Source organism: Streptomyces sp. CB02959, from assembly GCF_002803155.1.
Taxonomy (GTDB): Bacteria; Actinomycetota; Actinomycetes; order Streptomycetales; family Streptomycetaceae; genus Streptomyces.
This window is the reverse complement of record NZ_NNBP01000023.1, coordinates 57,501-168,631: the sequence shown is the minus strand read 5'-3', so window position 1 is coordinate 168,631 and position 111,131 is coordinate 57,501. Positions and strand designations below refer to the sequence as shown.

110 protein-coding genes and 4 pseudogenes (1 of these 114 only partly in view) are annotated in these 111,131 nt (G+C 71.6%); 41 read left to right on the top strand and 73 right to left on the bottom strand.

The genetic code is table 11. From position 1 onward, the window contains the following. Positions 1–355: 355 nt before the first annotated feature. The 8 genes from CG747_RS32295 to CG747_RS32260 form a co-directional block, all read right to left on the bottom strand. Complete coding sequence (locus tag CG747_RS32295) at positions 356–1,657, bottom strand: magnesium transporter MgtE N-terminal domain-containing protein (protein ID WP_100605402.1); 1,302 nt, start codon at positions 1,655–1,657, stop codon at positions 356–358. Positions 1,658–1,789: 132 nt separating this feature from the next. Continuing rightward, positions 1,790–2,257, bottom strand: coding sequence for an AAA-associated domain-containing protein (locus CG747_RS32290; protein ID WP_257980887.1), 468 nt, complete (start codon positions 2,255–2,257; stop codon positions 1,790–1,792). A 53-nt stretch (positions 2,258–2,310) separates the two neighbouring features. Continuing rightward, positions 2,311–2,550 carry an integrase core domain-containing protein gene (locus CG747_RS32285; protein ID WP_146022175.1) on the bottom strand — a complete coding sequence of 80 codons (240 nt, stop codon included), beginning with the start codon at positions 2,548–2,550 and terminating at the stop codon, positions 2,311–2,313. 188 nt (positions 2,551–2,738) lie between these two features. Continuing rightward, a complete protein-coding gene (locus CG747_RS32280; RefSeq protein WP_257980886.1) occupies positions 2,739–4,574 on the bottom strand; it encodes an HAD-IA family hydrolase in 1,836 nt (611 codons plus the stop codon). Positions 4,575–4,673: 99 nt separating this feature from the next. Continuing rightward, a complete protein-coding gene (locus CG747_RS32275; RefSeq protein WP_100605400.1) occupies positions 4,674–5,786 on the bottom strand; it encodes an ABC transporter ATP-binding protein in 1,113 nt (370 codons plus the stop codon). Positions 5,787–5,792: 6 nt separating this feature from the next. Continuing rightward, positions 5,793–6,653: an ABC transporter permease gene (locus CG747_RS32270; RefSeq protein WP_100605399.1), complete on the bottom strand. Its 861-nt coding sequence runs from the start codon at positions 6,651–6,653 to the stop codon at positions 5,793–5,795. Then, positions 6,641–7,534 (bottom strand): ABC transporter permease subunit, encoded by an 894-nt coding sequence (locus CG747_RS32265; protein ID WP_100605398.1) that lies wholly within the window; start codon positions 7,532–7,534, stop codon positions 6,641–6,643. The genes CG747_RS32270 and CG747_RS32265 overlap by 13 nt, the downstream gene beginning before the upstream one ends. 8 nt (positions 7,535–7,542) lie before the next feature. After that, a complete protein-coding gene (locus CG747_RS32260) occupies positions 7,543–8,694 on the bottom strand; it encodes an ABC transporter substrate-binding protein (RefSeq protein WP_100605397.1) in 1,152 nt (383 codons plus the stop codon). A 256-nt stretch (positions 8,695–8,950) separates the two neighbouring features. On the opposite strand from CG747_RS32260, the gene CG747_RS32255 reads away from it, so the two are divergent. Beyond that, positions 8,951–9,712 (top strand): GntR family transcriptional regulator, encoded by a 762-nt coding sequence (locus CG747_RS32255; protein ID WP_100605396.1) that lies wholly within the window; start codon positions 8,951–8,953, stop codon positions 9,710–9,712. A 6-nt stretch (positions 9,713–9,718) separates the two neighbouring features. On the opposite strand, the gene CG747_RS46945 is transcribed toward CG747_RS32255, so the two are convergent. Beyond that, positions 9,719–10,069 (bottom strand): ATP-binding protein, encoded by a 351-nt coding sequence (locus tag CG747_RS46945; RefSeq protein WP_180985786.1) that lies wholly within the window; start codon positions 10,067–10,069, stop codon positions 9,719–9,721. Here CG747_RS46945 and CG747_RS32245 point away from each other — a divergent pair. After that, the gene (locus tag CG747_RS32245) at positions 10,044–10,622 is read left to right on the top strand and encodes a response regulator transcription factor (RefSeq protein WP_308303817.1); all 579 of its coding nucleotides are present in this window, start codon (positions 10,044–10,046) and stop codon (positions 10,620–10,622) included. The two genes, CG747_RS46945 and CG747_RS32245, sit on opposite strands and share 26 nt — an antisense overlap. Before the next feature lie 345 nt (positions 10,623–10,967). Here the strand turns inward: CG747_RS32245 and CG747_RS32235 are convergent, their stop codons facing one another. After that, on the bottom strand, positions 10,968–11,846 hold the full coding sequence (locus CG747_RS32235) for a hypothetical protein (protein ID WP_219621548.1): 879 nt from the start codon (positions 11,844–11,846) through the stop codon (positions 10,968–10,970). Positions 11,847–12,653: 807 nt separating this feature from the next. Between CG747_RS32235 and CG747_RS48285 the strand changes: the two genes are divergently transcribed. Further along, positions 12,654–12,887 carry a phosphopantetheine-binding protein gene (locus CG747_RS48285; RefSeq protein WP_180985784.1) on the top strand — a complete coding sequence of 78 codons (234 nt, stop codon included), beginning with the start codon at positions 12,654–12,656 and terminating at the stop codon, positions 12,885–12,887. Positions 12,888–12,936: 49 nt separating this feature from the next. Here the strand turns inward: CG747_RS48285 and CG747_RS32225 are convergent. The 5 genes and pseudogenes from CG747_RS32225 to CG747_RS32205 all read right to left on the bottom strand — a co-directional run. Further along, positions 12,937–13,128, bottom strand: a pseudogene (locus tag CG747_RS32225) (ISAzo13 family transposase); the annotation flags it as partial. A 47-nt stretch (positions 13,129–13,175) separates the two neighbouring features. Next, complete coding sequence (locus tag CG747_RS32220) at positions 13,176–14,681, bottom strand: ABC transporter ATP-binding protein (RefSeq protein ID WP_100605392.1); 1,506 nt, start codon at positions 14,679–14,681, stop codon at positions 13,176–13,178. Then, positions 14,678–15,523 (bottom strand): ABC transporter permease, encoded by an 846-nt coding sequence (locus CG747_RS32215; RefSeq protein ID WP_100605391.1) that lies wholly within the window; start codon positions 15,521–15,523, stop codon positions 14,678–14,680. The genes CG747_RS32220 and CG747_RS32215 overlap by 4 nt, the downstream gene beginning before the upstream one ends. Further along, positions 15,520–16,503: an ABC transporter permease gene (locus CG747_RS32210; RefSeq protein ID WP_374701849.1), complete on the bottom strand. Its 984-nt coding sequence runs from the start codon at positions 16,501–16,503 to the stop codon at positions 15,520–15,522. The genes CG747_RS32215 and CG747_RS32210 overlap by 4 nt, the downstream gene beginning before the upstream one ends. Continuing rightward, positions 16,500–18,044, bottom strand: a complete 1,545-nt coding sequence (locus tag CG747_RS32205; RefSeq protein ID WP_100605390.1) for an ABC transporter substrate-binding protein — start codon at positions 18,042–18,044, stop codon at positions 16,500–16,502. The genes CG747_RS32210 and CG747_RS32205 overlap by 4 nt, the downstream gene beginning before the upstream one ends. Before the next feature lie 334 nt (positions 18,045–18,378). Between CG747_RS32205 and CG747_RS32200 the strand changes: the two genes are divergently transcribed. From CG747_RS32200 to CG747_RS32180, 5 genes are read left to right on the top strand one after another with little or no spacing between them, the layout of a single operon-like run. Continuing rightward, positions 18,379–19,374 carry a TauD/TfdA family dioxygenase gene (locus CG747_RS32200; protein WP_100605389.1) on the top strand — a complete coding sequence of 332 codons (996 nt, stop codon included), beginning with the start codon at positions 18,379–18,381 and terminating at the stop codon, positions 19,372–19,374. 19 nt (positions 19,375–19,393) lie between these two features. Beyond that, on the top strand, positions 19,394–20,419 hold the full coding sequence (locus CG747_RS32195; protein WP_100605388.1) for an ornithine cyclodeaminase family protein: 1,026 nt from the start codon (positions 19,394–19,396) through the stop codon (positions 20,417–20,419). Then, the gene (locus tag CG747_RS32190; RefSeq protein WP_100605387.1) at positions 20,410–21,792 is read left to right on the top strand and encodes a Y4yA family PLP-dependent enzyme; all 1,383 of its coding nucleotides are present in this window, start codon (positions 20,410–20,412) and stop codon (positions 21,790–21,792) included. Before CG747_RS32195 ends, CG747_RS32190 begins: the two co-directional genes overlap by 10 nt. Positions 21,793–21,821: 29 nt before the next feature. After that, positions 21,822–22,847: a cysteine synthase family protein gene (locus CG747_RS32185; RefSeq protein ID WP_100605386.1), complete on the top strand. Its 1,026-nt coding sequence runs from the start codon at positions 21,822–21,824 to the stop codon at positions 22,845–22,847. 8 nt (positions 22,848–22,855) lie between these two features. Beyond that, entirely contained in the window at positions 22,856–24,277 is a 1,422-nt protein-coding gene (locus tag CG747_RS32180) for an MATE family efflux transporter (protein ID WP_100605385.1), read from the top strand. A 55-nt stretch (positions 24,278–24,332) separates the two neighbouring features. Here the strand turns inward: CG747_RS32180 and CG747_RS49940 are convergent. From CG747_RS49940 to CG747_RS49930, 4 genes and pseudogenes are all read right to left on the bottom strand, one after another. Then, positions 24,333–24,555: pseudogene (locus tag CG747_RS49940) on the bottom strand (transposase); the annotation flags it as partial. 154 nt (positions 24,556–24,709) lie between these two features. Continuing rightward, a complete protein-coding gene (locus CG747_RS32175) occupies positions 24,710–25,189 on the bottom strand; it encodes a transposase (protein WP_257980885.1) in 480 nt (159 codons plus the stop codon). A gap of 77 nt (positions 25,190–25,266) precedes the next feature. After that, a pseudogene (locus CG747_RS49935) lies at positions 25,267–25,482 on the bottom strand (helix-turn-helix domain-containing protein); the annotation flags it as partial. A gap of 7 nt (positions 25,483–25,489) precedes the next feature. Continuing rightward, positions 25,490–25,654 (bottom strand): hypothetical protein, encoded by a 165-nt coding sequence (locus tag CG747_RS49930; RefSeq protein WP_257980884.1) that lies wholly within the window; start codon positions 25,652–25,654, stop codon positions 25,490–25,492. Positions 25,655–25,782: 128 nt separating this feature from the next. On the opposite strand from CG747_RS49930, the gene CG747_RS32165 reads away from it, so the two are divergent. Both CG747_RS32165 and CG747_RS32160 read left to right on the top strand, forming a co-directional pair. Further along, positions 25,783–26,298, top strand: a complete 516-nt coding sequence (locus tag CG747_RS32165) for a winged helix-turn-helix domain-containing protein (RefSeq protein WP_100605384.1) — start codon at positions 25,783–25,785, stop codon at positions 26,296–26,298. Continuing rightward, a complete protein-coding gene (locus CG747_RS32160; protein ID WP_257980883.1) occupies positions 26,295–26,555 on the top strand; it encodes a transposase in 261 nt (86 codons plus the stop codon). The genes CG747_RS32165 and CG747_RS32160 overlap by 4 nt, the downstream gene beginning before the upstream one ends. A 51-nt stretch (positions 26,556–26,606) precedes the next feature. Here CG747_RS32160 and CG747_RS32155 read toward each other — a convergent pair whose 3' ends face one another. Both CG747_RS32155 and CG747_RS32150 read right to left on the bottom strand, forming a co-directional pair. Continuing rightward, the gene (locus CG747_RS32155) at positions 26,607–27,962 is read right to left on the bottom strand and encodes a serine hydrolase (protein WP_100605383.1); all 1,356 of its coding nucleotides are present in this window, start codon (positions 27,960–27,962) and stop codon (positions 26,607–26,609) included. Beyond that, complete coding sequence (locus tag CG747_RS32150; RefSeq protein ID WP_100605382.1) at positions 27,955–28,641, bottom strand: TetR/AcrR family transcriptional regulator; 687 nt, start codon at positions 28,639–28,641, stop codon at positions 27,955–27,957. Before CG747_RS32150 ends, CG747_RS32155 begins: the two co-directional genes overlap by 8 nt. A gap of 190 nt (positions 28,642–28,831) precedes the next feature. Here CG747_RS32150 and CG747_RS32145 point away from each other — a divergent pair, with 190 nt between their 5' ends. Beyond that, positions 28,832–29,674: an IS5 family transposase gene (locus CG747_RS32145; protein ID WP_100605381.1), complete on the top strand. Its 843-nt coding sequence runs from the start codon at positions 28,832–28,834 to the stop codon at positions 29,672–29,674. 40 nt (positions 29,675–29,714) lie between these two features. Beyond that, on the top strand, positions 29,715–30,032 hold the full coding sequence (locus CG747_RS32140; protein WP_257980882.1) for a transposase: 318 nt from the start codon (positions 29,715–29,717) through the stop codon (positions 30,030–30,032). Here the strand turns inward: CG747_RS32140 and CG747_RS32135 are convergent. From CG747_RS32135 to CG747_RS32120, 4 genes are all read right to left on the bottom strand, one after another. Beyond that, complete coding sequence (locus CG747_RS32135; protein ID WP_100605380.1) at positions 30,026–30,250, bottom strand: hypothetical protein; 225 nt, start codon at positions 30,248–30,250, stop codon at positions 30,026–30,028. The two genes, CG747_RS32140 and CG747_RS32135, sit on opposite strands and share 7 nt — an antisense overlap. A 56-nt stretch (positions 30,251–30,306) precedes the next feature. Beyond that, the gene (locus CG747_RS32130; RefSeq protein ID WP_100605379.1) at positions 30,307–30,510 is read right to left on the bottom strand and encodes a hypothetical protein; all 204 of its coding nucleotides are present in this window, start codon (positions 30,508–30,510) and stop codon (positions 30,307–30,309) included. 190 nt (positions 30,511–30,700) lie between these two features. Then, positions 30,701–31,012, bottom strand: a complete 312-nt coding sequence (locus CG747_RS32125) for a hypothetical protein (RefSeq protein WP_100605378.1) — start codon at positions 31,010–31,012, stop codon at positions 30,701–30,703. Positions 31,013–32,664: 1,652 nt separating this feature from the next. Next, positions 32,665–33,117 (bottom strand): hypothetical protein, encoded by a 453-nt coding sequence (locus CG747_RS32120; protein ID WP_100605377.1) that lies wholly within the window; start codon positions 33,115–33,117, stop codon positions 32,665–32,667. Positions 33,118–33,415: 298 nt separating this feature from the next. On the opposite strand from CG747_RS32120, the gene CG747_RS32115 reads away from it, so the two are divergent. Beyond that, positions 33,416–33,763 carry a hypothetical protein gene (locus tag CG747_RS32115; protein ID WP_100605376.1) on the top strand — a complete coding sequence of 116 codons (348 nt, stop codon included), beginning with the start codon at positions 33,416–33,418 and terminating at the stop codon, positions 33,761–33,763. A gap of 104 nt (positions 33,764–33,867) precedes the next feature. Here the strand turns inward: CG747_RS32115 and CG747_RS32110 are convergent, their stop codons facing one another. From CG747_RS32110 to CG747_RS32100, 3 genes are all read right to left on the bottom strand, one after another. Next, positions 33,868–34,746, bottom strand: coding sequence for an MOSC domain-containing protein (locus CG747_RS32110; protein WP_100605375.1), 879 nt, complete (start codon positions 34,744–34,746; stop codon positions 33,868–33,870). 270 nt (positions 34,747–35,016) lie between these two features. After that, positions 35,017–35,658 (bottom strand): DJ-1/PfpI family protein, encoded by a 642-nt coding sequence (locus CG747_RS32105; protein ID WP_100605374.1) that lies wholly within the window; start codon positions 35,656–35,658, stop codon positions 35,017–35,019. Beyond that, positions 35,655–36,626: a GlxA family transcriptional regulator gene (locus CG747_RS32100; RefSeq protein WP_100605373.1), complete on the bottom strand. Its 972-nt coding sequence runs from the start codon at positions 36,624–36,626 to the stop codon at positions 35,655–35,657. Before CG747_RS32100 ends, CG747_RS32105 begins: the two co-directional genes overlap by 4 nt. 185 nt (positions 36,627–36,811) lie before the next feature. On the opposite strand from CG747_RS32100, the gene CG747_RS32095 reads away from it, so the two are divergent. Continuing rightward, positions 36,812–37,471: an MSMEG_1061 family FMN-dependent PPOX-type flavoprotein gene (locus CG747_RS32095; RefSeq protein ID WP_100605372.1), complete on the top strand. Its 660-nt coding sequence runs from the start codon at positions 36,812–36,814 to the stop codon at positions 37,469–37,471. A 183-nt stretch (positions 37,472–37,654) separates the two neighbouring features. On the opposite strand, the pseudogene CG747_RS32090 reads toward CG747_RS32095, so the two are convergent. Beyond that, positions 37,655–37,882, bottom strand: a pseudogene (locus CG747_RS32090) (hypothetical protein); the annotation flags it as partial. Here CG747_RS32090 and CG747_RS32085 point away from each other — a divergent pair. From CG747_RS32085 to CG747_RS50775, 4 genes are all read left to right on the top strand, one after another. Then, entirely contained in the window at positions 37,833–38,159 is a 327-nt protein-coding gene (locus CG747_RS32085; protein ID WP_257980891.1) for an alpha/beta fold hydrolase, read from the top strand. The pseudogene CG747_RS32090 and the gene CG747_RS32085 overlap by 50 nt on opposite strands. Before the next feature lie 144 nt (positions 38,160–38,303). Then, entirely contained in the window at positions 38,304–38,873 is a 570-nt protein-coding gene (locus CG747_RS32080) for a dihydrofolate reductase family protein (RefSeq protein WP_100605371.1), read from the top strand. A gap of 8 nt (positions 38,874–38,881) precedes the next feature. Beyond that, positions 38,882–39,835, top strand: coding sequence for a GNAT family N-acetyltransferase (locus tag CG747_RS32075; RefSeq protein WP_100605370.1), 954 nt, complete (start codon positions 38,882–38,884; stop codon positions 39,833–39,835). A 121-nt stretch (positions 39,836–39,956) separates the two neighbouring features. After that, complete coding sequence (locus CG747_RS50775; protein WP_100605369.1) at positions 39,957–42,782, top strand: LuxR family transcriptional regulator; 2,826 nt, start codon at positions 39,957–39,959, stop codon at positions 42,780–42,782. Between the two features lie 105 nt (positions 42,783–42,887). Here the strand turns inward: CG747_RS50775 and CG747_RS32065 are convergent, their stop codons facing one another. The 12 genes from CG747_RS32065 to CG747_RS32010 all read right to left on the bottom strand — a co-directional run bounded on the left by CG747_RS32065 (position 42,888) and on the right by CG747_RS32010 (position 57,405). After that, positions 42,888–43,670 carry a LuxR family transcriptional regulator gene (locus CG747_RS32065; RefSeq protein ID WP_100605368.1) on the bottom strand — a complete coding sequence of 261 codons (783 nt, stop codon included), beginning with the start codon at positions 43,668–43,670 and terminating at the stop codon, positions 42,888–42,890. A gap of 50 nt (positions 43,671–43,720) precedes the next feature. Then, positions 43,721–45,433, bottom strand: coding sequence for an amidohydrolase (locus CG747_RS32060; RefSeq protein WP_100605367.1), 1,713 nt, complete (start codon positions 45,431–45,433; stop codon positions 43,721–43,723). Positions 45,434–45,619: 186 nt separating this feature from the next. Then, entirely contained in the window at positions 45,620–47,146 is a 1,527-nt protein-coding gene (locus CG747_RS32055; RefSeq protein ID WP_180985782.1) for a protein kinase, read from the bottom strand. A gap of 169 nt (positions 47,147–47,315) precedes the next feature. Further along, positions 47,316–48,581 carry an alpha/beta fold hydrolase gene (locus CG747_RS32050; RefSeq protein WP_100605365.1) on the bottom strand — a complete coding sequence of 422 codons (1,266 nt, stop codon included), beginning with the start codon at positions 48,579–48,581 and terminating at the stop codon, positions 47,316–47,318. A 120-nt stretch (positions 48,582–48,701) separates the two neighbouring features. After that, entirely contained in the window at positions 48,702–49,415 is a 714-nt protein-coding gene (locus CG747_RS32045) for a GntR family transcriptional regulator (RefSeq protein WP_100605364.1), read from the bottom strand. 80 nt (positions 49,416–49,495) lie between these two features. Continuing rightward, the gene (locus tag CG747_RS32040) at positions 49,496–50,878 is read right to left on the bottom strand and encodes an aldehyde dehydrogenase family protein (protein ID WP_100605363.1); all 1,383 of its coding nucleotides are present in this window, start codon (positions 50,876–50,878) and stop codon (positions 49,496–49,498) included. Next, positions 50,875–51,879: a proline racemase family protein gene (locus CG747_RS32035; RefSeq protein WP_100605362.1), complete on the bottom strand. Its 1,005-nt coding sequence runs from the start codon at positions 51,877–51,879 to the stop codon at positions 50,875–50,877. The genes CG747_RS32040 and CG747_RS32035 overlap by 4 nt, the downstream gene beginning before the upstream one ends. A 12-nt stretch (positions 51,880–51,891) precedes the next feature. Continuing rightward, on the bottom strand, positions 51,892–52,809 hold the full coding sequence (locus CG747_RS32030; RefSeq protein ID WP_100605361.1) for a dihydrodipicolinate synthase family protein: 918 nt from the start codon (positions 52,807–52,809) through the stop codon (positions 51,892–51,894). A gap of 112 nt (positions 52,810–52,921) precedes the next feature. Then, positions 52,922–54,409: an NAD(P)/FAD-dependent oxidoreductase gene (locus CG747_RS32025; protein WP_100605360.1), complete on the bottom strand. Its 1,488-nt coding sequence runs from the start codon at positions 54,407–54,409 to the stop codon at positions 52,922–52,924. Beyond that, positions 54,390–54,710: a (2Fe-2S)-binding protein gene (locus CG747_RS32020; protein ID WP_100605359.1), complete on the bottom strand. Its 321-nt coding sequence runs from the start codon at positions 54,708–54,710 to the stop codon at positions 54,390–54,392. Before CG747_RS32020 ends, CG747_RS32025 begins: the two co-directional genes overlap by 20 nt. 57 nt (positions 54,711–54,767) lie before the next feature. After that, a complete protein-coding gene (locus CG747_RS32015) occupies positions 54,768–55,931 on the bottom strand; it encodes an FAD-binding oxidoreductase (RefSeq protein ID WP_100605358.1) in 1,164 nt (387 codons plus the stop codon). A 103-nt stretch (positions 55,932–56,034) separates the two neighbouring features. Next, positions 56,035–57,405, bottom strand: a complete 1,371-nt coding sequence (locus tag CG747_RS32010; RefSeq protein WP_100605357.1) for an aminopeptidase P family protein — start codon at positions 57,403–57,405, stop codon at positions 56,035–56,037. 432 nt (positions 57,406–57,837) lie between these two features. Between CG747_RS32010 and CG747_RS32005 the strand changes: the two genes are divergently transcribed. The 3 genes from CG747_RS32005 to CG747_RS31995 all read left to right on the top strand — a co-directional run bounded on the left by CG747_RS32005 (position 57,838) and on the right by CG747_RS31995 (position 60,625). Further along, positions 57,838–58,707 carry a universal stress protein gene (locus CG747_RS32005; RefSeq protein WP_100605356.1) on the top strand — a complete coding sequence of 290 codons (870 nt, stop codon included), beginning with the start codon at positions 57,838–57,840 and terminating at the stop codon, positions 58,705–58,707. Between the two features lie 184 nt (positions 58,708–58,891). Then, positions 58,892–59,191 (top strand): DUF1876 domain-containing protein, encoded by a 300-nt coding sequence (locus CG747_RS32000; RefSeq protein WP_100605355.1) that lies wholly within the window; start codon positions 58,892–58,894, stop codon positions 59,189–59,191. 72 nt (positions 59,192–59,263) lie between these two features. Then, a complete protein-coding gene (locus CG747_RS31995) occupies positions 59,264–60,625 on the top strand; it encodes a nicotinate phosphoribosyltransferase (protein WP_100605354.1) in 1,362 nt (453 codons plus the stop codon). A gap of 26 nt (positions 60,626–60,651) precedes the next feature. On the opposite strand, the gene CG747_RS31990 is transcribed toward CG747_RS31995, so the two are convergent. Then, positions 60,652–61,518 carry a universal stress protein gene (locus CG747_RS31990; protein ID WP_100605353.1) on the bottom strand — a complete coding sequence of 289 codons (867 nt, stop codon included), beginning with the start codon at positions 61,516–61,518 and terminating at the stop codon, positions 60,652–60,654. Between the two features lie 335 nt (positions 61,519–61,853). Here CG747_RS31990 and CG747_RS31985 point away from each other — a divergent pair, with 335 nt between their 5' ends. Continuing rightward, positions 61,854–62,618, top strand: coding sequence for an HAD family phosphatase (locus tag CG747_RS31985; RefSeq protein ID WP_100605352.1), 765 nt, complete (start codon positions 61,854–61,856; stop codon positions 62,616–62,618). After that, positions 62,615–65,020 carry a glycoside hydrolase family 65 protein gene (locus CG747_RS31980; protein WP_100605351.1) on the top strand — a complete coding sequence of 802 codons (2,406 nt, stop codon included), beginning with the start codon at positions 62,615–62,617 and terminating at the stop codon, positions 65,018–65,020. Before CG747_RS31985 ends, CG747_RS31980 begins: the two co-directional genes overlap by 4 nt. Positions 65,021–65,053: 33 nt before the next feature. Here the strand turns inward: CG747_RS31980 and CG747_RS31975 are convergent, their stop codons facing one another. Beyond that, the gene (locus tag CG747_RS31975) at positions 65,054–66,529 is read right to left on the bottom strand and encodes an APC family permease (RefSeq protein ID WP_100605350.1); all 1,476 of its coding nucleotides are present in this window, start codon (positions 66,527–66,529) and stop codon (positions 65,054–65,056) included. 150 nt (positions 66,530–66,679) lie between these two features. Then, positions 66,680–67,306, bottom strand: coding sequence for a YigZ family protein (locus CG747_RS31970; protein WP_100605349.1), 627 nt, complete (start codon positions 67,304–67,306; stop codon positions 66,680–66,682). Positions 67,307–67,547: 241 nt separating this feature from the next. On the opposite strand from CG747_RS31970, the gene CG747_RS31965 reads away from it, so the two are divergent. The 4 genes from CG747_RS31965 to CG747_RS31950 all read left to right on the top strand — a co-directional run bounded on the left by CG747_RS31965 (position 67,548) and on the right by CG747_RS31950 (position 70,895). After that, a complete protein-coding gene (locus CG747_RS31965) occupies positions 67,548–68,324 on the top strand; it encodes a type VII secretion system-associated protein (protein ID WP_100605417.1) in 777 nt (258 codons plus the stop codon). A gap of 214 nt (positions 68,325–68,538) precedes the next feature. Beyond that, positions 68,539–69,717 (top strand): acyltransferase, encoded by a 1,179-nt coding sequence (locus tag CG747_RS31960; RefSeq protein WP_100605348.1) that lies wholly within the window; start codon positions 68,539–68,541, stop codon positions 69,715–69,717. Between the two features lie 185 nt (positions 69,718–69,902). After that, a complete protein-coding gene (locus tag CG747_RS31955) occupies positions 69,903–70,310 on the top strand; it encodes a CoA-binding protein (RefSeq protein WP_100605347.1) in 408 nt (135 codons plus the stop codon). Between the two features lie 81 nt (positions 70,311–70,391). Then, positions 70,392–70,895 carry a GNAT family N-acetyltransferase gene (locus CG747_RS31950; RefSeq protein WP_100605346.1) on the top strand — a complete coding sequence of 168 codons (504 nt, stop codon included), beginning with the start codon at positions 70,392–70,394 and terminating at the stop codon, positions 70,893–70,895. Between the two features lie 43 nt (positions 70,896–70,938). Here CG747_RS31950 and CG747_RS31945 read toward each other — a convergent pair whose 3' ends face one another. The 3 genes from CG747_RS31945 to CG747_RS31935 form a co-directional block, all read right to left on the bottom strand. Beyond that, positions 70,939–71,496 carry a YbaK/EbsC family protein gene (locus CG747_RS31945; RefSeq protein WP_100605345.1) on the bottom strand — a complete coding sequence of 186 codons (558 nt, stop codon included), beginning with the start codon at positions 71,494–71,496 and terminating at the stop codon, positions 70,939–70,941. 72 nt (positions 71,497–71,568) lie between these two features. Beyond that, positions 71,569–71,919 carry a hypothetical protein gene (locus CG747_RS31940; RefSeq protein WP_100605344.1) on the bottom strand — a complete coding sequence of 117 codons (351 nt, stop codon included), beginning with the start codon at positions 71,917–71,919 and terminating at the stop codon, positions 71,569–71,571. Between the two features lie 48 nt (positions 71,920–71,967). Beyond that, positions 71,968–72,453: a DapH/DapD/GlmU-related protein gene (locus CG747_RS31935; RefSeq protein ID WP_374701850.1), complete on the bottom strand. Its 486-nt coding sequence runs from the start codon at positions 72,451–72,453 to the stop codon at positions 71,968–71,970. A 401-nt stretch (positions 72,454–72,854) separates the two neighbouring features. On the opposite strand from CG747_RS31935, the gene CG747_RS31930 reads away from it, so the two are divergent. Beyond that, entirely contained in the window at positions 72,855–73,421 is a 567-nt protein-coding gene (locus CG747_RS31930) for a gamma carbonic anhydrase family protein (protein WP_100605343.1), read from the top strand. Positions 73,422–73,496: 75 nt separating this feature from the next. Here CG747_RS31930 and CG747_RS31925 read toward each other — a convergent pair whose 3' ends face one another. From CG747_RS31925 to CG747_RS31890, 8 genes are all read right to left on the bottom strand, one after another. Then, positions 73,497–74,261 carry an enoyl-CoA hydratase/isomerase family protein gene (locus CG747_RS31925; protein WP_100605342.1) on the bottom strand — a complete coding sequence of 255 codons (765 nt, stop codon included), beginning with the start codon at positions 74,259–74,261 and terminating at the stop codon, positions 73,497–73,499. A 46-nt stretch (positions 74,262–74,307) separates the two neighbouring features. Beyond that, positions 74,308–75,567, bottom strand: coding sequence for a cytochrome P450 (locus CG747_RS31920; RefSeq protein ID WP_100605341.1), 1,260 nt, complete (start codon positions 75,565–75,567; stop codon positions 74,308–74,310). A 102-nt stretch (positions 75,568–75,669) separates the two neighbouring features. Then, the gene (locus CG747_RS31915; protein WP_257980880.1) at positions 75,670–76,974 is read right to left on the bottom strand and encodes a cytochrome P450; all 1,305 of its coding nucleotides are present in this window, start codon (positions 76,972–76,974) and stop codon (positions 75,670–75,672) included. Between the two features lie 70 nt (positions 76,975–77,044). Further along, positions 77,045–77,635, bottom strand: a complete 591-nt coding sequence (locus tag CG747_RS31910) for an ATP/GTP-binding protein (protein ID WP_100605339.1) — start codon at positions 77,633–77,635, stop codon at positions 77,045–77,047. Continuing rightward, entirely contained in the window at positions 77,610–77,990 is a 381-nt protein-coding gene (locus CG747_RS31905; protein WP_100605338.1) for a DUF742 domain-containing protein, read from the bottom strand. The genes CG747_RS31910 and CG747_RS31905 overlap by 26 nt, the downstream gene beginning before the upstream one ends. Next, positions 77,987–78,400 (bottom strand): roadblock/LC7 domain-containing protein, encoded by a 414-nt coding sequence (locus CG747_RS31900; RefSeq protein ID WP_100605337.1) that lies wholly within the window; start codon positions 78,398–78,400, stop codon positions 77,987–77,989. Before CG747_RS31900 ends, CG747_RS31905 begins: the two co-directional genes overlap by 4 nt. Next, the gene (locus tag CG747_RS31895) at positions 78,397–79,605 is read right to left on the bottom strand and encodes an ATP-binding protein (RefSeq protein WP_100605336.1); all 1,209 of its coding nucleotides are present in this window, start codon (positions 79,603–79,605) and stop codon (positions 78,397–78,399) included. Before CG747_RS31895 ends, CG747_RS31900 begins: the two co-directional genes overlap by 4 nt. A gap of 652 nt (positions 79,606–80,257) precedes the next feature. Next, positions 80,258–81,271 (bottom strand): esterase family protein, encoded by a 1,014-nt coding sequence (locus CG747_RS31890; protein ID WP_100605335.1) that lies wholly within the window; start codon positions 81,269–81,271, stop codon positions 80,258–80,260. A 296-nt stretch (positions 81,272–81,567) separates the two neighbouring features. Here CG747_RS31890 and CG747_RS31885 point away from each other — a divergent pair, with 296 nt between their 5' ends. Together CG747_RS31885 and CG747_RS31880 are read left to right on the top strand one after the other, a co-directional pair. Beyond that, positions 81,568–83,502, top strand: a complete 1,935-nt coding sequence (locus CG747_RS31885; protein WP_100605334.1) for an AAA family ATPase — start codon at positions 81,568–81,570, stop codon at positions 83,500–83,502. A 137-nt stretch (positions 83,503–83,639) separates the two neighbouring features. Next, entirely contained in the window at positions 83,640–83,849 is a 210-nt protein-coding gene (locus tag CG747_RS31880) for a hypothetical protein (RefSeq protein ID WP_100605333.1), read from the top strand. A 115-nt stretch (positions 83,850–83,964) separates the two neighbouring features. Here the strand turns inward: CG747_RS31880 and CG747_RS31875 are convergent, their stop codons facing one another. After that, positions 83,965–84,627 (bottom strand): DedA family protein, encoded by a 663-nt coding sequence (locus tag CG747_RS31875; protein WP_100605332.1) that lies wholly within the window; start codon positions 84,625–84,627, stop codon positions 83,965–83,967. A gap of 241 nt (positions 84,628–84,868) precedes the next feature. Then, positions 84,869–85,327 (bottom strand): DUF4442 domain-containing protein, encoded by a 459-nt coding sequence (locus tag CG747_RS31870; protein WP_100605331.1) that lies wholly within the window; start codon positions 85,325–85,327, stop codon positions 84,869–84,871. A 552-nt stretch (positions 85,328–85,879) separates the two neighbouring features. Here CG747_RS31870 and CG747_RS31865 point away from each other — a divergent pair. Beyond that, positions 85,880–87,169 (top strand): MFS transporter, encoded by a 1,290-nt coding sequence (locus CG747_RS31865; RefSeq protein ID WP_257980879.1) that lies wholly within the window; start codon positions 85,880–85,882, stop codon positions 87,167–87,169. Positions 87,170–87,548: 379 nt separating this feature from the next. Here CG747_RS31865 and CG747_RS31860 read toward each other — a convergent pair whose 3' ends face one another. The 3 genes from CG747_RS31860 to CG747_RS31850 all read right to left on the bottom strand — a co-directional run bounded on the left by CG747_RS31860 (position 87,549) and on the right by CG747_RS31850 (position 90,941). After that, positions 87,549–88,502, bottom strand: coding sequence for a spermidine synthase (locus tag CG747_RS31860; protein WP_100605329.1), 954 nt, complete (start codon positions 88,500–88,502; stop codon positions 87,549–87,551). Positions 88,503–88,620: 118 nt separating this feature from the next. Beyond that, entirely contained in the window at positions 88,621–89,469 is an 849-nt protein-coding gene (locus tag CG747_RS31855; protein WP_100605328.1) for a patatin-like phospholipase family protein, read from the bottom strand. Positions 89,470–89,768: 299 nt separating this feature from the next. After that, the gene (locus tag CG747_RS31850; protein ID WP_100605327.1) at positions 89,769–90,941 is read right to left on the bottom strand and encodes an epoxide hydrolase family protein; all 1,173 of its coding nucleotides are present in this window, start codon (positions 90,939–90,941) and stop codon (positions 89,769–89,771) included. Between the two features lie 82 nt (positions 90,942–91,023). On the opposite strand from CG747_RS31850, the gene CG747_RS31845 reads away from it, so the two are divergent. Continuing rightward, entirely contained in the window at positions 91,024–91,599 is a 576-nt protein-coding gene (locus CG747_RS31845) for an ABATE domain-containing protein (protein WP_100605326.1), read from the top strand. A 219-nt stretch (positions 91,600–91,818) separates the two neighbouring features. Here CG747_RS31845 and tuf read toward each other — a convergent pair whose 3' ends face one another. Beyond that, positions 91,819–92,994 (bottom strand): elongation factor Tu, encoded by a 1,176-nt coding sequence (gene tuf / locus CG747_RS31840; RefSeq protein ID WP_100605325.1) that lies wholly within the window; start codon positions 92,992–92,994, stop codon positions 91,819–91,821. Between the two features lie 109 nt (positions 92,995–93,103). Further along, on the bottom strand, positions 93,104–93,298 hold the full coding sequence (locus CG747_RS31835) for a hypothetical protein (RefSeq protein WP_100605324.1): 195 nt from the start codon (positions 93,296–93,298) through the stop codon (positions 93,104–93,106). A 203-nt stretch (positions 93,299–93,501) separates the two neighbouring features. Between CG747_RS31835 and CG747_RS31830 the strand changes: the two genes are divergently transcribed. Then, entirely contained in the window at positions 93,502–94,200 is a 699-nt protein-coding gene (locus CG747_RS31830) for a TVP38/TMEM64 family protein (RefSeq protein WP_100605323.1), read from the top strand. Positions 94,201–94,324: 124 nt separating this feature from the next. On the opposite strand, the gene CG747_RS31825 is transcribed toward CG747_RS31830, so the two are convergent. The 7 genes from CG747_RS31825 to CG747_RS31795 all read right to left on the bottom strand — a co-directional run bounded on the left by CG747_RS31825 (position 94,325) and on the right by CG747_RS31795 (position 100,140). Further along, the gene (locus tag CG747_RS31825; RefSeq protein ID WP_100605322.1) at positions 94,325–95,011 is read right to left on the bottom strand and encodes a pyridoxamine 5'-phosphate oxidase family protein; all 687 of its coding nucleotides are present in this window, start codon (positions 95,009–95,011) and stop codon (positions 94,325–94,327) included. Positions 95,012–95,239: 228 nt separating this feature from the next. After that, the gene (locus tag CG747_RS31820; protein ID WP_257980878.1) at positions 95,240–96,097 is read right to left on the bottom strand and encodes a hypothetical protein; all 858 of its coding nucleotides are present in this window, start codon (positions 96,095–96,097) and stop codon (positions 95,240–95,242) included. 292 nt (positions 96,098–96,389) lie between these two features. Then, positions 96,390–97,259, bottom strand: a complete 870-nt coding sequence (locus CG747_RS31815; RefSeq protein WP_100605320.1) for a hypothetical protein — start codon at positions 97,257–97,259, stop codon at positions 96,390–96,392. Between the two features lie 297 nt (positions 97,260–97,556). Then, positions 97,557–97,781 carry a hypothetical protein gene (locus CG747_RS31810; RefSeq protein ID WP_100605319.1) on the bottom strand — a complete coding sequence of 75 codons (225 nt, stop codon included), beginning with the start codon at positions 97,779–97,781 and terminating at the stop codon, positions 97,557–97,559. 2 nt (positions 97,782–97,783) lie between these two features. Further along, positions 97,784–98,062 carry a DUF6400 family protein gene (locus tag CG747_RS31805; protein WP_219621546.1) on the bottom strand — a complete coding sequence of 93 codons (279 nt, stop codon included), beginning with the start codon at positions 98,060–98,062 and terminating at the stop codon, positions 97,784–97,786. Between the two features lie 284 nt (positions 98,063–98,346). Next, on the bottom strand, positions 98,347–99,588 hold the full coding sequence (locus tag CG747_RS31800; protein ID WP_257980877.1) for a PP2C family protein-serine/threonine phosphatase: 1,242 nt from the start codon (positions 99,586–99,588) through the stop codon (positions 98,347–98,349). A 141-nt stretch (positions 99,589–99,729) separates the two neighbouring features. Then, the gene (locus tag CG747_RS31795) at positions 99,730–100,140 is read right to left on the bottom strand and encodes an organic hydroperoxide resistance protein (RefSeq protein ID WP_100605318.1); all 411 of its coding nucleotides are present in this window, start codon (positions 100,138–100,140) and stop codon (positions 99,730–99,732) included. Between the two features lie 164 nt (positions 100,141–100,304). Here CG747_RS31795 and CG747_RS31790 point away from each other — a divergent pair, with 164 nt between their 5' ends. From CG747_RS31790 to CG747_RS31770, 5 genes are all read left to right on the top strand, one after another. Continuing rightward, positions 100,305–100,757 (top strand): MarR family winged helix-turn-helix transcriptional regulator, encoded by a 453-nt coding sequence (locus CG747_RS31790; RefSeq protein ID WP_100605317.1) that lies wholly within the window; start codon positions 100,305–100,307, stop codon positions 100,755–100,757. A 298-nt stretch (positions 100,758–101,055) separates the two neighbouring features. Further along, on the top strand, positions 101,056–101,289 hold the full coding sequence (locus CG747_RS31785; protein ID WP_180985781.1) for an acyl carrier protein: 234 nt from the start codon (positions 101,056–101,058) through the stop codon (positions 101,287–101,289). Next, positions 101,286–102,527, top strand: a complete 1,242-nt coding sequence (locus CG747_RS31780) for a beta-ketoacyl synthase (protein WP_100605315.1) — start codon at positions 101,286–101,288, stop codon at positions 102,525–102,527. The genes CG747_RS31785 and CG747_RS31780 overlap by 4 nt, the downstream gene beginning before the upstream one ends. A gap of 77 nt (positions 102,528–102,604) precedes the next feature. After that, positions 102,605–103,498, top strand: a complete 894-nt coding sequence (locus CG747_RS31775; protein ID WP_100605314.1) for an alpha/beta fold hydrolase — start codon at positions 102,605–102,607, stop codon at positions 103,496–103,498. 447 nt (positions 103,499–103,945) lie between these two features. Then, positions 103,946–104,644 (top strand): transglycosylase SLT domain-containing protein, encoded by a 699-nt coding sequence (locus tag CG747_RS31770; protein ID WP_180985785.1) that lies wholly within the window; start codon positions 103,946–103,948, stop codon positions 104,642–104,644. A 131-nt stretch (positions 104,645–104,775) separates the two neighbouring features. On the opposite strand, the gene CG747_RS31765 is transcribed toward CG747_RS31770, so the two are convergent. Then, the gene (locus tag CG747_RS31765; protein ID WP_100605312.1) at positions 104,776–104,994 is read right to left on the bottom strand and encodes a hypothetical protein; all 219 of its coding nucleotides are present in this window, start codon (positions 104,992–104,994) and stop codon (positions 104,776–104,778) included. A 553-nt stretch (positions 104,995–105,547) separates the two neighbouring features. Here CG747_RS31765 and CG747_RS31760 point away from each other — a divergent pair. The 3 genes from CG747_RS31760 (at position 105,548) to CG747_RS31750 (ending at position 108,001) form a co-directional block, all read left to right on the top strand. Further along, positions 105,548–106,207, top strand: a complete 660-nt coding sequence (locus tag CG747_RS31760) for a transglycosylase SLT domain-containing protein (protein WP_100605311.1) — start codon at positions 105,548–105,550, stop codon at positions 106,205–106,207. A gap of 316 nt (positions 106,208–106,523) precedes the next feature. Continuing rightward, complete coding sequence (locus CG747_RS31755) at positions 106,524–107,402, top strand: lysozyme (RefSeq protein WP_100605310.1); 879 nt, start codon at positions 106,524–106,526, stop codon at positions 107,400–107,402. A gap of 146 nt (positions 107,403–107,548) precedes the next feature. Beyond that, positions 107,549–108,001 carry a spore-associated protein A gene (locus CG747_RS31750; protein ID WP_100605309.1) on the top strand — a complete coding sequence of 151 codons (453 nt, stop codon included), beginning with the start codon at positions 107,549–107,551 and terminating at the stop codon, positions 107,999–108,001. A gap of 36 nt (positions 108,002–108,037) precedes the next feature. On the opposite strand, the gene CG747_RS31745 is transcribed toward CG747_RS31750, so the two are convergent. The 3 genes in view from CG747_RS31745 to CG747_RS31735 are tightly spaced (at most 25 nt apart) and all read right to left on the bottom strand, a layout consistent with a single transcriptional unit that may run on beyond the window. Then, positions 108,038–108,721 carry a response regulator transcription factor gene (locus tag CG747_RS31745; protein ID WP_100605308.1) on the bottom strand — a complete coding sequence of 228 codons (684 nt, stop codon included), beginning with the start codon at positions 108,719–108,721 and terminating at the stop codon, positions 108,038–108,040. Continuing rightward, positions 108,718–110,025 (bottom strand): sensor histidine kinase, encoded by a 1,308-nt coding sequence (locus CG747_RS31740; RefSeq protein WP_100605413.1) that lies wholly within the window; start codon positions 110,023–110,025, stop codon positions 108,718–108,720. The genes CG747_RS31745 and CG747_RS31740 overlap by 4 nt, the downstream gene beginning before the upstream one ends. Before the next feature lie 25 nt (positions 110,026–110,050). Further along, positions 110,051–111,131 carry the 3' portion of an acyltransferase gene (locus CG747_RS31735; protein ID WP_100605307.1) on the bottom strand. Its footprint extends 137 nt past the window's final position, so the window shows 1,081 of its 1,218 coding nt (coding positions 138–1,218); its start codon lies beyond the right edge, outside the window — the gene reads right to left on this strand; it ends in the stop codon at positions 110,051–110,053.

The following is a 111,131-nucleotide window of genomic DNA, read 5'->3' as shown; positions in this document are numbered from 1 at the left end:
CGGCCGAAGGCGCCTTGGATGTCGCCGAGATGAGCCTCGTCGAGTACGGCACTGCTCCTCGGCGGGCGGACCGGGGCCGCCGGACGGGCGACGGCCTTCTTCGCCGGGGGCTCGGTGCGGCGCTCCGGCGGTGGCTTTGGTGGCGGGGGCTTCGGCTCCGCTGGGCGTGGCTTCTCCGGTACGCCGGGGTGGTGGGGCCCGCCGCGAGGAGTGGGCTGCTGTGGCCTTGGGCTGGCCGACGGTTCCGGGCGGTGGGGCTCTTCCGGCCGACCCGGCGGCTCTGGATGGGGTGGAGGCTTCGTGCGGTCGGGCCGTTCCGGGTGTTCCGGGGCACCATGGGGCCGGTCGTGGTCACTCATGAGTGGGGCGGTGTGTCGTACGGCGGTGGGCCGGGGGCTGGCGCGTCCGCGTGGTGGGGCGGGCGCGAGGCGGGCTCGCGCCGACGCCAGTCCTCGGGGATGACGGCGTCGAGTACGTCATCGACGGTGATGACGCCGAGGATGCGGTCTTCGTCATCGACGACCGGCACCGTGAGCAGGTTGTAGTCGGTCATGAGCAGGGCGACGTCTTCGACGTCGGTGTCGGGGCCGGCCCGTACCGGATCGCGGTCCACGACATCTTCCAGCGGGGCTTTCGGATCGGCCTGGAGCAGTTCCACAAGGGTGCCGACGCCGAGCAGCTGCTTCTCTTCCCCGATGAGATAGATACTGGTCAGGGCCTCGGGTTGCAGGGTCCGAGCCTCACCCGCTGCCCGCAGCGCCTCGACGACCGTGGTACTGCCTGTCGCGGTGAGGACATCGAGCGCCATCAGCCCGCCCGCGCTGGAAGGGTTGAAGCCCATCAGGGTCAGCACCTTGGTGCGCTGCCCTGCCGGGAGCGCGTCGAGGACCGGCTGCCTGCGGCTCTGCGGCAGGTCGTTGATCGCATCCGCGGCGTCGTCGGCGCGCATCCGGGCGATGACCTGGGCGATCTCGGCATCGGTGCGCTCGCGCAGCAGCCGGATCTGCGAGTCCGGTTCCAGTTCCTCGAACACGTCGGCTTCCAACTCGGGGTCGGCGTGCACGGTCTGCAGGATTTCGTGCGACTCGGGGCGGTTGGCCTCCTCCAGCAGATCGGCGAGGTCCGCGGGCTTGAGCCGCCCCAGGCGCGCGAGCGGCCCTCGCACCCGGGCGGACCGTGCATGCCCGATCAGCGGTTCGAAGGACTTCCAGTCCCGCCAGTCCGGCTGCCCGCCCCGGCCGCCCATCACGCCCCGCAAACGCGGCGGTCGGTGCGTGTCGAGGCAGGTGAGCACCCACCCTTCAGGTCGCTGCTTCAGCTCGATGTCGTACGCCCGGACCAGCTCGACGTTGGCCACGTCGATCACCCGGTGACCGAGCACGTCGGCGCGCAGCAGCACCTCCCCCTCGCGTCGTTCGAAGTGCCGCAGGTCGACCCGCGGGCTGGCCAAGGTGATCCGCTGCCCTTCCAGGTCAGCGACCTGCTCGGCGGGCAGGAAGACCTCACGCCCGCCCACACGCGCCACCACCCCGGTGACCTGCGGATAGTCCCGGCCGCGCAGCCGGACGATGACGTCGGAGAGACGGCCGACCACTTCGCCGTTGCCGCCTACCAGCGGACGGCGAAGAAGACCGGCCAGATGCACGACACGCTCCACACCACCCAACCTAGGCACAGCGTGCACGATCGGAACGACAGGCACTGCGGCGCGCCATACCAAGCCCTCCAGCGGCCCAGCACCGCACCATCCCGCACGGAAGCCGCCGGCTCCAGCCCGAAGCCGCTGGAGCTACGGCTTCGCGGGCTCACCTGACTCGCGTACGAATTGGCGGTCGTCCGCGGCGTAGTCGAACAGCTCGCCGTAACGGCCCCAATCGATGGCGATGTCCAGTTGGCGGCGGGCCTCCTCGGCGGAGAAGCCGCGTTGCAGCAGGTCGAGGAAGAAGCCCTCGCGCAGGGCGCCGTCGTCGGTGGCGGCCAGTGCCTGGGTAACGGCGCGTACCAGTGGGGCGCGGGCGGCGGCCAGGCGGGCGAAGCGCTGTTTGCTGGTGAGGATGTCGGCGGCGGTGAAGTCGCGGCCTTCGTCGGTGAGGGCGAGGCGAGCGTCGGCGACGGTGGCCAGGCCCAGCAGCACGGCGGCGTCCACGAGCGGCAGGAGGTCGTCGATCTCGAAGTTGAGTTCGTCGGCGATCTCGGCCAGGCCGTCCTCGCCGCCCCGGGCGAGCAAGATCTCCAGGAGACCGGCCAGTCCGCCCACCGATGCCTGGGGAAGCGGGACCGTGTCAATCCCATCGAATCGTGGAGACCTTCCTATGCAGCCAGCTCCTTGCCGAAGCTGGCCCGGTGGTCGTGTTCGTAGTTGATCGGGCTCTTCCAGCCGCACACACTGTGTAGCCGTCGCGTGTTGGAGAAGTCGGTGATCCAGGTCACGACCCGGATCCGGGCCTCCGTACGGGTGGCGAAGCTGCGCCGGTGGACGTATCCGACCTTCGGCACGCTGTTGAACGCCTGGCTCACGGCGTTGTCGAAGCATGATCCGACGCGGCCCACGGACTGGAAGATCCCCAGCTTGCGGCAGGCACTGCGGAACTTCCGCGAGGCGTACTCCTGCAATGCTCAGCAAGAACGGGAAGAAAGGACCGCACTTCAGAACGTCGCCGATATCGCCAAGGCCCGCGGCTCGAAGAGGTGAGCTTGTTCCGCTTTGACGGACACGCGGGTGGAGCAGCCGGGTCACCTCATGAGCGGAGGGAGAACGTCGTGAGCACCGCGGCGTGGTCCGAGGGCCAGTCGTTCCCGGCCACGTCGGGGAAGAGTGCGTTGGTTCCGCTGACGTAGGCCGTCGCGTCGTGCACTTCGAGGCGGGCGCCGGCGTAGAGCACGTAGTCGATGCGGTCCTGCGGCTCGGCGCGGCCGCTGCCGTCCTCGTGCGTGTCGTGGACCGGGGACCAGGTGGCACCGGGATCGCGCAGCGGGTCGGGGTGTGCCACTCGGTAGGAGTCCCGCAAGCCCGTGTCCTCGGCGGCCTTGGTGACGGGCCAGCCGACGGGTCCGTAGCCGCACTGCAGCGGTGCGGTGGCCTGGGTCCAGTCCAGGTGGGAAGGGGCGTTGAAGTCGCCGACGAGCAGTACGGGCGTGGTGTCGCGGTCGGCGAGCTGACCAGCAATGGCCGCGAGGATCTCCCGCATCTGGCCGAGCCGCCCGGAGCTCGCTTCGTCCTCGACGAGATCGGCGACCGGGAGTCTGTCGAGGCAGGCGCTGTACGGGCCGTACGGCGTGTAGTTGAGGTGCGCGCTCCACAACACCACCTCCTGCGGTGCGTTCGCGCGGGAGTCGAGCCGGACCGTGACGCCGGTACCGCCGTAGAAGCCGGGGTCCGGGCTGCCGTGCCGGGCGACGATCGGATAGCGGCTGAGGACGCCGAGGTTCTCGCCGGCCTGGTGGTGATCCCAGCCGAGGGCCTCGGCCAGCTCCCTGGTGGCGGTGGAGTGCGTTTCCTGGAGGCCGACGATGTCCACGTCGGCCTCCAGCAGCACCCGTAGCTGCTTGTCGCGGTGGTCGCGCACCTTGGTGCCGCCGAACCACAGGTTCCAGCTCATCACCTTCAGCTCGCGTACCAAAGGCTCGTTGGCGCCGACCACCGGGATATGGACGGTCAGCCGCGCCCGGCCGCCCGCGCCGTCCGTGGCCGTGACGGTGACGTCCGTGTTCCCGGCGGCACCGGGCGTACCGCGGAGGGTGCCGTCAGCGGACACCTCGACCCAGTGCGCGCCGTGGTCCGCGGCGAAGGTCACCGGGGCGGATGCGGCGGCGCCCCTGAGCAGCCCGGCGACGCTCGCCCGGAAAGGCTCGCCGACGCGGGCATTGCGGGTGGTGAGGGAGGCGGTGAGGAAGTACGGGCCCGCGTCCGTGACCAGGGACCGCAGCAGCGGCAGGTCCGCCCTCTTGAGACTGTCCAGTACGGTCCGTCCGTAGGCGGGCGATATCGGGGCCAGGGACGGCACGGCCAGCACCCGGCAGCCTGCGGCCTCGGCCGAGGCGACGCCGATGGGGGTGTCCTCGACCGCGACGCATGCGGAGGGGCGTACGCCGAGCGCGTGGGCGGCGGCGAGATACGGGTCGGGGGCCGGCTTGCTGTGTTCGGTGTCGTCGGCGGTGACGGTGACGGTGAAGTGCCCGATGCCCAGGGTGCGCAGCACGATGTCCGCCACGGAGCGGGGTGAGGCGGTGACCAGGGCCGTCGGGACGCCGGCGCGGCTGAGCTCGTCGAGGAGTTGCACGGCGCCGGGTCGCGGCTCGACGCCGCGCGCCACCCGGGTGGCGAACTCCCGCTGCAGGGCGTCCGCGAGCTTCTCCTCGCAGGCTTCGGTGCCGAGGATGTGTCGCAAATGGGCCGCCGTGTGCTGCACCGGGCGGCCGAGTACCTCGGGCAGGTCCGCGTCGGTGAGTTCGTGGCCCAGCTCCCGGGCCACATGGGCGACGGACAGCCACCACACCTCCTCGGTGTCGACGAGGGTGCCGTCCATATCGAAGAGGACGGCCTGCAGCGGATGGTTGGTGGTGCCGAGGGACACGGGTTCTCTTTCGTTCTCTGCCGGCAGTGGCGCGGTGCCGGCGGTGGCGTGACGCGCCGGTGTGCGGGGCGGCGGATCGGTCGGTGTGGGGTCCGGTGCTCAGGCCGCACGGGCGGCCACGAGCACCGCCCGGTCGGGCAGGGACACGGTCAGCCGCGCGCCCGGGGCGAGCGCGGCGGCGTCATGGCCGGGCAGATCGGCCTTGATGTCGGTGCCGTCGGGCAGTTGGACGGTGAGCCGGGTGACGGCGCCGAGGAAGGCGGCGGCGGTGACACGCGCCGTGCCCTCGGGGTCCGCGGCCAGCCGGACCGCTTCGGGCCGGATCAGAACATCGACCTCGGGCCCCTCGGGCGCCTCACCGTCCACCGGCAGCCGCCTGCCCAGCGCCTCGACCGCCGTACGGCCGTCCACGAGACGGCCGGCGAGACGGTTCATGGTGCCGACGAACTCGGCGACGAAGGCGGTGGCCGGGCGGCCGTACAGCTCGGCGGGTGCGGCGCACTGTTCCAGCCGGCCCGCGCGCATCACCGCGACGCGGTCCGCCATGGACAGCGCCTCCTCCTGGTCGTGGGTCACGAAGAGGGTGGTGATACCGAGCTCCTGCTGCAGCCGCCGGATCTCCTCGCGGAGGGTGAGTCGTACCTTGGCGTCCAGCGCGGACAACGGTTCGTCCAGCAGCAGCACCCGGGGACGCAGCGCCAGGGCGCGGGCGAGGGCGATGCGTTGCTGCTGGCCGCCGGAGAGCTGGTGCGGGTAGCGGTCGCCCTTGTCCGGCAGTCCCACCAGCTCCAGCAGCTCGGCGGCGCGGGCGCGCCGCTGCTCCGGGCGGACCTTCCGCATGCGCAGTCCGAAGGCCACGTTGTCCAGGGCGTTCAGATGCGGGAAGAGGCTGTACGACTGGAAGACCATCCCGGCGTCCCGGCGGTGCGCGGGGACGCCGGTGACGTCCTCGCCGTCCACCAGGATCTGGCCGGCGTCGGGGTGCTCGAACCCGGCGAGCATCCGCAGGGCGGTGGTCTTGCCGCAGCCCGACGGGCCGAGCAGGGCGAGCAGTTCACCGGGGCGTACGGACAGGTCGAGTCCGTCGAGTGCGACGGTGGTGCCGAAGGTGCGGCGCAGGTCGCGGAGTTCGACGGTTGCGGCGCTCCCCGATGCGCTGGGGACGCCGTGCGGCACGGCGGTCGGTGCGGTTGTGGTGGCGGCGTCGGTCATGCCGGGTCACTCCTGGGTGGTCGTACGGGAGGGGGTGCGCCGTCCGCCGAGGGCCGCCAGGGCCACCAGGAGTGCCCAGGTGACGAGCAGGCTGAGGACGGAGACGGCGACGGACAGTTGGGCCTGGGAGCCGCTGACGTTCACGATCCACACGGCGAACGGCTGGAAGCCGAGCAGCCGGGCGACGGTGAACTCGCCCAGGACCAGCGCGAGGGTGAGGAACGCCGCGTTCAGCAGCGCCCGGCGCAGATTGGGCAGCACCGCGCGGACCAGTGCCTGGGGCCAGCCCGCACCGCAGCTGCGGGCGGCTTCCACGAGGGTGCGTACATCGACTGCGCGCAGCCCGGCGTCCAGCGCCCGGTACACGAACGGCAGCGCCATCACCGTGTAGGCGAGGACGAGCACGAGGGGGAACGACGGATTCTGCAGCACCACGAACGTCTGGTAGAGCGGCGTGGCCGCAAGGTGCTCCGGGCCCCAGCGCAGCACGGTGACCAACCCCGCCACGAAGGCGATCGGCGGTACCACCAGCGGCAGCGAGCAGACCATCTCCACCACCGGGCGCAGTCGGGGCGCGCCCAGCCGCAGCGCGACCATGGCGGGCACCATCAGCAGCAGCACGACCGCGATGGTGACGGCGGCCAGTTCCAGGGAGAGCAGCAGGCTGGAGGCGAATCCCTGGGCGCCGACGATCTGCCGGTACGCGTCCAGGGTCACGCCCTTGCCCGGCACGTCGACGGTGAAGATCACCGAGGCGGCCAGCGGCACGAGGAAGTAGACCGCGGCGAGGGCGAACACCGCGCCGCGCCACAGACGCGGGCGGGACCTGGTCCGGGCGGTGGCCGGGGCGGGGATCAGGCGAGCCATCGCGTGCTCCGTCGTTGCAGGGGCAGGTATACGGCCATCACCAGCCCGGCGATCACGACCATGTCGAGACTGAGCGCCAGGGCCACGTTCTCCTGGCCGACCAGGACGTTGCCGGAGATGGCGTCGGCGATCTGCAGGGTGACCAGCGGCACCGAACTGCCGACCATGGCAGCGGCGGTGGCGTAGGCGGCGAAGGAGCTGCCGAAGAGCAGCACCAGCCCGCCGAGGAGCGACGGAGTGAGCACCGGCAGGGCCACGTACCGCCAGAACTGCACGATGGTGGCGCCGTTGTTCTGCGCGGCCTCACGCCACTGGGTGCGCAGCCCGTCGAGGGCGGGGGTGATGGTGAGCACCATCATCGGGACGAGGAAGTACAGGTAGGTGAGGACGAGTCCCCAGAAGCTGTAGAGGTTCCAGCCCGCTCCGGACAGGCCCAAGTGCCGGGTGAGGACACCGGAGTTGCCGACGGTGGCGACGAAGGCGAAGGCGAGCGGGATGCCGCCGAAGTTGGCGAGCACTCCGGAGGCGGTGAGGACGGCTTCGCGCAGCGCGGTGAAGCGGGATGTCACCACGGCCTGGGCGAGCGGCAGTCCGAGCACCGCGGCGAGTACCGCGGAGACGGCGGACAGCTTGACGCTGCCGAGCAGGGACGTCAGATAGGCGCCGTGCAGGGAGGCGGTGAGGTTGGCGGTGGTGTACGAGGAGGCCCCGGTGGCCGGGTCCTTGGCGGTGAAGGCACCGGAGAGCATGGCGAGGGCGGGAACCCCGAAGCTGAGCGCGGCGAACGCCAGCAGTGGGACCACCGCGAGCCAGCCCATCGAGCGGCGCCGCCCCGGGACGGTGACCGTCCCGGGGACGGAGGTACGGGCAGTGGCGGTCATGGACGGCGTCACCCGGAGACGGCCTTGCCCCAGCCCTGGCCCAGCAGCTGCTTGGCCTTGGACTGCTGGGCCTCGGACGGGAAGGTGGGAGTGCCGGAGACCTTGGGCAGCTTGGCCGCGGCTGCCTTGTCGAGGCTGCCGTCCTTCTCCATCGCGGCCATCAGCGCGGGGCGGGCGTGCCCCTTGAGCCAGAGGTTCTGGCCCTCGCCGCTGTAGAGGTACTCCTGCCACAGCCGGGCCGCGGCCGGGTGCGGGGCGTCCTTGTTGACGGCCTGCGAGTAGTACTGGGAGAACTTGCCATCCTTGGGAATGGCGACCTTCCAGTCCACGCCCTTGCCCTTGAACTCGTCGGCGTAGCCCGCGTTGAGGTAGTCCCAGTCGATGCTGATGGGCGTTTCGCCCTTCTCGATCGTGGCCGGGGTGGCCTCGACGGGGGTGTAGTTGCCGTTTTTCTTGAGCTTGGCGAAGAAGTCCAGGCCGGGCTGGATGTCGTCGAAGGAGCCACCGTTGGCCAGGGATGCCGCGAACACGCCGCCGAAGGCCGAGCCGGACTTGGTGGGGTTTCCGTTCAGTGCGACCTGCCCCCTGTACTGGGGGTCGAGCAGATCGGCGAAGGTCTCGGGGCACTTCGTGACGCGCTTGGCGTCGCAGCCGATGGAGGTGTAGCCGCCGTAGTCGTTGTACCAGCGGGCCTGTGCGTCCTTCTGCCCCGTGGGGATGGCGTCGTACGAGGCGACCTTGTACGGCGCGAGCAGGCCCTGCTGGGCGGCGCTGACCGCGAAGGAGCTGCCGAGGTCGAGCACGTCGGGGGCGCGGTCCTGGCCCTTGCGGGAGGTGACGGCGTTGATCTCGTCCTGGCTGGCGCCGCCCGGGTTCTCGACCTTGACCTTGATCCCGTACTTCTTGGTGAACCCGTCGATCAGGGCACCGTAGTTGGCCCAGTCGCGCGGTATGGCTATCGCGTTGAGCGTGCCCTCCTTCTTGGCCGCGTTGACCAGGGCGTCCATACCGCCGAAATCCTTCGCCGAGGTGGCGGAGGCGGCCTTCGCGCCACCGGCCCCGGACTGGGCGGTGGGGGCAGCGCCGCAGGCGCTGAGAGTGAGTACGGCAGCCGCCAGGCTGCCCGCGAGGACAGTCGTCCTCGGAAGGGACACGTTCACGATCTCTCCGTCGACTTGTTTGGACAAGCTGGCCCCAGTTAGCACGCCACTCCTGTCGCGGAGATGAACACGGAGGGAATTCGCCACTGGCCGCAGGCGACACCCTTGACCAGTGTGATCCGTATCTCGCGGGACCGAAGGAGCTGGGGCGGAAGGCGGACCACACCTAGGCCAGGGCTCGTCTACGCTGACGGCGACCAAAGAGATCTGTGCACAAGCACTGCGCACAACTCGTCCATCCGACCAAGGGGGGCCGTTGACAGCGCGGCACGAGCAGATAGCCGAGGAGCTGCGTCAGGCGATCGACAGCGAGGAGTATCCGGTCGGCGCGCCGTTCCCCTCCGAGAGCGAACTCTCCGCACGCTTTGGCGTCTCACGCGGCACAGTGCGGCAGGCCGTCGCAGCGCTGACCACGGAGGGGCTGATCGGCTCCCGGCAGGGTGCCCTGCGGGTGGTGCTGGCCAGCAGACGCAGCCAGAGCTTCGCCGAGCTGCGTAGCTTCGCGCAGTGGGCGCGCGCCATGGGCCGTACCGCAACAGGCACGGTGGTGCTGACCGAACGCAGGCCCGCAACCGCGGAGGACGCGTCGCGGCTCCGTCTGCGCACCGGCACCGAGGTGCTGTCCGTACTGCGCGTCCGCGGACTGGATGGAGACCCTGTACTCGTGGAGCGCACCGTCTACGCGGACTGGATCGCACCGGGGGTCGAACGCATCGAGCCGGACTGCCCGTCGGTGACCCAGCGACTTTACGAGGAGACCGGCCTGGTCTTCGCGTACGGCGAGCATGTCATCGACGCGGTGGCCGCCAGCGCCCGCGATGCCGAACTGCTCGGCATCCGTCGTACCAGCCCGCTCCTGCGCGTACGCCGGGTCACCACCACCCACGCCGGCCGGCCCGTCGAGTGGTCCGACGACCGCTACCGCTCCGACGCCGTGAGCTTCAGCGTCCACAACTCGATCGGCACCAACCCGCTCGCCCGCCGAACCGGCCCCCGCCTCGACCCGGCTACCCGCTGAGCGCCGCTAGCTCTCGCGCGGCAGGAGCAGGGTGGATCTGGTCGGTTCGGCCTGGGCGAGGCTGAGCCGGCCTCCGGCGGCTTCGGCCAGGCCCGCTGCCAGGGGCAGCCCGATCCCCTGGCCCGGCCCCGTGGTGGTGCCGCGGTCGAAGAGAGTTCTCGCAGAAGGCAGCACGGCCCCCTCGTCGGTGGCGTCGAGGGCGAGGGCAGCTTCGACGTCACGCAAGGTGACCTCGACCGTTCCGCGGCCGTGCCGGCGGGCGTTGTCGAGGAGGATGTCGAGGATCTGATCGGTGGTGCGGCCGGGGACGGCCAGGCTCCTCGATCTCGGCTTGCCCGACACCGACGGCATCGACATCGCCCGCACGCTGCGCGCCGAATTCCCCGAGCTGCTCATCATCATCCTCACCGCCCGCAGCGACGAGATCGACGTCATCGCCGGCCTGGACGCCGGAGCCGACGACTACCTCGTCAAACCCTTCACCCTGGCCGTCTTGTCGGCCCGGGTCCGCGCGCACCTGCGCCGCCGCCCGACCGGCTCACCTGAGCGGGAAGGGCCGATTCATCTGGGCGACCTGACCGTGGACATCACCGCACGGCGCCGTCTGCTCCACGCTCGTGAGGTCACGCTGCGCCCCAAGGATTTCGAACTGCTCCTCGTCTTGGCCCAGCACGCCGGAGCCGCCGTTTCCCGCGAAACGCTGATGGCCCAGGTCTGGGACGAGAACTGGTTCGGCTCCACCAAAACGCTGGACGTCACCATGGCCTCCCTGCGCCGCCGCCCCCACCAAGCCGCCACCGCCGCACCGGTTGCCGTGCGCCTGCCCGAGATCACCACCCTGCGCGGCCACGGCTACCGGCTGGAGCCCCCCGGGTCAGGTCCGGCCCGCGAGGCCGCATCAGACCGATAGTGCGCCAGGGCCGGCGGACGCCCCGAGGTTCGCCGTGTGCAACCGACAGGGCGGCAGAACTTGCAGCACGTCGACAAGCCGACCGCGTTGATCGTCGATGACACGGGCTTTCTCGAGGACGGCACCGTCATCGCCGACGGGGGCTACCGGGGCACCGCTCTGATCATCCCCACCGCCGCGAGCACGGCCAGGCCGAGCTGCCGGCCTGGAAGGAAGAACACAACCGCTCTGTGCACCCGATCCGGTGCCCGTGCCGTGGTGGGCCTCGGCCTGCCCCGAGCACGACCGGTTGAGCGCCGGGCGGGGCAGCGTTGGGCGCCGACCGTTGATCGCTGGACCTGGCAGTTACGACAGCGGGGTGAGTTGCTCATCGCGGGCGGCGGCATCCCTGCGCTCTTGCAGGTGGGCGTAAGCCATGAGGCCGAAGAGAACGGCCAGGAGTACCGCCGAGGAGCCTGCGGTGCCGAGATCGAGCCCGCCCTTGGCGACAGGCTTGGTGAGGAAGTCGCCTGCCGTGGCTCCGAGGGGGCGGGTCAGGACGAAGGCGATCCAGAACAGCGCGACATTGGGGACGGCAGGCACCCGCATGAGAGCGACGAGTACGGCCAGGAGCCCAGTTACCAGCAGGGCGCCGCCCGCATAGCCGAGGCCGGAGCTGTCGGAGAGGAAGTCCCCCATGGACGTACCGAGCGTGTTCGACACCAGGATCGCGGACCAGAAGAGCGCCTCGCCGCGAAACGTGACGATGTCACGGATGACGAAGGACTGCCCGGTGAACTTCCAGGCGAGGAAGATGACGATCAGCAGGGAGATCAGGATCGCGGCGCCTGCGGGGTATCCCAGACCCAGGCCCTGCGGGCCCCAGCCGAGAGAGGTCGCGCCCCCCGTGAGGTACTTCTCGCTGGCGTCACGGTTCATGAAGTCCGACACGGTGGTGCCGGCCATGCTGGTGGACAGGATGACCGTCCAGTAGAAGAACGGGTTGTAGCGCTTGGACCGCAGTTGCACCACCAGCGTCACCACGAACACCAGGAACAGCGCGATCGTGGTGAGAAAGTAACCCAGTTTCAGCGTCTGGGAGAACAGATCTCCGGCCGTCTCACCCAAGGTGGTAGCCGCGATCTTCATGATCCAGAAGGCCAGAGTCACCTCCGGAAGCTTCTTCATCACGGACCGGCCCGCACTGGCGACATCCACCTCTGCGAGGATCTCCGACTGGCCCAAAGCACACTCCCTGGTTGATGATCGGCGCTCCACTGCGCGGGCAGCGCGCGCCCCGCTGCTGTGTGACGGCGCTGAGCGGCGTCGGACGCCCAGCTCGCGCTCCGACCGCGCCCGCGCTCCGCCCCTCTCCCCGCATCCGTACGTCGGTGCACCGTAGGCGGTCTACGTGAATGTAGACAAAACCTTGGTGTGTCTGCCATCGCAGCGTGAGCCGATAGAGCGCCTTGCCGTGCGGCGTAGCGATGACACTCGTGAGGAGGGTCAGCCGTCCGTAGCCGATCACCCCCGAGCAGGCCACGGACCCCGCGTACTGGGGCGGCCACGCCCGCTGGCCGGTGCGCTTCGCGGATGCGGTCCGTACCGCGGCTTCCAAGGGCCGTACCGTGCTGGTCGAGGTCGGGCCCGGCACCACGTTGTCCACCCTGGCCAGGGTGACCCTGGCCGAACGGCGGGGGATCTCCACCGTCCGGACGATGCGCCGCCCTGGCGAGGCGGGCGACGACATGGAGACGCTGCTGCTCGGGATCGGGGACCTGTGGCTGGCAGGCGGCGAGGGGCGGTGGCGCGCGCTGCACGACGGGCCGCGGCGCAGGGCCGCGCTGCCCGGCTACCCGTTCCAGCGGGAGCGCCACTGGAACGGGCCGAGCGGGGAGCAGGGCGCCGGGGCGCCGGCATGCCCGCGCAGGCCGCCGAAGTACGGCCCGTGCCCGCGGAACCGAAGGAGGCTCCGCCGGGGACCGCCCGACGCGGCCCGCTGGACTGAGGTCCGGCTACACGGCTCCGCGCGGCGAGACCGAGAAGCGGATCGTGGCGCTGCGGGAAGAGTTCCTCGGGTTTGCGGGCATCGGGGTCAACGACGACTTCTCCGAGCTGGGCGATCACTCCCTGCTCGGCACCCAGATGGTGAACCGCATGCGGGACGGACTGAGCGTGACGGTGTCCCTGCGGGAGCTACTGTCCCACCCGACACCGGCAAAGCTCGCCGCGGTTGTCACGGCCGCCCTGGCGGTCCCGGCGGCCGGAGCGGACGAGTCGCCGTAGATGCCACTGCGATGACCCATGAGGCCGGCGGTCCCCGTTATGTTCTGTGGAGTTCCCGCATTCCGGCAGACACAGTGGCCTCACGGACACCGGCGGCACAGGCAACCGCTCCGATCCCGCCGTGGCCGAGGGACTGGGCTTCTGCCCCTATCAACCGACGACGCTGCCGCTCGTCGAGGTGCGGCAGAATCGCCTCGAACTTGGCTGCCAGCACGCCGCGTTGCCCTTCCAACCGGCTCATGCCAGACCAGCGAACCACCGAGCGGAAGGCCAGGCGGGGGACCGGCGCTACGCGGGGACGCCGATGCTGAGGCCGGCGCTGGGCACTGCGGCGTGCACGTGCCCGCCGTCGATGTGGTGGGCGGTGTCGGAGTGGGCCGCGATGACGTCGAGTTCGTGGCTGACGAGGACGAGGGTGAGGCCGTTCTCGGTGCGCAGCCGGGTGAGCAGCGCCATCACGCTCTCCGTGGTCGCGGGGTCGAGTGCGGAGGTGACCTCGTCGCAGAGCAGCAGTTCGGGTTCGGTGGCCAAGGCGCGGGCGATGGAGGCGCGTTGGCGCTGTCCGCCGGACAGTTCGTGCGGATAGCGCCGGGCGAATTCTTCGGGGAGGCCGACGTCGTCGAGGAGGGTGCGCACCCGGTCCGGAACATGGGCCTTCGCGACGACGCGATGCAGTTGCAGCGGCCGGGCGATCGAAGCGCCTACCGTACGTGCGGGGTTGAGGGCGCCGAGGGGATTTTGCGGGATGAGTTGGATGCGGCGCTGATGGTCTCGGGTGCGTCTGCGTGCTGCGGGGGGCAGCATCTGGCCATTGAAGGTGAGAGTTCCGGCGCCAGGGGTCTGCAGTCCGGCGAGGACGCGCAGGAGGGTGGTCTTGCCGGACCCTGAGGGGCCGATGATGCCGGTCGAGGTGCCTGGGGGGGCGTGGAAGTCCGCGTCCTTGAGTGCTTCGTGGGTGTGGCCTTTGTGGGTGAAGGCCACCTGTAGTCCATGGGCGCGCAGGCCGTCGGCGGGTGCAGCATGTGGTGCGGGGAGGCGACGACGGGCCGTCGACCGGTCAGGCCGGCTGGCCGGGGCGGGGCCGCTGAGGGCGATGACGGTGTCGGCGCAGGTTTCGACGACGTGCAAGTCGTGGCAGGCGAAGGCGATCGTCATGCCTCGGTCGCCTGCGAGGTGCTGGAGCAGGTCGGTGATCTCATCGCGCAGGGCGGTGTCGAGGCCGGCGGTGGGCTCGTCGAGCAGGAGAACGTCGGGCTTCCGGGCCAGCGCGCGGGCCAGGGCGAGGCGGCGCTGCTGGCCCCCGGACAGTGCGCCGGGACGGTGGTGCGCGAGAGTTTCGTCGAGGTGGCACTGGGCCATCAGTGCCGCGACAGCCTTGGGGGTCGGGTCGGTGGCGACCTCTGCGATCAGGCGTGCTGCGGTCATACGGGGGTTGAGGGCGGAGCCGGGGTCTTGCCCGACATAGGCGATGCGGTTGCGGCGAAGCGCCCGCAGTGCGTCCGGGGCGAGTGCGAAGACATCCTGTTCAAATATCTCGACGCGGCCGGAGGCGAGTTCGCCGCCTTGTGGAAGGTCTCCGATGAGGGCGCGCAGCAAGGTTGTCTTGCCTGAGCCCGAGGGGCCGGTGAGTGCCGCGATCCTGCCCGCTTCCAGGCTGAGGTTGGTGGTGCTGAGCAGGGTCGGGCCGTTGGAGAGGCTGATTTCGAGGTTGGTGACCGTGACGGGTAGTGGGGCGTGGGTCGTGGCCATGGCGGCGTCCTGGGGTGTGGGTGCGGGGTGGCCGGTGGTGGTCATCGCAGGGCTGCCTTGCGGGCCGCGGCCGGTGCCAGGGCATTGGCGGCGAGGTTGACGCTGATGGCGAGAAGTCCGATGGCCAGGCCGGGCGTGACGACGGCCCAGGGGTTGAGGAGGATGCCGGGTCCGTTCTCGCGGATCATCAGTGCCCAGTCGGCTTCGGGTGGTTGGGGGCCGAGCTGGAGGAAGCCGGCCATGGAGATGACGTATACGGCTTCGACGAAGCGCAGGCCGAACAGAGCGAGGATGGTGGCGCGGAGGTTGGGGAGGATCTCGCGCAGTGCCAGGTATCCGATGCGTTCGCCGCTCGCGGTGGCGGCTTCGACGAACCCAGCGGTGGCGAGTGGTGCGGCCGCGCTGGCCACGATGCGCACCGCATAGGGGGTGCCCAGGACCATGGCGGCCAGGGTGACGGCGAGCCGTCCGCCACCAGGCCAGGCAAGCGCGAGGAGCATGATGCCCAGGACCGGCGGCAGGAGCATGGCGGTGTCCGCGATGCGCTCGACGAGGCGCCCGAGCCGGGGACTGAGCACGGCGAAGCAACCGAGCAGGGTGGCCAGGAACGTGACGACGAGCGCCACGATCAGGGCGTTGCCGATCAGGGCGTTGCCGCCGTGCAGCAGTCGGCTGAGGACGTCGCGGCCGAGTTGGTCGCCCCCCAACGGAGATCCGTCGGCTGCTGTGGCGTAGGGCGCGGTGACCGGCTTGTCGACGGGGTGCGCGGCCAGTAGCGGCCCCAGGACGGCCACGAGGGCGAGCAGGACGGCGGGTGCGACGGGTAGGAGGATCCGTAGCCAGGGGCGGCGAGCGGTCCCCTGGTTGAGAACCGCGGCGGCGGTCATGGTCGGGCTCCCAGGGTGCGGGCGCGGACGAGGTCGGCCAGGAGAAGGATGACGGTGATGAGGGCAGCCGCGCAGGTGACGACGGCAGCGATGACGGGGGTGTCGCGGTCGGCGACCGCACCGGCCAGCACCGTGCCGATGCCGGGGTAGTTGAACAAGGTCTCCACGACCACGGTTCCCCCGAGCAGCATGCCCGTGGAGGTGGCGATGCCGGTGGCGATGGCCGGCCAGGCGCCCGGCAGGGCGTGGCGCAGCAGCACACGGTGGTTGGGCAGACCGTCGAGGCGGGCGGCTTCCACGTGGGGGGTGGCGGCCTGGTCGGCGAGGGCGGCGCGGACGATGCGGGTGTTCCATCCGGTCTGCGGGATGGTCAGGGCCAGTACCGGCATGATCAGCATGGTCCAGGTTGCGGGGGAGCCGTCGCCGCCGGTGACGGTGGCGGCGGGCAGCCAGCCGGTCCACAGGGACAGCACCAGCAACAGCCCGATGGAGACGACGAATTCGGGCAGTGCGAAGGCTGCGGTGGAGGTGAGATCCACTACCCGGTCGAGAACACCGCGGGGGCGGGCGGCGGCCCAGATGCCGAGCGCCAGTGCCGCAACGACCGTGAGGACGAAGGCGGTGGTGGCCAGCACGATGGTGTTGGGCAGCGGGTCGGCGAGCAGGTCGGTGACGCGCTGGCCCCGGGCGGAGGTGCCGAAGTCCCCGGTGGGCAGAGCGGTGATCCAGTCCCAGAATCGTTCCCAGACCGGCCGGTCGAGGCCGAGCAGATGCCGGCGGGCGGCGATGCCCGATGCGCCTTCGCCACGTTCGGAGGTGGCTGAGGCGGCGTCGCCGGGCAGCAGCTCGATCGCGGCGAACACCACGGCGAGCAACACCACCAGCATCACGAGACGTTTGCCCACTACGGCGACGGCACGCAGGGCTGCCTGAACGATGCGGCGCGCGGCCTCGGCCTGGCGGGTGGTCGTGTCGGTCACGGGGCGAGCCAGACGTTTTCGAGCTGGACGCGGCCATAGCCGGGGAGCTTGGGCAGGCCGTGGACCTTGGGCGCGGCAAGATCGATGCCGTCGGCCATGCCCCACAGCAGATAGCCGGACTTGTCGTACTCGACCTGCTGGAGGTCATGCAGCGCGGCGGCGCGGGCCTTGGGGTCGGCGGTGGCGAGGACCTTATGGTAGGCGGCGTCGAAGTCCTTGTCGGACCAGTCGGCTTCATTCTGGCCCGCTCCGGTGGTCATGGTCTTGGAAGCGAAGAAGACCACGGAGTCGTTGGTGCCCCAGTAGTTGGTGTAGAGGTCACCCTTGAGCCAGGTCTTCTGGTAGAAGGTGCCGGACTCCTGCTTGACGACATCGATCTTGATCCCGGCCTCTCGGGCCTGGGAGGCGAAGAGCGTCGCGGACTCGGCCAGTCCGGAGATGTCCTCGGTGGTGACCAGCTCGTAGGTCTTGGAGAAGTCGAACTGGGCTTCCTTCAGCAGCTGCTTGGCCTTGGCCAGGTCGTGGTGGCGCTGCGGGATGCCCTTGGCGTAGTCGGGGTCGGCGGTGCCCAGGATGTCGTTGGCGACGGTGCCGTACCCGGAGAGCACCTGCTTGACCATCGCGTCGCGGTCCACGACGAGCTTCATCGCCTCGCGGACCTTGGGGTCGGCGAACGGGCCGCTGGAGGTGCGCATCACGATCGGCATGGCCATGTCGTTGGGACGTCGGATGACCTTGATGTCCTTACGGGCATCGGCGGTGCGGGCCGCGACGGCACCGGCGTTGGAGGCCAGGTCGATCTGACCGGACATCATGGCGTTCGCCATCGCCTGGGGGCTTTCGAACATGGTCACCTCGATGGCGTCGAGGTAGACCTGGCCGCCGTGCCAGTGCTCGTTGCGCAGCAGACGGGCGTTGCCGCCCCGGTACCAGTCGAGCTTGAAGGGGCCGGTGCCCGGCGCCTTGGCGATGTCCTTCTCAGGGGTGTTCTTCTTCATGATGAACGTCGACAGGCGCGTGAGCATGGGCAGCTCGGCGTTGGCGAAGTCGGAGACCAGGACGACGGTGTCCTTGCCCTCGGCGGTGATGTTGTCCGCCTTGATGCCAGGTAGACGCGCTGCACCGGCGGGTGTGTTGCGCAGGCGGCGCAGGGACCAGACCACGTCGTCGGCGGTGACCGGGGTCCCGTCGTGGAAGGTCGCGCCCTTGGCGACGGTGAAGCGCCAGGTCTTGAGGTCCTTCGAGGGCTTGAAAGAGGTGGCCAGGCGGCCAACGGTGTTGTCCTTGAGGCCCGGCGCCGTGAGGGTGTCGTAGACGAGCGCGATGACGAGGTAGTCGCTCTCGTTGCCCTGGTTGCCATGCGGGTCGCGGGTGATGGCCGAGGAGCGGCCCAGTGCACCGATGCGGAGCGTGCCGCCCCTTCTCGGCTTGGCGCCCGAGTCGGAAGAGGCCGCGCCATTCCCGCCCCCGCAGGCGGCAAGCAGCACGGCCGCGCCTATGCCGCCACCGGCCCACAGGACCTGTCGCCTCTTGAAGTCCACGTTGCCTCGCTCCACTCAGTTCCAGTTACTTAGGTTTGCCTACCCTAATGGCAACCGTTTCCGCAAGGGCGCGCGACGTCCAATGCCTTGATTGGTCGACGTCAACCGGCCCTTTGTGGGTGAGAGTTGCGCGAAACCGGACACTCGGTCGGATATTGAAGTTAGGTTTGCCTTACCTAAGAGTCGTCGGTACCTTCGTCACTGTCCGCCGGACACCAGCGCTAGGCAAAACCCCCATAACGCCTCTTGTCGGTTCGTCGAGCGAGCTGCGCCATCGCTGCGCAGCGTCGCACCGGACCTCCCCCCGCCTTCAACGGAAACGGATTACCTCGACATGACCACGGGAGCCGCCCCCGTCCGTCAGCTCGACGCCACCAGCGTCGGGGAACTGCGCCAGGCCGCCCAGAAGATCCTCGCCGAATTCGGCACCTCGGCCACGTCCCCCGAACTCCTCGCCCGCGTCGGTGAAGTCGCCGGCGACCTGAGCGAGCCGATCCGCCACGAGCTGCGCCCCGTGGACACCGACGCCGGCCTGTTCGTTCTGCGCGGTCTGGATGTCGACGACGCCGAGATAGGCCCCACGCCCTCCAGTTGGGCAACTGCCGGCGACAGCGCAGCCGTCTACGACATCGTTCTGCTCCTGCTCGCCACCGTCATGGGCAACCCCATCGCGTGGGAAGGACAGCAGGACGGCCGCTTTGTGCACAACATCGTCCCCGCCCCCGGCCACGAGACCGAGCAGACCGGCGCCAGTAGCACCGTGCTGCTCAGCCCGCACACCGAGGACGCCTTCCACCCCGGGCGTGCCCACCTGCTGATGCTCGGCTGCATGCGCAACCACGACAACATCGCCACCACCGCGGCGAGCATCCGCAACGTCCGGCTCTCCGAGGCCGACATCGCGCTGCTGACCCGGCCGCGGTTGCCGATCCTCCCCGACGACGCCTACACCGAGGCGCAGGGCTACGACGGCGGGAAGCCGACCGGCGTGCCCACGCTCTTCCACGCCAAGGACGGCCTCACCCTCCGCTTCGACCCTGCCTACACCCCCCTCGATGACGCCTCCCCCGCCCACCGGGCCGCCTACGAGCGTCTGTCGGCCGAACTCGCCCGCGTCTCGGGCGCCGTGAGCCTGAGCCCCGGCGAAGTCCTGATCGTCGACAACGACCTCGTCGTCCACGGCCGCGTGCCCTTCCAGGCCCGCTACGACGGCACCGACCGGTGGCTCAAGCGCGCCTCCGTCCGTGTCCCGGCGCGCCGCACGCGGCCCCTGGCCGAAGAGGACGAGCACGGCTACGGCCAGGCCGCCATCGAAGCCCACGCCGCCTGAAGCCCCCACGAGGACAGAGATGACCGAGATCACCGTGGCCGACGAAGCCCACTCCATACCCACCGACGACAAGACCCTGCGCATCCTGTCCACCAGCGACCTCGCCGGGATCGACATATCCCTTGCCGATGTCGTCGCCACCGTGGAGGGCGCCTACCGCACCCTGCACGCCGGAAAGTCGGACAACCCCCGCAAGCTGACCGTCAAGCCCGAGGACGGGCACTCGGTCTCCTACGCGATGCTCGGCCGGGACGGCTCCCGCAACGTCGTCGCCATCAAGACCTCGTACAAACACGGACTCGACAAAGGCCGCGACGAGCAGCACTACTACACCGCGCTCACCCTCTACGACGACGTCACCGGCCTGCCCGTCGCGATGATGGACTGCGGCCGCATCGGCTCGCTGCGCACCCCGGCCGTCTCCGCCCTGCTGGCACGTGAATGCGCCCGGCCCGGCGCCCGCAGCGCCCTGGTCATCGGCACCGGCACCCAAGGACGGCTCGCCCTGCCCTTCCTGCTGACGACGCTGCCGGACCTCGACCGGTTGATGCTGTTCGGCACCCACTCCGAGGGCATCGCCGCGGTACGCGAGGAACTGCGCACGCGCTTCCCCGACCGGGACGTGGAGATCGTCACCGATCCGCGGGCAGCAGCGTCGGATGCCGACATCATCGTTGCCACCGCCGGCAGCCACACCCCGGCAGCTGTAGAGGCAGGCTGGCTCAAGTCCGGTGCGCTCTCGATCCTCGTCGGCCACGGGCTGGCACCCTCCACGCTCCACCGCGCCGACCGGGTCGTGGCCACCAGCGAGGCACAGATGAAGGTGACGGGCACCGACATGGCCGACGAGAACGGCAACTTCCCCGCCGTCGACACCGAGTTCCCGCCCGTCATAGCAGGCATCACCGCCGGCCGCCGGTCCGCGAAGGAACGCATCTTCGCCTACAACAGCGGACTCGTCGTCACCGACATCGCCCTGGGCCACCGCTTCGCCCAACTCGCCCTCGACCAGGGCCTGGGAATGCAGGTGCCGCTGTGGCAGTGACCCACCTGCACACCGCAAACATCCCGACGCTGCCCGCCCACACGGACCCGGATACCGACCGGGTACTGGACAGCGGCCTGCTGCACGAACTGTCCTACGCCTTCGGCGGGCCCTTCCACTTCCTGCTGCCGCACCGCTTCGACGCCAACCTCGCCGCCTTCCGCACCGCCCTGAGCGACGCGGGTGTGCAGGGGCGGGTGTACTACGCGAAGAAGGCCAACAAGGCAGCAGTATGGATGGAACGCTGCGCCGCCCACCAAGCAGGCGTCGACGTCGCGAGCACCGGGGAAATGAGCGAAGCTCTCGGGCACGGGGTGCGCGGCGAGAACATCGTCGTCACCGGCCCGGCCAAGAGCGACGAACTACTGCGCCTCGCACTCCTCCAGGGCTCTTTGATCGCCGTGGACGCGCTGGACGAACTCGACCTGCTCATCACGCTCGCGCTGACCGGCACGATCCGCCCTGCCCGGGTGCTGCTGCGCCGACTGCCGCCCGCCCAAGCACACAGCCGCTTCGGCATGAACGAAGCCGAGATCGAGATCGCGCTGGACCGGTGTGTGCGTGCTGGCGACGCCGTGCGGATGGAGGGCTTCAGCTTCCATCTGTCCGGCTATGCCACCCAGCCGCGCGCCGACCTCGCCGGAGAGCTCGTCGACCTGTGCCTGAAGGCCCGGGTGCTGGGGCTGCAGGCCGACCGGATCAGCATCGGCGGCGGCTTCGCGGTCGACTACAGCTCGGCCGTCCACTGGCACACCTTCCTCGCCGACCAGCGACCCGAGCACTACCACGCACGCAAGTCGTTCCAGAGCGGCGACTTCTACCCGTACCACTCACCCGTGGCCGGGGCCGACGCCCTGCGCACCATCCTGGACAGCGTCCCCGAGGGCGGACAGGAAACCCTCGCGGCACGGCTGAAGGACACCGGCACGCTGCTGATGATGGAGCCCGGCCGCGCCCTGCTGGACGGCGCCGGAGCCTCCGTCTTCCGCGTCCAGGGCGTCAAGGACCGCGAGGACTACCAGATCGTCACCGTCGACGGCACCAGCCTGAGCCTGTCCGAGCAGTGGTTCAACAGCGAATATCTGCCCGACCCGCAGCTGGTGCCCCCCACCGGCCGGCCCTCCGGCGGCGGCATCCACCCCACATGCGTGGGAGGAGCTTCGTGCCTGGAGTCGGACATGCTCACCTGGCGCAAGATCCCCCTCCCCGCGCGACCCAGGGTCGGGGACCTGCTCGTCTACCCGAACACGGCCGGCTACCAGATGGACTCCAACGAATCCCCCTTCCACGACCTGCCGCTGCCCACCAAGGTCGTAGTGGACCGCCCGGGCGACCGCCCGCGCTGGCGCCTGGACCGCCGCCCCGCATGCTGACTTCCTTCGACCCGCCCAGGAGTCTTCCCATGAACGAGGCCCTCGCGCGCCCCGCCGTGGTCTCCCGCATATCCGACCTCATCGGATACACCCCGCTGCTGGAGCTGTGCCGCACCGAGACCGGCAGCCGCCTGCTGCTCAAACTGGAGATGTACAACCCGACCGGCTCCGCCAAGATCCGCATGGCTCGTGCGATGGTGGACGCCGCTGAGCAGGCCGGCGAGCTGCGGCCCGGGGGCCGCATCATCGAATCCACCTCCGGCAACACCGGCCTGGGCCTGGCGGTCATCGCAGTCGAGCGCGGCTACACCTTCACCGCCGTCGTCGACAACCATGCCGCCGCCGACAAACTGCGCGGCATGAAGGCGCTCGGCGCTGAGCTGGTCTATGTGGTCGACGACGGCACCGAGGAGCTGGCCACCGCCGCCCGCGAGGAGCTCGCCGAGGACATGGCCCGCGGCCAGGACAACACCATCTTCACCGAGCAGCACAACAACCCCGCCAACGGCGTCGGATACTTCCCCGTCGCCCACGAACTCCACCAGGCACTCGACGGCGATATCGACGTCGTGATCGGTGCGGTGGGCACCGGCGGCATGCTGTGCGGCACCACCCGCGAACTGCGCAAACTCCACCCCGACTTCACCACCGTCGGCGTCGAGCCCAAGGGGTCCATCGCCTTCGGCGGCCCGGCCCACGACTACTACCAGTCCGGCACCGGCACCCCCGAGGGCGCCGAAATCGGCGCGCTCGTCGACTTCGACCTGATCGACGAAGGCGTCAAGGTCGGCGACGTCGAAGCCTTCGCCACCGCCCGCGCCGTGGCCCGTACAGGTCTGCTGATCGGCGGCTCGGCGGGCGGAGTCGTCCACGAGGCCCTGACCCGCCTGCCTTCCCTCCCGCCGGGCAGCACTATGGTCGCCCTGGTCAACGACGGCGGCGAGAAGTACATGGACACCGTCTTCAACGACGAGTGGATGAACGCCCACAACCTCATTGATCCCGCCATCGAGCACGAGATCGACGAGAAGATCACCAAACTCCGCAGGATTTGATAGCCGCCATGCAGCTGACCACCCTCCTCCGCGACAGTCGCGCCCTGGCCACCCTCGCCGTCCCCCTTATCCTCACGCAGCTCGCACAAGTGGCACTGACCACCACCGACACCGTGATGATGGGCATGCTCGGTACAGCCGACCTCGCGGCGGGCGGGCTGGCCATCGTCATCTTCAACCAGCTGCGCACGATGGGCGTCGGTCTGGTCACCTCCGTCGGCAACCAGATAGCCGGCGCCGCCGCACGTGCCGAAGCGGCCCAAGAGAACAACGCGCCGAACAGTGCCGAGCAGAACGGTGACCAGGAGGTACGCAAGATCGTTCGCGCCAGCCTGGCCGTGGCCACCCTCGCCGGCATCGCCGGGGCCGTGCTGATGCTCCTCATCGGCCAGGCCCTGGCCTTCCTGGGACAGGAAGCCGACGTCGTCGCCCGCGCGCAGACCATACTGCTGGCCCTCGCCCCCGGACTGCTGCCCTGCCTCTGGTTCCAGGCAATCCGCCAGTTCACCGTGGGCATGCGCCGCCCGCAGGCGCTGCTGCAGATCACCATCGCCTCCGTCGCCGTAAATGCCGCCATCAACTGGGTGCTCATCCACGGCACCTGGGGCCTGCCCAAGCTGGGCCTGCCCGGCGTCGGCGTGGCCACCTCCCTGGTCTACCTGCTCTCCTTCCTCGCCCTCTACCTGTCGGCGAAGAAGGACAACGTCCTCGGGCCCCTCCTGAGCCTCAACATCGTCAAAGCCGACCGTGCCGCCGTCCGCCGCCTGGTCCAGCTCGGCGTACCCATCGCCGCGACCTACGGCTCGGAGGCCGGCTTCTTCTCCGTCACGGCCCTGATGGCCGGCTCCTTCGGCAGCGCCGCGCTGGCCGCGCACACCGCCGTCAACCAGCTCGTCTACATCGTCTTCCAGGTCGCCGTCGGCCTCTCGCACGCCGCATCCATCAACGTCAGCCGCGAACTCGCCCTCGACCGGCCCGAGGCGGCCTTGCGGATCAAGAACACCGCCCTGGCCTGCGCCGGCGCCGTCATGGTCGTGGTGGGCATCGTCTACGTCACACTGTCCAACCTGGTGCTGAGCCCCTTCTTCGACACCAGCAGCTCCCGCGACGCACAGGCGGTGTCGATCGCCACCCACCTGCTCCTCGTCATCATGGTCCTGCAGTTCTTCGACTGCGCCCAGAACATCGGCGTCGGGCTCCTGCGCGGCCTCGATGACACCAAGAGCAGCTTCCGCATCACCCTCATCGGCTACTGGCTCATCGGCCTGCCCGCCGCATGGCTCCTGGGCTACGCCGCCGAGCTCCACACCCTCGGCATCTGGCTCGGCCTGCTCACCGGCCTCGCCGCCACCGCCATCTTGCTCCTACGCCGCTACAGCACCGCCCTGCGTGCGAAGTTCACCATCGAACAGCCTGTTCCTGCGGCCTAGTCGCAATGCCGCTGCCACTTACTTAAGCTTGAAATTAAAGCTTTCCCCTCGGCTTTCAGGGTCGGGGGGTGTCCTTTTTGCGGGGATGTTTGCCGACGGGGTGGCGGGGTGCGGGGCTGGTAGTGCGGCCTGGTGGGCGCGCCTGGGCCGGGTCGGGTGGCTTTCGGCGGTCTGGCGGGAGTGCCCAGGACCCGCCGGATGCGGGGATAGCCTCGTCGCACCCGCGCGGGGGTGAGCCGGTCTGGTGCGAGGGGCTTCTCCCAGGGGCGGCGCAGGTCGTCGTAGTTGGCGGGTTGGTGGGGTGGGTTTGCCCCACACCCACGGCTTGGCACGGGTGTTGAGCTGGGTGGTTGTGAGGCGGGTGGCATGGTCGATCTCGCTGGGCCCGGCGAAGGACTGGCCTGCCAGGGCGGCTTTGCGGAAGATGCGCCATCAGCCTTCCTGCAGGTTCAGCCAGCAGGCACCGACTGGGATGAAGATATGTCGGATGCGCGGGTGGTCTTCCAACCACATTCGGGTGGAGAAACTGTTGTGGGACGACAGGTTGTCTGTGACCACCACAATCTCCCCGGTGGGGTTGGCGTCTTCGACTTTCTGAAGAAACTGCTGGTAGAAGGCACTGTTACGCGAGGGGGCGGTCATCGTGACTGCATGGCCGTCGGTGACGCGTAAGGCGCCGTAGACCCACGTCTTCTTCGGTCCGCGGCTGTAGTCGAGTTCGGCTTTGCTGCGGTGTCCGTTCGGCGACCAGCCCGGCGCCGACGGGAACGTGCGCGGGATCACCGGCCCGAGCTCGTCGGCGCACACGACCGTGGTGCCGTCGGGCGGACTGGTGTAGAGCTCGATGATCCGCGTCCTTTTCCCTCGAAGTCCGGATCCTTCGAGCGCGTCCATGACCTGGTGCGACGCCACCGCACCCCCTCGGCCAGCAAGATCCGGCGGACCTGCGAACGCCCGACGTGGATCCCCAGGCGCTTGGCCTCGGCGGCCAGGCCGTCCAGCGTCCACTCCGGCGGACCGGACTCGTCGGCTGCGACCAACTCCCCATCCGGCCCCACGGCCAACCGCCCCGGCGGTGCCTGCTTGACCAGACCGATGATTCTCGACCGCTCGGCCTCGGTGATCCGCCGTTTGCGGCCCTGACCACCCAGATCCTCCAGCCCCTCCAGACCGGAGCGGTTGAACCGGTGCAGCCACCGCCGCACCGTCTTCTCACCACAGCTCCACGGCGATCGCCGGTACCCACCAACCGTCCCAACTCAACTCGACCATGCGGGCCCGCATCACCGCATCCCGCGGCGCCTTGCGTGCCCACGCCAGCCGACGCACCACCGCTTCCTCGTCCTGATCACGGCTCTGCCGTGCCCGCAACACCACCGGCCAACACCCGCCCCGAAACCCGAATCCACCCCGCTACAAGGTGTTATGCCCACAGATAGCGGAACTCAGCACTACTGATCTTTTCGTAAGTTCGGTGGAGGTCTTGTCGGTGGGAGGGTGTCGGGGTGCCCTATCTGCCTTCGTCCTCTGTGTCTGGTTCTTCTGTTCCTCCTTTGTCGCGGCCGCAGTTGGCGGAGGCGCGTCGTGTGCGGGCGGTCGAGTTGTTCGAGGAGGGAGGGTCGAATGTGGAGATCGCGCGGGCGGTGGGGGTGTGTGCCGAGAGCGTGCGGCGGTGGAGGCGCGTGTGGGAGGGAGGTGGAGCTTCGGCCTTGCGGCGGCGCTCGGCTACTGGTCGCCCGCCCAAGTTGGACGACGGCCAGGTGAACGAGGTGCGGGCGGCGTTGGAGCGGGGTGCCCAGGCTCATGGGTTCGAGGCCGATCTGTGGACCTTGGAGCGAGTCGGCCTGGTCGTCGAGCGTGTGACGGGGGTGTGGCTGTCGCGGGCGTCGGTGTGGCGTCTGCTGACCGGCCGGCTGGGGTGGAGTCTGCAGCGTCCCGAGCGCCGGGCGGTGGAGCGGGACGAGTCTGAGATCGCCCGCTGGATCGCGCACGAGTGGCCGCGCATCAAAAAGGGGCGGTGAACACACGTGCCTGGATCGTGTTCCTCGACGAATCGGGTGTCTCTTTGTTGCCTCAGGTCCGCCGCACCTACGCACCCCGCGGCCGCACTCCGCTCCTGCGGCACCGGTTGAACTGGAAACGGGCGTCGATGGCCGCGGCTCTTGGCTACCACGCCACCGACCCCGACCGTGGTCCCCGCCTGTGTTTCCACCTCAAGCCCGGCAGCTACGACTCCACCGCCCTCATCGAGGTCTTGGAACAGGTCAAGACGTTTTAGAGCTCGCGCAGATAGGCGCGGGGGTACCCGTGACAGCGCGGCAGGCACAGGTCAGCCGCGCTGAGCGATGGCGCGTAGGGCGTCGAAGGTCTCCTGTTCGTCTTGTTGGTCCCCGTAGTCGCTGAGTTTCACCACGACGGTCCTGCTTACGGGGTCGACGTAGATGTACTGCCCGTACACGCCGAGGGCGGAGTAGTCCTTGCCGTTTCCGCCGGGCGGATGCCACCACTGCGCGGAGTAGCCCCAGCCGTCGACCTTGTGGGGTGCTGGGGTGGCGATGCGCTTGATCCATGCCAGGGGGATGATCTGTTTGCCCTGGGCGCGGCCGTTGTTCAGGACGAGCTGGCCGAGCTTGGCGTAGTCGCGCGGGGTGGCGTTGATGCAGCAGAACGCCTTCTCGTGGCCGTTGTCGTGGTCAAGGTTCCAGGTGGCGCTGTCCTGTGCTCCCATCGGTGCCCAGATGTTGTCCGCCAGGAGGTCGGCCAGCGGCCGTCCTTGGAGCTTGGCCAGGACCTGTCCGAGGAGTTCGGTGTCGATGCTGCGGTAGGCGCCTTGGCTGCCCGGCGGGAACTGCAGGTCGCGATGGTCCTGCGCGAAGGCGGGCAGGTCCCGGGTGAGGTACATCCGGGCGGTGCCGGTCAGCGGGTAGAACTCGTTGTAGTTCTCCGGGACGTCCACGCCCGAGGTCATGTCCAGCAGGTCGCGCACCGTGATGGCGTCGTAGGCCCCGCTGGTCTTCAGCTGGGGCAGGATATCGACCAGCCGGTCGTCTTCCCGGAGTCTGCCCTGCTCGATGGCTTGCCCGGCGAGCAGGGACACCACCGACTTGGCGGCCGACCAGGACGACAGGCGGGTGGTGGGGCCCACCCCGTCGCGGTACCACTCGTGGGTCAGCCGGCCATTCCTGAGGACAAGGAAGGCATTGGTGTGGGTGGTCATCAAGAACTGCTCGACCGGCACCCGCTCGCCCTTCCACGGCACGGTCGAAGGAAGCGACTCGTCGTGGACGGGCAGGGGTGCCGGCGTGGCGGAGGCGGGGACTGTGCGGGTGGCGAACAGGTCGCCCTGCCGCGAGGGCTCGGTGGTCAGCAGTTGGACCAGCGTGGGTGGGGAGGGGATGTCCAGCAGCGCGGTGGCCGTGTAGGAGCCGGTCACCGGCACGCCAAGCGCCACCGGCAGTGCGATGAGGGTGCGCCGTAGTACGCGCCGTGTCCGCGGCTTTGCGGAACGCGAGGCGGCCACGGTGCGGTCGGTCGGCTCCACGGCCCGGGTGGTGGGACCGGCTGCGGAAGCGGACTGGGAGTTGGCTGCCGGTTCGGGACCGTTGTCCTGGGGGGCTTTCTGGTCCGTGTCGACAGCCTCGTCAGCCTCGTCGGCGGCTTCCACAGCAGGGCGGTGGTCAGACATCGGCGTCGTCCTTGGGGGTGGTGCGGGCGGTTGCGTCGACGGCCAGCCAGAACGCCTCCATCAGCGTCTGGAAGACGGCCTCGTCGTCCTGCGCTGCCAGGTGGGGCAGGTGCGTGGTGATGGCCGGATAGCGCTCGGGGGAGATGGTGGCGTACGCCCCGGCCCAGGCATGCTCGTCAGCGGCGCGCACCTCCTGCGGGAGCGCGGCATACCCGGCACGCATGCCCGCGTACGCCAGCACGGTATCGGCGAGCATCCGTTGGTAGCGGGCCACACTGCCCTCGTCCAGATCGATCTCCTCCAGCGCCGCGAGCATCATCTCGATCGCGGCGAACTCCCCCGGGCCGCGGGTGGTCCGGCACGCGACGGCCGCACCGACATACGGGTGGGCTTCAAAGACCTCCACCAGGGAGCGGGCCAGCTCCTGCAGAACCTCCCGCGGCCCCAGGCCATCGGGCACACGCTCCACGGCCATTGCCAGCAGCCGGTCACCCACCGCCAGCAGCAGCGCGTCCCGGTCCGCGAAATGCCGCCAGACTGCCGACCGGTCCACGCCCAGTTCCTCTCCCAGAGCCCGTCCGGTCAGCCCGTCCGGCTCCGCCCGCGCCGCGATCCGCACGGCCGCCTCCACGATCAGCTCCGGCGACAACCGCACCGCCCGGCCCTTGCCCACAGCCATGTCCGTCCCCCACTCTCGCAAACATCAGCGTTGTCATCAATGATGACAACGCTGGGGTGGGATGGTCAACTCTGGAGTGCGACCATGAATGCGGCGACGTTCGGGAAGGGCCTATCAGTCGGACGCAGGCAGTCGAGGTGATCGCTGCGGCCAGCCCCAGCGCGACGCTCTGCGATCACCGGGGAGACCTGTGCCTGTCCTTCCGTCATGGCTGACCGAACCGCTGTGGGACCAGTTTTCGGCGCTGCTGCCCCAACGGCCGCTCTACCACCCGGACCATCCTCTGCGCTGCCACCGTCCGCGCATCAGTGACCGGATCGTGTTCGACAAGCTTCTGCAGTTGCTGCGGTTCGGCTGCCCCTACGAGGCGATCGCTGACACGACCTGCTCGGCCAGCACCATCCGCAGCCGTCGCGACGAGTGGATCCGCCTGGGCATCTTCAGCCAGTTGAAGCAGATCGCGCTCGACTCCTACGACCGCATCGTCGCCCTGATGCTGGATCAGATCGCCATCGATGGCTCCCTCACCAAGGCACCCGGCGGCGGTGAGGTCGCCGGGCGCTCCCCGGTCGACCGGGGAAAACAGGGCCTGAAACGCTCCGGCATGACAGACGGCTACGGAATCCCGCTCGGCCGTGTTCTGGCCGGTGCGAACTGTCACGACTCTCCGCTGCTGGCCCCGACCCTGGACCGCCTCGCGGAACTCGGGCCACTGCCCGACGACATCACGGTGCACCTGGACGCTGCGTACGACTCGAACAAGACCCGTGCCCTGCTCGACGAACGCGGGCCGCACGGTCGGATAGCGCACAAGGGCGAGAAAGCACCGATTCAGGCGAGCCGGCGATGGCACGTCGAGCGCACCCACGCCTGGCAGAACGCCTTCCACCGTCTTTCCCGCTGCTACGAACGCCGCACCGTCGTGATCGACGCCTTCTTCGACCTCGCGGACACGATCATCACCGTCCGCAGCCTGATCCGACGATCCTGGACTACCCACCGCTGGGACAACCGCCCGAGGCGATGCCCGTAAGCCCACGCCTATCCGCGCGAGTTCTTACTGCGGGGACAGGGTGATTCTGGTGTGGGACGGCCTGTCCGCCCACTGGAGTCGGGCGATGCGGGCATGGGTCGCGGAACAGGACTGGCTGACTCTGGAGCGATTACCCGCCTACGCGCCCGAGCTGAACCCGGTGGAGCTGCTGTGGTCGTCGTTGAAGAAACGCGAACTCGCCAACCTCGCCGGCGACCACCTCGCCGACGTTGCCGACGCCACCGAACAAGGCATTCACCGCATCAACCACAACCCGCAACTGCCATGGTCCTTCCTCGCCCACACCGGCCTGACCATCCACCCACCACACCCACCGAACTTACGAAAAGATCAGTAGTTCGTCGGTGATCCGGTTGATGTCCATACCGGGGCCGGGTCGTGGGTGAAGTCGCGGGCGGTGACGATGCCCGGGCCGCACCAGGGGTTGTGGTCGCTGTCCCGGTTCTGATGGTTGCTGTCCCCGATGGAGCCGTCGCTGCTCTTGTCCTGTTGCGGAAACCGCGCGTTGAACTGCTCCAACAGCACGTCCAGACTGCGTGCGACACGCCAGTCCATGTTGCCCTCCCCGTATGTTGCCGATCTACGTCCCTTGGCCCCGGGTTGGGTGTGCGTCAGGACAGCACGAGGTTGCATAGCGGCACCCAGCCGGCCACGCCAGTCGCCTGGTCGGCGCCCTGCTCCCAGGTGTGGGTTGTCTCGCCGTTGTCGCATGTGTAGTCGGGTCCGCCGGTGCCGCCGGGGCTGAGGAAGATCTGCCCCGGATAACCGAGGCCCACCACGGACGAGTTGGCGGCGGCGTCGTGGAAAATGCGCACGCCCGGTGCCCGGGAGTCCCAACGGAAGTCGTCCGCCGGACGGGCCGTGTCAGCGTGGACGTGTTCAGCCGGGGTTGCGGCGAGCGCGGAGTACGCGGGGTGAGCACGGTGAGTGCCCCGGCGCCGACAACGGCCGCCAGCGGGACCGCCCAACGCAGTCGCGTGCGGAAGGCCATCGTTTCGTCCCTCCTCACAGCCGGACCAGGTTGCACAGCGGCACCCAGCCGCTGACCTGGGTGGTGCGGTTGGTGCCGTGTGTCCAGGTCGTGGTGGACGTGCCGTTGTCGCAGTTGTACTGCGGGCCGTCTTCGGGGCCGTCGTCAGTGCCGAATCCCTGTCCAGGGTATCCGAGTCCGGCCACTGGGCTGCCGGGGTTGGTGTAGTCGGTGAAGATCCGGACGCCGGGCACCCGGAAGTCGAAGTCCGAGCCGGGCGGGACGGCCTGGCTCGCCGGGCCGGGGCCGTTGCCTCCAGGGGCGGCGGTGTTGGTCGCACGGAACATCTCGATAGAGCCAGGTTCCGAACGCCGCGCGCCCGCCCGTGCCGTGGCCCCGGGGCCACTGCCATGCTGGCGCACTATGTGACGTTGACCGTGGCGGCCGAAGCCCGGCGGGTTCCAGGTGCCGGCCGGGTGGCCATCGCTTCCCGAGGGAGCGAGTGTGACACCAGTCCCGGTCCCCATACCCCCCTGCGGTTCGGCATAGATCCGCACGCCGGACGGAGCCATTCCAAGCCGCCCCGTGTGGCCGCCGCCGCTCCCACGCGGTACGGCTTCGGGGCCGGGACCGGACCCCCGCGGTGAGACGAGCGTCATGCCCGGGCCGTTGCCCCTCAAGCCCTTCCTCCACGGCTGGAGCCCTTACGGCCCTCACGTCCACTGACCACAAACGACAGAGGCCGACCACCGCCCCCACAGCGAGGAGCAGCCGGCCCGCTCCAAGGCAAAGCCTTCACAAAGCACGCACCGCAGCCATCCCCCAGCGACTGCCCTGACCTGCGCACAAGACCCTCTGACAGGCCGTCAGAACGTGCGTCAAACGTGCGTCACGTGCGTCGAATATGCGTCAAGATATCGCCCGTAACGCACACAACGCCCATAATCCACACCACGCGAAACCGCAGGTCAGCGGCGCTTTTCAGCAGGCTCAAGGATCGCGACACACTCAACATGATGCGTCATCGGGAACAGGTCAAAGCAATTCCGTCTACCCCTTCGCCACTCACACGCTCAGCATCGCCACAATGATGACCACCGGTCCGGTACCGCGGACTAATTCGCATATTGACGAGGGACCACAAGGGAAGCCGTAGCCGCCCGTGCGGCCCCTCGTTTGCGCCGTTTCAGGACTCGGATATGTCGATACCGTCCAGCAATCCTCGGTCACCACAAGCACACCAAACAGGATCCCGAGCGGATGAGCCCCTCACTCAGCCGCCGGCTTGCGCACCATCGTCAAACCATGGTCACCATCTGCGCCATAACGGCAACGGCCGCGCACGCTTTGCCGCTACCGAGCAGCGCAGAGTGAGAGCCGAATTGGCCAGCAAGCTCCTCAATGGCAGCCCTTGATACGTCGTAGTCAGCACCAGACCAGCACGAGATAGGTGATGACAGACGCCGAGGAGTGCCTCCAGGTCAGCACCGAGTCAGCACCCCGCAAGACCCACCCCACACGCACACCCCCCTGACCTGCATGTTTGCCGCATCACCACTCTTGCGGTATGCCGCCAGCACTAAAAGGTGTGCAGAAGTCTCACGCCATCGCTCCGACCTGCATGTTCTCCCTCTCCATGGGCTTCGACTCAGCACCGGTCGGCACGAGTCTACGAGTCACCACGGGTCAAGTTCCTCGCGGCAAGCACCCCGCCCCTCACGGCCCTCCTTTTCGCACCCGCGTCCGAGTCGGGTGACCGTCGAAGTCAGCGGTGATCCGAATCGTGGCGCGCCACAGTGCACGGGCTGTCTACGGCTGGCCTGCAAATCCCGCCTCGACAAATGAACGTCTGGGATCGTCCGGAATTTTTGAAAAGCGGTTGCCACGACACTCCTCGCGATCTCATTCATTCGGGAACGACCTGGCAGCGTTACCCGTAATCCTTTTCGACGTGGGCGACGACGCCGCGCTCACGGGATCGCAAAAGGAGGCCGACCTTTTACGACCGCGCAGCGAGGGCCTCCTCACCCACCCACCGTTTCTCAGCGAACGTGCAGGTCATTACCGAGGAAAGTCTGGTCAGCGGCTTCCGTCGCGTTTGAACAATGTCTCGACTATGCCGCGTGCCGAAGAATCCCTGTGCCGGCCGGGTCACGCTGAGGGTTATGTGGTCACCACGGTCGTTCTTGAGGTCGACGGTGCCGTCGTGGCGGAACTCGACCCAGTTTCTGAGGTACGTCGTCTCTTCGGTGGGCGGTGGTGATTCGAATTTCCGGCCGTCGATCTCGCCGCCGTCGAAGTTCAGGACGGCGCCCACCAACAGGTCGCCGGGGCCTCCCAGGCGTTGCTTCGTGACGTCGGGGCCCTCGCGCCCGAGGTCACACGCCGTGAACGTCAGCAGCGTGGCCAGCACGGTGACGGCAGGGGCGAGGACTCGGAGGAATGAGGGCATGATCGGAAACGTCCGATCGCACGGGCCGGTTGCACGGGCCGGTTGCACGGGCCGGTTGCACGGGCCGGTTGCACGGGCCGGTTGCACGGGCCGGTTGCACGCGCCGTCGAAGGTCGCCGAAGAATCCGCGTCACCCCTCACCCCTCACCCGTCACTCGTGTTTGGGGTGTGGCCAATGTGCAGGTTCAGGGCCTCGCGTTTCCTTGCTCTGTGCGCCCCGCGTTGGCGACTTCGCGCCCTGTCGATGGTCGACTGCCCATGGCAGGCTCTCGTGTTCAGGCCTGAGGAGGGCGTACGTATGGCGTTCGCGTGTCCGCGCTGCAAGGAGTCGAGCCAGGTTCTGCATCTGCCGGAGTTCGTCAGGTCGTTGCCGGCGGAGTCGGAGTTGCGGGAGAAGTACGGGGAGCCGGCCGAGTACGGCATGCAGTGGCTGTTCCCCGCGGCCGCCGGCGTGTTGGGTGTGGCGGCGCTGGTGACGGGCGGCTTGGCTGCGGGGCTCCCGTTGCTGGCTGGTGGTGTGGGTGTCGGATTCTGGTTGTCGCACCGGGCGCAGGCGTCGGCGGATGCGCGGGCGGCGTGGTTGCGGTCGTTGTACTGCAGGCGGTGCCCGGTCTCGTTCCTGCCGGAGGAGGCGTTGGCGGCCTGAGTCTCACGCCGGTGGCCGGCCCGGACGGGCCGAAGAGCGGCGGCAGTTGCCGCCGCCACTTGCAGCCCGTTGTGGGACCGAAGATGTCGTCGCCGTAGGGGTTCTCACAGTTCGGCGTCGCCCCACTCGTGGACGACCACCTCATCGCCGACAGACAGCTTCCCCGGCCGCACCACGGAGAACTTCGCGCCGAACACCACGCCTCCACTCGCCGCTCGCCGGTAGCCTGCGAGCGTACGCAGCGGTTCCCGCCGCTGCCGTACCCCGGCCTCCTGATCGACCAGGGTGACCGCGCAGCGCACCGCGAGCTTGGCATAGCCCAGTTCGGCTTCGCCGATGCCGATGCGGCGTGCGCGGTCCTCGATGTGCGGTACGGCCGCCCAGTCCCCGTCGTCACCACGATGGCCTTGGCCGAAGCCGCCGTCGACGACGATGTTCGGGCGGAAGCGATTCATGGGCATGGGCGGGGTGCCTTGCTCCGCGATCCGCCGGTTGAGGAGGGCGAGGGACGAGCGGGACAGCAGGTGTACGGCGCTGCTGTCGGCGTAGCCGGAGGGGCCGGGGGTCCAGCCGTCGGCGATCCTGTCGTGCTCCGGCGGCACGCGGACCAGGCGGCTGGGGGTGCCGAGGAACTCCGAGAGCCAGGCGGCGACTTCGTCGCCCTGGTCGATTCCCTGGAAGGTGACACCGAACAGGTCGACGTCGCGGCGCGGCGCGGACGTGGTGACATCGAGGCGCACCGTGCCGTAACCGCTCGTTGTGTCGGCCGAGTCGAGCGTGAGCCGGCTGCCGTCGGCGCTGACGGTGGGCCGGACCAGGGCGAGGCGGGGGTGGCGGCGCTGGGTGCGGAAGACCCCGTCCTCGCTGATGACCATGAAGGTGCGGTCGTGTTCGAGGCCCGCCGGCGTGAGCAGCGCATCACTCATGGACGTGCCCGCGCACCCCTTGACGGGGTAGCAGATCAGCTCTACGACGTCGGCCATCTGCCGCCTCCTTCAGTCGATGACCAGAATAGAGAATCGGCCCTGGTGGGGCGAGTGATGTCAGCACCCACGAAGCCACCCGAGCACCTTGCGGATCATTTCGTCGGGAGTTGCCGGGAGACGACGGTCGCTGCCGAACTCCGCTGCGGCACTGCCGATCAGCCGGCGCGCTGCGCCCTCGCAGTCGTCGTCGGTCGGATGGGGGGTGTTCCGCCGGCATCTCCGCCCAGCAGTCGGGTCGACTGTCCCCCTCGACGTAGGACGGAAGTGTCAGTTGTCAGACGGGGCAGCTGGGGCGGTTTCCTCTCCTGTGGCGAGGGGCTCGTCCGCGAGGTAGGGCGGGGCTGGCTCGTACTGGATGTACTGGCGGACGGCGCGGGCGTGGTCGCGGCCGTGGAGGCGGCCGATGAGCCACAGGGACATGTCGATTCCGGCCGAGACGCCCTGGCTGGTGATGAGGTTCCCGTCGACGACGTAGCGGGCGTCGCGGACCACGGTGATGTCGCCCCGGGCCTGGAGGGTGTCCTCGAACGGGCGGTGGGTCGCGACCCTTCGGCCGCGGGCCGGGCCTGCCTCGTGCAGCAGCAGGGCCCCGGTGCACACGCTGGTGGTCCAGGCGGTGTTGGCGGCGGTGGTGCGGATCCAGTCGATGAGCACGGGGTTGGACACTTCGCGGCGGGTCCCGTTGCCGCCCGGGACCAGCAGGACGTCCAGCGGCGGATGGTCGTCCGGGGTGTGGTCCGGCAGGACCCGCATGCCCTTGCTGCAGCGGACGGCGTCGGAGTGTTCGGCGATGAGGAGCGCGGTGTCGGCGTGTTCGCGCAGCATCGAGGAGGCGGTGAACACCTCCCACGGCCCGGTGAAGTCCAGCTCCTCCGCTCCGTCGAAGATCAGAATCCCGTAGGTGGTCATAGGTGCTCCTTGGTGGATCGGAATCGGTCGCGGTAGTCGGACGGTGCAACGCCCAGCTGCCGGTGGAAGGCGCGGCGCAGCGTCTCCGCGGTGCCGAAGCCGTACCGACGCGCGATGGTCTCGACGGGGTGGGCGCTCTCGGCGAGCGCCCGCTTGGCGGCCTCGATGCGTACGCCCTCGACATACGTCGCGGGCGGGACGCCGAGTTCGGCCGTGAACCGGCGCTGGAGATGGCGGGGACTCAGACCGGCGTGCGAAGCGAGATCGTTGATGCCGTGCCGGGCACCGGGATCGGCGTGGATCGCCGTGACCGCGGCGCGCAGGGGGTCGCTGGCGGGCTGTGCGGACCACAACGCCACGCTGAACTGCGACTGGCTGCCCGGGCGGCGCAGGAACAACACCATCTCCTGGGCGACGGCATGGGCGACCTCCCGGCCCAAGTCGTCCTCCACCAAGGCGAGTGCGAGGTCCATGCCCGCGGTCACCCCGGCCGACGTCCACACCCGCCCGTCCCTGAGGAAGATCGGATCGCAGTCGACGACCAGTTCGGGATGCTCCCGGACGAGCTGCGCCTCGCGCGCCCAGTGAGTGGTCACCCTCCGCCCGTGCAGCAGTCCGGCGGCGGCCAGCAGGAACACCCCGCTGCACACCGAGGTGACGCGCCGAGCGGTGGCCCCCGCGGTGGCAATCCAACGTGTCAGTGTCGGATCGTGCCGGGCTTGGTCGATGCCGTCGCCGCCGGCCACCACCAACGTGTCGATCCCCGTGGGGTCCAGATCGGCCACACCGTAGGAGGCGTGTACCGGAACGCCGCTGCCGGACCGTACCGGGCCCGGGAGCGGTGCCGTGACCTGGCAGGTGTATCCGCCGGTGAGCTTGTCGGCGTGCTGGAACACCTCGTGGGGGCCGAAGAGGTCCAGCGGCTGGAAACCCTCGAAGACGACGAAGACGATGCGGCGCTGCTTCACCCCTCCACCCTGTGATCCGACGCCGGTGGCGTCAACGACGCACACCCCACGCTTCGCGCCATGCCGGAGAGCGCACAGAGCGGCGGAGCCGGACCGGCATCCCGCCGGTCGGAGCATGACGGAGCGCCCGGTCGGCAACCACGGGGCTGCCGGCCCCTGCGGTCGGCAGCAATTAGGGTCGGAGGATGACAACACCCCTTGCCGGCAGTGCCTTCGACTCCCTCCGCCTCGACGCCGTGACCGACCAAGAGGCGCTGCGTCGGGCCTACGAAGCCCCCAGCGACGCGGCCGTGCGGAAGCAGATGAGCGAACTCACCGAGCAGACCCGGCGGTTGATCGGCTGCTCATCACTGGTCCTGGTCGCCAGCGCGGACGCCGAGGGCAACTGCGACGTCTCCCCGCGCGGCGGCCCCGCCGGGTTCGTCGCCGTCCTGGACTCACGGACGGTGGCGATACCGGACGCGACCGGCAACAAGCGTCTGGACAGCCTGCAGAACATCGTCGCCACCGGACGGGCCGGGCTGCTGTTCGTCATCCCGGGGCGCACCACGACGCTCAGGGTGAACGGCCGGGCCTGCGTCTCCACCCGCCCGGAACTGCTGTCGCAGCTGACCGCCGTGGGCAAGCCGCCGGCCAGTGCGATCGTGCTGGGGATCGAGGAGGTCTACCCGCACTGCCCCAAGTCGCTGCTGCGCAGCGCGGCCTGGAAGCCGGAGCAGTGGCTGCCGGCGGACGCCCAGCCGGCCTCGGCCGAGGTGACGCTGGCCCAACTGCGGATGCCGGAGCTGACGATCGCCGACATCGTGCAGGCTGAGGCGGACTCGCTGAAGTACCGGTACGAGTAAACCGGTACGAGTAACGGGCCTTCCTGCGATGTCTGAAGCACCAGTCAGCCGAACCCCCAGGCCAGGCACGCCCCGAGACCAACGGCGGGGCAGCCCGTCAGACCGCGGCCTGTGCGGCGGAGGCTCGTCGGGACGAACGAGGGGCGGGATGAATGGAGTTGGCGAGTTCCTCGGCCGGTTGCCTCACTCATGAGGCACGGGCCGGCTCCACTCCCCGGAGTGGCCCGGCGGAAGTGCGAGGTCGCGCCGGACAGCCGCGTAGTACCCCTCCCGCGCCGCGCGCTGCTGCGTGAGCATGGCCGACCAGACCTCGGGACTGCGAGTTGGCTGGTCGCGCAGGAACTCTTCCATGTTCATGACCGTGACGACCCATTCACGCGCCTTCTCCACCACGTGGGGGCTGCCGAGCAGTCTCGCCTCGGGGCCCGAGGCCAGGCACGAGTGGCCCCGGCACGGGATCGCACAGGACATCACCCGCGCGGTACGGGACATCGAGGTCCCGGTGACCGTGCTGGCCGCAGAGAACGACGTGGTGGAGCCGCCGCAGGTCTTGCGCGAGCACCTGCTGCCCTACATCCCTCACGCGGCCCTGGCGACCGTTCCTGGCGCCGGCCACCTGCTGCCTGCGGAAGCCCCCGACGCCGTCGCGACAGCCCTCACGGAATTCCTCGCGATCGTTCGACACTGACCGCATTGCAGGGTCGGCAGGTAGGACCGGCACATTGGGTCACCGTGACCGATGCCCGGGGCGGTGACCGCGGCCTAGGTTCGGACCGTCCTCGTCGGTCGCCCGCGGCCCGACGGTCACCCGGCCACAAGCGAAAGGCGGCCCATGCGCCGGCTCACCTACTACATCGGCTGCAGCCTCGACGGCTTCATCGCCGGACCGGACGGGGAGACCGACTCCTCCGGCTTCGACGGCGACCTGAAGGACGCGATCCTCACCGAGTACCCCGAGACGATTCCCGGCCATGCCCGTGAGGCGCTGGGTCTCGTCGATGTGGCCAACAAGGTCTTCGACACGGTCCTGATGGGCCGTGCCACCTACGAGCCCGCCCTGCGGATCGGCGTGACCAGCCCCTATCCGCACCTGCGGCAGTACGTCTTCTCCTCCACCCTGCCCCGGACCGACCCCGAGGTGGAGGTGGTCTCGGGGGACCCGGTGGAGTTCGTCCGCGGCCTCAAGCGGCAGCCGGGCGCGGGCATCTGGCTGTGCGGCGGGGCGAGCCTCGCCGGGCAGCTGCTGGGCGAGATCGACGAACTGGTGGTGAAGCGCTACCCGGTGGTGTTCGGCAGCGGCATCCCGCTGTTCCGCGCCCCCTTCGCCCCCGGCGAATGGCTGCTCCGCGACTCCCGGGTCTTCCTCACCGGCACCACCCTGACCAGTTACGTCCGACGCTAGGAGCACCGATGCTGTTTCGACCCACGACCCGCGCCGAGGTCGACCGCGTCGCCGCGGTGACGGTCACCGAACCCGTCGGCTGGATCGACGCCGACCGCTACCGGGACGAGCTCGGGCAGGGGATGTACCGGCCGGAGTGGACCTGGATCGCCGAGGACGACGACGGCCGGCTGCTGGCCCGCGCCCTGTGGTGGGGCCGGGCGGACAGCGCCCACCCGGCAGCCCTGGACTGCCTGCACGTCGACCCCGGGGCCGGCGACCGGGCCCGGGTGGCGGCCCGGCTGCTCACCGCCGGGCTGCGGGCGTTCGCCGCCGCGGGCGCGCCGAAGCCGCCGCTGTACAACTTGACGCTGCCGGTCGGTTGGCGCGACGACCCGGCGGCGGCGGACGCGGTGGCCTGGCGCCGGACCGCCGCGCGGGCCGCCGGCCTCGGCCATGAGGTGGAGCGGCTGCAGCTGGAGTGGACCAGCGGCGATGCGCCGCCGGGGGGCGACAGCCGGCTGAGCTTCGCCCCGGCCTCCGACGAGGAGTTCCTCGGGATGTTCCAGCGGATCGCGGTCGGCAGCCTGGACGACGAGACCCGTCGGAACGTCGCCGCGATGGGCGTCGCGGCGGCCGCCCGGGAGGAGTTGGAGTTCTACCTCGGCTGCCCGGGCGAGCGGGAGTGGTGGCGGCTGGCGTACGGCCCCGACGGGCGGCTCGCCGGACTGGTGATCCCCTCCGCGACGCCTTACGCCCGGAACGTCGGATTCCTCGGCGTGCTGCCCGAGTTCCGCGGCCGCGGCTATGTGGACGACCTGCTCGCCGAGGTCACCCGGCGCCATGCGGAGGCGGGCGCCGAGCTGATCAGCGCCACCACCGACACCGGGAACGCGCCGATGGCGGCGGCCTTCGCCCGGGCCGGCTACCGGACCAAGGAGATCCGGATGATCTGGTCGGCGCCGGTGGCCGAGCGGGAGTGAGCGCCGTGGGCACGGCGGTCACCGCCCTCGGGTCCGTCCCCGGTCCGTCCCGCCCGGTCCGCGTACCGTGACGATCAACGAGGCCCGACGGTGGCCGGGTTGGCGGATCCGGGGGGCACGGATGCAGGGGCGCGACGCGGAGCTGCGGCGGATCGAGTTGATGCTCGACGACGCCCTGCGCGGCGAGAGCGGCGCCCTGCTGCTGCACGGCGAGGCCGGCATCGGCAAGACCGCGCTCCTCGACCATGCCGCCGCCCGCGCGCAGGGCCTGCGGGTGCTGCGCGTCGAGGGCATCGAGTCCGAGATGGAGCTGGGCTTCAGCGGGCTGCACCAGCTGTTCCTGCCGGTCCTTCAGGTGCTCGACCGGCTGCCCGCCCCGCAGGCCCAGGCGCTGCGCTCGGTCTTCGGCCTCGTCGACGCGCCGGTGCGGGACCGGCTGACCGTCGCCCTCGCCGCGCTGTCCGTCCTCGCCGAGGCCGCCGCCGACATGCCCCTGCTGTGCCTCGTCGACGACGTGCAGTGGCTGGACCAGCCGTCCGTGGACGTGCTGGCGTTCGCCGCCCGCAGACTGCGCGCCGAGGGCGTCGCGATGCTCTTCGCCGCCCGCGGCGACTCGCCCGGCGGCACGGCGCGGGCGCTGCCCAGGCTGCACGTCACCGGCATCGACCGGACCGCGGCCGCGGCGCTGCTGCCCGGGCTCGCGCCGCCCGTCGCCGAGCGGATCATCGACCAGGCGCACGGCAATCCGCTGGCGCTGCGGGAGCTGTCCGCGGCGCTCACCCCGGCGCAGCGGTCCGGTCAACTGGGGCCGCTGGCGCTGCCGGAGGCGCCGTCGGCGCTGCCGAGCCGGCTGCAGGAGGCGCTCGCCGAGCGGATCCACCGGCTGCCCGAGGCCACTCGTCGGATCCTCGCGGTGGCCGCCGCGGACGACACCGGGGACCTGGCCGCGGTGCTGACGGCGGCGGCCCGGACCGGGGGGTCGGTCGACGATCTGGCGCCCGCCGAGCGGGCCGGGCTGCTGGCCGTCTCCGGCGCGGGGCTGCGCTTCCGGCATCCGCTGGTCCGGTTCGCCGCCTACCGGGGCGCGCCGCTCGCGGAGCGGATCGCGGCGCACCGGGCGCTGGCGGAGACGCTGGACGGTGCCGGGCACGCGCACCGCCGGGCCTGGCACCTGGCCGCGGCGGCGACCGGGCCGGACGAGCGGGTGGCCGCGGAGCTGGAGCGGGTCGCCGAGTGGGCGGGCAGCCGGCAGGCGATGGCGTCGGCCTCCGCCGCCTACGAGCGGGCCGCGCAGCTGACCGCCGACCCGGCGCTGCGGGCGAGGCGTCTGATCGGCGCGGCGCAGCGGGCCAGCGAGGCCGGACAGGACGAGCGCTGCGGCGCCCTCGCCGACCAGGTGCCGCAGCCGCTGCAGGACCCCGGCATGGCGGCGGACTTCGCCCGGGTACGGGCCGTGGTCGAGCTCGGTTTCGGCAGCCCGGCGCGGGCCGCCCGGATCCTCGCCGAGGGCGCGGACGCGACCGCCGCCGAGCGCCCCGACAAGCTCCCCGTACTGCTGACGGACGCGGTGCACGCGGCGTTCGCCACGGGGGACGCGGCGCTGATCGCCCAGATCGCGGCCCGCGCGCCCGCTCTGCCGGTCCTCGCGGTGCCGTCGCACGCCTTCGCCGATACGGCGGCGACCCGGCGCGAGGACGGGGATGCGGCCGCGGACGGGGATGCGGCCGCGGACGGCGTCTCCGCTGCCCCTGCTGCCTCCGCTGTCCCCACTGTCTCCGCTGTCTCCGCTGCCTCCGCTGCCTCCGCTGCCTCCGCTGTGAGCAACGCGCGGCAGCCGCTCGCGGAGCTGGTGGCCGCCTGCGACCGCACCGAAGTCAGCCTGATGGACCGGCTGATGACCGGGCACTACTGCCACCTGCTCGCCGACCACGCGACCGCGCACCGGGTCGCCTCCGCCGCCGTGGCGCACTGCCGCGACCGCGGCGTCGGCGGCTGGCTGCCCACCACGCTGCACCTGCTCGCCCAGGTGGAGCTCGCGCTCGGCCGGCGCGACGACGCCCGGTCGCACGCCACCGAGGCGCTCCGGCTCGCCGACTACTACGACCTCCACCACCGCGTCGCCCATTTGCGCGCCCTGCTCGCCGTGCTGGCCGCCGCCCGCGGCGAGGAGGACCGCACCCGTGAACTCGCCGACCGGGCCCTGGAGTACACCCGCCCGCGAGGCGTCGGCCGGGGCACCTCCGACGCGCGTTGGGCGCTGGGCCTGCTCGACCTCGGCTCCGGGCAGGGCCAGCGGGCGCTGGACCGGCTGGCGGCGGCGCGGGATGCGGCCGGTCACCCGCTGATGGCCCGCCACCTGCTGCCCGACCTGGTCGAGGCCGCCGTGCGGGCCGGCCGCCCGGAGCGGGCGCAGGCACCCGCGGAGGCCCTCGCGGCCTGCGCGGACGCCCTCCGGCAGCCCGCGATCGGCGCGCAGTCCCGCCGTTGCCGGGCCCTGATCGGACCGGATACCCGGGCCGAGGAGCACTACCTCGCCGCCCTCGACCTGCACCCGGCCGACGACGGCTTCGAACGGGCCCGCACCGAGCTGCTCTATGGCGAGTGGCTGCGCCGGCAGCGCCGCAAGCTCGACGCACGCGACCGGCTGCGCGCCGCGCTGGAGCGCTTCGACCGAGTGGGCGCGCGGCCGTGGGTGCGGCGGGCCCGGACCGAACTGCGGGCGGCCGGCGGGCACCACGACCCGGCGCTCGCCGCGGACTCGCCGATCGCGCGGCTGAGTCCGCAGGAGCGCGAGGTGGTGCGGCTCGCCGCGACCGGCGCGACCAACCGGGAGATCGCCACCCAGCTGCTCCTGAGCCCGCGCACGGTGGGGCACCACCTCTACCGGGCGTTCCCCAAACTCGGCATCGGCTCCCGCACCCAACTCGCCGACCTGCTCAACGGCTAGCCGGATCGGGGCCTCACTACCCTTGTCCCCGCGCCCGGTTGTCGCCCCGGGAGGGGAAGGGACGGAGTGTTCCGCGGGGTGCGCGAGGTGCCTGCCGGGCTCGTGTCAGCGGGTGGGTTCGATTCCCCAGGCGGTGGCTCGGGCGGCGGCCGCCGCGCGGTTGGGGAGGTCGAGCTTGGCGAGGATGTGCTCGATGTGGGTCGCCACGGTGCGCGGTGTGATGTACAGGCGCTCGGCGATCTCCCGGTTGGTGCGGCCGGTGGTCAGTTCGGCCAGTACCTGGAGTTCGCGTGGTGAGAGTCCGCCGGGCCGGTGCGGGTGCCGCGGGCCCGCGGTGGCGTCGGTTGCGGTGGCCTCGTCGGGCGGGGTGTCCGTGCGGGGGGCGACGGCCGCGGCGAGGGTCTCGGTGAGCAGGGTGACCACGGCGCGCGCCGGGTCGGGCGTGCGCCGTGGTCGGCGGGTGCTGACGTTGAGCATGCCGACGTACCGGCCGTCGGCGGTGAACAGGCACTGGGCCACGCCGTCCTCGATGCCGAGGGGAGAGAGCACCTCCTGGAAGCCCGGCGACGCCGCCAGGAGGTGGCAGGGGACGTCCCTGAGCCAGAGACCGCCCCGGGCCGGGCTGTGGAGCACGGCGAACACCGGGTCGCGGTGGAGGCGGGTCTCGATGTAGGCGGTGGCGTCGTCCGGGTAGCTCCCGGCCAGGGTGGTGTGGCGCCGGGAGCGCGGATCCCACCGGGCCAGGGAGGCGTGGTCGTACTCCATCACCTCCGACAGCGCCGTCAGGACCGTGTCGAAGCCGGTGGCGCCGCTGGTGGCGCTTCTGGCGGCCGTGCGGACGCGGACGGCCGCGTCCAGGATGTCCGCCGTGCTCCGCTGCGCTGCCATCCCCCAAGGATGATCTTGTGCCTGGAATACGTCAATCGCGCAGGGTCAGGTCAATTGCGGAGGGTGTCGTGCACGACCTGCCCGTCGAGGACGGTGAGGACGACCGGCATCGCGGGGATGTCGTGGGGGTCGGCCGTGAGCAGGTCCCCGTCGAGGACGCAGAGGTCGGCGACCTTGCCCGGCTCCAGGGAGCCCTTCCAGTCGTCGGCGAAGTCCTGCCAGGCCGCGTCGATGGTGTACGTACGGAGCGCCTCGGCCAGGCCGATGCGCTGCTCGGGGCCGCTGATCCGGCCGGTGGCCTTCGATTCGCGCAGCATCATGGTGGCTACGCCCTGGCGCCAGTCCGGGGAGGTGACGGGGGCGTCGGATCCGCTCGCGACCCGCACGCCGGCGTCGAGGGCATCGCGGTAGGGCCAGGCGTAGGCGGCCCGTGGCGCGCCGACGAAGTCCTCCTCCATGTCGGCGACGGTCCATTTGATGGTGGGGTTCATGTTGACGCCGAAGCCGTGCGCGGCCAGCAGCTTCATGCTGTGCGCGGTGAGGAAGTCGCCGTGGATGACGTAGTGGCGGGCGTCGGGCCGCGGGTGCTCGGCCACGGCCGCGGCGAAGGCGTCCGTGACGGTGTCGATGGCCCGGTCGCCGGTGACGTGAACGCCCATCTGGTGCCCGGCGGCATGGGCGTGGCGGATGATGGCGTCGATCTCGGCGATCTTCTCGCTGTCGGTATCGCCGCCGACGCACAGGGATCCGCAGCCGCCGCCGACGTACGGCTCGTGCATCCAGGCGGTCTTGTTGGGGACGACGCCGTCGGCGAAGATCTTGACACCGTGGATCGTCAGGCGGCGCGGGTCGGCGTCCTCGGCCTCGCCGGGGGCGGTGAGGGTGGTGAGGGCGCGGGCGAACTCCTCGGCGGTGCCGGCCATTCCGGTGGGCAGGAGCAGGACGCCGACGCGGGCGGTCAGTTGGCCGTCGGCCAGCAGCCGGCGGTAGACGTCGAGGGTCTGTGCGCCGAGCGCGCCGCGCATGATGCCGTCGCCGCCGGGGCCGAGCCCGGGCTCGGTGTAGCTGGTCACGCCGAGCCGGGCGAGCGTGGTGAGGGTCGACCTGATCGCGTCGGTCCGCTCCTGCCGGCTCAGCGGCGGCAGTGCGTTCTGCACCAGGTCCTGGGCCCCTTCGTGGAGGAGCCCGGTCGGCTCGCCGGTTTCGTCCACGACGATGGCCCCGCCGGGCGGCGCGACGGTGTGCCGGTCGACCCCGATGAGCTCCAGGGCCTTGGAGTTGACCCAGGTGGCATGGCCGGAGAAGGAGTACAGGACGACGGGGTGGTCCGGGCTGACGGCGTCGAGGTCGTGCCGGGAGGGCAGCCGCGACGGGTCGGAGACGCACTCGTCGAGGTAGCCGGTGTCCCAGCCGTGCCCCGTGATCCACTGCCCGCCCGGGACCCGCCCGACGGCCTCCCGTACCCCCTCGGCCACGTCCGCGAGGGAGGAGACGGCGGGATGGCCGAGGTCGACGGAGAGCGGTGGCGTCGACATTCCGAAGGCGCATCCGTGCAGATGGGAGTCGTTGATGCCGGGAAGCAGCGTCGCTCCGTGCAGGTCGACGACGCGGGTGCCGGGGCCGATGAGCGGCGCGACATCGTCCCGCCCGCCGACGGCGGTGATGGTCCCGCCGGTCACCGCCAGAGCCGAGGCTATGGAGAATTCCGCATCGACCGTGACCACCCGTCCGTCGAGAAACACCAGATCCGCATACGTGTCCACAGAAGGGTCCTTTCGAAAACCGGGTGCACCACGGTCACCCGCGAACGATCTCCCCAGGACTATGGCCGTGCCCCCGCCTCCCGCACATCGGTCGTTCAACCGATACGCGCTCCCGCGGTGACAGGCAGCCGGTCGGCCGGCCCGCGCAACGCTCCGTGCGCCTGGCCTTCTGCCGCAGATGCGGTGTCAGGCGGGTGTCGAAGCGCTCTCCGCCGGTTGGCGATCGACGTGGTCGGCCGGCCGCCGGGCCCGGCCGGGCGGCGCCCCGCCGACCCGCGGGCGGCGGCCGTCGCCCGCCGCCCGTCGGTTCCCGGTGCGCCGCCGGTACCGGCCGACGGCCTCCTGGGCCGCTGCCGCAAGGGTCACCGCGGCCAGGAGGAGATAGAAGACGAAGAGCTTGTTCAGGTCGTCGAGGAAGTACCAGATCGACGCGGTGGCGCTGAACCAGAAGACGATCACGGCGTAGGGGCTGGCGTCCCGCTTACGGGCCGCACCGGCGAAGCCGAGCACCGCGGTGAGCGCGAGCAGCACCGCGATGCCCGCATACGTGCGGTCCCAGCCGACGTCGGCGCGCCGCAGCTCGGAGTAGACGGCGATGCTCTCCGCCACCGGCCCCCAGGCCACGACGCCGGACAGTCGGGGCGAGAACGGCAGTGCGGCCAGACCCAACAGCCCTGCCACGATGGCGACAGTGCCGAAATGGTCCGTGCCGACCAGGTCGCCATGGCCGCACAGCAACGACAGAAGGCTTCCGACCAGTCCCAACGCGCCTGCGGTGGACGGGCGGAGCGCCGTGCGGAGCCGGCGGAGGACGGTGGCGCCGCGCGAGGGCGCCGCGGCCAGGGGGAGCGCGTCCGCCCGCATCGTCGGAGCCGATGCGGCGCCGAGCGCGTCGGCCAGCGCCGCACGCATCGCCGCCGCGTCCTCGAAGCGCTCCGCCGGGTCCTTCCGCAGCGCCCGTGCGACCACCGCCGCCACCGCGGGCGATATCTGCGGGCGGACCCGGATGAGGGGCACCGGCTCGGTGAACAGATGCTGGTGCATCACGGCGAACGGCGAGTCCGCTTGGAACGGCGGGGTCCCCGTGAGCAGTTCGTAGAGCAGGCACCCCATGGCGTACAGGTCCGCCCGGTGGTCGATCTCCACCCCGCTGATCTGCTCCGGCGAGAGGTAGGCGGGAGTCCCGGGGGCCACCCCGCTGCCGGTGAGACGGGTGGCGGCCTCGGCGAGGGCCTTGGCGATGCCGAAGTCCAGCACCTTCACCGTCGTGGAGCCGGTGAGCATGATGTTCGACGGTTTGATGTCCCGGTGCACGATGCCGTTCTGGTGGCTGTGGTCCAGGGCGTCGAGCACTTCGCACGCCACGGTGATCGCCTGTGCGACCGGCAGCGGGGCGGTGCGCAGCGCCTCGGCGAGCGTGCTGCCCGCCACGTACTCCATCACCAGGAAGGGCCGCGGGCCTTCCTCGTCCTCTTCCACGCCGACGTCGTGGATGGTGGCGACGGCCGGATGGTTCAGGGCTGCCACCGCGTGCGCCTCACGCTGGAACCTGGCGCGCGATTCGGGATGGTGGGCCAGTTCCGGGGACATCAGCTTGACCGCGACCGTGCGTCGCAGCCGGTGGTCGATCGCCCGGTGGACCGTGCCCATCCCACCGCGGCCGAGCCGCTCGACGAGCTCATAGCGGCCGCCGAGCATGGTGTCCCGCCCCACCGACTCCCCCTTGTCACCCTTTGGCCGAAGCTTACGATCACCGTGAACGGTACCTGTCATCGCCGTCGACCACGGCCCCTGCCCCGTGTGGCGCAGCAGGGGCCTCGTGGCACGCAGCTCCCCGTGCCGCACGCCGGCGGGTCGGCGGGCGGCACGGTGTCCGGCGGGGTCAGGCGCGGCCCGCGGCGAGGTCCATCAGGCGGTCCAGGACCCGGTCGCCGGAGGCGGCGAGCCCGTCGTGCTCCCACTCGTTGGTGACCCAGACCCGGGCGGCGCCGATCTTCCGGGCGGTGTCCAGGGACAGACCGGCGTCCACGTACATGTCGTCGTGGTAGACGACCGCGGCGAGCGGGACGGTGTTGGCGGCGAGGCGGGCCGGGTCGTAGAGCGGCGGCCAGTCGGTGCGCTCGGCGAGCAGGTCGGCGGCGGCCGCGAAGGGCCGCAGGCCGCGGATCTCCTCGAACATCCAGGGGTAGATCATCTCGCCGGTGAGCAGCAGCGGGTCGGCGTCCTCGGTGAATTCCGGGTGGGCGGCGTGGGTGCGGGCGGCCGCCCAGCCGGTGGGGCCGGCGCCCTGTCCGTACAGGGTTTCCTGGAGGACGGCGTAGAGCGGGTTGCCGGTGAAGCCGGTCAGGGCCATGACCTGGTACAGGAAGGTGTCGGTCGGGTCGCCGTCGCCGTCCACCGCCTCGTCCAGGAGGGCGTGCAGGCGCTCGAAGCCGTCGCCGATGCCGAGGACCAGGCCGAGGGTGCGCAGCCGGCGCGCGGTGAGCCGGTCGCCGTCGGGCAGCCGGACGTCCCGGGCCGTGAGGAGGTCGGCGACCCGGCGCAGGCGGCGGGCGTCGTCCGGATAGCGGGCGTAGTAGTCGCGGACCCGGTCGCGTACGCGGGGGAAGGTGCGTGCGTAGACGTCGTCGGCGGTGGCGGACAGGCCCGGCAGGCCGCCGGCGACGTAGCAGGCCCGGAGTCCTTCCGGGGCCCGGGAGAGGTAGGTCAGGGTGAGGAAGCCGCCGTAGCTCTGGCCGAGGGTCTCCCAGGGGCGGTCGCCGCACAGTGCGCGGCGGATCAGTTCGGCGTCCGCGACGATCGAGTCGGCCCTGAAGTACGCGAGGTGGGCGGCGAGTCGGGCCGGGTCGGGGAAGCGGGCGGCGGCCCGAGCGGTGAGCGGGGTGGAGCGGCCGGTGCCGCGCTGGTCGAGGAGCAGGACGCGGTGCGTCCGCACCGCGCGGGCCAGCCAGCCGGGCGAAGTGCCCGCCGGGCGGGGCGACTTGCCGCCCGGGCCGCCCTGGAGGTACAGCAGCCAGGGCAGGTCCTCGCCGGCGCGGGACGGGTCGGCGATCTCGCGGGCGAAGACGTCGAGGGTGGGGCCGTCGGGGTCGGCGTGGTCGAGCGGGACCGTGAAGGTGTGGTCGACGGTGGCGTACGAGGGGTTCATGGGCTCTTCCCGGGCGTGCCGGTCGGCGCCCTCGGGTGCGGGGGCGCATCCGAGGGCGGTGGCGTGTGGTGGGCGGGGTGGGCTGCGCGATGCGGCGCGGGAGGCGCGGCGTGCGGTGCGCTACCGGGAGTCGAGGCGGACGCCGAGGCCGCGCCGGGCGGGCGTGCGCTCCCGCGCGCTCTCGGCCCACAGCGACCGCACATGGCCCAGGTGGCGGGCCATGCACTTCTCGGCGGCCTTGGCGCCCCCGGCCACCATCAGGTCGAGGAGTTCGATGTGCTCCTCGGCCGAGGGCAGCAGCTGGTCGCGTTCGTCCAGGGCGGTCAGGCCGTACAGGCGGGAGCGCTTGCGCAGGTCGCCGACGGTCTCCACGAGCCGGTCGTTTCCGGCGAGCGCGAGGAGGGAGAGGTGGAACTGGCGGTCGGCGTCCAGGTAGCCGATGAGGTCGTGCGCGCGGGCGGCCCGCACGATCTCCTCGGCGACCGGGCGCAGCGCCTCCAGCTCCTCGCGGGCTGCGCTGCGCGTGATGCGGCCGATCATGGGGACCTCGATGAGGGTCCGGATCTCGGAGTACTGGTCGAGGTCGCGCTCGTCGACCTCGGTGACCCGGAAGCCCTTGTTGCGGACGGGTTCGACCAGACCTTCGCGGGCCAGGTCGAGCATCGCCTCGCGCACCGGCGTCGCGGAGATCCCGAAGTCCTCCGCGAGGCCGGGTGCCGAGTAGACCTCGCCGGGGCGGAGTTCACCGGAGATCAGGGCGGCCCGCAGGTGGTGGGCGACCTGGTCGCGCAGCCGCTCCCTGGTGGTGTTGAGGTTGCGCTGCAGGTGACCCATGTCGTGGTGTTCCCTTCGTGCCCTGTCCTCGTGCCCGAGCGGATCACCAGAGTACAATGTCACGTTGTTTTGGCAGGTGCCTACGGGTGTGCGGGGGCGAGGCCGTAGGTGCGGGTCGAGGTGTAGAAGTCCAGGGCCGCACGGCCCTGTTCGCGCGGACCCCGACTGGATGCCTTGGTACCGCCGAACGGCAGGTGGAAGTCGACACCGGTGGACGGGGCGTTGACCCGGATCATGCCGGTGTCGAGCCGGTCGAGCCCGTGCAGGGCCGCGTCGAGCGAGGCCGTGTGCACCGAGGTGACCAGGCCGTACGGGGCGGAGTTGGTGATCCGCACCGCCTCGTCCAGGTCGTCGGCGCGGAGCAGTACGGCGAGCGGGCCGAAGACCTCCTGCCGCAGGAGCGGATGGCCCGGCGGCACGTTCTCCACCAGGGCCGGGGCCGCGTACCAGCCGGTGCTCCCGGCGGGTTCCGGGGTGCCGGCGAGTGCGGGCAGTCCCCGGCGGGCCTCGGTCACGCACCTGCGGGCCGGCTCGTCGATGAGGGGGCCGCAGACGGTGGCGGGGTCCGCGGGGTCGCCCACCGGGAGTGCCCGGAGGTGCTCGACCAGTGCCTCGCGCAGGGGGCCGAGGGCCGCGCCCACGGCGATCACGCGGCTGGTGGCGGTGCACTTCTGGCCCGCGAATCCGGCGATCGCGGCGGCGAGGTGCGCGGCCGCGGTCGCCGGGTCGGCGTCCGGCAGGACGATCGCCGCGTTCAGCCCGCCCATCTCAGCCTGTACGGGGACGCCGCGGGCGGTGCCGGTGCGCGCGACGGCCTGGCCGACGGCGGTGGAGCCGGTGAAGGAGACGATGTCGGCGGCGGAGACGACCGCGCCCCCCTCGGTGGCGCCGCCGGGCAGCACCGTCAACACCCGTTCAGGTAGGACCTGTTGGATGATTTCGGCCAGGCGCTGTGCGCAGGCGGTGGCTTCGGGGGCGGGTTTGAGGACGACGGTGTTGCCGGTGGCGAGTGCGGGGGCCGCCTTCCAACTGGGGATCGCGAAGGGGAAGTTCCACGGGGTGATCAGGCCGGCGACGCCGTGCGGACGGCGGCGGGTGAGCAGCAGTCCGGCGCCGTCGGCCGCCTCGTGGACGGCGCCGGTGGCTTCGTAGGGGGCCTGGGCGTAGTAGCGCCAGATCGCGGCGGTGCGGGCCACTTCGGCGCGGGCCTCGGTGACGGGTTTGCCCACCTCGCGTACGGCGAGCGCGGTCAGTTCGTCCGCGGCGGCCTCGACGGCGGCGGCGATCGCGCCGAGGGCCGCCGCGCGGGCCGCCGCGCCGCCGCGCAGCCAGTCGGGCTGTGCGGCGCGGGCGCGTTCGACGGCGTCGACGGCGGCGAGGGCGCCGGGGGCCGCGGTCTCCACGACCACGTCTGAGGGGTCGGCCGGGTTGCGGGAGACGACCGGGTCCGGGGCGGTGCTCACAGCAGGAATCCTCCGGGGAAGGGGTCCTCGGGGTCGAGGAAGTACTGGGCGGTGCCGGTGATCCAGGCGCGCCCGGTGATGCGGGGTACGACGGCCGGCACCCCGCCGACCTCCGTCTCCTCGATGAGGCGCCCGGTGAACCGCGTACCGATGAACGACTCGTTGCGGAAGTCGCGGTGCAGGGGCAGCGCGCCGCGGGCGTGGAGCTGGGCCATCCGCGCGCTGGTGCCGGTGCCGCACGGCGAGCGGTCGAACCAGCCCGGGTGGATGGCCATGGCGTGCCGGGAGCGGTGCGCGTCGGAACCGGGGGCGGCGAGGTAGACGTGTTTGACGCCGGCGATCTCCGGCCGGGTCGGGTGGACGGGCCGGTCGGGCGAGGCGTTGACCGCGTCCATGACGGCGAGGCCGGCGGCGAGCAGGTCGTCCTTGCGGGCGCGGTCGAACGGCAGCCCCAGCGCGTCGAGTTCGACGAAGGCGTAGAAGTTCCCGCCGTAGGCGAGGTCGTACGTCACCGTTCCGTGGCCCGGCACGTCCGCCGTGAGGTCCAGGCCGACGCAGAAGGCGGGCACGTTGGTGAGGGTGGCCGCCTTGGCCCGTCCGTCCTCGACCGCGACGTCGACGCTGATCAGGCCCGCGGGGGCGTCGAGGCGGACGGTGGTGACGGGCTCGGTGACCGGGACCATGCCGGTCTCGACGAGGACGGTGGCGACCCCGAGGGTGCCGTGTCCGCACATCGGCAGGACGCCGGAGACCTCGATGAACAGGACACCGTAGTCGGCGTCGGGGCGGGTCGGGGGCTGGAGGACGGCGCCGCTCATCGAGGAGTGGCCGCGCGGTTCGTACATGAGCAGGGTGCGCAGGTGGTCCAGGTGCTCGATGAAGTGCAGCCTGCGCTCGGCCATGGTGGCGCCGGGGATCACCCCGACGCCCCCGGTGATCACGCGCGTGGGCATGCCTTCGGTGTGGGAGTCGACGGCGTGGAAGACGTGGCGGGTGCGCATGGTTCTCCTCGGTCAGCGGTGGCCGGCGGCGACGGCCTGCTCGGTGGCGGCCCGCACCTCGGCCGCGACCGCGCCGGACAGCGCGGGGCGCGGCGGCCGGGTGGGACCCCCGCGGCGGCCGACGATGTCCATCGATGCCTTGATCGCCTGTACGAACTCGGTCCGGGAGTCCCAGCGGAGCAGCGCGTGCAGGGACTTGTACAGCGGCAGCGCGGTGTCCAGGTCCCGGGCGACGGCGGCGCGGTAGAGCTCGGCGCAGGCACCGGGGAAGGCGTTGGGGTATCCGGCGATCCAGCCGACGGCACCGGCCAGCGCCAGTTCCAGGAGCACGTCGTCCGCGCCGACCAACAGGTCCAGTTCGGGGGCGAGTTCGGCGATCTCGTAGGCGCGGCGGACGTCGCCGGTGAATTCCTTGACCGCCACGATGCCGCCCTCGCCGTGGAGGCGGGCGAGGAGCGCGGGGGTCAGGTCGACCTTGGTGTCGATGGGGTTGTTGTAGGCCACGACCGGCAGTCCGGCCCGTGCGACCTCGGCGTAGTGGGCCCGGACGGCGGGCTCGTCGGCGCGGAAGGCGTTGGGCGGCAGCAGCAGTACGCTGCCGCAGCCCGCTTCGGCGGCCTGCTCGGCCCATCGGCGTGCCGCGGCGCTGCCGTACGCGGACGCTCCGGGCATCACCCGGGCACCGTCGCCGGCGGCCTCGACGGCGGTGCGCACCACGCGGGCGCGTTCCTTGTCGGTCAGGGTCTGGTACTCGCCCAGGGAGCCGTTGGGGACGACGCCGTCGCAGCCGTTGTCGAGGAGCCAGCGGACGTGTACGGCGTACGCGTCGTAGTCGACGGACAGGTCGTCGCGCAGGGGCAGGGCGGTGGCGGCCATGATGCCGCGCCAGGGGCGTTCCGTGCTCCAGGAGGCGGAGGAGGAGGCGGTCATGAAGGGAGCCCTTCTGTGACGTGTGGTGGCACTGTGATGGCGCTGTGGTGAGTGAGTTCTCTGTGGCGGGTCGGGCGTGTGCGGGGTGTGGCATTGCAGGGGTCGGAGCCGGTCAGCCGTCGGCGCCCTCCTCCGGATCGGCGGGTTCCGACGCGGTCGTTCCGTGGCAGGCGCCGAGCACCCGCAACGGGACCGGGACGGCCAGCGGCCGGCGCTCCGGGGACGGCGGCAGCCGCGCGCCCGGCGCCTCGGCGGCCAGCCGGGCCACCGCCGGCCCGCAGACCCGGCCCTGGCACCAGCCCATACCGGCGCGGGTGAGGAGCTTGACGGTGCGGGCGTCCCGCGCGCCGTCGTCGGCGACCGCAGCGCGGATCCGGCCCGCGGCGACCTCCTCGCACCGGCACACCTCCGTCGCCTCGTCGAGCCACCGGGTCCATCCGGGGCCGGGCGCGTGCGCGGCGGCCATGACGGCGGCGAAGGCCCGCATCCGGTCGCGGCGGCGGCGCAGCGCCCGGACCAGGCCGCGGTCGGCGCCGGCGGGCCGCTCACGCAGCCGGGCCGCGATCGCGACCCCCGCCAACTCCCCCTCGGTGAATGCCAGTTGGACGCCACCAATGCCGCCCGTCTCGCCCGCCGACCAGATGCCGGGTACGGAGGTCTCCTGGTGCGCGTCGAGGGCGAGGGCGTATGCGCCGTCCTCGGTGCGGCGCACGGCACAGCCCAGGCCGGTGGCGAGTTCGAGCTGCGGGACCAGGCCGTGGCCCACCGCCAGGGCGTCGCAGGCGATCCGGCGGCCGGACCCCGGTACGGGCCGCCAGTCGCGGTCGAGCCGGGAGACGGTGACGGCCTCGACGCGGTCGGACCCGTGCACCCGGGTCACCGCGCTGCGGGTGCGCAACCGCACTCCGTGCCGCAGCAGCGCCGCGCCGTGCACCGCCGCCTCCGCCGCCTTGTGCGCGTTGGCGGCGAGGACACCGGGGTGGCGGGCGTAGCCGAGGTAGCCGGACGCCTCGACCACGGCCGGGACGCGGGCGCCCGCCGCGGCGAGCGACGCGGCGACGGCGAGCAGCAGCGGGCCGCTGCCCGCCACCACCACCCGCCGTCCGGGCAGCACCAGCCCGGACTTCAGCATGGCCTGCGCTCCCCCGGCGCCCACCACCCCCGGCAACGTCCAGCCGGGGAAGGGGAGTTGGCGCTCGTACGCGCCGGTGGCGAGCAGGACCGCGCGGGCCCGCACGCGGACCGGGCGCTCCCCGTCGCCGTCCGCCCCGGTGAGGGCGTGGACGTCCCACCGGCCCTGCGGCTCGGCGGGGACGACCGTCCAGACGTGGTGTCCGGCGAGCAGGGTCACACCGCTGCCGGCCAGGCGGCGGCGCAGGGCGGTGAAGGCGGACCAGTCGTGGTGCAGGGCTTCGGGGCGGGTGGCGCCGAGGGCGGCGGCGGGGTGCCGGTAGAACTGTCCGCCCGGTCGTGCGGCGGTGTCCAGCAGGGCGACGGTGAGGCCGCGTTCGGCCGCGGCGACGGCACCGGCGAGGCCCGCGGGGCCCGCCCCGATCACCGCGAGGTCGTACTCCCGGGCTTCAGACGGCGAGCTCGGCACGGCCGTTCCCCTCCTGGGTGGTGACGGTGTCGCCGGGCCGCGCCGGGACCAGGCAGGCCCGGCGGTTGGGCTCCCCGTTGACGGTGGCGAGGCAGTCGAAGCAGTGCCCGATGCCGCAGAAGGCGCCGCGCGGCCGGCCGCCGACGCGGGTGGTGCGCCAGGCGAGGATGCCCGCGGCCCACAGCGCGGCGGCCAGCGACTGGCCGGGCAGCGCGGCGATCGGGCGCCCGTCGAAGGTGATCTCGAACGCGGTGCCGGGCGCCGCGCCGACGAGCTCGGCGGGGGTGCGGTCACGTGCCACGGCGGGGTTCCTTTCGCGGGAGGGCGGGACGGCGTCGGGGGCGGGCGCGGACGGCGGTCACGGCGGCCCGCCCGCGTCGAACCGTTCGGGTCTGAACGCCGTGATGTCGAGCGGGAGTTCCCCGCCGGTCAGGCATTCCGCGATGATCCGGCCGGTCGCCGGGGCGAGCCCGATGCCCGCCCCTTCGTGGCCGCAGGCGTGCAGCAGCCCCGGTCTGCGCGGGTCGGGACCGATCGCGGGGAGGTGGTCGGGCAGGTAGGGGCGGAAGCCGGCGTAGGTCCGCAGGGCCCGTACGGTGGCGAGGACCGGGAAGAGCCGTACCGCCTGTGCGGCGAGGCGGCCGAGCGCCTCCACGGAGAGCGAGCGGTCGAAGCCGACGCGCTCGCGGCTCGCGCCGATCAGGACGGGTCCGGCCGGGGTGCCTTCGACGACGACGGAGGTCTGGAGGGCGGCGGAGTCGCTGGCGACGTCGGCGACGTAGTCGGCGGCGTACACCTTGCGCCGCACCACGCGCGGCAGCGGCTCGGTGACGAGCACGAAGCCGCGCCGGGGCCGCACCGGCAGCCGCACACCCGCGAGCCGGGCCAGTTCGCCTCCCCAGGTCCCCGCCGCGTTCACGACGTAGGGGGCGTGCAGGTCACCGGAGGGCGTACGCACCCCGCGCACCTCCCCCCGGGCGCCGGTGAGGAGGCCGGTGACCTCCTCGCCCAGGCGCAGCCGCACCCGGTCGCCGCCGGCCCGCAGCAGCTGGGCGGCGGCGAGCGCGGGCTGCACCTGCGCGTCCTGCGGGTAGTGGACGCCGCCCGCCAGGCCGGGGGCGAGGTGCGGCTCCAGGTCGCGGAGCCGCTCGGCCGGGACCGCTTCCGCCGTGACCCCGGCCGTCGCCTGCCGGGCCGCGAAGTCCCGCAGGGCGGCCAGGCCCTCCTCGCCGGAGGCCACCACGAGGCCGCCCTTGGGCTCGTACTCGATCCGGGCGGGGAGGACTTCGGCGAGTTCGCGCCACAAGCGGGCGGAGTACAGGGCCAGTTCGAGTTCGGGTCCGGGTTCCTTGTCGGAGACCAGGAGGTTGCCTTCGCCGCCGCCCGTGGTCCCGCCGGCGACCGGGCCGCGGTCGAGCACGGTGACGCTCAGTCCGCACCGGGCCGCGTAGTAGGCGCACGCGGCGCCGACCACGCCCGCCCCGATGACGAGGAGATCCGGGGAAGAGTATCTCGTGGGCACGTCAGTAATATTTCACATTGCACCCACGCTGCCAAGAGACCTCACCACCCGTGCGCCAATTCCCCTGCGCACGGCCCGGATCACCCCCGTACGGCCGACCGCGTCAGCCCTCCGTCAACTCGCCCATCCAGTCCTCCACCGCCTCCGGCGTCCGGGGCAGCGCGCCCGACATCAGCCGCGCCCCCTCCCCCGTGATCAGCAGGTCGTCCTCGATCCGTACGCCGATACCGCGCAGTTCGGGCGGGAGCGTCTCGTCGTCCGGCTGGAGGTAGAGGCCGGGCTCGACCGTCAGGACCTGCCCCTCCTCCAGCACGCCGTCCAGATAGGCCGTCGCCCGCGCCCGGGCGCAGTCGTGCACATCGAGCCCGAGCATGTGCCCGCTGCTGCACAGGGTGTAGCGGCGGTGGAAGTCCCCTTCCGGGCTCTTCAGGACGCCCCATGCGGCGAGCCCCTCCGCGATCACCCGCATCGCCGCGCGGTGGAAGTCACGGAAGCGGGCACCCGGCTTCAGGGCGGCGATGCCCGCCTCCTGGGCCGCGAGCACCAGGTCGTACACCTGCCGCTGCACCGGGGAGAACCGTCCGGACAGCGGCAGGGTGCGGGTGATGTCGGCGGTGTAGAGGGTGTCGGTCTCCACACCGGCGTCCAGGAGCAGCAACTGCCGGGCGTCCAGGGGGCCGTCGTTGCGGATCCAGTGCAGGACGCAGGCGTGCGCGCCGCCGGCCGCGATGGTCTCGTAGCCGGTGCCGTTGCCCTCGGCGCGGGCGCGCAGGCCGAAGACGCCCTCGATCCACCGCTCGCCGCGCGGGTGGGCGAGGGCGCGCGGAAGGGCGCGGACGACGTCCTCGAACCCGGCGGTGGTGTGGTCGACGGCGAGCTGCAGCTGCGCGACCTCCCAGGCGTCCTTGACGAGCCGCAACTCGGCGAGGACGGAGGCGAGTTCCGCGTCGGTGGCGGCGTCGCGGCCCGGCGGCAGCGCGCCGAGGTCGTCCAGGTGGACGCAGCGGAGGCCGGTCATGCGCTCGGCCTCGGCGAGGTCGGGGCGGCGGCCGACCCAGAACTCGCCGTACCGGCGGTCCCGGTAGAAGCCGTCGTCGGTGCGCGGGGAGCGGGGGCGGAGGTACAGGACCGCCTCGTGCCGGTGCGGTCCGTCCGGTTCCAGGACCAGGGCGTGTCCGGCCTGGTCCTCGCCGGTCAGTCCGGTGAGCCAGGCGTAGGCGCTGTGCGGCCGGAACCGGTGGTCGCAGTCGTTGGAGCGGACGGCGAGTTCCCCGGCGGGGATGATCAGCCGTTCGCCGGGGAAGCGGGCGGAGAGGCGGCCCCGGCGGGCGGGGGTGACCTCGGCGGCGGGCAGCCGGATGTCGCCGGGCAGCGGTGTGGCCGCCCAGTCGCTGGCCAGGAACCGCGCCAACTCCGGTGAGACGGGCAGGTCATGGCTGACCGTGCGCGGGGCGGTGGGGACGACGTCCTTCACGGGTTCTCCTCCTCGGTCGCCGAGCGGCTCGCCCGCCTCCCGCGAACAGCCCGCTCGGGACACGGCTGCGCGGCGGAGCGGACGGCACCTCGTCAGTGCAATTTCACATTACTACGTTACACATGACATGACGTGCGCATGCAGCTGACGTTTCGTCAATATCAGTGCATGCAGGGGAACTTGATGCCAACGCCCACACGCACGATCCACCTGCCCCCCTCACACAGGAGACCTTCGCGTTCCCTTCGAGAACCCTGCCCGGGGCGGCCACCGGGCGACCGCGCCCGAGCCCTCGACCCGCGCGATACCCGGCCCCGGCAGCACCGGCACCGTGCCGCCCACCCGGTGCCACCCGCCGGTCCGGCGGAGACTGGAAGTGCGGCATGCCGCTGCGTGGGTCAGCGGTGAGCGGACCGGGAGCGAGGTGAGGTCATGCAGGACGTGATCACCGTGGGCGTCGACGGGACCCCCGAGGCGACGGCCGCCGTGCGGTGGGCGGCGCACGAGGCGGAGCTGCGGCGGGCCCGGCTGCGGCTGCTGCACGCCTGGGTGCTGCTGGCACCCGAACCGGAACCCGGGCCGACCGGCGAGGACGACCAGAACTACTGGCCGCACCGGATCATCGGCGACGCCCGGGAGGTCGTCCGGGACCGCCACCCGGACCTCCCGGTGGACGAGGCCCTGGTGGCCGAGGACCCGCTCGCCGCCCTCAAGGAGGCGGCCGACCAGTCGTCGCTGCTGGTCCTGGGCTCGCGGGACCTGGGCCCGCTGGCGCGGTACGTGATGGGCGAGATCGGCCTCCAGGTGGTGGCGCACACCCGCACCCCCACGGTGCTGGTCCGGACCCGGCCGGGCGCCGCGACTCCGGCTCCGGGCGCCCCGGTGACGGCCGGACTGAGCCTGCACGAGCCGTGCGAGGCCCTGCTGGCGTTCGCCTTCGAGAGCGCCGCCCGGCGGGGCGTACCGCTCCGGGTCGTACACGGCCGGCACCTGCCCTCGTACGCGTACAACCGCGGCGGCGGGGTCGAGCCGGTCGCCGCGGAGCAGGCGGCCGAGGACGCCCGGCAGGAGCTGACGGCCGCGCTCCGGCCCTGGCGGGAGAAGTTCCCCGACGTCCGGCTGGAGGCCCGGGTGGAGCAGGAGAGCCCGGCGCGGGCGGTGCTGCGGGACGCCTCGGACGCCGCGCTGCTGGTCGTCGGCCGCCGGCACAAGCTGCACTTCCCGGCGCCGAAGATCGGCCATGTGGTCCAGGCGGCGGTGCACCACGCGCCGTGCCCGGTCGCGATCGTGCCGCACGAGTGAGCGCACCGCCGCTGCCGCGGTGCCGCACCGGCCGGCGCCGGGCACGCTCCCGCGGTGCGCCGCGTCCCGCACGGACAGGCGCCCCGAGCGGTTTCTCCCAACAATGGGTGGCAGGGGCGAGCGACGGCGTGCGGGCCCGTGGCACGGTCCGGTGCGGCCCCGCAGGACACCGCGGAGGTGAGCCATGGCGAAGACCACCGAGTGGCCGGTCCGGCTGATTCTCACCGAGGAGGACGGGACGACCCGGGCGCGGGTGGAGCTGGACACCGGCACCCAGGCCCTGACCGGGCACGGCCGGGCCCGCCGCAACCCCGAGGACCCTGCCGTCCCGGTGATCGGCGACGAACTGGCCGCCGGCCGGGCCATGAAGGACCTCGCCGGGCAGCTGATCCGGCTGGCGGACCACGACCTGGCGGGCGTCGGCGCCGCACCGCCGGGGCACGAGCGGCGCACCGTCTACGGCTGGACGAGCGAGCCGGCCTGAGAGCGCCCGCGGGTCGGCCGCCGGGCCGTGCGCGGCCCCGGTCCGCCGGCACGGCCCGGGAAGGAGCCGGCGATGCCGGATGGGACGACGGCCGGTCCGACCACGACCGACCTGTACGAAGTGACCATGGCCCTGTCGTACCTGCGCGAGGGGATGACCCGGCCGGCCACCTTCAGCTGCTTCGTACGGGAACTCCCCGCCGACCGGGGCTTCCTGGTCGCCGCCGGGGCGGAGGCGGTGCTCGACTTCCTCTCCCGGTTCCGGATCGGGCCCGAGGACGTGGAGGTGTTCGCGGAGGCGCTGCACCGGCCCACCATGGACCTGGCGCCGCTGCTGGGGCTTCGCTTCGCCGGGGAGGTCCGGGCGGTGCCGGAGGGCCGGGTGGTGCTGGCCGGCGAACCCCTGCTGGAGATCACCGCGCCGCTGCCGCAGGCGCAGCTGGTGGAGTCCTTCGTGCTGAACCAGCTCAGCCACCAGACCGCGATCGCCGCCAAGTGCGCGCGGTGCGTCCTGGCGGCCCGCGGCCGGCCGGTGGTGGACTTCTCGCTGCGCCGCGCGCACGGGGTGGAGGCGGGTCTGCGGGCCGCGCGGCTGGCGGCGATGGCCGGTTTCGCGGGGACCAGCAACGTGGCGGCGGCGCACGCCGAGCGGCTGCCGGCGGTCGGCACCATGGCGCACTCCTACGTCGAGGCGTTCGAGGACGAGGAGGCCGCGTTCAGCGCCTTCGCGCGGGCCCATCCGGGGCCGGTGACGTTCCTGGTGGACACCTACGACGTCGATTCCGGGGTGGCCGCGGCGGCCCGGGTGCTGCACACCCTGGACCGTACCGAGGGGGCGGCGATCCGGCTGGACAGCGGCGATCTGGCGGCGCTGGCGGTGCGGGCCAGGGCGATGCTGGACCGCGCGGAGCTGCCCGGGGTGCGGATCGTGGCCAGCGGCGGGCTGGACGAGTTCGCGGTGGACGACCTGGTGCGGGCCGGGGCGCCGGTCGACGTGTTCGCGGTGGGCACCCGGGTCGGGGTCAGCGCCGACGCGCCGTACCTCGATTCGGCGTACAAGCTCGTCGCGTACGACGGGCGGCCGGTGATGAAGCTGTCGGCCGCGAAGGCCACCGCACCGGGCCGGAAACAGGTCTTCCGCCACCCGGGCTGCCGCGATGTGATCGGGCTGGCCGAGGAGCCGGCGCCGGCCGGCAGCGTGCCGTTGCTGGAGACGCTGATGCGCGACGGGATGCGCTGTGCGCCGCGGACCTCGCTGGCGGACGCCCGGTCCCGGCTCGTGGCGGACCTCGCGGAGCTGCCGTCGACGGCTCGGGCCATCCGGGCGCCGGTCCCGGTCCGGCCGTCGGTCTCCGCACCGCTGGCCACCTTGACCCAGCACGTGCAGCGGCGGATCGAACGGGCGGTGCTGGCCCCGTACGACCACCTCGCCTGACGCCCGCGGCGGGGCCCGGCCGGGGCTCAGCCCCGCGGGACGACGGCGACCGGGCAGGCGGCGTGGTGCAGCGCGGCGTGCCCGACCCGGCCCAGTTGCAGCCCGAAGTGGCCGTGCCGGTGGCGGGCCCCGAGGACCAGCAGGTCCGCCGCGGCGGACCGCCGGACCAGCACCCGGTGCGCCGGTCCCTCGACGGTGGTGCGGCGGACGTGCACCGTCGGGTGCGCCGCCGCCTCCGCCTCCACCGCCGCGTCGACCAGCTCCGATGCCCGCTGCTCGGCGTGGTGCTCGGGTCCGGCGTCGTGCCCGCCGCGGTCGGCGCTCTCGTGGGCGGGGCAGTGCCAGGCGCGGATCGCGTCGAGGGCGCAGCCGCGGGCCTCCGCCTCCCGGAAGGCGAACCGGACGGCCGGGGAGCCCTTCGCGGTGTCCCCGATGCCGAGCAGCACCCGGTCGTGGCTACTGTCCAGACCGGCCCGGTCGCCGCGGACCACCACCACGGGGTGCCGGGCGCGGGCCGCCACCGACAGGCTGACCGAGCCCAGCAGCAGGTCGGCGAACTCCCCGCGCCCCTTGCAGCCGAGGACCACCGCCGTGGCGTAGGGCGCCTCGCGGAGCAGGGCGGTGACCGCGTCGTCGGCCAGGACCTGGACCGAGACCTCGACCTCGGGGTTGCGCCGGGCGGCGCGGTCGGCGGCGGACGCGACGAGCCGGTCGGCCATCGCCTGCTCGGCGGGGGCGCTCTCCGGTGGGGCCACCCCTTCGTAGCGCTCCCACCGGGACGCGTGGACCAGGCGCAGCGGCAGTCCGTGGAGCGCCGCCTCGTCCACCGCCCAGTCCAGGGCGCGCAGCCCGGCGTCCGATCCGTCCACGCCTACGACCAGGGGGAGTTCCATCGTCCCCACCGCCTTCCGTCGCTCGGGCCGCGGCCGTGCCGGGGCGGCGCCGGGTCCGGGCCCGCGCGGCCGGCGGTGCGGGCCCGGAACGCGGCGTCCGGTGGCGTCCCTCGGCTCCCTTCCATCGTGTGCCCCGGGCCCCGCGGCTCGCCAGGGCCCGCGGGGCCACGAGCGGCCCGGGCCGGGATGTCGTGGTGCCATGGAGGGACGTATCCGCACGCATCAGAACGCATGGGGACGCACCGGAAACGCATCCGAACGCAGCGAAGCTGCCTCGGAACGCATCGGAACGCCTTGGAACGCATCCGACGAAGGAATGCTGGAGGGTAACCGCCATGTCCGCCGCGTCGCCGCTGGCCGCGTGTCTGCGCCGGGTGCGGGCCGTGGTCTTCGACACCGACGGCGTGCTCACCGACTCGGCGCGGATGCACGCCGCTGCCTGGCAGGAGGCGTTCGACGCCTGTCTGGCCGCCGCGGGCGGAGGACGGCCCTTCGACCCGGTGGACGACTACCTCCGCCATGTGGACGGCCGGTCCCGGCTGGACGGCGCCGCCGCGTTCCTGGCCTCCCGGGGGCTGGCGCTGCCGCCCGGCTCCCCCGACGACCCGCCGGGCACCGGCTCGGTGGCGGCGGTCGCGGCCCGCAAGGAGGAGGTGTTCACCGCGCTGCTGCGGGAGGGCGGGGCGCCCGCCTGGCCGGGCAGTGTGCGGCTGCTGCACGCGCTGCGCGGGGCGGGCGTCCCGTGCGCCGCGGTGTCCGCGTCCCGCCATGCCACCGAGCTGCTGTCCCGGGCGGGCCTGCTGGGGCTGTTCGGGGCGGTGGTGGACGGAAACGAGGCGGCGCGGCTGGGGCTGCCGGGCAAACCGGATCCGGCGCTGTTCGCGGAGGCGGCCCGGCGGCTGGCCGTGCCACCCCGGGAGGCGGCCGTGGTGGAGGATGCCGCGGCCGGTGTCGAGGCGGGCCGCCGCGGCGGCTTCGGCCTGGTCGTGGGCGTCGACCGGAGCGGCACCCCGGGGCACGCCGCCGCACTGCGCCACCACGGCGCCGACGTGGTGGTCACCGACCCCGGCGAGCTGCTGGTGCCCGGGGCGGCCCCGTGACAGCGCCGGCCTGGACCTGGACGTACGAGGGGTACGACCCGGAGGACGAGCGGCTGCGGGAGGCGCTGTGCACGCTCGGCAACGGCCGGTTCGCCACCCGCGGCGCCGCCTCGGAGTCGCCGTGCGGCCCCGCGCACTACCCGGGCACCTACGCGGCCGGCCTCTACAACCGGCTGACCTCGACCGTCGCCGGCCGCTGGGTGGAGAACGAGGACCTGGTCAACCTGCCCGACTGGCTGCCGCTGCGCTACCGCATCCGCCCCCAGGACGCCCCGGAGCCCGGCCCGTGGCTCTCCCCCGACCATCCCCAGCTGACCGGACACCGCCGGACGCTGGACCTGCGCCGCGGCACCCTGACCCGCTGGTCGTCGTACGAGGACGGCGCCGGGCGGCGGCTGACCGTCACCGAGCGCCGCCTGGTCCACATGGCCGAACCCGATCTCGCCGTCCAGCGCACGGTGTTCACCGCCGAGGGGTGGTCGGGGACGGTGGAGGTCGCGGCGGGGCTCGACGGCGACGTCCGCAACCGCGGGGTGGCCCGCTATCAGGCGCTCGCCGACACCCATCTGACCGGCTGGGAGACCGGCGCCGAGGACGACGGCGCGTGCTGGCTGCGCTGCCGCACCCGCACCTCCGGCATCACCGTCGCGCTGGCCGCCCGCTTCCGCGCCGCCCCGCGCGGCGGCACCGCCCGCTCCGAGCCGGGGCCGCGCCGGGTCTGGCGGATGCTCACCGTCCCGGTGCGGCCCGGCGCCCCGGCGACCGTGGACAAGACGGTGGCGCTGCACACCTCGCAGGACCGGGCCCGCGCCGCACCGCTGCCGGCCGCCCTGGACGCGGTCCGCCGGGCCCCGGCCGTGCCCCGGCTGCTGGCCTCGCACCACCGCGCCTGGCAGCACCTGTGGCGGCAGGTGCGGCTGGACGTGCCCGGCGCGGCGGGCCGGATCCTGCGGCTGCACGTCTTCCACGTGCTGCAGACCCTCTCCCCGCACACCGCGCGGCTGGACGTGGGGGTGCCGGCGCGCGGTCTGCACGGCGAGGCGTACCGGGGGCACGTCTTCTGGGACGAACTGTTCGTGCTGCCGTTCTTGAACCTGCAGTTCCCGGAGGTGTCCCGGGCGCTGCTGGACTACCGCCACCGGCGGCTGCCGGCGGCCCGCCGGGCGGCGCGCGAGGCGGGCCGGGCGGGCGCGATGTACCCGTGGCAGAGCGGCAGCGACGGCCGCGAGGAGACCCAGCGGCTGCACCTCAACCCGCGCTCGGGCCGCTGGCTGCCGGACCACTCCCACCTCCAGCACCACGTCGGTTCGGCGATCGCCTACAACGTGTGGCAGTACTGGCAGGCCAGCGGCGACACCGCGTTCCTGCACACCAAGGGCGCGGAGATGCTGCTGGAGATCGCCCGTTTCTGGGCGGCGAGCGCGGACTGGGACCCGGCGCTGAACCGCTACCGCATCCGCGGGGTGGTCGGCCCCGACGAGTACCACGAGGGCTATCCGGACGCCGACCGGCCGGGCCTGGACGACAACGCGTACACCAACGTCACCGCAGCCTGGGTGCTGACGCGGGCGCTGGAGCTGTGCCGGACCCTGCCCGAGGCGCGCCGGCGGCCGCTGTTCGAGCGGCTGGCGCTCTCGCACGACGAACGGCAGCACTGGGACGACCTCGCGCACCGGCTGCACGTCCCCTACCACCGGGGCGTGATCAGCCAGTTCGCGGGCTACGGGCAGCTGGCCGAACTCGACTGGGCGGGCTACCGGGCCCGCTACGGCGACATCCGGCGGCTGGACCGGATCCTGGAGGCCGAGGGCGACACCGTCAACCGCTACCAGGCGTCCAAACAGGCCGACGTGCTGATGCTCGGCTACCTCTTCTCGCCCTCGGAACTGGCCGGTGTCTTCCGCCAGTTGGGCTACCGCCTCGACGACGACGTCTGGCGGGCGACCGTCGACCACTACCTGCACCGCACCTGCCACGGTTCGACGCTCAGCGCCGTGGTCCACGCCTGGGTGCTGGCGCGGGTGCGCCGCGACGACGCCTGGGCGTACTGCGAGGAGGCGCTCACCGGCGACGTGGCGGACGTCCAGGGCGGCACCACCGCGGAGGGCATCCATCTGGGCGCGATGGCCGGCACCCTCGACTTCGTGCAGCGCGGGATGACCGGTCTGGAGACCCGGGACCGCGCCCTGTGGCTGGATCCGGCGCCGCTCCCCCAGCTCTCCAAGTTCGGCGTGCGGTTCCGCTACCGCCGCCACCGGGACATCGACCTGCGGATCCACGCCGACCGGGTGCGGATCACCGTGCCGGAGTCGGAGCACGCCGCGGTCCGGGTCCGGGTGCGCGGCCGCCCGTTCACCGTCGCCCCGGGGACGTCCCGCCGACTCGACCTCCCCGACGGCTGAACCAACCAGCCAACAAGCTCAATTGACGCCCCATCAATTCGGTTCGGGAAGCGACTCGACCGGCTCCGCCCCCGCGTCCGGATCCGCCCCGTGCAGATACTCCTCACTGATCCGCTTCGGCCCGAACGGCCACTCCCGCTCCGCGCGGGCCCACCCCAGGAACGCCACCAGCCCCGCCGCGACCCAGGCCAGCGACCATTCGATGGGGTGCCGGCCGGGGGCGCTGCGGTCCGCGTAGCCGTAGATCACCAGCCAGCCGACCAGCGCGACCAGGCTCGGCAGCGGGTGCAGCCAGATGCGGTACGGGCGGCGCAGCGCCGGCTGCCGGCGCCGCAGCACGCTGACCGCCGCGATCTGGGCCAGCGCCTGCACCAGCACCATCACCGTGGTGAGCAGCTGGATGACGGTCGCCAGGTCGGTGTGGCGGCCCAGCAGGAAGCCCGCGGCCATGATGGCGCCCATGGTCAGCAGCCCCAGGACCGGGAAGCGGTGGCGGGGGTGCAGCGTCCCGTACGGGCGGAAGAACACCCGGTCCCGGGCGGCGTCGTAGGGGACCCGGGAGCCGCCGAGGAGTCCGGTGAGGACGGAGGTGACGGCGGTGATCAGGATGAGCACGGTGACGGCGTCGGCGGCGGTGCGGCCCCAGGTGCGTTCCAGGACGGCGGAGGCGACCGAGGATCCGGCCGTGCTGTGCGGATCGAGCATCTCGCGCCAGTCGACGACGCCGAGGGTGCCGATCTGGAGCAGCAGGTAGATCACCATGATGCCGAGGATGGAGAAGAGGATGGCGCGCGGCAGGGTGCGGCCGGGGCGTTTGATCTCGGCGCCCATGTAGGCGGTGGTGTTGTAGCCGAGGTAGTCGTAGATGCCGATGGTGAGGCCGCCGGCGAAACCGACCCAGAAGTGACCGGCCGTCAGATCGACGGCGTGCGCGGGGTAGGTGAAGGCCCGCTCCGGGCTGAAGTGGGTGAACGCCGCGATGATGACCAGGCCGACGGCGGCGATCATCACCGTCCACAGCACGACGGCGAGCCGGGCGATCCGCTCCACCCGCCGCCACAGCAGCACCACGATGCCGGCGGTGACCGCCAGGCCGACCGCGTCCCCCTGCCCCTGGCTCATGCCCGGCCACAGATAGCCCAGGTACTGCACGAAGCCGATGACGCCGGTGGACATCCCGAGGGGGATGAACAGCATCGCCGTCCACACGAACAGAAACGGCATCAGCTTCCCCGTGCGGTACTGGAACGCCTGCCGCAGATACACATAACTGCCGCCCGCCCCGGGCAGCGACGCCCCCAACTCCGCCCAGATCAGCCCGTCGGCGAGCGCCAGCACCGCACCCGCGACGAAGCCGATGACGGCCTGCGGTCCGCCGAACGCGGTCACCATCAGCGGGATGGTCACGAACGGCCCGATCCCGCACATCTGGCTCATGTTGATCGCGGTGGCCTGGAACAGTCCGATCCGGCGGACGAATCCCACCCGTTCCCCGAGGAGGTCCGGCATGCCTGGCAGCCCCTTCCCGTGCCGGCGCGCACGCCGGTCCGCGGCCCGTTCCGCCGGCCCAGGCTGACACGTTCGGCGCCACCGCGCACCGGTGCGGACCGAACTTCGGGTCCCCGCCCGAGCGGACACGCCCTAGTCCGGGCCCGCCGCCTACACCTCCCCGTACGCCTCCCCGCCCAGCTCCAGGCGGGCCGTACCGGCCGTGGAGTCCGCAAGCCAGGCGCGGAACCCGTCCACGTCCGCCTCCGGCAGCCCCACCTCGATGCGGACCTCGGCCCCGTAGGTCACCTCGCGCACCGCCCGCCCCGTGGTACGCAGGTCGTTCTCCAGCCGGCCCGCGCGCTGGTGGTCCACGGTGACCGTCACCAGCCGGAACCGCTGCCGGGTGACCGTGCCCAGCACGTCCAGCGCCTCCCCGACCACACCCCCGTAGGCGCGGATCAGGCCGCCCGCCCCCAGCTTGACGCCGCCGAAGTACCGCGTGACCACGGCAACCACGTAGCGCACCTCGCGCCGCACCAGCATCTGCAGCATCGGCACTCCGGCCGTGCCGCCCGGTTCGCCGTCGTCGCTGGCCTTCTGGATGCCGCCGTCGGCCCCGAGGACGTACGCGAAGCAGTGGTGCCGGGCGGACGGGTGCTCCTTGCGGACACGCGCGATGAAGTCCTGGGCCTCCTCCTCGGTCGCGACCGGCGCGAGCGCACAGAGGAAGCGGGACTTGTTGATCTCGATCTCGTGGACGCCCTCGCGGGCCGGCGTCCGGTACTGCTCCTGCATCCGACCAGCCTAAGCGCCCGCCCGAACGGGACGACCGCGGCACCCGGCGTCCCGCGCCGCGCTGCGGTGTCCGCCGTCCGGCGCAGTCCGCACCGCCGGGCGGCGTACCCGGGCCGTCCGCACGGTGCGTCGGGGAGACGTCCGCCGCCCCCGTGGGCACTGTGGCCCCAGCGGGACCCCGCGGCCGCAGGACGGCCCGGTGGCCCCGCGGGACCGGAACGGCGGCTCGGCGGAGGGCTCGATGGACGACAGCACACAGGCGGCGATGACAGCCGGCGTTCCGGTGACCGGCGAGGAGATGCCGGTGCCGCCCCCGGAGGTCGTCGAGGCGGCCCGCGAGGCACCGGACCACTGGCTGGCCATGGTGGACCTGACCTGGGCGGGCGAGGACGCACCCCCGCTGTGGGCGGTGATCGGGCAGTGGCGGTCGGGCCCGGACGGCGAGATCGCCGAATGGCGCGACAACCCGGAGTACCGACCGTCACCGCAGATGCTGGACTGGGCGGACCCGACCGACCCGGTGGACCGAGCCGTCCAGCTGTCCGCCACCGGGTACGGCCCGGACCGGGCGGTCTGCGAGGAGCTGGCGCGGGCGGAGGTGTCCGTCCTGGTCACCGCCTCCGGCGCACCCCTGGCGGCGGCCTCCCCCGAGGGCGCCCCGGTGGTCCCCGTCTACACCGCCGCCGCCCAGCTGGAATCGGCGGGCCGACTGCTCTACGACCGGCGGCCGGCGGCCGAACTGATCGAGCAGCTGCCACCGGGGCACGCCCTCTACCTCAACCCGTCCGGGCCGGTGAGCATGGTCGTGGAGCCCGAGCAGCTGCGTGCGGCACTGACCGCCGCCGGCGGCACCGGCGCCAAGCAGCGCACCCGGGAGCCGGCCGCCGGCACGGCGCTGCGGCCGGGCACCGGCGCCGGGGCGCCGGAGCCGGTGGGCGGCCCCGCGATCGGCAAACCGGCCCGCTCCGCGGCGGGCAGCCGCGTCGTCGGCGCCGCGCTCGGCCGCCGCACCGGCTGACCGCCCACCCCGAAACCCGCCCCGCCCGTCTTCCCCTTCGGGCGGGGCGTTCTGCTGCGCCCCGGCGGCATCGTCACCGTCGGTGATCTCCACACACCCCCTGCCGACCCGTGACCCGCCCGTAATCGAAACTTCGTACAACTTTGTCTACGGTCTGTCAGGCTCACCAGGCAGAGATCGCTCCCGCAAGGGGGAGCTCCAGGGGGTTTGCGCAATGGTTGAGAAACGTTCGGGGAACCGACTGGCCGCACTGGACGGCCTGCGCTTAGTCGCCGCACTGCTGGTGGTCTTCTACCACTACGTCGCCCTCGCCGTACCGTGGGGCCACGCCACCGGCACCATCTTCCCGACGGCCCACAAGGCGGCCCAGTACGGATGGTTGGGCGTCGAGGTCTTCTTCCTGATCAGCGGCTTCGTCATCTGCATGAGCGTGTGGGGCCGCACGGTGGGCCAGTTCGCGGTCTCCCGCGTCTCCCGGCTGTTCCCCGCCTACTGGGCCGGCATCCTGCTCACCGCGCTGGTGGTGAAGTTCTGGCCGGAGGTCACCTCCCTCCGCGGCTGGGACACCGTGATCAACAACCTGACCATGCTCCAGGCCGGCAACAACACGCCCAACGTGGATCCGGTGTACTGGACGCTCTTCGTGGAGCTGAAGTTCTACCTGATCATGGTCGTGGTCATGCTGTGCGGCGTCACCTACCGCAACTGCCTGCTCCTGTGCGGCGTATGGACCGCGGCCGCCGCCCTCGCACCGGCCCTGCAGACGCCGCTGCTCACCGCCTTCGCGATGCCGCAGTACGCACCGTTCTTCATCGCCGGCATCGCCTTCTACCTGATGCGCCGCCACCGGCCCAACGCCATCCTCTGGGCGATCGTGCTCCTGCAACTCCTGCTCGCCCAGCGCTACATCGGCCACCGCCTGGCCACCAACCTCGGCCAGGCCGTCGCGCACACCCTGCCCAGCTGGCCCGCCCGCCTCCTGATCGTCGCCGCCTTCGCCCTCGTCGGCGCCATCGCCCTCGGCGCCTTCGACCGGATCCAGTGGAAGTGGCTCACCACCGCGGGAGCGCTCACCTACCCGCTCTACGTCATCCACATGAACATCGGCATGACCCTGATCCACCGCTTCCGGAACAGCCTCCCCGCGCCGGTCCTGGTCGCGTCGGTCACCGCGCTGATGCTGGTGGCCGCCTGGCTCGTCCACCGCCTCGTCGAACGCCCCCTCGGCGCATGGCTCCGCACCCGCATGCGAAGCGGCATCGACGACGTCCGCCGGCATGTCACACCGCGCCGCAGACACGCCCGCCCCACCACACCCCCCACGCCCACCGTGCCCCACCAGGCCGAAGGCGACCGGACGTCACCGCCCGCCCGCACCTTCGAGTCCGTCTGACCGTCCCCGCTCCGGAAGGGCCGGCGGATGCAGGGGACGCCGGGTATGCCGGGGACGCAGGGAAATCAGCGGATGCAGAGAAACCACGGGAACCACGGGAATCAGGGGGATCAGGGGGATCAGGGGAATCAGGGGAGCCGATCGCCCGTTGTGTCGTAACGGAATACGGACGACAGGAGACCCCCGTGCACGGCGACCAGGCAACCATCCGCAGAATCCTCACCGAGCTCGGCGACACCTGGGCCGTCGTAGGGCTCTCGGCCAACCGGCAGCGCGCCGCGTACCGCGTCGCCGAGGTGCTGCAGAGCTACGGCAAGCGGATCATCCCCGTGCACCCGAAGGCCGAGACCGTGCACGGCGAAGCGGGCTACCCGTCCCTGGCGGCCGTCCCGTTCACGATCGACGTCGTCGACGTCTTCGTGCGCAGCGACCTCGCCGGAGCCGTCGCCGACGAGGCCGTCACCATCGGCGCCCAGGCGGTCTGGTTCCAACTCGGCGTCACCGACGACGACGCCTACCACCGCACCCGCACCGCCGGCCTCGACATGGTCATGGACCGCTGCCCGGCCATCGAGATCCCCCGGCTCGGCTGACCCGCCTGCGATCATCCCCGGATGATCATCAGGCCCGCACGGAAGCCGGCCGTCCCCTGACGCGTGCGCTAGCGTGCCGCCATGATCACGCCACGTACCGCCCGTCCCGAGGACGCCGCCGAGCTGGTCCGGCTGCGCCGGCTGATGTACCTGGCCATGAACGGCCGTGCTGATCACGGCAGTTGGGAACGGAACGCGGAGGAGGTCGCGCGTCGGCAGCTGGCCGGACCGGACCCCCGGCTGATCGGTTTCGTGGTGGACGGGGCGGCGGACGGGGCGGCTGCGCCGCATCTCGCCGCGGGTGCGCTCGGCTGGATCGACGAGCGGCTGCCGTCCCCGGTCAACCCGACCGGCCGGATGGGCTTCGTCTTCAACGTCTGCACGGATCCCCGGTACCGGGGCCGGGGCTACGCCCGGGCGACGACCGAGGCCCTCCTCGGGCGGTTCGCGCAGCAGGGCGTCGCCCGGGTCGACCTGCACGCCACGGACGCCGCGCTGCCGCTCTACCGCAGCCTGGGCTTCACCGAGCACAGCACGCCGCTCTCGCTGGACCTGCGCCGGCGGCCGGGCACCGAGGTCGGCTGACCGCGGCCCGCAAGGCCCGGCCCGGCGGCCGGGCGCCGGGCCGTCAGGCGGTGCCCAGCCCCTCCAGGACCGTGGCGCCCGGAAGTTCGGCCAGCGCCTTGCCGGGGACGATGAGCTTGCCCCGGCGGCTGCCGCTGCCGACCAGCGCGTAGGGGGTGTCGGCGACCGCGGCGTCCACCAGCAGCGGCCAGGACGCGGGCAGCCCGATCGGGGTGATCCCGCCGTACTCCATGCCGCTGTCGCCGACCGCGGTGTCCACGGGGGCGAACGACGCCTTGCGGGCGCCCAGATGGCGGCGGACCACGCCGTTGACGTCGACGCGGGTGGTGGACAGGACGACGCAGGCGGCCAGCGTGACCTCGCCGCCGCGCTTGCCGGCCACCACCACGCAGTTCGCCGACTGCTCCAGCAGCCAGTCGCCGTAGTGGGCGACGAGGAGTTCGGTGTCCGCGATGGCCGGGTCGGTGTCGACGTACCGGAGCTCCGCCACGGGGACGGAGCCGCGCCAGTCGCGCAGCGCGGCGGCGACCGGCTCGGGCAGGAGGTCCAGGCACTCGGCGGCGGGCCGGACTTCGTCGAAGGCATCCATCGGCACGGGCATACCGCCAAATTAGCAGCCACGGCAGGCGCGACGGGCCGACTGCGGCCCAGGACGTGATCGGGCGGCCGGGACTCAGAGCCAGCGCTGTGCCGCCTCGACGCTGTCCCCGCCACTGGTGTTGAACGCAATCGCGGCCTGGGGTGCATGGCGCCGGATCAGGTTCACGATCTGTTCGAAGAGCGGAAGCAGCGGCTCGGCCTTGCGGATCCCACCGCCGACGACCACGACATCCCACGGCTGCCTGGTCAACGAGGCGACGAGGGTGGACGCGGCCGATTCGTCGAACACGATCAGTGTCATGGCCGCGTCGATGCCGTGCTCACCGAACCGGGCCAGCTCCGCATCGAGCGCCGCACGAAGAGCCTCTCCGTCGACGCCGGGTATCGCTTGCGGGTCGTAACCGACAACAAGTGCAGAAGACATGCGGCCAACCTACCGAGCCCTGCCCGGACTTGACCCGCCGGACGCGACCTAGCCCTCCGCCGTCTCCCACTCCCCCAGTGCCAGCAGCTGCTCCGGTGTGACGCCCTCCGGGATCGGGACCGGCGTCGGCGTCCGCAGCGGCGGCTGCCAGCCCTCGCCCGGTTCCCAGCGGCGGACGATCCTGGCGGGCGCCCCGGCCACCACCGCGTGGTCGGGGACCTCGCCGCGGACCACCGCACCGGCCGCGACCACCACGTTCCGCCCCAGCCGCGCGCCGGGAAGGATCACCGCCCCGGTGCCGATCCAGCCGCCCGGCCCGATGGCGACCGGGTCGGTGCGCGGCCACTGCTTGCCGACCGGCGTCTCGGGGTCGTCGTAGCTGTGGTTGGTGGTGGTGACGTACACGCCGGGGCCGAAGAAGCAGTCGTCGCCGATCGTCAGGCGCACGTCCGCGATCACATGGCTGCCGCGCCCCAGCACCACACCGTTGCCCAAGGTCAGGATCGGGTCCGGGCCCAGGTCGAGGTCCGGCATCATGCCCGCGGTGAGTGTGACGTCCTGGCCGATGATGCAGTGCGCGCCCAGCTCGATCCAGGGGTCGCCGAAGACCGTGCCCTGCGGGAACGCCAGCCGCGTGCCGGTGCCGATCCGGCGGAAGCGGTACGGTCCGGGGCGCTCGGCCGTGACGGCCGCGCTCTCCCGCACCCAGCGCGCCCCACGGTGGACGGCGCGGGACACCGCCCGGCGCCGCCAGGCCGTCAGGGACGAGAACACGTTCTGGTTTATCGGCACCCGCACACCGTACTCAGCGGGCCGGGGCACCGACCGCGCGCCCGGCTGTGATCTTCACCCCACCGCGCCCGCCCCGACCGCCCCTCGCCCGCGTCGTCTACGGTGCTGGTGGCGCGGCACCCAACCGGCGAGGAGATGCGCAGATGGCAGAACGGTCAGTGATTGCGGCAGTGGGCGGCGAGGCGCCGGACATCGACCCCGGGGCGTACACCGCGCCCACCTCCGTCGTGGTCGGCGACGTCACCCTGGCCGCCGGGGTGAGCGTCTGGTACCACGCCGTGCTGCGCGCCGACTGCGGCCCGATCGTCCTGGGCGCCGACAGCAACATCCAGGACAACTGCACGGTGCACGTGGATCCGGGCTTCCCGGTGACGGTCGGCGAGCGGGTCTCGGTCGGCCACAACGCCGTGCTGCACGGCTGCACCGTCGAGGACGACGTACTGGTCGGCATGGGCGCCACGGTGCTGAACGGGGCGCACATCGGCGCGGGCTCGCTGATCGCGGCCCAGGCTCTGGTCCCGCAGGGGATGCGGGTGCCGCCGGGCTCGCTGGTCGCCGGCGTGCCGGCCAAGGTCAAGCGGGAACTGACTCCCGAGGAGCGGGAGTCCATCAAGCTGAACGCCGCGATGTACCTGGAGCTGGCGGCCCGTCACCGTGCGGCGGTCCCGATCGCCACGGACGGTGCGGATGCCGGGGGGTCCGCGGGCTGACGGCCCCGGATGCGCGACGGTGCGGCCTGGTCAGGGCCGCACCCACGGGTCGACGTCCCCCGTCGTGGGCGGGGTTCAGCCCCGCCGTGCCTGATGGGCGCCGCTGAGCGCGGAGGACAACAGCTCCGCGTCGAAGAGCGTGGCGTCCGCCAGGCGGTTGGCGTTCCCGTAGGCGTTCATCATGAGCTTGGCGGTGCGCAGCGCCGTGGGCGACCGGCGGACCAACGGCTTGGTCCAGCGGGTGACGGCGGCGTCCAGCTCGTCCTCGGGGACGACGGTGTGCAGGATCGAGAGTTCCTGCGCGGTCGCCGCGTCGAAGTTGCGCGCGGTGAGGATCAGTTCGCGGACCCGAGCGGCGCCCGCTTCCTGCAGCAGCCGAGGCATGATGCCGCCCCAGGCGGGCGGTACCCCGAGGCCGAGTTCCGGGAACCGGAAGCGACAGGTGTCGGCACCCGCCCGCAGGTCGCAGAAGAGCGCCAGCCCCACGCCGGCACCGACGACTCCGCCGTGCAGTCGGGCGATGGTGACCACGTCGGTGGTCGCCAGGGCGTCGCACACCCGGCGGGCCTTGTTGCCGAGTGCACGCAGCGCCAGACCGCCGGCCTCCTCGGCGAGCAGCTCCGGGAACTCGCTGCGGTCGCCGCCGAGGCAGAAGTCGTCGCCCTCGCCGGAGAGGACCAGCACCCGTATGTCGGTGTCGTCGTCCAACGCACCGAGGACGGTGAGCAGTTCGTCGAGGATCAGCCCGGAGATGGCGTTGCCGGTCTCGGGGCTGTTGAGTCTGACCCGGAGCACGGGCCCCTCGTGCGTGACCAGGAGGGTCTTGAAGTCGTGCGTCATGGTTTTCCTTGTTCGTTGAGCCACACTTGCCTGCGGGAGCGTCCCGTCAGGTGCGGACGACCGGGAGTTCCATCAGCCGGCGGAAGGCCACCCGCGGCGCCCAGGTGGGGGTGCCGGCAACCCGCAGCCCCTGGACGGGCAAGCGCCGCAGGAGCGACGTCAGGACGCACGTGGCTTCCATCCGCGCGAGGGCGTTGCCGAGGCAGTAGTGGATGCCGCCGCCGAAACTCAGGTGCGGCGCCCTGCGCCGGACGTCGAAGACCTCGGGGGCGGCGTACTGCTCCGGGTCGTGGTGTGCGGCTCCCACCATGAGCTGCACCATCTCGCCCTCCCTGACAGGCACACCGGCGAGTTCGGTGTCCTCGGGAGCGATCCGGCTGATCATGTGGATGGGGGCGTCGTAGCGCAGCGTCTCGTCGATCGCGCCCGGTATGTGCTCGGGGTTGACGCGCAACCAGTCCACCTGCCGGGGGTGCTCCAGGAGCAGCCACATCATGGTCGTCAGCAGGTGCGAGGTGGTTTCCAGCGCGGCGAGGAGCATGAAGAGGGCGAGTGCGTAGACGGCCTCGTCTGCGGCATCCTGGTCGGGCTCGAATTCGTCCCACGTCCGGAGCCACCTCGACACCGGGTCGTCGCCCGGTGCCTTTCGACGTTCTCGAATCAGGTCGGTGAAGTACTTGCGCAAATTCCGGGTGGCGGAATCGGATATCGCGAGCTGGCTGGGAGTGGGAAAAAGTTCCTGGGTGTGCACCTGATCGTGCGTGAGCGATCGGAGCAGCGGGAAATCCGCGGAAGGCAGCCCCAGCCATTCCCCGATGGTAATCACCGGAAGCTCGTCGCCGACCAATGCGCAGAAGTCCGCGGTACCGTCGTTCAGTTGCTCGAAGAAGGTGTCGACGAGGCGTTCCGCGTTCTGCTCGACGGATCTTTCCATCTGTTGCAGCGCGGTGCGGTCGAATACGTTTCCCAACGGCCGCCGCATCTGCGTGTGATGCGGCGGGTTGAGCATCGGCATCGTGGCACCCATCTGCTGGGAAGCGGGCGCGTGCCACCGCACCGCATCGGCCTGAGCAGCCCGCCAGCCACTGTCGGGGACGCGCCAGTCCCGGCTCCGCAACACCTGGTGGCAGAGCCGGTACGAGGTCGCCAAGTGCCCGCCCCAGGGGGCCGGAACCATTTCCCCCATGGACTGGAGTTCCGTGTAGAACGGCAATGGATTCGACTGCCCTCGCGCGGAACGCAGTCGGGAGAAAAGCGCAACCACACTGCGCCGGTCGACGGAGGCGGCAGCCAGGGCGGGCTCCACGGGCGACTCCCTTTCAAGAAGATCACACAGTAATCGCCAGCGCTGCATACCCCTCCGTGAGAACGTTCATGCGAGCAAAGAACATCTACGCTGTCGCGAAGCTCACACCTTCCACCAGTTCAGGAACCCACTCCACCATCCATCCCTTTTGTGCCTGCCCTGGTCCTGAGCACCCTTACCGGGCTGGGCGGCATCCTGCGTCGCGTAGCCCGCGGACGAACGTCGTTCCGACCGTATTGGGGTGAATCGGGAGGGCAGTGCGTTGAGCGCCCGGTGGAACGGCCCCGGCCGCCACGTCAGGGCTTCCTGCGGAACCCCCAGCTCGATGTCGGGCAGGGTATTCAGCAACTTCTCTATCGCCCGGACGGAAATCAGCAGGGCGGGGTCCTTGGCCGGGCAGGCGTGCGGGCCGGCGCCCCATGCGAGGTGGGCCCGCTTGCTGAAGGTGTGCCGAGTGGCGGAGAGCGTCGGATCGGTGTTGGCCGCCGCGAAACTGATGAGGACGGGCGCTCCGGCGGGCAGTTTGCTCCCGGAGATTTCCACATCGCGGACGGGGTAGTGGGTGGCGTAGTTGGCGATCGGCGGACTGTTCCAGAGCACCTCGTTGATGGCGTCCTCCACCAGGACGCCCCCGCCGTGCGGGCCGTCGGCGAACTGGTCCTCGGACAACAACGACAGCAGCGAACTGCCGATGATGTTCTGCACCGGCTCGGTGCCCGCCCCGATGAGCAGTGCCAGCTGGTGGACCATCTCCTCGTCCGACAGCTTGGCGGGGTGCTGCATCATCCAGGACGTCATGTCGTCGTCCGGCAGCGCCCGCTTCAGTGCGACCAGTTCGAACAGCGCTCCGGCCATCTCCTCGTTGGCCCGCTCGACATCGATGCCGTCGAAGAGGCTGGAGATCGCGACGATCAGCCGGTCCCCGAGTTCGGCGGGGCAGCCGAACAGGTCGTTGAAGACCAGCAGCGGCACGACCTGCGCGAAGTCGCTGATCAGATCGGCCTTGCCGCGGATGCTGAACTGGTCGACGAGGTACGTGGCGACCCGGTCCACGTGCCGGGCGACCCGGTGCATGTCGACCTTGGCGAGGCTGTCGGTGACCACCTGACGCAGTCGCAGATGCGTCGCGCCGTCGGAGAACATGCTGTTCGGCCGGTACATCATCATCGGCACGACGGGGCTGTCCAGCGGCACCCGGCCCTCGTTGAGGGCGCGCCAGCGACGCGGATCGCGGGCGAAGGAATCCGGGTTCTGCAGGATCTGCAGCGCCGTCGCGTAGTCCGTGACGAGTTCCGCTTCCACACCGGGCGCGAGTTCGACCGGGGCGGTCGGACCGTACTGCCGCAGCTGCTCGTACACCGCGTGCGGCGCGGCGGCGAATTCCGGGCCGTGCAGGGAGGTCCTCATGCCGTCGGCATGTGCCGGGCAGCCCGGCGGCGGAGTCTGGAATTCCGGATGAGATTGCATGGATGCACTCCTAATTGAGGCGGGACTGCAGATAGCGGACCAGCGTGATCAGGGAATCCGCCGACGACTTCTGGTCACGCGCATCGCAGTTGATGACCGGCGTCTCGGGGAGGAGATCGAGCGCCTCCCGGATCTCGTCGAGCGAATGCACCGGAGTCCCGTCGAAGCGGTTCACGGCGATCGCGTACGGGATGCCGTAGTGCTCTACCAGGTCCATGACAGGGAAGGACTCCTCAAGACGCTCCGGGTCGACCAGGATCAACGCCCCGAGCGCCCCACGCGTCATGTCCTCCCACACCTGAACGAAGCGCTGCTGTCCAGGGGTCCCGAACAGGTAGAGGACCAGCCGTTCGCTCAGCGTCAACCGCCCGAAGTCCATGGCGACCGTCGTCGTGGTCTTCCCCGGCACCGCGCGCAGGTCGTCGATTCCCGCGCTGGCCTGCGTCATCACCTCTTCGGTGCGCAGCGGCGGAATCTCCGACATGGTGCCGATGAACGTGGTCTTGCCCACGGCGAAGTGCCCGACGACCAGGATCTTCGCCGCGGTCTGCACGGAATTCCGCAGGTACACGCCGTCATCCAAAGCGAGCCTGGAGCCCATTCAGCACCTCCTCAAGGATTTGCCGTTCGACAAGCTGAGCACTGGGGATGGGAGCGCGCACATAGAGATGGCCCTCCTCCGTGAGATCGGACACCAGAATTTTGACGACGCCCACCGGAAGCCCGGTGTGCCCGGCTATTTCGGCGATCGACAGAAAGCCCCCGGAACACAGCTCCAGCAGGCGCTGCTTCTCCGGGTCGAGCGGTTTGGTCCGGGGTGGTTCCTGAGCGACGGTGACCAGTGTCAGCAGCGAGAAAGAGCTGTCATCGACGAGGTCCCGGCCGTTGGTGATGACGTACGGCCGTACTAATTCCGCTGCTTCCTGTACCAGCTCCGGCTCGTCATCGGTGGTCATGGTTGGATATCGGCCCTCTCACGCGGAGGACTGGTCAGTGCCTTGCCGAGCTGGCCGACCAGTTGTTGCATCCGGAACGAGATCTCTGCCATGTCGACATCGGGCGACGCCGAGACCGCGAGATAAGCACCTTCACCGGCCGAGATAAGGAAGACCCAGCCGTGATCGAATTCCACCAGCGTCTGCCGCCACTGCGGGCGCATGGCCGAACCGTGGTTGTTGCAGAAGTCGGAGACCGTGCGGCTCAGTGACTGCATACCGCTCATCGCGGCGGCCACGGTATCGGCATGGTCCCGGCCGACTTCCCTGGAACGGGCCATAAGAAGGCCGTCCGCAGAGACGAGAATGGCATGCTGCGCTTCAGGCAATTCCAGAGCACTGTCAAGCATCCACGACAGATCGTAGTTCACGGAACCTCATGCCCTTCACTGCTTGCTTGGGTGGAACGACGGCCCGACTGCGTACCACGCTGGAACGCACCCATGGCGGACGCGGTCCGGGCGCTGTCGCGGACCGGAGTGGGGGTGCCCTCGGTCGCCGGCGGCACGATGGATATGGCCCCCCGGCGGCGCCGCTTGGGCAGTCCGCCGGCGGTCGTCTCGTTCGCCGCCGGTACCTCGGCGTCCTGGCCGCCGAAGGGGGGAGCTGCCGGCGCACGGTGCCGCCCCTGGATCGCGGAACCTTGCTGACCTGGAGGATTCTCGGGCGGCAACGGGGTGGACGCGACCACGGCAGGACCCTCCTCGGGCTCGTGCAGGGACGTGAGCAGCTCGTCGGGGAGCAGGACGACCGCGCGCACACCGCCGTACGGCGAGGTGGAGTCGACCGAGACCGTGAAGCCGTAGCGGGCGGCGAGCACACCGATGACGGTGAAGCCGAACTGCGGCGGGTTGCCGAGGCTGGAAACGCTCGCCGCATTACCGCCGGAAAGCAGCTGGCCGGCGCGTGCCTTCTCTTCCTCGTTCATACCGACACCGGCGTCGTCCACGACGATGCACACGCCCTTGGGTACCGGGCGGATGTTGATCTCGATGATCGTTTCCGGCGCGGAATAGCTGGTTGCGTTGTCCAGCAATTCGGCGAGGACCAGCGCTACCGGTTCGACGGCGCGGCTCACGATGGCGAAGTTACTCTGCGATCGGATCTCGACGCGAGTGAAGTGACGAATGCGGCCCTTTGCGCTGCGGACCACATCGTAGAGCGAGGCGTCGTTACGACGCCGGCCGAGCCAACCGTCACACAGCACCGCGATGGACTGGGCCCGTCGCGCGAACTGCGAGTTCATGTGGTCGATGTCGAGCAGGTCCTGGAGGATTTTGTGTTCGCCGTACGCCTCCTGGAGTTTGGAGATCGTCAGCTGCTGCTCGCTCGCCAGACCCTGGAGGGTCCGCATGGCGGCCTTCAGGGTGTTCTTGGTGGCCTCTTCGGCGCGGTCCTTGGCCTCCTCCACGGCCTCCGCGTAGTGCTCTTCCAGCTGGGTGTAGTGCTGTTTCAGCTCAAGTTTTTCTTTTCTTAGCTCCGATATCTTTTTCCGACCACGAATAATCGCGGTAGCGGCGACAGGTGTACCAGCGACCAATGCCCACAGCGCTGGATCCTGGAGATATTGCGTCATAGGTCTCTCTTCGGATGACGAAGCCACCACGTGCCGTATGCCCGGCTGCCGTGTGGATACTCACGCGCGGCCCCAGACAATCGACGAACGACCGCGCACAGTCGCCTGCCAGAAAGCCTCTGAAGGCCCGGATAATGGCATAGCTCTCCCCGGGGTGGCGATTTTCTCAGGCCGATGCGCGGAATTTCCTTTTGCCATAGCAGGTGACTACCCGGTTGGCAAGTGCGATGATCTTAGCATCACGCCATCGGCTGAAGTCCAACAGCGATCCGTAACGTTCTGACACCTGACGGAGTTTCAACAAAGGTTCCCTTTGGGGCCATTGGCTCCCGATACGGCGCCACCACGCAACCCGTCGGGGCGCTTCCTGACGGTCCGCTAGCACCCCGCACCGCACCGTAGCGAACGCAACACCGCGCGAATCACGCCAGATCAGCGGCGCGGAGCGGCATCGGCACGGGCGGCCCCACCGCCACGCACCCGCGCGCCCCCAGGGCCGCCCGGTGCCCGTAGGCGCTGGGCGGTCCGGCTCACCCGCGGCCGCGCGCAGACCCCGGACGCCGTCAACCGACCGCGGTCCACGGGCACTCGGCCAACGCGGCACCGGGGCCGGCATCGGCCGTCCAGCGCCCGGCCCGCCGCCGACGGGCCGTCAGACCGACGGCGCCGCCACCGGCCCCTGCATCTGCTCGCTGATCCAGTGCAGCGAGTCGGCCATCCGCTTGATGTAGGTGTGTCCGCTGTGCACACCGTCCGGTATTTCGAAGAGCGTGGAGTGGATCGGCCCGCGGGCCCCGTTGGTGTAACCGCTGATGAAGCGCTTCACATCGGGCACCGCGTCCTCCTTGCTGCCGAGCTCGAAGGCCAGGTAGACCTGCGGCCCGCCGCGTGCGGCCAGCTGCCGCGCCAGGTGCCGGGGGTCGTTGGCCAGCTTCTCGGCCGGGTGCCCCTTCCACAGCGGCGAGTCCGGCGCCGTGTCGGGACCGTTGACGATCGCCGCCTTGAACCGCTGCGGCTCCTTGAGCACCGCCTTCAGCGCCGCGAACCCGCCCGACGACGACCCCATGTAGGCCCAGCCGTCCCGCGTCCCGTACGTACGGAAGTTGACCCGGGCGAACTCCGGCACGTCCTTGGTCAGCCAGCTCCCCATCTTGGGCTGACCGGGGATGTCGCTGCCGTCGTAGTACGCCTTGCGCGGGTTGAGGACCGGCATCACCAGGATGAACGGCAGCGTCTTGCCCTCCTTCGCCCACTCCGACAGCCGCTCCTCCAGCGCGAACGGCGCATCCGTCCAGTAGTTGGCCGGGTACCCCCAGGCACCGGGCAGCGCGATCAGCACCGGGAAGCCGCTCCGGGCGTACTGGGGCTGGTTGTACTGCGGCGGCACCCAGGTCCAGACGTCGCCGGTGTAGCCGGACGCCCGACCGTGCCACCTGGTGTGCAGCACCTTGGTGCCGTCGTCCCCGGTCGCGCGGTAGGTGGTGAAGACCGAGCGGGGGCCCTGCGGCAGCACCGTCCGCGGCCGGCCGTTCACCGCGTCCGCGGCATGGGCCCGCAGCCTCGGCACCTTCGACGCGTCGACGACGTCCTGCCCCGGCCCGCCGCATCCGGCCAGCAGCCCCAGGGCCAGCACACCCACCGCAGCTCTGACGCGCAGGGACTTCATCGGGACGCTCTCCTCAGGCACTTGGGGCCGGCCGGGGCACCACGGTGCCATCGCGAAACCGGTCGAAAGGCACCACTCTAAGATCGACCCGGCAGCCACCGAACGCCGACCCCGCCCTTCGTGACCTGGGGTTTACCGTTCTGTATCACCATGAAGACGAACGCCCGCGTCAAACGCACCGCACACGTTTCCCCCTAACGGTGAACCCCGTCCGCTGTTTACCCTGCGGTCGGTTCTGGCATCGTGGGTCGCTCCTAGGGAAGTGCGCGGCGCTGTGCCGTGGTTGGGGATGACCGATGACCGCGTGGGCCGATCACGGGCCGCTGCCCGGCGTAGTGGGGCGGGCAGTCGAACACGAGCGGGTGGCCGGGCTGCTCGCGGGGGCCGCGCCGGTCACGCTCACCGGACCGGCCGGGGTGGGCAAGAGCCTGCTGGCCCGCGCGGTCCTCGAAGAACGCACCGAGACCGGCCCGGACACCGTCGTCCGGATCGCCTGCTGGGACGGGCTGACCGCGGGCGAACTGCCCGGCGCCCTCCTCCGCGCGGTCGGCCTCCCCCCGCGGAGCACCGTCGAGGACCTCGCCGCGCACTGCCGCACACACCGCGCGATCGTCCTCCTCGACGACTGCGACCCGCTGCTCGACGCCTGCGCGGTCCTGGTCCGCCGGCTGCTGCGGGCCGAACCGGCGCTGCGGATCGTGGCCACGGCCCGCCGACCCCTGGGGCTGCCCGGCGAACGCGTCGTCGCCCTCGCCCCGCTGCCGGTGACCCTCGGCGAGGGCATCGCCGGCCCGGCGGTCGAACTCCTGGCGGCGCGCACCGGCCCCGCCGCCCCGGAACTCCTGGCCGCGGTGTGCCGGGCACTGGAGGGGTGCCCGCTCGCGATCGGCCTGGCCGCCCGGCAGTTGGACCGGATGACGCTGGCCCAGCTGGCCGCCCGGCTGGACGACGAAGGCCCGTTGCACTACTCCGGCCCCTCCCCCACCACCCGCCACACCTCGCTGAACGCCGCGCACGCCGCCGGCTACGCCCTCTGCTCCCCCGTCGACCGCCGGGTCTGGGCCCGTCTCTCGGTCCTCCCCGGGGACTTCGACCCCTGGCTGGCGGGATGCGTCTGTAGCAGCAGTGACGTTCCTGCAGCCGCCGTCGACGGCGCGCTGGAACGCCTCCGTACCGCCTCCGTCCTCGCCTGCGTACGGGACGCCGAGGGCACCCCCGGCTCCGGGACCGGACTGCCGCCCCGCTACCGGCTGCCGCGCGGCGCCCGGGAGTTCGGACGCGCCCGGCTGCGCGAGACCGGCGACGAGGCCGGGGCGCTGCGCCGGTTCCGGCAGGCGTGCGCGGCCCTCGCGGCGGAGGCCCAGATCACCTGGCAGGGCACCGGCCAGCAACTCGCGGTCCGCCTCGTCGAGGACGAACAGCACCACCTCGAAGCGGCGCTGACCCGCCCCCCGCTGGACGCCGAGGACGCCCTGAGCGCCCTGGAGATCGCGGTCTCGCTGTGGTTCCAGTGGGCGGCCTGCGGCTTCCGCCGCGAGGGCCGCGCACACCTGGACCGGCTGCTGCGACTGTCCCAGGAGGACACCGCGCTACGGGCCCGCGCCCTGTGGCTGGCCGGCTACCTCGCGGCGCAGGAGAACGCCGCCACCACCGCCGAACCCCTCCTCGCCCGGGCCTGGACGGCGGCCGTGATGCACGCGGACGACGACGGCCTGGCCCGTATCGCCCATGCCCACGCGGTGCTGGCGCTGTACCGCGAGGACACCACGACCGCCGTGGCCTGCCTGGAAGAGGCCGCCCGGCACACCTCCCGCGACCCGTGGTTCGGGCCCGGCCCCGCCCACAGCTGGGCCCTGCTCGCCCTTGCCCTCGCCCCGGTCGACGCGGTCCGGGCCCAGACCGCGGCCCACCGCGCCTGGGAGTCCCGGCACGCCGACAGCGACTTCTGGCTCCACTCGACGATCCTCTACGCCCACGCGCTCATCGAACGCGCCCACGGCGACCCGGCCGCCGCCCTCCGGGCCTGCCGCAAGGCCCTGGTCGCGAAGAAGCTGATCGGCGACCCGCTCTTCGTCGCCGGCGCCCGCACGATGCTGGCCGGCCTGCGCCGCGGTGCCCGCTCCGACACCCCCGTACGCGTACCCGGCGCCGGCGAGGTGCGCTGGTGGCGGCGCACCTCCTCCGACGCCCCCCGCCGACCGTTCTTCTCACGCCTGCGCGCGGGCCAATAAGATCCTCGCGGCCCGGGGCGGAGCCGCCACCGGACCAGGAGGCCCGCCACCTGCCCCGCCACAGGACCCGCCACCGTCCGTGACGCTTCGACTGCGGTCGGGATGCGGGGGCACCCGGGCCGCCGCATGCTGGAGGCATGAAGCGTGCCCCCGTGATCGTGCATCCGCCGTCGACCGGCGGCCGCCGCGTCACGCTCCACGGGCAGGACCTGGGCCGGGCGCTGCGCCCCGGCGACGTGGCAGCGATCCTGCGCCGGGCCGGGTTCTCCACCGCGCGCTTCGCCTGGGACGACAGCGGCATCATCGAATGGCGCGACGGCGGACCGGACACCTGGCAGATGCCCTGACGGCCCGGCCGCCACGACGCACGACAGACGACAGACGACGCAGAACGCGCGACGCCCCGGACGTCCTGGTGAGGACATCCGGGGCGTCGTGCTGGTGTGTTCGCCGACCGCCGGCTCAGTCGCCCGTCGTCGCGGCGACCGGGGACTTCACGGCCTCCGCGGCCTCACGCGCCGCCGCGGCCTTCTTCGCCCGCTGCTTCATGAGCAGGAACGACCCGATGCCGAACAGCACCGCGGCGAACAGGCCCCAGACCGAGAAGCGCTTGAGCCAGGGCTCGGCGACGATACCGACGGTGTAGATCAGCGCGGTCGTACCGCCGGCCCAGACGACGCCGCCGAGGACGTTGGCGATCAGGAACTTCCAGTACGGCATCTTCAGCACACCCGCGAGCGGGCCGGCGAAGATGCGCAGCAGCGCGATGAAGCGGCCGAAGAAGACCGCCCACATGCCCCACCGTTCGAACTTCGCCTCGGCCATGGCGACCTGGTCGGGCCCGAAGTGCTTGGGGAACTTCCGGCCGGCCCAGGCCACCAGCGGCTTACCGCCCTTGCGGCCGATCGCGTAACCGATGGAGTCGCCGACGATCGCACCGACGGAGGCACAGGCACCCAGCACGAAGGGGTCGATGTGGTCCTGCGTCGCGGCCAGGATCGACGCGCTGACGAGGACGATCTCGCCGGGCAACGGAATGCCCAGGCTCTCCACCCCGATCACCAACCCCACGAGGAGGTAGACGCTCAGGGCGGGTACCGTCGCCAGCCATTCCTGGATGTGCAAGGCTGCTTCCTCCGCTGGTGTAGGGCCCCCGTGGGCCGTTGCCCGGTGCCCCCCCGGCACCGATCGGTCGTTCCCTGACGCGCTGTACCAGCGCGTCAGGGAAGCGTACTCGATCGGGTGGTGCCGACGACGTTTCCGGGCGCGGGCGGGAGCACCTACCGGCCACCCACCTGCTCACCCACGGTTACCCATCCACCCTTCGCGGTGACGCCTCCACGGCCGCCGTCCGGCCCGGCCGCGGTCACTGGTTGGGGCGCAGCGTCCAGACGATCGTCATCTCGCCGGTGACGGCGCCGTCCTTGTCGCGGGTGATCTCGACCTTCACCGGGAACTCCGGGCGCTCCCCGGCGTCCAGTTGGGCGATCACCTCGGACACCGGGCGGCCGAGCTCGGCGGTGGCGGTGACGGCTCCCATGGCGAGCTTGCGGTAGCCGATCTCGGCACCCACCGCCAGCGGCACCGCACGGCCCAGCTGATCGCCGAAGGCAGTCATCACTATCGCGCCGCTCGCCGACTCCGCGAGCGTGAACATCGCGCCGGCGTGCGGGCCACCGACGTGGTTGTGGAAGTCGGCCTGGTCGGCCATGCGGACCACGGCGCGCTCGGCGGTGGTCTCGGTGAACTCGAGGTTCAGAGTGCGGACCATCGGCACGGATGCCGCCATCATGTCGCCGATCGACGGCAGGGACTCAGAGGACATGACACCATGTTACCTAGCAGTAGCTTAGCTGTGAAGGGGCCAACCCGTCCCGCTCTCCCCGGTCACCCCACGACGCCCGACGCCTCGCCGAAAACCGGGTGTCCCCACCCACCAACCCCTCCTATCGTGAACGCCCATGACACGACGGGGGCAAGCCCAGCAAGCCGAGTACACACCCTTACGCCCGCAGCTCCGGACGGCACGCCGGGCGCGGACGGCAACAGGCCGCGATCATCCCCAGCCACCTCACGCGCTCTCCTCACCCCACCCGACGCCGTACTCCTACTCGGCGCAGCGCTCCCACTCGGCGCGGCACTCCACCGCGGCGCGGCCATCCCACCCGACGCGGCCACTCCTCTTACGGCGGCTCCGCTCACGGCCACTCTTCCGGGCACTCCTGACGCGCCCCTCCTCGGGAACGCCGAACTCCTCGGACGCCGCGCGCCCCCTTGGAACGCCGAGCCCCTCGGAAAGGCTGGACTCGGTGGTCTCGGTGACCTCGGTGGCCCCACTGGACTCCTCATGGACTCCGGGCCGACGGGACCGTGCCTGATGGCGGCCCGTCCCGCCTGGGCCGGGCGGAACTTCGTCCTGCTCAGCGCCGCCACCGTGATCGCCGGCCTCGGCAGCAGCGGAGCGCTGATCGCGACCTCGTTCGCCGTGCTCGGCGCCGGGGGTTCCGCGACCGACGTCGGGCTGGTCTCCGCCGCCCGCATGGTGCCGCTCGTCCTCTTCCTGCTGATCGGGGGCGCGGTCGCCGACCGACTCCCCCGGCACCGCGTGATGGTCGCGGCGAACAGCGTCAACTGCCTCTCCCAGGGCCTGTTCGCCCTGCTCGTCCTGTCCGGCACGGCGCAGCTGTGGCAGATGGCGCTGCTCGCGGCGATCGGCGGCACCGGGCAGGCGTTCTTCGCACCGGCCTCGGAGGGCATGGTGCTCGCCAGCGTCCCCCGCGAGCAGTCCGGGCGCGCCTTCGCGGTGTTCCGCGTCGGCGTGAACGGCGCGAACATCTGCGGCGCGGCACTCGGCGGCGCCCTGGTGGCGGTCGTCGGCCCGGGTTGGGTACTGGCGGTCGACTCGGCCGCCTTCGCCGTCGCCGGCGCGCTGCGCGCCTTCCTCGACGTGAGCGGCATGCCGGAGCGCGCCCCGAGCGGCGGGATACGCAGCGACCTGCGGGACGGCTGGCGGGAAGTCGCGTCCCGGCCGTGGTTGTGGGCGATCGTGGCGCAGTTCTCCGTCGTCAACGCGTTGGTCATCGCGGTGCAGTCGGTCTACGGGCCGCTGGTCGCCGAGGAGCACCTGGGCGGCGCGGGGCCCTGGGGCCTGGCGCTGGCCGCCTTCGGCGCCGGCACCGCGATCGGCGCCCTCCTGATGACCCGCCTCACACCGCGCCGCCTCCTGTTCACGGGCACCCTCTGCATCTTCCCGTTGGCCCTCCCGTCCGCCGCGCTCGCCGTACCGGTGCCGGCCGGCTGGCTCGCCGCGATCATGCTCGGCACCGGGATCTCCGTCGAGGTCTTCTCGGTGACCTGGATGGTGGCGCTCCGCCAGGAGATCCCCGAGGAGAAGTTCTCCCGGGTCTCCTCCTACGACTGGCTCGGCTCACTGGCGGTGGTCCCAGTGACCACCGCACTGGCCGGCCCCACCCAGGACCTCATCGGCCGCACCGCCGCCCTGTGGGCCTGCGCCGCCCTGATCGTCCTCCTGACGGCCGCCACCCTCTGCGTCCCCGACGTCCGCCACCTCACCCACCGCCGGACACCCACCACACCTACCCCCGCACCATCCGCCTCTTCCTCCCCCACTTCCTCCTCACCCCCTTCCTCCTCAACCTCGCCCTAGCTGCCGCCCCCGGCCATCCCCCGCACCGCGCAGACCCCTACCGCAATGCCCACACCACTCGCCCTGACCAGCCTCGCCACGAGCAACGCAGCGAAGGGAATTGATCACTCTCCGTAACCGTTGCCGTGACAGAAGAAAAGGAGGCCCCACCGGCACGGAGGCTCGGTCACAAGCACAGAGGCGCGGTCACGGGCACAGAAGTCACGAGCGCTGAGGCTCAGCCACGGAGGCTCCTTCACGGAGACTCGGTCACGCCGTGGAGACTCGACCGCAGCGGCACGTACGACGAGAGCGCGACGAGGGGACGGAAGACCAGGCCCGTCCACTCATCTCGTCGCTCGCGGGGATTGTTATCCGCGGAGATCGCTGCTCGCGGGGGTCAAGCGACGCTGAAGGTGCCGTCCGGGGGGATGGGGGACGGGAGTGCCTGGGCGTCGAGTACGGGGCGCGCGCCGGCGATCAGGCGGCGCAGGGGCGAGCCGTGTTCGACACGGGCGGGGAAGACGTCGGCGGCGGTGCGACGGGCCAGGGCGGCGATCGGGAGTTCCGAGTGCGAGGCCAGCAGCACGGCGTTGCCGAAGCGGCGGCCGCGCAGTACCGACGGTTCCGCGATCAGGGCGAGGTGCGTGAACACCGCGGCGAAGTTGGCGAGTTGACCGCGCAGGAAGTCGAAGGGGGCGCTGTCGGCGAGGTTCGCGGCGTAGCAGCCGTGGGGGCGGAGCGCACGGGCGGCGGAGCGCGCGTATTCGACCGAGGTCAGCTGCGCGGGCACCCGTGAGCCGCTGAAGACGTCCGCCACGATCACATCGACGCCGGCCTCCGGTGTCGCCTCCAGTGCCACTCGGGCGTCCTGCGGGTGCAGGGCGATCCCGGAGTCGCCGGGCAACGGGAGATGTTCCGTCACGAGAGCGAGCAGACCGCGATCGGCGTCGATCACGTCCTGCCGGGAGTGCGGGCGGGTCGCCGCGAGGTAGCGCGGCAGGGTCAGTGCGCCGCCGCCCAGGTGCAGCACGTCCAGTGGCTGCCCCGGGGGCGCGGCCTCGTCCAGGACGTGCGCGAGCCGACGGACGTACTCGAACTCCAGGTGGGTGGGGTCGTCGAGGTCGACGTACGACTGTGGCGCGCCGTCCACCGTGAGCAGCCAGGCGCGGGGACGGTCGATGTCCGGGAGGAGTTTGGCCGTGCCGTAGTCGACGGTGCGCGTGAGGGGTACCGGGTCCTCGGCGGGGCCGGGGGCTTCCGGCTCCGTGGGTTCCTGGTCGGCCGCCCGGGGCTCGTCAGCCGCCGGTGAGGTGTTCGTCGAGGTGTTCGTCGCCGGTGATTCGTTGTGCACGGTGCCATTGTGGCGGGCGGGGTGGGTCCCTTGTCACGGGTGGGGTGGGTGGGGCCGCTTGGGCGGGGCCGCGTTGCCTGGCCAGGGGCCGATGAGGGGGTCAGGCGGTCGGCACGGATCAGGTGTTCCAGAGGGCGCGGATCTCCGGGGCGTGGGTGGTGGACTGGCGTCGGCCGGCGCGGGCGGCGTCGGGGCGTTTGGCGGGGTCCAGGACGTTCCGGCCGAATGCCGACCTCGACGCGCGGTCCGGGGTGATCACACATACCCGGGCGCCCTTCCTTGCCAGCCGTGCGCCCTGGGTCCGCGGCGCGACGATCGGTCCGCCGCCGACTGCGATGGGGGCGATGACCACCACCCGGTCGTAGCCCCCGGCCAGGTCCGCGTTGGCGCTGGAGTGCACGCCGCCGTCCACCCACCGCTTCCCGTCGATCGTGACCGGTGGGTAGACGGCCGGTACCGCGCAGCTGGCGCTCACCGCGTCGAGGAGTGCGACGCCGCTGGTGCCGTCGAAGGCGGTGCGCTCCCCCGTCGCCGAGTCCACCGCGGTGACCAGGAGCCGCCGCGCGGGCCAGTCGTCCACTCCCAGGGTCCGGGCGATCGCCACGCGGTGTTCGGCTTCGGGTGCGGTGCGGGCCGCCAGCGCGACCCGTCCCATCCGCGCACCGAACGACACCGCGTCCCGGGAACGCAGGGCGGCAGCCGCGAAGCGCGCGAACACGGCCGGGCCCAGGCGGGCGGCCGGTCGTCCGTCCGGCGCGGCCAGTTGGCGCTCGTACAGCTCGTCGAGGGTGTGCAGGCGTGAGGCCAGTTGCGAGCCGACGATCGAACCGGCGGAGGTGCCGATGACGACATCGGCGTCGGTGAGGTCGGCACCGGCCTCCGCGAGGCCCGCCAGCATGCCGACCTCCCATCCGATGCCGGTCAGTCCCCCGCCTCCGAGTACCAGCGCCGTTCTCGATATGGGCATGCGATGTCCCTTCCACGCCAGAGCCATTCGACCTCGTCCGACGACTTCGACCTCTTCGCACGCGGTCGTCGGCGCAGGTGGTCGCACCGGCACCGATGTCCAGGCGGGATCGTAGGCGCGGGACGTGACGGGGTACAGGCACATGCAGGGGAACAGCCACGTGCAGGAGAACATCCGCGTGCAGGGGATCGCCCGCATGCAGGGGAACAACGGCACGACGGCAGAAAAGCGGCTCTTCGCAGTTGCGGGTGCACTTGAGCCGGATCAGGCGGTGATCGACTGCCGGCACCCGGCCGCGTTCACCGATTGGCGGCCAGCACTGCCGCGAGGCCTTCTCGCAGGTCCTTGACGAAATACTCGGGAACCTCCAGCGAAGGGAAATGTCCCCCTTTTTCGGGCGACCTCCATCGGACGATCCGCCGGTACCGCTCCTGTGCCCAGACGCGCGGGCACTTCTCGATGTCGCGGGGGTACATGGTGATTGCCGAGGGGACGTCGACCCGAAGTTCGGGGTCCAGCGAGTTGTGGCTTTCGTAGTAGATGCGGGCCGACGATGCGCCGGTCCGTGTCAGCCAATACAGGGTGACGTCGTCAAGAATCCTGTCTCTGGAAATCGTCTCGAACGGGCTGTCTCCGGTGTCCGACCACTCGGCGAACTTGTCGAGGATCCAGGCAAGCAGCCCGACCGGTGAGTCGACGAGCGAGTAGCCGATGGTCTGCGGTCGGGTCGCCTGCTGCTTCGCGTACGCCGCGCGGTGGCGCCAGAAATCGCGGGTTTCCTCGGTCCATTTGCGCTCGGCCGCCGTCAGCCCGTCCGTTGCCAACCCGGGCGGTGCCTCCGCGAACGTCGTGTGGATGCCGAGAACGTGCGCCGGGAATCTGCCGCCGAGAACCGTGGTGATATTGCCTCCCCAATCGCCGCCGTGGGCCGCGAACTTGCGGTAGCCGAGCCTTCCCATCAGTTCCACCCAGGCGGCCGCGATCTTTTCGGTTCCCCACCCGGTGGTGGCCGGCCTGTCGCTGTAACCAAAGCCTGGTAGCGACGGAACCACGACGTTGAACGCCGGCGCGTCTGCATCTTTCGGATCTGCCAGCTCGTCTACTACATCGACGAACTCGGCAATGCTGCCCGGCCAACCGTGCGTCAAGATCAACGGAGTGGCGTCCGCTCGCGCGGATCGGCGGTGCAGGAAGTGGATTCCCAGCTCATCAATGGTCGTGCGGAACTGGCCGATTCGGTTGAGGCGCTCTTCGAACGACCGCCAGTTGTAGCCGGTGCGCCAGTAGTTCACGAGATCGACGAGGTCGGCGAGCGGAACGCCCTGTTCCCATCGGCGGGGGTCGGGCGCGGCGCGACAGACCGTCTCGGCCTCCGGTAGCCGCGCCGCGGCCAATCGCGCTCGCAGATCGTCGAGGTCAGCGTCAGTTGCGTGGGCTTCAAATGCTTGCACGTCGTTGGTTAGAGGGGGCATGAGACCTCCTGGCCATCGCGGAACCGGCTAAGGCGGTTCTAGCAGTTCTCCGAGCCACGCCGCAACCGTCTAAGGTGGTTCCATGCATGCTGGGTTCCCTGACTTCCGCCTCGGTAACGTGCTGGCGACCAGCTTCACGGGGACCCTGTCGGAGCGTCATGGCAACGCCATGGAGCGCATTCCCACGCCGCACCGACTCATCGACTGGCTGGCCGTGAACGGCCTCGCCGTGGACTCCTGCACCACTGCCCAGCTCGACCTCGCTCGGGAGCTGAGGGAGTCGATTCACGCCGTCGCGACGGCGGCCGCGATCCAGGACGCTCTCCCTGCATCCGCTGTCCAAGTCATCAATGACCGCAGCGCTCAGGGGCGGGCCGCGGCGATCCTGACGCCCGAGGGCAAGCGGCGATGGCGGCTCAGCTCGGCTTCCTGCATGGAAGATGCCCTCAGCGTGATCGCCGCCGACGCGATCAGCATCGTCGCAGGCGAACGAGACGGAAAACTGGCCTTGTGCGCATCACCGACCTGCCGGGCCGCCTTCTTCGACACCAGCCAAAGCCGCACCCGTAAATGGTGCGACATGAACACGTGCGGGAATCGTCAGAAGAAAGCGCGCTTCAATGCCAACAAACGCAAAAACCCCAGTTCAGCGGAGTGATCGTTACCTCGGTACATCCAAGTCGGCTTACCGATCGGCGACGTTCATCGGCTCTTCGCAGTCGGGGTGTTGACGGGTACAAGGGCAAGGCCAAGGGCAAGGGGCCGGGCCTGCCCGGGCGTGATCGGCCGGGCAGGCCCTGGTCGGGACAGGTTGATCTACGCCGTGGATCTACGCAGTGGATCTACGCCGTAGGCGCTGGCCCGGCCCCCGACACGTTCACTCCTCCACGGTGCGGACCGTTCCCGCGCCGACGGTGCGGCCGCCCTCGCGGATGGCGAAGCCGAGGCCGGGCTCCAGGGGGACCGCGCGGCCCAGTTCGACGGTTGCGGTCACCGTCTCGCCGGGGCGGGCGACGGCGCGCTCACCGAGGTCGATGGCACCGGCCACGTCCGCGGTGCGGATGTAGAACTGTGGGCGGTAGCCGGTGGACAGCGGCTTGCGGCGGCCGCCCTCCTCGGTGGAGAGGATGTACGCCTCGGCGGTGAAGCGACGTCGCGGGGTGACGCTGTCCGGGGCCGCGACCACGTCTCCGCGGCGTACGTGCTCACGGTGCAGGCCGCGCAGCAGCAGCGCGACGTTGTCCCCGGCCTCGGCCGATTCCATGGGCTTGCCGAAGGTCTCCACCCCGGTGACGACCGTGTGCAGTGTCTCCGCGCCCAGTACGGCCACCTGGTCGCCGCAGCGCACCGTGCCGCGTTCGACGGCTCCGGTGACGACGGTGCCGCGTCCGGTGATGGTCAGCACGTTCTCCACGGAGAGCAGGAACGGCGCGTCCACGTACCGCTCGGGCACCGGGACGTAGGTGTCGACCGCGTCCAGCAGTGCGCCGATCGCGTCCGTCCAGCGCGGGTCGCCCTCCAGGGCACGGAGTCCGGAGACCCGTACGACGGGGAGGTGCTCCCCGTCGTAGCCGTGCGCGGTGAGCAGTTCGCGGACCTCCAGCTCGACCAGGTCGGTGAGCTCGGAGTCGCCCGCGTCGGCCTTGTTGAGCGCGACGACGACGTGCCGGACGCCCACCTGCTTGGCGAGCAGGACGTGTTCGGCGGTCTGCGGCATGATCCCGTCGAGTGCGGAGACGACGAGGATGGCGCCGTCGAGCTGGGTCGCGCCGGTGACCATGTTCTTGATGAAGTCGGCGTGGCCGGGCATGTCGACGTGGGCGTAGTGCCGGGTGTCGGTCTCGTACTCGACGTGCGAGATGTTGATGGTGATGCCGCGGGCGGCCTCCTCCGGGGCCCGGTCGATGCGGTCGAACGGGATGAACGTGCCGGTGCCCCGGTCGCTGAGGACCTTGGTGATGGCTGCGGTGAGCGTGGTCTTGCCGTGGTCGACGTGGCCCATCGTGCCGATGTTCAGGTGCGGCTTGGTGCGGATGTATGCCGTCTTGGGCATGGTGTTCTTCCTCGCGGGAATGCGGTGATGACGGCGATGTGGCGCCGTGGGGACCCCTGGACCGCCCCGACCCTCCCCCTGCGGGGTCCGCCGGACGATCCGGAGAGGGTCAGCTTCGGGTGCCGTTTGCCGCGGCGGCCGAGACGGCTGCGGTGTCGACCGTGACGGCGGCGGGAGCGGCAGCGTCGGTCGCCGTGGCTGCGGCCGCCGTGGCCGCGGCGAGGAGTCCGGCGGCAGCCTTCGGTGCGTCCGCGGCGGTCATGGCGACCGCGGACGGCATCGGGAGGAAGGCGTGCCGGAACATGCCTCATATGGTGCCGGGGCGCGGCTCCGGCGTCGAATGATTTACGGGCCCGCCGCCTCCGTCGCGTAGGGCGTCGTGGGCATGCGTGCCGCCGTTGCGCGCCGTCCGGATCGCCGCCGCCCATTGCGCGTCGTGCACCCCGGTTCGTGGTCGTACGGCCCGGATTCCGGCCGGGCGGCGCACGCGTCGGTTACGCTCCCGGGATGCCCGCCCCCGCCACGTCCGACGGCCTCGCCGCGCGCTGTACGCGTGTGGTGGTGTCGCCCTGGTCGCGACTGGTCCTCCTGCTGGTCCTGTTGATCTGTGCCGCGATCTCGATGGTGTGGTGGCATCCCCAGCAGTTGCTGGCCGGTGGTTGGCCCGCGCAGTGGTCGGGGCCGACCGCGCTGGTGGGCTTCGCGCTGGCGTACGGGGTGTGCACGACGGCGTTCGTCCCGCGGCCGGTGCTCAATCTCGCCGCGGGTGCGCTGTTCGGCAGCCAGTCGGGGCTGGTCGCCGCGCTGGCCGGTACGGTGCTGGGCGCCGGGTTGGCGTTCGGGCTCGGGCGGCTGCTCGGGCAGGAGGCGCTGCGGCCGTTGCTGCGGGCCCGCTGGCTGACCGCCGCGGACCGGCAGTTGAGCGAGCACGGCTTCCGTTCCATGCTGGCGATCCGGTTGTTCCCGGGGCTGCCGTTCGCGGCCATGAACTACTGCGCGGCGGTCTCCCGTATGCGCTGGTGTCCGTATCTGCTGGCCACGGCGCTGGGGAGCATCCCCAACACCGCGGCCTACGCAGTAGCGGGCGCGCGGGCGTCGACGCCGACGTCGCCGGCGTTTCTGCTGTCCATGGGTTTCATCGCGGTCAGCGGGCTGGCGGCGGTGGCCGTCGCATGGCGCAAGCGCAAGGCGTTGCGCGGGGGTTGACTGCCACGGGTCCGCTCCGGGCGGTTCGGCCGTCAGGTCCTGGACGGGTGCGGCCGGTCCGTCGGCGCGTGGCGGTCCGTCGGCTCGTGACGGACCGCCGGTTCCGGCCGGTCGCTCCGGCCGGTCATGACGCGGGGGTGTTCGCGCGTGCGGCGATGTGCGGCGGCACCGGCAGGTCCGTGCCCAGTGCGGGGTCCGGTGTCGGGGCGCCCCAGGTGGTGTGGAGCGGCAGGACGCCCGCCCACAGGCCCAGTGCGGCGTCGGGGCCGTCGCCGTCGTCCGGGGCGCCGGTCCTGATCTTCACCGATGCCTCGTCGAGGGAGAGGGCGAGGAGCGCCGTGGCGGCCAGTTCCTTGCGGTGGGGGCGGCGGGCGTAGTCCCACTGGCCGGGTGCGCACTGCTCGGTGAGGCACCGCAGGCCCGCCAGCTTCTCCTCGTCGTCGGTGACCGGGCGCGGCACTCCGTAGATCATCGCGCTGCGGTAGTTGACGCCGTGCTCGAAGACCGAGCGGGCCAGGACCAGTCCGTCGACGTGGGTGACGGTCACGCAGACCTCCGCGCCCGGGGAGGAGACCAGGCTGCGGCTGGCGACCGAGCCGTGGAAGTAGAGGGTGGTGCCGTCCGAGCCGTAGACGGTGGGTACCACGCGTACGGTGCCGTCGACGGTCACGCCGAGGTGGCAGACGAAGCCGGCCGCCAGTACGGCGTCGAGTTCGGTGCGGTCGAGGCTGCCTTGTTCGCGGAGCCGGCGGTGTCGGGTGCGGTCGGTTTCGGTGAGGGTGCGGCCCGGGGCGGGTATCGACTCGGTCATGGCTGTCTGCCTGTCCACCTGTCTGCTCTGGGGTGCCGTGCTACGGGCGGCTGCCGTGCCACCGGCCGGGAGGCGGGCTGCGTACGCGAGCGGGCAGCCCGGTGGGACTGCCCGTCAGAGTAACGACTTCATAATATTCAAGCCAGGCATTTCACTGAATTCGTTGCTGACGGCTCGCTTGGCAACCGATTTCGCACCGGGCGTGGTGTCCGGTGCTGTTCGGGGTCATCAGGAGCTGAGGTGGTATTGGGCCCATGGCTGGTGGGCCGGCGCGGGCTCCTCGTGGGCGGGGGCGATGGTGCCCCAGGGGGCGAGGGCGCTGTCCCATTCGGAGGTGAGGGCGGTGACATCGGTAACGGGCTCGGTGGAGGGCATCGCGCCCGTGTACCAGGAGGCGGAGGTCATGGGGTGGGCGGTGGCGGCGCCGCTCCAGGTCGTCGACTGCTGGGCGGGGATGGTGTATTCGGACTCGTGGACGTCGCCGGGGCCGCGCCGGTGGCGGCCGGCGTAGGTCTCGGTGGAGCCGGGATAGAAGCGCCCCTGGGCCGAGAGTTGCTGGGCGCGCGCCATCAGGCGGCTCAGGTCGAGGCCGAATTCGGCGGCCAGTTCCCTGAGGTCCACACCGGTCTGCCAGCTGCCGATCAGGACCGCGTCCATGGCGGGTGACCAGTTCTGGTCCGGTGGGGCGCCGGTTGCCGCCGTGCCGGTCTGCCGGCTGCCGCCCGGTGGTGGGGCGGCGGTGGCGGCATGGGTCGGGAAGGAAGGGTCGGACGGGTGGTCCGGCACCGGATCCTCCGGTTCTTTGGGTGGGGTGCGGGCGGCATTGGCCAGCAGTTCCTCGGCGACCACGCGGGCGTCGTCCTTGCCCACCGTGCGCCGGGCGACCCGCACTTCCCGTTCGTTGAGTCCGAAAAGTCCGGCCACCGCGCCCGTACTGCCCACCATCAGGGCGAACGCCGCGAGCACGCGGGAGCGATCGGCCTGCGCCTCGTCAAGCTTGGCCTGTGCTTCCCGGACACGTTCGTCGCCCAGACAAAACGCTTCTGCCAGTACGGCGTTGCGGTCCCACAATTCTCTCGGATCCATACTCAGACAACGCCGCCTCCGTCGGAGGTGATCCGATCTGTCGCTGCAAAGCACCCCAAAGCACCCATCGAACCACGAGATGACAATCACCTCGTAGCGCAGCCGACAATCACGTCGTAGTCCGGGAGGCCCCCTCTTCGGGGAGAAGTCGATTGTCAGTGCGGCGCGTTACCTTCTGAATCAGCCGGACGCGACGGGGGTCGGCGGCTCGTACCAGACGTTCTCGGCGGAGGGGGGTGGTACGGGATGCCCGGGTGGCGCGGTGCGTGTGCGTGTGCGTGTGCGGGGGACGCTAGGGCGTGTCCGGGTGGGGCAGGCCGATGGGGTTGGGGAAGGGCAGGACGTCCGCGGCCAGGATGCGGCGGACGACCGGCTGGAGCAGTTCCAGCAGGTGGTCGGTGTCCGCCTCGGAGAGGGGGCGGAGGAGTCGGGCCGCGAGGCGGTCGGTTTCCGCCTCGATGTGGGTGCGTTCGTGCCGGCCCTGTGCGGTCGGGTTGCCGTGGGCGTCGAGGAGGTCGCGGGAGCGCAGGCGGTCCGCGGCGGCGGCCCATTCCTGCTCGGTCCAACCGCGGTCCTCCCGCATGGTGCCCTCCGGCACCCGGCCGGTGGCGGCGGCGAGGACAACCGCTTCGCAGCCGTCCAGTTCCCGGTCGGCGAGCACGGCGAGGTGCGCTTCGCCGCGGAACTCCCGCAGTGCGGTGGTGAGTTGCCAGAGCCGTTCGACGGGGTCGGCGTGGTCGCACAGTGCGCGGTTGGCGGCGAAGAGCGGGCGCGCGGTGTCGGGGGCGGCGTCGACGAGCGCCTGGAGTCGGGGCAGCAGTGCGGTGGCGGACCGGTCGAGGTCCGGGGCGGCGGCGCGGAGGGCGCGGGCGGCGCGGGTGCCGCGTTCGTCGAGGACGTGGGCCGGGCTGACGGTACTCCAGGCCGCGGGCAGCGCACGGGCCACCATGCCCGGGGCGAAGACTCCGAGGACGGCGGTGGCGGTCGCGGGTTCGACGGCGCCCATGGGGGCGGTGCGGGAGGCGAAGTAGCCCATCCAGAAGCCTTTGAGGCCGAGGGCCTTGCCCAGGGCCCGGCAGTCGTCGTCGAAGTAGCAGACCGCGTGCAGGGGCTCGGTCATCAGCCAGAGCGATCGGGCCCGCTGTGCCGTGGGCGGCTCCATGGTCTGCTCCTCTGAAGGCTGCGGGGAGTGCGGTCTGTGCGGGGCGGCCCGGCGGCCCGCCGGAGGGCGGTTCCTCGGGCGGCTCCGCGCCTCGCACGCTATCGCTGTCCGGGCGGGGGCGCAGGCAAAAACGGCGGACGAAGCGGGCGGGCGGCGGGGAGGTGGCGGTGCCGGGGAGGACGTGGCGTACGCCCCGCCGTCGCGCGGGGACTGGCGGACACGCAGGAGCGCCGCGTACGCACTGCGCACGCGGGTGGGATCGGGGCGCCGTGGTGCGGTGGCGGGTGGGCCGCCGGGTCAGGGGCGGCCGCCGGCGCCGAAGCCGGAGTCCCAGGACCAGAGGTGGGTGCAGGCGGGGCACTGGAGGTGCAGCAGGCTGCCCTTGTTGGACAGCAGGTAGCGCCAGTGGTCGTCGCAGGTGCGGCCGGCGCCGCAGGTGTCGCAGTCCTGGTGGTCCTGGCAGCGGGGGCAGGGCACCCAGGCGCGGCGGCCGATGTCGGCGGTGGGGTCGATCGGCAGCATGCTCAGCCCTGCCCGGCGGCCGGCAGCACTCCGGCGGCGACCAGCATGGCGTAGGTGGCCTGCTGGTCGGCGTCGAGGCCGGAGTAGAGGAGCCGCTGGGCCTCCGCCTCGTCCTTCATCACCGCGACGGGGTCCCAGGTGTCGCCGAGCGCGGCGAGGACTTCGGCCCGGCGCCGGGCTTCGTGGCCGGCGAGGTCGAGCTCGAAGGTCCCGCGGGTGCCGTCGTCGGAGATCCCCGTGACGCGGGATATGTCGGCTGCGGGGCTGGTGGGGTCGGTCATGCTGCGCTTCCTCTACCACTTACGGACGATTCGGACGAGTACCCCCGATCGGACGTGTTTAGCAAGTGGGACGAACTTGAGGAAGCGTCAGCCGGAGGCGCTCTCCGTAAGGGCGCGGGGAACGGTGCCGGAAGGGCGGAATATCGGGGTCCGGGCGGAACGCCTGGCGGCCTGGCGTGACCGATGTCATGCCCGCGGGCGCTCCGCGGCCGGGGCCTTGGCCGCCGGGCCCCGATCGCCGTCGTCGCCTACGCACGAGGCGCTGCACACACGGGCCGTGGCGGCTACGGGGTGCCCTCGGCCGGGTCCGGGCGGTGCGCGGGGCGGGGCGGCAGGCGGCGGACCGCGACCGCCGCGGCGTCGTCGGCCAGGCCGCCGCCGGTGTGGGCGAAGAGGTCCTCGCGCAGCCGGCGGAGCACGTGCTGGGGGCTGCTGCGGCTCCAGGCGCCGGCCCGTTCGGTCAGCGGGTAGAAGTCGCCGTCGGCGTTGCGCGCCTCGATCACCCCGTCCGTGTAGAGGAGCAGCAGGTCACCGGGGTGGAAGGGGAAGGTGTCGATGTCGTAGTTCTGCGGGCCGTCGAGGGCGCCGAGGCCGATGGGCAGGGCGGCGCACCGGGGGTCGAGGGTGCGGGCATGGCCGTCGCGCAGCAGGAGGGCGGGCGGATGGCCGCAGCTGATGGTGCTCAGCTCGGGGCGCCGGTCGGGGATGTCGAAGAGTGCGACGGTGGCGAACGTTTCGTCGAGGTCGGGACCGGGGGCCGGGCGGGGGGCGGGCCGCTCGGCGGTGGGCGAACCGTCGGCAGCGGGATCGGCGGGGTCCGCAGGGTCGGCGGCCGGCCGCGCGGCCGGGGCGCGCCACTGGCTGGTGTCCCAGCGGACCGCGCCGTCCAGGTGGCGGGCGAGGCGGGGCAGGGTGGCCTGGCGGTGCGCGGCCGCCCGGAAGGCGCCGAGGATGAGCGCGGCGTGACTGTACGCGGGCAGGCCCTTGCCGCGGACGTCCCCGATGATCAGGCGGGTGCTGGCGGCGGTGCGGGCCGCGGCGAGCAGGTCACCGCCCATCTCCGCCTCCTCCTCCGCCGGGAGGTACAGCGAGGCGATCTCCAGGTCGCCGCTGCGCGCCGGCAGCGGCCGGAGCAGGACCTGCTGGGCCACGGCCGCCACCGAGCGGCTACGGGTGAGTCGCCGCTCGTTGCGCTCCCGCACGACGGTGAAGAGGAAGACCAGCGCCGAGACCACGATCAGGGAGCTGATCTGCGCGTAGAGGTTCTCGGTGAACAGGGCGCCGCGGGCGAGGCCGATGCTCACCTGGGCGGCGACCGCCAGGGTGCCGATCATCGCGGTCGGGCCGGGTCCGGCGAGGGCGGCGGTGAGGGCGGGTGCGGCGACCAGCAGCGGGCCCAGGTGGATGTCCGGCGGAGCGAGGGCGTCGACCATGCAGACCGCGACGATCAGCCCGATCGGGATCAGCAGCAGGGCATGGCTCGGGTCCGGTCGTTGGCGTAGCCGCGTCAGCCGTTGAAAGGGCATAAATCATGGTTGCACTCGGCTGGGGGAAATGCCCGGATGGCGGGGTTTACGTCGACCCTTCCGTTGCTTCCGCCGCTTCCGTTGACCTCGTCGGGGCGGGCGACGACCGGCCCCGAGGCCCCCGCCCCGACCCCGGCCCCGTTACTCGATGACGAGCTCGACGTCGATGTTCCCGCGGGTGGCCTTCGAGTAGGGGCAGAACTGGTGGGTGGCTTCGACGAGCTGCCGCCCGGTCTCGCCCGCGAGCGCGTCCGGGAGCTCGACCCGCATGACGACGGCGAGGCCGAAGCCGGTGGCGTCCTTGCCGATCGAGACCTCGGCGGTGACCGAGACGTCCTTGGTGTCCAGCTTCATCTGGCGGCCGACGTTGGCCATGGCGCTGGCGAAGCAGGCGGCGTACCCGGCGGCGAAGAGCTGCTCGGGGTTGGTGCCGGCGCCGTCGCCGCCGAGGGCCGGGGGCATGGCCAGGGCGAGGTCGAGCCTGCCGTCGGAGCTGACGGCCCGGCCCTCGCGGCCGTTGGCGGTGGCGGCGGCGGTGTACAGCGCGTCCATGAGGGGTCCCTTCGTGTGGTGGACGGGGGCGGGTCGCGCCCGGCCCGGCGATCCGCGGCGGGCCGGCCGAGCGACCCGGCCGGGAGCAACAGTCGCACGTAATTGAGTTGCACGCAAGTTAATTGCGCACAACTCAATCGACTTCCGGGCGTTAACCTGACTCCATGACCACGCCCCCGGTTTCCGATGCCGAACTGCTCCGCCTCGACCACCAGGTCTGCTTCTCGCTGCACGCCGCCTCGCGGGCGTTCGGGAGCGTCTACCGGGAGGCCCTGAAGGAACTGGGGCTGACCTACCCCCAGTACCTGGTCATGCTGGTGCTGTGGGAGCACGGCCCGGAGCCGGTCAAGCGCATCGGCGAGCGGCTGCGACTGGACTCGGGCACGCTCTCGCCGCTGCTCAAGCGCCTGGAGGCGGCGGGGCTGGTGCACCGGGAGCGCAGCCCGGAGGACGAGCGGTCGGTGATCATCCGGCTCACCGGGGCCGGCGAGGCGCTGCGGGAGCGGGCACTGCCGGTCCCGCGCCGGATGCTGGCCGCCACCGGGCTCACCGTCGACGAACTCCGGACGCTGCGCGGCCTGTTGAGTCGGGTCACCGGCGCGCTCGACGAGTCCTGACGCGAGCACCGCCGCCGGCGCCCGCCCCGCGGGCGCCGCTCCGCACCGACCGGCGTACGGCCCGTACCCCGCGGCCCGTTTCGGCGTTAGACACCAAGCCGTTCCCCGTGGCGCGCACCGCCTGAAGGGGCGCCTCTCCCCCACTCCAGTGCGCCCATCACCCCATTGAGCTACCAAGGTTGGGGAGCGCCCGGGACAAAGGCGTATAAAGAGTGGCCAAACCAGCCGGAGCCACCGGCGAAATATCCGCCCAGGACACGGTTGGCAGCATCGCCTACGAACAGCGGAGGAGCGCCACGTGAATGCGGCAGAAGTTGTCAACACCTTGCTGGAGGAGCGGTTCGGGGTCGCACGCGGTGAGGTGACGGCGGATACCCCGCTGCGCAGCCTGCGGCTGGACTCCCTGGCTCTGGAGGAGCTCCGGGTGCTCATCGAGGAGCGGCTGGACATCGATCTCGAAGAGGTGTCGCTGACCTCGCGCGACACGGTGGGACAGCTGGTGGCGGCCATCGACGGCAAAGTCTCGGCGTGACGGCCCGCCAGAAGCCGTTCATCGCGGCCGTGACCGGGCTGGGCCTGGTGACCGCGGCGGGCGTGGGGACGAAGGCGACCTGGCACTCCGTCACCCATGACGTGGTGCCCGGCAATGTGTCCCAGCAGGCCGAACTCGCCGATCTGCCCTGTGACTTCATGTACACGGCGGCCGATCTGGACCCCGCGGCGCTGCTCGGGGTGGCCACCCAGCGGCTGATGGACCGCTTCTCGCAGCTCGCGGTGATCGCCGCCCGGGAGGCGGTCTACGACGCGGGACTGGATCCAGCGAGCTGGGACAGCGGCCGGGTCGCGGTGGTGATCGGCTCGGCCCACGGCGGGCTGCCCTTCTACGACCAGCAGAGCGCGACGATGGCCGGGCACGGCGCCCGGCGGGTCTCCCCCAAGCTGGCCCCGCTGACCGTGATCAACAGCGCGGCCAGCAGTGTCTGCATGGACCTCGGGGCGCACGGCCCCAGCCTGGGGGTGGCCACGGCGTGCTCCTCCGGGACCGTGGCGGTAGGCACCGCGCACCAGCTGCTGCGCGCCGGGGCCTGCGACATCGCCATCGCGGGCGGCGCGGAGTCGGTGCTCTCCCGCCTGCTGATCGCCAGCGCCTGCCAGATGAAGGCGGTCTCCACCCGGCGGGAGGACCCGACCGCGGCCTGCCGCCCGTTCGACGTGGACCGGGACGGTTTCGTCGTCGGGGAGGGCTCGGGGCTGCTGGTGCTGGAGCGGCCCGAGCACGCCCGGGCCCGGCGGGCGCCGATCCGTGCGCAGATCGCCGGCTACGGGGCGTCCAGCGATGCCTACGCGGCGGTGGCGCCGGATCCCGAGGGGCGCGGCATCGAGCGGGCGTTGCGCACCGCGCTGGCAGATGCCGACGTGCGGCCCGGTGATGTGGGGCACGTGAACGCGCACGGCACCTCGACGGTGCTGAACGACCGTATCGAGGCGGCGATGTTGCGGAGGGTGCTCGGCGAGCATCCGCTGGCGACGTCGACGAAGGCGATGACCGGGCACACGCTGGGCGCCGCGGGCGGGATCGAGACCGCGCTGACCGTCCTGGCGCTGGAGCAGCAGTTGGTGCCGCCGACCGCCAACCTCACGGTGCCCGACCCGCGGATCCCGATCGACGTGGTGCACGGCGCGGCCCGGCCCGCGGCGTTCGACTGCGCGGTCAAGACGTCGCTGGGGTTCGGGGGCCACAATGCGGCGCTCGTCCTGACCCGCGGCTGACCGGCCGGTCCTGCCGGGGTCCGGGCGCGCTCCGGGCGCTCCGGGCCTCATCGAGCCTCTCCGAGAAGGAAGCAGCCATGTCCGAGGAAGTGATCCGCTCCCTGTCGGTGCGCGGGGTGTCGTACGCGTACCGGGTGCTGCGGCAGCCGGAGCGGTGCACCGAGCCCGTCCTGGTGCTGGGCGGTGCGTTGCAGGGGATGTTCGGGTGGCCGCAGTTGGAGGACCGGTTGGGGCCGGTGGCGGAGGTGGTGACCGCGGACCTGCCCGGGATGGGCAGTGCGGAGCCGCTGCCGCCCGGGCCGAGCATCGAGGTGCTGTGTGCGGCGATCCTGGGGATCATCGACGATCTCGGCGTCCCGCGGATCAATCTCTTCGGCTTCTCCTACGGGGCGGGCCTGGCCTTCGGGTGTGCCCGGCGGTTCCCCGGGCGGATCGCTCGGCTGGCGCTGGGCGGGGTGCCGGCGCACATCAGCGAGGCGCAGGTGGCGCACTGGCGGCGGGCTTCGGGGCATCTGAAGGAGGGGGACACCGGCACCTTCGCCACGATGGTGGCCGAGGGGCTGCTGTGCCGTGACGAGAGCCGGCCGGTGGCCCGGCGGGAGCTGGCGTACCGCTATGTGCGGCGGGCGATGCTGCAGGCGGCGCTGCACTCCCCGCACGCGGTGGATTCGCTGCGCCGGGCGCTGACCGACCGGCCGGACTTCTCGGGGGGCCTGTCCGGCGTCCCCACGCTGGTCTTCTGTGGTGAGCACGACACGGTGACCGCTCCGTCCCGGCAGCGCGACTTCGCGGCGACCATCGCGGGGAGCCGCTTCCTGGCCATTCCGGACGCGGATCACTGGGTGGTGCTGGAACGTCCCGAGGAGGTCGCGGAATTGGCGGTCCGGTTCTTCACGGACCGGCCGCTGGGGTCGGTGGGGCGCGCGGCCGCGGCGGGCGCGGGCGCGGCCGCCGATCCGGTGCGGGCGTGAGGAGCGGACCCGGCGGCCACGGGCCGTAGCCGGGTGACCGCGCAGTGGCGGGGCCGGGGTCGCCGGGGACGGCGGACCGGCCCCGCCGGGCTGTGAACCAGGCAACAAACTGCCGCGTCGGGAGAGGTCTTTGAGGGGCCCGGGCGGTGATGCGGGGCACGCGACGTACGTCACGTACGACCCGGACTAGTCGAGTCCGGGTGCGGTGCGGGCCGGGGATTTCCGACCTCATTACGGACATCTCGCCCGAACACACGAAGATGGGTAGTACACGGCATCATTGCCACCATCCCGGGCCGGCGTTAACCATGTTTCCGGTAACACCGAGAACGAGCCTGCGGACTCCGCCAGAGCGGCGAGCGCGGCACCGACCCTCGGCCCCCGAGACGCCACCGATGGCCATCTCCCCGCCACCAAAGCCCTGGAAGAGGTCACCTCCGCATGCCCATGCCCAACTTCTCCCTGCCCCGAACCGCCCGCCTCAGCCGCACGCACAAGGTCTCCGCGGCGCTGGTGGCCTCCGCGAGCTGCGCAGCAGCCCTGGCGATGACCGCGGCACCGAGCAACGCCGCGGCACCGGCCGCCCACGCGTCCGCCGTGGTCAAGCCGGTCGGCGCCAACGGCCTGCCGGTCGTTGCGAAGGACAAGGCGGCAAAGGAGCAGGACCACGTGGTCACCGCGTCGGTCGCGGACCACCTGAAGGTCACCGCGGTCGACGCGCAGGGGCACACCGCCCAGCAGGCCGCCGACCGCTCCGCGGAGCGCACCGAGATCGCCAAGGAGGCGCCGAAGGCCGCCCCCAAGGCCGCCGCGCCGAAGAAGTACACCAACAACCTCGACGGCTGGATCCGCGAGTCCCTGGACATCATGAAATCCAAGGGCATCCCCGGCAGCTACGAGGGCCTGCATCGCAACATCATGCGGGAGTCCAGCGGCAACCCGTACGCGATCAACGACTGGGACATCAACGCCCGCAACGGCATACCCTCCAAGGGCCTGCTCCAGGTGATCCAGCCCACGTTCAACACGTACCACGTGTCGGGTACGCCGCACGACCTGTACGACCCGGTGGCCAACATCACCGCCGCCGCCAACTACGCGGCGCACCGCTACGGCTCGATCGACAACGTCAACTCCGCTTACTGAGGCGGCCTTCCGCGCCGGGACCCCACGAGGGAGCACCCGGCCGGGACCCCGCGCCTTCGAGGCGCCACGAACAGCACGGCAATGGCCCTGCCCGCAACTCGCGGGCAGGGCCATTGCCGTTGGCGTTTCGGTCAGTGGATGCGGCTGTGGCGCGACGGGCCGCCGAAGAGCACGTCCAGGATGTGTCCGGCGAAGCGGAGGCCGGCGCGCTCCCTCGGGGTGAGGTGACTCGCATGGCGGCCCTCGTGGCGGCCCCGGTGCTGGTCGGCGGGGGCCGCGGCGGCGACGCCGGTGGCGAGGATCCCGGCGGCGAGCAGGCCGCTGAGCACAACGGTGGTGCGACGGAGCATGAGCACTTCCCTACGGTGAGTGGTGGCTGTGCGTGGTCCCACTCTCCGGGACCCGCGGTTCCGGCGCCGTGCGACAGTCCGGGCGCTGCTACGAACGGACCAGCAGCACCGTCGTATCGATGGACACAGGGGGCGCGGCCCGCTTCCGGTGCGCCCCGCGGGCGTGAAGTACGGGGCGGCGATGGCGAATTCGGGGTGTGACCCAGGTAACTCGCAAGGGGTTCCCGAGGGGTCTTCGAGGGCCCCGGCAGGTGACGCCGGGCACGCGACGTACGTCACGTACGAGCCCGCGTAGTCGACGCGAGTGCGGGCCCGACCCATGAACACGGGGCTGATACCGTCCCATTCCGGACATTGCCTGCCATCTCACGAAGAAGGGTAGTACAGGGGGGCATTGCCACCCACGGGGTCGGCCGTTAACCATGGATCCAGTCGCACCGAGAGCGCGCCGCACCCCCGCCCCCAAGGGCGAACGCGGCCAGGAGTCTCCGGTCCGAACGCGCCAACGATGGCCACCTCCCCGTACCCAGCACCTGGAAGAGGTCACCCCCGTATGCCCAGCTTCACCCTGCCCCGCGCTGCCCGGATCGCCCGCATCACCCGTACCCACAAGGTCGCCGTGGCCGTTCTGGCCGCCGCCGGCGCCACTACGGGCCTGGCCGTCACCGCGGCCCCGAGCAACGCCGTGAGCACGACCGCGCACGCCCCCGCCGCGGTCAAGCCGGTGAGCGCCGACGGGATGCCCGCCAAGGCCGACACCGCCAAGGTCGAGCGTCCGGTGAGCGCCTCCGTCGCGGACCACATCAAGGTCACCGCGGTCGCGAAGCAGGGCCACACCGCCGAGCAGGCCGCCAGCCGCTCCGCCGACCGCCCGGCCGCGCCGAAGAAGTACAGCGACAACCTCGACGGCTGGATCCACCAGGCCCTGGACATCATGAAGTCCAAGGGCATCCCCGGCAGCTACGAGGGCCTGCACCGCAACATCATGCGGGAGTCCAGCGGCAACCCCAACGCCGTCAACGACTGGGACGTCAACGCCCAGAACGGCATACCCTCCAAGGGCCTGCTCCAGGTGATCCAGCCCACCTTCGAGACCTACCACGTCGCCGGAACCGCCGACAAGCTCACCGACCCGGTGGCCAACATCACCGCCGCCGCCAACTACGCGGCCCACCGCTACGGCTCGATCGACAACGTCAACTCGGCGTACTGAGCCACCGTCGATGACGGACCGGACATCCGACCCCGCAGGGTCGTCATAGAGAGCTGGCGAAGCGGCGACATGGCGCGTTCGCCGCTGAGCGGAGAGCGGGTCCCGGCAGTGCCGGGGCCCGCTCCTCTCGTGCCACGACCGCCGGGCGGAGGGGGCGCGGGCGCGACCAGACGGGTGAGATGACCCGGCCGGACGGCGGACCCCCGGCCCATCGAGTCATGGACCAGGGCATTTCAGCGTATAAGTCATTTCATCGGCAGGATTCTGCTCAAAAGCTGTCGAAACTGACTCAACCGAAGTCCTTCGGAGGCACGCGATGCCCTTGCGCAGATCCGCACCGGCCCGGCGTACGGTCCCCCTTGCGGCCGGCTCCCTCGTCTCACTCGTCACCGTGCTCGCACTGCCCCTCACGCTGCCCGGCACCGCCCTCGCGACGACGGAAGTCGCGAAGACGCCGGCCCACCCCGAGCAGGACTGGATGGGCTCGACCATCGCCGCGCACGAGGGCATCGAGCAGGCCGCCGGCACGGAGCCGCGCGGCGCCTGGACCCGGAAGTCCGTGGCCGGGGTCGATGTCTCCAGCCACAACGGCAAGGTCGGCTGGCGGAAGCTGCGGCACAGGGGGGTGCGGTTCGCGTACGTCAAGGCCACCGAGGGGAACAGCTACAAGAACCCGTACTTCACCGAGCAGTACCGGGGCGCGTACAAGGCCGGCATGATCCACGGCGCGTACCACTTCGCGCTGCCGGACCACTCCGGCGGCGCCTCGCAGGCGCGGTACTTCGCGCACCACGGCGGGGGCTGGTCGCGGGACGGCCGGACGCTGCCGGGCGCGCTCGACCTGGAGTACAACCCCTACGGCGCGACCTGCTACGGGAAGAGCCATGGCGCCATGATCAGTTGGATCGCCGACTTCGTGCGCGCCTACCGGGAGCAGACCGGGCGGGACGCGGTGATCTACACCTCGACCAACTGGTGGAAGCGGTGCACCGGCAACTCCGAACGGTTCGGGCGGAGCAACCCGCTGTGGATCCCCCACTACGGCTCCTCCGTCGGTTCCCTGCCGGGCGGTTGGCGGTTCCACAGCATCTGGCAGCACACCTCCTCGGGGCACACCGTCGGCGACCACAACCGGTTCAACGGCCCCTACAGCAGGCTGAAGGTGCTGGCCTACGGCGCGGACGACGACGACTGAGGCGGAGACGAAGGCGACGACCAAAAGGAACACGTGTACTGGCGGAATTTCGCTTACAACCATCCCCGTCCGGCTGGTGTCCAACACGGTGCAGCACCAATTCGGTGCACGACCACGCGACGGACACCACCTGACGGGGGTTTTCCATGAAGCGTTCCTCTCTTCTCACCGGTTCGGCGACACTGGCCGTGGCGAGCATCGCCACGCTGGGCCTGGCCACCACCGCATCGGCCGCGCCGGTCCGCAGTGCGGCGTACAACGGGGCCTGTGGCAGCGGGTACGGGGTCGTGAATTCCGCACCGGTCAGCGGAAAAGGCACGGTCTATCTCACGTACAGCGCAAAGACCGGAAAGAACTGTGTGGTGACGGTCCGGAACAGTCCCGGGAAGGCGGTATTCATCCACGCCGAACTCGGGCCGTCCGACCACAGTTCCGCCCCGGTATTCGACAGCGGAAAATACACCGCCTATGCCGGCCCGGTATATCTCGCGGCGAAAGGGCGGTGCGTGGACTGGGGCGGGGCCATCGAATCGGTGAGCGTCAAGGTCGCCGGTTCCAACTGCGGGCGGATGGCGCCCGGGGTCGTGGTCCGGCACTGAACCGGCCTTCCCCGTAAGCGGGTCCGGCAGCGGGGGTCAGTACCCGGTGGGTCGCACCAGCCCCGTCTCGTAGGCGAAGACGGCGGCCTGGGTCCGGTCACGCAGTCCCAGCTTGACCAGGATGCGGCCCACATGGGTCTTCACGGTCTGCTCGGCCACCACCAGGCGCTCGGCGATCTCCGCGTTCGACAGGCCCTGGGCGATCAGTGAGAGCACCTCGGTCTCGCGTTCGGTCAGCCCCGCCACCCGGTCCTTGAGCGGGGTGCGCGGGGCGCCGGACATCCGGGAGAACTCGGCGATCAGCCGCTTGGTGATACTGGGCGCGAGCAGCGCGTCGCCGGCCGCCACCACCCGCACCGCCTGGGCGAGTTCATCGACCGATGCGTCCTTGAGGAGGAAGCCGGAGGCGCCGGCGCGCAGCGCCTCGTAGACGTATTCGTCGAGGTCGAAGGTGGTCAGGACGAGGACCTTGACGGTGGCGTCGGCCGGTTCGGTGATCCGGCGGGTGGCGTCGATGCCGCCGAGTCCGGGCATCCGGATGTCCATCAGGACGACGTCCGGGGCGAGTTCGGCGGTCTTGGCGATGGCGTCGTGGCCGTCCACCGCCTGGCCGACGACCTCGATGCCCGGTTCGGCGTTGAGCAGCACCGTGAAGCCCTGCCGGATCATCATCTGGTCGTCCGCGATCAGGACGCGGATGGCTCGGGTGGCAGTCGTCATGGGGTGTCCTCGGCGTCGTCGGAGTGGGCGGCGGGGGTGGCGGGGGCCGGGAGGATCGCGGTGACCTCGTAGCCGCCGTCGGGGGTGGGGCCGGTGGCCAGTTCGCCGCCGAGCATCGCGGTGCGTTCGTGCATGCCGAGCAGGCCGTGGCCGGCGCCCGGGGAGGGCGGGGCGGGCCGGTCGGGGGCGGTGTTGGTGACGCCGAGGGTGACCCGGTCCGGGTGGTAGCCGAGCGCGACGTGGACGGTGGCGCCGGGCGCGTGCCGCATCGCGTTGCTGAGCGCCTCCTGGACGATGCGGAACGCCGACAGTTCGGTGCCGGGCGAGAGCGGGCGCGGGGTGCCGGTGGTGCCGGTGGTGACGGCGACACCGGCGCCGCGCACGTTGTCGACGAGTTCGCCGAGCCGGTCGAGGGTGGGTTGCGGGGCGTGCGGGGCGCCCTCCGGCCGGGAGTCCTCGGAGCGCAGGACGCCGAGGACCCGGCGGAGTTCGGTGAGTGCCTCGACGGCGTTCTGGCGGATGCCGCGGAGGTTCTCCTTGAGTTCGTCGGAGGGGTTCTCGGCCAGGTGGGGCGCGACCTGGGCCTGGATGGAGATCACCGACATGTGGTGGGCGACCACGTCGTGGAGTTCGCGGGCGATTCGGTTGCGCTCCTCCAGGAGGGTACGGCGGGCGCGTTCCTCCGCGGTGAGCTTCTCCTGGACGACCAGTTCGGTGCGGGCCTTCTGGCGGCCCCGGAGCAGGGCGCCGACCAGGGCGCAGACCGCGAGCACGATGACCGGCACATGGTCGTAGCCGAAGCTCCCGGAGGCCAGTACGTTGGCGAAGGCACCGGCCAGGATGCCGAGCACCAGCATCTCGGCGGTGGCCCGGGGCCGGACCCGCAGCGCCGCGAGGAACAGCACGACGGCCTGGGCCGCCAGCCCGGTGCGCTGCCAGGGCAGGCCCGCGAACGGGTTGAACACGGAACCGGCCTGGTACCCGATCACCAGCAGCACCGCGGTCGACGCCCACCAGGCCAGGACCGGCCGGTAGAGGGCGACGATGGGCGCCGCCGCCCCGACCGCGGCGGCGACGAAGGCGATCGGCGGGTTTATCCCGTACTGCCTCGTATAGACGTTGGCAGTGAAGGCGAGCAGGTAGGCCCCGCCGAACACCAGCGGGACGACGATCGCGGGCCGCCAGGCGAGCCAGCCGGGGGGCCGGCCGCCGACCGGCAGCGGTTCCTCGGTCGCGCCGGTCCACAGATCCTCGCGCAGGTGGCGCGGCAGCGCCCGTAGGGCCGTCGTCAGCCGACCGGCCATGATCCCCCTCTTCACGGGATGCACCTTAGGCACGGGGCACCGCCGCCTGACGGGCGGGGCTCCCTTCGCGGACGACCCGGCCGGGTCCGTCCGTGCCCGGTCCGCCCCGGCGGCGGGGGCCCGGCCGGCGGTGCTCGTACACGGCGAACGCGGCCCGGCACAGCAGCAGCGCGGCCGCGAAGACCGGGAGCCAGGCGAGCCGGGCGAGGATCCAGGCGGGGGTGTCGGGGACGGTGTGCAGGCCGGGCAACGGACCGGCGAGGAACCAGGCGGTGGCGGTGACGGCCATCATCGCGGTCTGGTGCCACAGGAAGACGGTCATCGCGGAGAGGTTCAGCAGGGCCACCGCGGCCCAGGCGGCGGGGCGGCGCAGCGCCCGGTTGAGCGGGGCGCGGAGCAGCAGGGCGGCGCCGCACTGGGCGAGGCCGAAGGTGACGGCTGCCAGGGTGGGCGGGTTGAGGTTGGAGATCGCGGCGCCGGGGACGCCGACCATGGACGCGGGGTAGCCGGCGAACAGGACGAGTCCGGCGGTGGCCGCGGCGCCGCCGAGCAGCAGCGCCCAGCCGGTCGTCCGGCGGTGTGCGGCGCCGCGGGCGCGGGCCGCGCCGAGGCAGTACGGGACGAGCCAGCCGGCGGGGAGGTTGAGCCAGCCGAGCCAGCCGGGGGCGTCGAGGCCGAACCGGAGGACGTCGACGAGGACGACGACGGCGCAAGGCCAGAGGGGGTGCAGGCGGGCGGTCAGCGGGGTGGCGGCGGTGAGGGCGGCGAAGACCAGCAGGAACCACAGCGGCGACAGCACCAGTTTGACCAGGGTGTGGACGGTGTCCGTCCCGACGCCGGCGGCGAGCATCGCGGCGGTGGCGACGGCCCAGACCGCGAGGACCGCGGCGACCGGGCGGAACAGCCGGCCGAGCCGGGCGTGCAGCCAGTGCCGGTAGGCGGTGCCGCGGGCGCGGGCCGCGGTGTGGCTGCGGGCGGCGACCTCTCCGCCGACCAGGAAGAACACCGCCAGGGTCTGGAACAGCCAGGATATCGGGGCGAGTTGGGGCATGCCCTGGAGCGGGCTGGCGCCGTGCAGGGTGCCGCTGTCGGTGATCAGGGCGGTG

Bases quoted from the DNA above. Each gene is read 5' to 3' on its own strand.
- CG747_RS32120 (WP_100605377.1), bottom strand. From the start codon at position 33,117: ATGCCCTCATTCCTCCGAGTCCTCGCCCCTGCCGTCACCGTGCTGGCC.
- CG747_RS31745 (WP_100605308.1), bottom strand. From the start codon at position 108,721: ATGACGACTGCCACCCGAGCCATCCGCGTCCTGATCGCGGACGACCAG.
- CG747_RS32075 (WP_100605370.1), top strand. From the start codon at position 38,882: ATGCTGTTTCGACCCACGACCCGCGCCGAGGTCGACCGCGTCGCCGCG.
- CG747_RS31940 (WP_100605344.1), bottom strand. From the start codon at position 71,919: ATGTCTTCTGCACTTGTTGTCGGTTACGACCCGCAAGCGATACCCGGC.
- CG747_RS31985 (WP_100605352.1), top strand. From the start codon at position 61,854: ATGTCCGCCGCGTCGCCGCTGGCCGCGTGTCTGCGCCGGGTGCGGGCC.
- CG747_RS32185 (WP_100605386.1), top strand. From the start codon at position 21,822: ATGAACGAGGCCCTCGCGCGCCCCGCCGTGGTCTCCCGCATATCCGAC.
- CG747_RS32125 (WP_100605378.1), bottom strand. From the start codon at position 31,012: ATGTTCCGTGCGACCAACACCGCCGCCCCTGGAGGCAACGGCCCCGGC.
- CG747_RS31975 (WP_100605350.1), bottom strand. From the start codon at position 66,529: ATGCCGGACCTCCTCGGGGAACGGGTGGGATTCGTCCGCCGGATCGGA.
- CG747_RS31950 (WP_100605346.1), top strand. From the start codon at position 70,392: ATGATCACGCCACGTACCGCCCGTCCCGAGGACGCCGCCGAGCTGGTC.
- CG747_RS32180 (WP_100605385.1), top strand. From the start codon at position 22,856: ATGCAGCTGACCACCCTCCTCCGCGACAGTCGCGCCCTGGCCACCCTC.
- CG747_RS32035 (WP_100605362.1), bottom strand. From the start codon at position 51,879: ATGCGCACCCGCCACGTCTTCCACGCCGTCGACTCCCACACCGAAGGC.
- CG747_RS31890 (WP_100605335.1), bottom strand. From the start codon at position 81,271: ATGAAGTCCCTGCGCGTCAGAGCTGCGGTGGGTGTGCTGGCCCTGGGG.
- CG747_RS31930 (WP_100605343.1), top strand. From the start codon at position 72,855: ATGGCAGAACGGTCAGTGATTGCGGCAGTGGGCGGCGAGGCGCCGGAC.
- CG747_RS32220 (WP_100605392.1), bottom strand. From the start codon at position 14,681: ATGACCACCACCGGCCACCCCGCACCCACACCCCAGGACGCCGCCATG.
- CG747_RS31935 (WP_374701850.1), bottom strand. From the start codon at position 72,453: ATGCCGGACCTCGACCTGGGCCCGGACCCGATCCTGACCTTGGGCAAC.
- CG747_RS31850 (WP_100605327.1), bottom strand. From the start codon at position 90,941: ATGCCCCCTCTAACCAACGACGTGCAAGCATTTGAAGCCCACGCAACT.
- CG747_RS31995 (WP_100605354.1), top strand. From the start codon at position 59,264: ATGCCGGATGGGACGACGGCCGGTCCGACCACGACCGACCTGTACGAA.
- CG747_RS32215 (WP_100605391.1), bottom strand. From the start codon at position 15,523: ATGACCGCCGCCGCGGTTCTCAACCAGGGGACCGCTCGCCGCCCCTGG.
- CG747_RS32115 (WP_100605376.1), top strand. From the start codon at position 33,416: ATGGCGTTCGCGTGTCCGCGCTGCAAGGAGTCGAGCCAGGTTCTGCAT.
- CG747_RS31760 (WP_100605311.1), top strand. From the start codon at position 105,548: ATGCCCAGCTTCACCCTGCCCCGCGCTGCCCGGATCGCCCGCATCACC.
- CG747_RS31970 (WP_100605349.1), bottom strand. From the start codon at position 67,306: ATGCAGGAGCAGTACCGGACGCCGGCCCGCGAGGGCGTCCACGAGATC.
- CG747_RS32050 (WP_100605365.1), bottom strand. From the start codon at position 48,581: ATGAACCCCTCGTACGCCACCGTCGACCACACCTTCACGGTCCCGCTC.
- CG747_RS31915 (WP_257980880.1), bottom strand. From the start codon at position 76,974: ATGAGGACCTCCCTGCACGGCCCGGAATTCGCCGCCGCGCCGCACGCG.
- CG747_RS31795 (WP_100605318.1), bottom strand. From the start codon at position 100,140: ATGGACGCGCTGTACACCGCCGCCGCCACCGCCAACGGCCGCGAGGGC.
- CG747_RS50775 (WP_100605369.1), top strand. From the start codon at position 39,957: ATGCAGGGGCGCGACGCGGAGCTGCGGCGGATCGAGTTGATGCTCGAC.
- CG747_RS31845 (WP_100605326.1), top strand. From the start codon at position 91,024: ATGCATGCTGGGTTCCCTGACTTCCGCCTCGGTAACGTGCTGGCGACC.
- CG747_RS32030 (WP_100605361.1), bottom strand. From the start codon at position 52,809: ATGACCGCCTCCTCCTCCGCCTCCTGGAGCACGGAACGCCCCTGGCGC.
- CG747_RS32270 (WP_100605399.1), bottom strand. From the start codon at position 6,653: ATGGCTCGCCTGATCCCCGCCCCGGCCACCGCCCGGACCAGGTCCCGC.
- CG747_RS32135 (WP_100605380.1), bottom strand. From the start codon at position 30,250: ATGGACTGGCGTGTCGCACGCAGTCTGGACGTGCTGTTGGAGCAGTTC.
- CG747_RS31990 (WP_100605353.1), bottom strand. From the start codon at position 61,518: ATGGAACTCCCCCTGGTCGTAGGCGTGGACGGATCGGACGCCGGGCTG.
- CG747_RS32265 (WP_100605398.1), bottom strand. From the start codon at position 7,534: ATGACCGCCACTGCCCGTACCTCCGTCCCCGGGACGGTCACCGTCCCG.
- CG747_RS31960 (WP_100605348.1), top strand. From the start codon at position 68,539: ATGGTTGAGAAACGTTCGGGGAACCGACTGGCCGCACTGGACGGCCTG.
- CG747_RS31905 (WP_100605338.1), bottom strand. From the start codon at position 77,990: ATGACCACCGATGACGAGCCGGAGCTGGTACAGGAAGCAGCGGAATTA.
- CG747_RS31880 (WP_100605333.1), top strand. From the start codon at position 83,640: ATGAAGCGTGCCCCCGTGATCGTGCATCCGCCGTCGACCGGCGGCCGC.
- CG747_RS31775 (WP_100605314.1), top strand. From the start codon at position 102,605: ATGTCCGAGGAAGTGATCCGCTCCCTGTCGGTGCGCGGGGTGTCGTAC.
- CG747_RS31885 (WP_100605334.1), top strand. From the start codon at position 81,568: ATGACCGCGTGGGCCGATCACGGGCCGCTGCCCGGCGTAGTGGGGCGG.
- CG747_RS31910 (WP_100605339.1), bottom strand. From the start codon at position 77,635: ATGGGCTCCAGGCTCGCTTTGGATGACGGCGTGTACCTGCGGAATTCC.
- CG747_RS32005 (WP_100605356.1), top strand. From the start codon at position 57,838: ATGCAGGACGTGATCACCGTGGGCGTCGACGGGACCCCCGAGGCGACG.
- CG747_RS31740 (WP_100605413.1), bottom strand. From the start codon at position 110,025: ATGGCCGGTCGGCTGACGACGGCCCTACGGGCGCTGCCGCGCCACCTG.
- CG747_RS32110 (WP_100605375.1), bottom strand. From the start codon at position 34,746: ATGGCCGACGTCGTAGAGCTGATCTGCTACCCCGTCAAGGGGTGCGCG.
- CG747_RS46945 (WP_180985786.1), bottom strand. From the start codon at position 10,069: ATGTCGATGCCGTCGGTGTCGGGCAAGCCGAGATCGAGGAGCCTGGCC.
- CG747_RS32045 (WP_100605364.1), bottom strand. From the start codon at position 49,415: ATGGGTCACCTGCAGCGCAACCTCAACACCACCAGGGAGCGGCTGCGC.
- CG747_RS31750 (WP_100605309.1), top strand. From the start codon at position 107,549: ATGAAGCGTTCCTCTCTTCTCACCGGTTCGGCGACACTGGCCGTGGCG.
- CG747_RS31755 (WP_100605310.1), top strand. From the start codon at position 106,524: ATGCCCTTGCGCAGATCCGCACCGGCCCGGCGTACGGTCCCCCTTGCG.
- CG747_RS31830 (WP_100605323.1), top strand. From the start codon at position 93,502: ATGCCCGCCCCCGCCACGTCCGACGGCCTCGCCGCGCGCTGTACGCGT.
- CG747_RS31925 (WP_100605342.1), bottom strand. From the start codon at position 74,261: ATGACGCACGACTTCAAGACCCTCCTGGTCACGCACGAGGGGCCCGTG.
- CG747_RS32000 (WP_100605355.1), top strand. From the start codon at position 58,892: ATGGCGAAGACCACCGAGTGGCCGGTCCGGCTGATTCTCACCGAGGAG.
- CG747_RS32095 (WP_100605372.1), top strand. From the start codon at position 36,812: ATGACAACACCCCTTGCCGGCAGTGCCTTCGACTCCCTCCGCCTCGAC.
- CG747_RS31945 (WP_100605345.1), bottom strand. From the start codon at position 71,496: ATGCCCGTGCCGATGGATGCCTTCGACGAAGTCCGGCCCGCCGCCGAG.
- CG747_RS32195 (WP_100605388.1), top strand. From the start codon at position 19,394: ATGACCGAGATCACCGTGGCCGACGAAGCCCACTCCATACCCACCGAC.
- CG747_RS32105 (WP_100605374.1), bottom strand. From the start codon at position 35,658: ATGACCACCTACGGGATTCTGATCTTCGACGGAGCGGAGGAGCTGGAC.
- CG747_RS31835 (WP_100605324.1), bottom strand. From the start codon at position 93,298: ATGTTCCGGCACGCCTTCCTCCCGATGCCGTCCGCGGTCGCCATGACC.
- tuf (WP_100605325.1), bottom strand. From the start codon at position 92,994: ATGCCCAAGACGGCATACATCCGCACCAAGCCGCACCTGAACATCGGC.
- CG747_RS31790 (WP_100605317.1), top strand. From the start codon at position 100,305: ATGACCACGCCCCCGGTTTCCGATGCCGAACTGCTCCGCCTCGACCAC.
- CG747_RS31895 (WP_100605336.1), bottom strand. From the start codon at position 79,605: ATGACGCAATATCTCCAGGATCCAGCGCTGTGGGCATTGGTCGCTGGT.
- CG747_RS31870 (WP_100605331.1), bottom strand. From the start codon at position 85,327: ATGTCCTCTGAGTCCCTGCCGTCGATCGGCGACATGATGGCGGCATCC.
- CG747_RS31855 (WP_100605328.1), bottom strand. From the start codon at position 89,469: ATGCCCATATCGAGAACGGCGCTGGTACTCGGAGGCGGGGGACTGACC.
- CG747_RS31765 (WP_100605312.1), bottom strand. From the start codon at position 104,994: ATGCTCCGTCGCACCACCGTTGTGCTCAGCGGCCTGCTCGCCGCCGGG.
- CG747_RS31805 (WP_219621546.1), bottom strand. From the start codon at position 98,062: ATGACCGACCCCACCAGCCCCGCAGCCGACATATCCCGCGTCACGGGG.
- CG747_RS32155 (WP_100605383.1), bottom strand. From the start codon at position 27,962: ATGTCTGACCACCGCCCTGCTGTGGAAGCCGCCGACGAGGCTGACGAG.
- CG747_RS32200 (WP_100605389.1), top strand. From the start codon at position 18,379: ATGACCACGGGAGCCGCCCCCGTCCGTCAGCTCGACGCCACCAGCGTC.
- CG747_RS32150 (WP_100605382.1), bottom strand. From the start codon at position 28,641: ATGGCTGTGGGCAAGGGCCGGGCGGTGCGGTTGTCGCCGGAGCTGATC.
- CG747_RS31770 (WP_180985785.1), top strand. From the start codon at position 103,946: ATGCCCAACTTCTCCCTGCCCCGAACCGCCCGCCTCAGCCGCACGCAC.
- CG747_RS31965 (WP_100605417.1), top strand. From the start codon at position 67,548: ATGGACGACAGCACACAGGCGGCGATGACAGCCGGCGTTCCGGTGACC.
- CG747_RS31825 (WP_100605322.1), bottom strand. From the start codon at position 95,011: ATGACCGAGTCGATACCCGCCCCGGGCCGCACCCTCACCGAAACCGAC.
- CG747_RS32080 (WP_100605371.1), top strand. From the start codon at position 38,304: ATGCGCCGGCTCACCTACTACATCGGCTGCAGCCTCGACGGCTTCATC.
- CG747_RS31800 (WP_257980877.1), bottom strand. From the start codon at position 99,588: ATGCCCTTTCAACGGCTGACGCGGCTACGCCAACGACCGGACCCGAGC.
- CG747_RS31810 (WP_100605319.1), bottom strand. From the start codon at position 97,781: ATGCTGCCGATCGACCCCACCGCCGACATCGGCCGCCGCGCCTGGGTG.
- CG747_RS32065 (WP_100605368.1), bottom strand. From the start codon at position 43,670: ATGGCAGCGCAGCGGAGCACGGCGGACATCCTGGACGCGGCCGTCCGC.
- CG747_RS31820 (WP_257980878.1), bottom strand. From the start codon at position 96,097: ATGGATCCGAGAGAATTGTGGGACCGCAACGCCGTACTGGCAGAAGCG.
- CG747_RS32275 (WP_100605400.1), bottom strand. From the start codon at position 5,786: ATGACCGACGCCGCCACCACAACCGCACCGACCGCCGTGCCGCACGGC.
- CG747_RS31865 (WP_257980879.1), top strand. From the start codon at position 85,880: ATGGCGGCCCGTCCCGCCTGGGCCGGGCGGAACTTCGTCCTGCTCAGC.
- CG747_RS31815 (WP_100605320.1), bottom strand. From the start codon at position 97,259: ATGGAGCCGCCCACGGCACAGCGGGCCCGATCGCTCTGGCTGATGACC.